This window comes from Buttiauxella massiliensis (assembly GCF_902500225.1).
Classification (GTDB): Bacteria; Pseudomonadota; Gammaproteobacteria; order Enterobacterales; family Enterobacteriaceae; genus Buttiauxella; species Buttiauxella massiliensis.
The window spans coordinates 1-113,957 of the sequence record NZ_LR722661.1; the positions used below are offsets into that span (position 1 = coordinate 1).

The following is a 113,957-nucleotide window of genomic DNA, read 5'->3' on the forward strand; positions in this document are numbered from 1 at the left end:
CGAACATAATATTATGTTATGTAAAAAATTTTAAAACGTAGCCCTACCAAAAAAAATAATAATAAAAAGCCACCAGTCACCTGGTGGCTTTTTATTATAAAATTAAGATGTTATTTTTTTTCTTTGAAATAGTAACCAATAATAAAACCGAGCGATGTGCCCAGAGCACTTATCATAATGGATAACACTTTGTCCACTTCAAGTAATGCAATGGATTTTGATTCTTCCAATAAACCTGCAGCTTTCAAAGAGATACTCCACTGGACCGCACAGTAATTGTAAATGAGAACAAAGAAAAAAGAAAAGATCAGAAGCCCAAAAAAACCCCTCATAAATGTGAGCGTTAGAGTACTTCGTGTTTTTCCATCACGATGTATCTGGGCTTGAACAACGGCTTCTATTTCATCCGCAGCTTTGTCAACTTTTTGGCTCTCATTTTTTACACCGCTAACCCTTGAAAGCAAGGCGCTAATATTATCAGTATCCATTATTATTTCCATCCTTGATACTAGATAACAACTTCATCGCTTCAATATAGTCCTCGATGGATTTGTTATATTCCTGTAATGCATCAATAGACTTCGATAAGTCACTGCTAAATGACATATAATAATCATTTATATTACCACTGCCTTTACTAACTTCAGTAAATCCATTCAACAACTTTTCAATTAGTGTTAAATTTACATCTGCCATTTCACTGGCAGTGTTTCGAAATGATGTTAATTTTTCAATTGCACTATTAATTTCTTTTGAAGCAGCCATGACATAATACTCTTGTAGGTTCTTCGTGTATCGTCTCATGATACAGCAATTCTGACAATAAAGTTGAAGTCAGTTGTCCCTTTGAAATCCTATGAGTTATGACCTAATTATACACCTTTAGCCTACCTATTTAAGGGAAACAGGTTAATCTTAAAGTAGTCTGCCATGGAGTGCGAAGAACTCATGCAATACTTGCTAGTTCTAGGCCAGTGGTTTGATTCATTTCAGTCTGATGTAGATCTGCAAGCCTGAAATCATTTTGCTGCTGGTTTCGATTCGCTCTCTGAGGGTGAAATAATCCCGTTGAGCGGCGTCAGTAAGTCGGGGGCTGATAGCATCATCCACGCTGGTGGGGCTGGTGGTTGAGGACACACCAGGGCACTAAGCGGCGAGGCGCAACCGCTTAGTGCCAGCAGCAACATCACGCTGCAACTGTTCAATAGTCGCTTTGGCATTCGCCAGTTCTCCGGTGTATTTTGCATCGAGCGCAGCAACATCACGCTGACGTGTCTGCATATCGCTAATCACCTGATTCCCCAAGGTGATATCATGCTCTGCTTTATCAGCACGCTGTATCTCATCCTGATATTTGGTGTGGTAGTAGTTAGCACTCCAGATCAGGCCACCAGCAAGGCTACACACGAACAATGAGATCAGGAGCTGGTAAGGGATTTTCATTATTGTTCCCAGGTACATACTGCGTACTCAATATCTCTGCGGGAGATAAGCCCTTTCCACTGCACACCATCAGCAAATGTCCACCGCTTCAGCTCATCACAAGCGCCATTGATATCACCTGTATTCAGCTTCTTCAGTAGAGTCGATTTGGCAAAAGCTCCGGCACCGACGTTATAGGTGAAAGAATAGAGAGCGGCGCGTGTTGGCTCAGGTATAGGAATACGAATTAACAGATCAATAGCCTTAGCAACCTTGCTCAGGTCTGACTTAAGCAACGCATCACATTCCCGGTTTGAATAGCGATACCCACGACGGATGTCACTGCCCGTATGACCATCGCAAATAGTCCAGACGTCTACTACATCCTGGTATGCATAATATCGACGACCTTCTACACCATCAGCATTACCCAGCATCACACCAGCAATTGTAATTGCACCGGCTCCACTGGCTATCGTGGCCACCAGCTTATTTCTAAGTGTCGGGTTCATGTTGGCTCCCATCCTTGCGCCGATCTTCTTTGATCTTGAAATAAAGGTTGGTCAGATAAGTCAGGATGGCTATCAGTATCCCGGCCAGTACACCAATGGCATTCCACTGTTCTGGGCTGTAGGCGTTAAGGATGCCATTGGCTATGCTGCCAATTGAGGCGCCGTAGGCTGCGCCAGTGGTTAATTTTTCCATTCGGTACATGCTCTCACCTCGCTTGGTGCGGGTGCTGTGTGAAGGGAATAAAAAAGCCCCGGCAAATGCCGAGGCCATATATTAATTCGCAATGATGAAGTTGCTATTTAGGTGGGAGCAACTGCCCACTCAGCACCTCTACACCACCCAAAACTCACGCGGGGAACAGAACTGTTCAATTGCTTAAACCTGCGCTGGAGGCTCTCAAGCGACAGTTCATACTCACTGGCCACATGGAGGCGACTGAAATAACATTTCACCACCGCGAGCGAGGGAAGCATGAAAAACAGACGCTGAGTTTTTGCTTTGTTCCTCGCCATGAGTGTACCAGTAAGAGCAGCCATTATTCTTCGAATACAATAAAAGGATCATGGGAGCGAGCAATGGAGAGAGCTGGCATCAGGCACCGCTCTCCTTACCACTCCAGGCATACGTATGCATGCTGGCTGTTATCCGCTGGTGCAAACCCATCGTTTATAGCCAGTCAGATGGGGCATGAAAATGCACAGATGGTCTACATGATTTATTCAAAATGGATTGCCACTATGAATAATGATCAGATAGGCATGCTGAATGAGAAGCTGGGTTAAGCAAGCCCCCAAAGTGTCCCAATATAAGCTGGGTAAAAAAATAAGCCTTTTATTACAGACACTTTACTTACCAGCCTTTAATAGTAGCCATATAAATAGCGGAGCGCCCAGCGTTGCTGTCACAACACCTATCGGCAATTCGGCTGAAACCAGCGCCAGACGTGCAATGACATCAGCGCCAAGCAACACTGTTGCTCCAGCCAGCGCACTGGCGGGCAATAAAATACGATGATCCGTTAGCCCCTTCAGACGCAGCATATGCGGGATGACCAGGCCGATAAAACCAATAGCGCCGGCAAGTGCCACACTCACACCGACCAGCCATCCTGTTGCAATAACCATAATATTACGCCACAACCAAACTGGTAGACCTAGCTGACGAGCAGACATTTCACCCAATGCCATTAAGTTTAATGGCGCATAGTTCCGACATAACCACAGCATGACAGGAAGCAGAGTTATCATCAGCCACCATTGCCGCCAGTCTACACCGCCAAAACCACCCATCATCCAATACATTAACTGGCGTAAGTCGAGGCTTGAACTGAAATAGATAGCCCAGGTCATCAGTGCACTACAGATAATCCCCAGGGCCACACCTGCAAGCAGCAATCGACTATTAGAAAGATGGCGCCGCGAAAAACGCAGCAGGATAAAAGTGATAATCAGCGCACCGGCGATCGCGCAAATACCCAGAATCCAGTCTGGCAGCATCCCTTGTCCAAGTAATACTGCCGCTACCAGCGCAACCCCTGCTCCATTGGAGACACCAAGCAGACCAGGCTCGGCCAGTGGGTTTTCGAATAGGGCCTGCATAATGGTACCAGAAATCGCCAATGCCGCGCCAACCAAGAGCACTGCTAAGGTACGGGGCATACGGATCTGCCAGATGAACAACTGTGCATCCTCACGCATCCAGTGTTGAGGAGAAAACCACTGGTCCCCGGCGCTTAAACTCAGCACCACCATCCCCAACATTGTGGCAAACAATGCAAGTAGCCAGCGGCGTTCGTGGCGGCGTTGTTGAGCGACAAAAGTGAGCATCTGCTTGGAAAGATCCGATGAGAGTGAATTCATGCAACTGATTTTACGGGGAGTTTCCTACATCCGACAAGCGCTAAAGGAAGCGCGCGGGTCTGCGTGTGAGATTTCTTCTATTCTACGCGCCCAATAATATATAGAAGGTAAATAGATAATAATTTACGGAGGAATTAGCACTGATACTTTCACTTCCATATATAACCAACCACAGAGACTATAAAACTCCATCACGTCATAATTAGCTTTGTAATTATTTAATAAATAACCATTATTTATCAACGGCATTACGAATATTAAATCGAGAATAAACGAAGTGTGATTATAAGAAGGCAAGGCGTGATCATTGCAGACTGCAGGGATTAAAATAAATAAAAATTCAAGGAAAGGTAATTACCGTGTCTGACAACACTCTGCAAAATACATATCTGCAAACTCCCGACAGAAACCTTATTTCTGATCTCATTACAGGAAAACTGCTCCCGGGTGCAATATGGCACAAGCGTAATTATCGGTTTAAATTTATGATGCGCGCAGCCCTCTTCTACTCCCCCACTCGCCGGATGCTCGAGAGCCTTGCATTGCGACCTGATTTTGAGCAGATGTTAAAGGCGCAAATAACATTACCAAGTAAGCCACATCGCCAATATTTAGTTCGGGGATTAAATGCCAGCCAACGTGCTGACGCGGTGATCGGGCATTATCAGTTCGTGGACTCATTATCATCAAAGCAGTTGGCTAGCGCATTAATTGCGGTACAAGAAAAAACACTGGTGACCCTTACAGGAAAAGATGACAGTCAGTTTTCGCTCTCGTCTTCTTGTGCAGGAAGTGCCGAACGTGAAGGTGAAAGTACACTGTGGCTTAAGGACAGCAACCAACACGTGCTCGCCAGTCTCACTTTTAGCGTTTTACGCTCCAAAGACCAATGGCAGCTTATGATTGGTGGCCTACAGGGTCCAAGACGGGAAGTAGCTCATGAGGTAATAAAGCAGGCAACACGAGCCTGCTACGGTCTGTTCCCTAAACGTCTTCTGATGGAGTTTATCTGGCAATTAGCAGCCCGGAGCGGAATTTCCAGCGTATATGGGGTCAGCGATAATGGTCATGTCTTCAGAGCGCTGCGATACCGGTTAAGTAAAGGCCGCCATTTCCACGCAAGTTATGATGATTTCTGGCAATCCATTGAAGGTATAAAAGACAACGCATGCCGTTGGCAGCTCCCTTTGCAGTTGGAACGAAAAACTCTTGAGAGCATCGCCAGTAAGAAACGTGCGGAATATCGTCGCCGCTTCCAGCTACTGGATGATATGGCGGCGCAAATTGCTAATCTGTCGTAGAGACGTTTCTTGCTGCGGCATTTAACTGAGATAAATTGCTGGATTTTAAGCAAAGAAAAAGGCCGCTAAAGCGGCCTTTTTGGTTAATTCAGGTTACTCGTCTTTCGGCGACGCGTTTTCAACCCTACTCTTCAACTTCTGACCAGGTCGGAAGGTCACTACACGGCGTGCCGTGATAGGAATATCTTCACCAGTCTTCGGGTTACGCCCGGGACGTTGGTTTTTATCGCGTAAGTCAAAATTACCAAAGCCTGATAGTTTAACCTGCTCGCCGTTTTCCAAAGCACGACGGATCTCTTCGAAAAACAGTTCTACCAACTCTTTAGCATCACGTTTGCTAAGCCCTAGCTTATCAAACAGATATTCTGACATTTCAGCTTTTGTAAGCGCCATACGTTCAATCCCTCAATGATGCCTGGAATCGCTCTTTTAATGCCTCTACACATTTTGCAACGGTAGCGGCCATCTCCTCTTCTTCGAGTGTACGGCCCGTATCCTGCAGGATAAGGCTTATGGCAAGGCTCTTATAACCTTCGGCTACGCCTTTACCACGGTACACATCAAACAAGTTTACGCCAACTACCTGATTTGCGCCAACTTTCTTACACTCTGCCAAAATATCTGCTGCGGGAACGTTTTCTGCAACCACAACTGCAATGTCACGGCGGTTCGCAGGGAAACGAGAAATCTCTTTAGACTCAGGCACAGCGCGGTCTGCAAGCTTGTTCCACAGCACTTCGAACACCAGTGTACGACCGTTGAGTGAAAGCTTACGTTCAAGTTCCGGGTGCACAACACCAATGAAACCAACGTATTCCCCGCATAAATAAATGGCAGCACTTTGGCCTGGATGCAAGGCTGGGTTGCTTGCTGCTTTAAATTCGATGTCTGAAAGTTTACCGGTCAGATCCAGAACAGCTTCCAGATCGCCCTTCAAATCATAGAAGTCGACGGTGTTACGCGCCAGATCCCAATGCTCTTCGTAGCGGTTGCCACAGATCGCACCAGCCAGCATAAGATCCTGACGAATACCCAGGTCTGCCTGCGTATCAGGAACAAAGCGTAAACCGGACTCAAAGATGCGCACACGCGCCTGCTGGCGGTTTTGGTTATAAACCACGGTATTGAGCAGGCCGGTCAGCAGGGACAAACGCATTGCTGACATTTCGCTGGAAATTGGACTTTGCAGAATCAGATTTTCTTCACCCGGGTGCAGCAGTTGTTGAACTTTAGGATCAACAAAGCTGTAGGTGATCACTTCCTGGTAGCCTTTATCGACCAGCATGGTTTTCACACGCTTGAGCGAAAGGTCAGCTTCACGGTGAGTACCCATGATCAGACCCGCTTGTACAGGCTCATTAGGAATGCTGTTGTAGCCATAAACACGCGCTACTTCTTCAACCAGATCTTCTTCAATCTGCATATCAAAGCGCCAGCTTGGAGCCACTGCCGTCCACTGGTTATCGCCTTCAGTCACTTCGCAGCCAAGACGACGCAGAATATCGCCAACCTGCGCATCTGAAATATGATGGCCAATCAGACGGTCCAGCTTGCTGCGACGCAGAGTAATTGTGGCAGCTTTTGGCAGATGTGCTTCATTAGTCACATCAATTACCGGGCCTGCTTCACCGCCACAGATATCAGTCAACAGACGAGTAGCACGTTCCATTGCTTTGTACTGCAACGCTGAATCCACACCACGCTCATAACGATGAGAAGCATCGGTATGCAAACCATGGCGGCGCGCGCGGCCGGTAATTGACAGCGGGCTGAAGAATGCACACTCAAGCAGTATGTTCTGGGTTTCATCATTCACACCAGAATGTTCACCACCAAAGATGCCGCCCATTGCCAGCGCTTTGTTGTGATCAGCAATGACCAGAGTATCGGCATTCAACTTCGCTTCGTTACCATCAAGCAGCGTCAGGGTTTCGCCCTCTTCTGCCATACGCACAACGATGCCACCTTCAATACGGTCTTTATCAAACGCATGCATTGGCTGGCCAAGTTCCAACAGCACGTAGTTAGTCACGTCAACTACCGCATCGATAGAACGAATACCGCAACGACGCAGTTTTTCTTTCATCCACAGCGGCGTAGGAGCTTTGACGTTGATGCCGTTAACCACACGGCCCAGGTAACGTGGACATGCTTCAGGCGCATCGACACGAATTGGCAGCGTGTCGGTAATAGTCGCCGCTACAGTAACTATTTCTGGCACGTTTAATGGCAGTTGGTTCACAACCGCAACATCACGGGCAACACCGATGATACCGAGGCAATCGGCGCGGTTTGGCGTGACGCTGATTTCGATAGTGTTGTCGTCAAGCTTCAGGTATTCGCGGATGTCGGTGCCAATCGGCGCATCCAGCGGCAGCTCAATAATACCGTTATGGTCATCGGAAATACCCAGCTCGGAGAATGAGCAGAGCATGCCTTCTGATGGCTCGCCGCGCAGTTTTGCAGCTTTAATTTTGAAATCGCCTGGCAGAACAGCACCAACGGTTGCCACAGCAACTTTCAGGCCCTGACGGCAATTTGGTGCACCACAAACGATGTCTAACAGACGGTCGCCACCGACATTAACTTTTGTTACACGCAGCTTGTCAGCATTCGGATGTTGGCCGCACTCAACCACCTCACCCACGACCACGCCGTTGAATTCGCCAGCAACGGCATCAACACCATCAACTTCAAGACCAGCCATAGTAATTTGACCGGAAAGCTCTTCACTACTGTTGGCTGGGTTTACCCATTCGCGTAACCAGAGTTCACTGAATTTCATTGGATATCCCGCCCTTATTTAAACTGTTTGAGGAAACGTAAATCATTTTCGAAGAATGCGCGCAAATCGGTTACGCCGTAGCGCAGCATGGTTAAACGTTCCATGCCCATACCGAAAGCAAAGCCTGAATAAACCTCTGGGTCGATACCAACGTTACGCAGAACGTTCGGATGCACCATGCCACAGCCTAATACTTCCAACCATTTGCCATTTTTACCCATCACATCAACTTCTGCGGATGGTTCGGTGAACGGGAAGTAGGACGGGCGGAAACGAATCTGCAAATCAGCTTCGAAGAAGTTGTTCAGGAAATCGTGAATCGTGCCTTTCAAGTTGGCGAAGTTGATATTGGTATCAACAATCAAACCTTCCATCTGGTGGAACATTGGCGTGTGAGTTTGATCGTAGTCGTTACGATACACGCGGCCCGGCGCGATAATACGAATCGGCGGCTGCTTGTCTTTCATGGTGCGAATCTGAACGCCAGAAGTCTGGGTGCGCAGTAAACGAGTTGCATCGAACCAGAATGTATCGTGGTCAGCACGAGCCGGGTGATGGCCTGGAATATTCAGCGCATCGAAGTTGTGATAGTCATCTTCGATTTCCGGGCCAGTCGCCACGGTGAAGCCTAACTCACCGAAGAAGCTTTCAATACGGTCGATGGTGCGTGTTACTGGATGCAAACCACCATTTTCAACACGGCGGCCAGGCAGTGAGATATCGATAGTTTCTTCTGCCAGGCGAGCATTCAGTGCAGCACTTTCAAGTGCATTTTTGCGAGCATTCAATGCTTCCTGCACTTTCTCTTTGGCTTCATTAATTACTGCACCCGCTGCTGGGCGCTCTTCTGCTGGCAATTCACGTAGGGTGGTCATCTGGAGGGTCAGATGACCTTTTTTCCCTAAATACTCGACGCGTACGTTGTCTAACGCGGCAACATCCTGGGCCTCGTTTATGGCGGCCGTTGCGTTGGCAACCAGCTCTGCGAGATGTGGCATGGTATTCCTCTTATGCCGGCATAATTACCGGGGTAGTTGATTCGTATACAAAGATAAAAAGGATGCAAAAAAAAAGCCTCCATTATGGAGGCTTTCGGCGCTATTTTTCGTTTCTTTTCTTACGCGCAAAGCCCCCGAGTTCAGGTGCTAAAGTAAAAAAAGAAACGGAAAATAGCAGCATTCATGCTTGCAGTTACCTTATTGAACAGTGTTAAACATTACCGTTAGAAATTAAAAGAGGGAGCAAGCTCCCCCTAATAACTGGCTTACGCCAGAGCTGCTTTCGCTTTTTCAACTAGTGCAGTAAATGCCACTTTGTCGAATACCGCGATGTCAGCCAGGATCTTACGGTCGATTTCAACAGAAGCTTTTTTCAAGCCGTTGATGAATTTGCTGTAAGAGATCCCGTTCTGACGAGCTGCAGCGTTGATACGTGCAATCCACAGCTGACGAAATTGACGTTTACGTTGACGACGGTCACGGTAAGCGTATTGGCCAGCTTTGATAACAGCCTGGAAAGCAACGCGGTATACGCGTGAACGCGCACCGTAGTAGCCTTTGGCTTGTTTAAGGATTTTTTTGTGACGAGCACGTGCGATAACACCACGTTTTACGCGAGCCATATTAGCTCTCCTGTTCTATATTCTGAATTAATTAAAAAGTGCTACTTATGCGTACGGCAGGCAAGCGATGACCAGGCCCAGATCCCCTTTGGAGACCATACCTTTCGGACGCAGGTGACGTTTACGCTTAGTAGACTTTTTAGTCAGAATATGACGCAGGTTAGCGTGCTTACGCTTAAAACCACCACCGGCGGTCTTTTTGAAGCGCTTAGCAGCGCCGCGTACAGTTTTAATCTTTGGCATTTAATAACTTTCCACTTCGCATTGTTAATAAAACGAACCAGAAGGCGAACAAAACTCACGAGGCCGAAACCTCGCGAGAACTGTTACTTGATGGCCTTACTGTTTCTTCTTCGGAGCGAGCACCATGATCATCTGACGGCCTTCGATCTTCGATGGGAAGGATTCGACGACTGCCAGTTCACTCAGATCGTCACGGACGCGGTTAAGCACTTCCATACCAATCTGTTGGTGAGCCATTTCACGACCGCGGAAACGCAGTGTGATTTTAGCTTTATCACCCTCTTCCAGAAAGCGAACCAGGCTGCGGAGTTTTACCTGATAGTCGCCATCATCGGTACCAGGTCGGAATTTGATTTCCTTGACCTGAATAACTTTTTGCTTCTTCTTCTGTTCCTTAGAAGATTTGCTTTTTTCGTAGAGGAATTTGCCGTAATCCATAATTCGACAAACAGGCGGTTCAGCATTAGGACTGATTTCAACTAAATCAACCCCAGCCTCCTCGGCTTTTTCTAAAGCTTCATTCAGACTCACAATACCTAGTTGCTCGCCGTCTATACCTGTCAGACGAACCTCAGTGGCACGAATTTCTCTGTTTATGCGATTAGGACGCGCCGGTTGAACTCTTTTTCCGCCTTTAATAACTCTATTCCTCTAGTTGATTAAGATTGCGACTGCGAATTTCATTCTGCAGCTTTTCAATCAATTCGTTGACGTCCATGCTCCCCAAATCTTTGCCACGACGGGTACGAACGGCAACTTTGCCTGCTTCGACCTCTTTATCGCCACAAACTAACATGTAAGGGACACGACGCAACGTGTGTTCACGGATTTTAAAGCCAATCTTCTCATTTCTCAAGTCTGCTTTTACGCGAATGCCTGCATTTTGCAGTTTACGGGTCAATTCTTCGACATAATCAGACTGTCCATCAGTGATATTCATAACCACTGCTTGTACCGGCGCCAGCCAAGTTGGGAAGAAGCCCGCAAATTCTTCGGTCAGGATACCAATGAAACGTTCCATTGACCCGAGAATTGCACGGTGAATCATTACCGGAACTAGGCGTTCGTTACTTTCGCCGATATAAGACGCGTTCAGGCGTGATGGTAAAGAGAAGTCCAGCTGTACAGTGCCGCACTGCCATGCACGATCCAGGCAGTCATACAGGGTAAATTCAATTTTAGGGCCATAGAATGCACCCTCACCCGGTTGATAATCAAACGGTATATTATTTTCTTGCAGCGCTACGGCCAAATCCGCCTCTGCACGATCCCACATTTCGTCGGTACCGATGCGTTTTTCCGGGCGGGTAGACAGCTTCACAACGATTTTTTCAAAACCGAAGGTGCTGTACATGTCATAGACCATGCGGATACAGCTGTTCACTTCATCGCGAACCTGCTCTTCGGTACAGAATACGTGAGCATCGTCCTGAGTAAAGCCACGAACACGCATCAGGCCATGCAACGCGCCTGACGGCTCGTTACGGTGACAGCTACCAAACTCAGCCATACGTAATGGCAGGTCGCGGTAAGACTTCAGACCCTGGTTAAAGATCTGCACATGACCCGGGCAGTTCATTGGCTTGATGCAGTATTCACGGTTCTCGGAAGAAGTAGTAAACATCGCATCTTTATAGTTGTCCCAGTGGCCGGTTTTTTCCCACAGCACACGGTCCATCATGAACGGGCCTTTCACTTCCTGATATTGGTACTCTTTGAGTTTGGAGCGTACAAACACTTCCAACTCACGGAAGATAGTCCAGCCGTCATTATGCCAGAACACCATACCTGGCGCCTCTTCCTGCATATGATACAGGTCGAGTTGCTTACCAATTTTACGGTGGTCACGTTTAGAGGCTTCTTCCAAGCGTTGCAGATATGCATTCAGTTGCTTTTTATCTGCCCACGCGGTGCCATAAATACGTTGCAGCATTTTGTTGCTGCTGTCGCCACGCCAGTATGCACCGGATGTTTTCTGCAGTTTGAAATGATGGCAGAAACGCATATTCGGTACGTGCGGACCACGGCACATATCAACGTATTCTTCATGATGATACAGACCTGGCTTATCATCATGGCTGATGTTTTCATCAAGAATCGCAACCTTGTAGCTTTCGCCACGGTTAACGAAAGTTTCGCGGGCTTCGTGCCAGCTCACTTTCTTCTTGATGACATCGTAATCTTTCTCAGCCAGCTCGTGCATACGCTTCTCGAGCAGCTCAAGATCTTCCTGCGTCAGCGTGTGGTCAATGTCAACGTCGTAGTAAAAACCGTTATCAATAACCGGGCCAATCGCCATTTTAGTGTGCGGCCACAGTTGTTTGATGGCATGACCCAATAAGTGGGCGCATGAGTGGCGGAGAATCTCCAGGCCAGCTTCATCTTTAACGGTGATAATCGCGAGTTTAGCATCGTGCTCAATAACATCAGATGCATCAACCAGTTCGCCATCAACACGGCCAGCGATACACGCTTTGGCAAGGCCAGGACCGATGTCCAGGGCTACATCCAGCGGGCTAACAGCATGGTCGTAATGGCGTTGGCTGCCATCAGGAAGAGTAATAACAGGCATTAATAAGTCCTTATCTGCAGTGGTGACCCACACGTAAGATCACATGCAACATGTATTTTACTTTAGTTTCAATAGGTTGCGTCACCTTCTCGCCTACAATTGCAAGGCCGGGTCCACAATTCCTGCGTGAATGTGCGGTTCACAACTTCACGACGGTTGAGAATACTATCACTTTAAGGAGGGTATGTCGCGTTTCTCAGTCCAGAATCATCTTGATACCGGTAATAATAACTGACTGTTTTATCCCTATTTTTTTACGCAACTATCAGTGAAAATACGTTTTTATTCTCGAAAAAGATGCAAATGAAACTAATAAGATTTTCTAAACATTGCGCTGACCAATAATTACATTATCGGTTTATAAGACTAGGAAAATAAAAAACCGGGCATCTTGCTCCGGTTTTTTATTTCATACGAATTTGAAAAATGAGCGATCAATTAGCAAGTTCGTATAAATGAAAACTAAACAGCACTGGTTAATTATTAATACCACTCGCCAGCAACCAGGGTGTGGACATCAAAAGCATCATCCATTGAACGGCCAGTTGACTGAGCGCCCGGCTGGATATTTGAACCAGCTTCAATATCAGTGGCATGCCATGTGCTGGATGGTGCTGTCTGCGTGGTGGCTGTATTGCTTGTCAAAGTGGTGGTAGTTGCAGGTTGAGCTGCAAATGCACCGAATGAAATCACCGAGAGTACGGCTGCTGCAGCGGTATATTTAATTGTTTTCATATTCATTATTCTCTTATTTAGTGGACCAGCAGGCATATTGCCTTACACAAAATAAGAGTAGATCCAGATCACACTTTTTCCCAGTCAATTTATTTGTCAAATAGTTTCAAAGATACTGAATATATGTCGAAGTGATAGATTGTGGAGAGATTATGAAGGGAAAGCAGGCATATTGGATTTTATTTAAAACAAAACCATGGACCAAAATAATATTAGCACATAGTGATAAAATAAAACATTAAAGCCGGGAATTACCCGGCTTTGCCAATTACATCTTATAACCAAGAGTAACTGCGGTGCGTCTATCTGTATGCTCTGGAGCTGAATCAGGTGGATTTGAGTTCCAGGTGACGTTGTAGCCAACCCGCAAACCAAAGTGCTCATTGATTGCAACTTCAAGCGCAGTTTCAGAGTTTACCGTCGTATCCTGACTACCCAGCACAGAAACACCCTGGATAAATTTGGCGTTATCGGTCAGCTGCCAGTTATAGATACCTGACGCGTAACCCAACGGCTGAGTCTTATGCCCGCCATCTGTGTACTCGTCATAACGCACGCCAGGACCAAATTCCACACGCAGACTGTGTACCGGGCCACTGAGGAACTGACGACCATAACCTGCGGTCAACACATCACGCGACTGATATCCGTTGTAGCGGTCTGTTAACCAGCTGGCCTGACCAAATAGATAATCGCTATCAGTCATGTTGTAACGGCTACGACCACCAGCAGCATAAGTCTCAGAAGAGCGCTCATCGTTAGAGGACGTGTTGTTTGCATTACCCCAAAGTGACCACGCGGTAGATGTGTCGTACCAGGTCATGTTGGTGTTCGCAGTCAACGAAGAACTTGTGGTGTTACCTGATTGCGCAAGGTAACCCGCATTCAGGTTACCTTCGAACGGTTTCTTAGCGGTAGATGGGTCATCCATGACAGTGAAAACCGAATTATCTGCAATTGCAAAGTGACTCAATAGCGCACTTCCGGTCAGCAAAATTGCAGCCGGTACTGTCTTAACTAAATTCATTTAATCGTCCGTACAACATAAAAAGAAACCATCAAGGTTCCGGAATCTCTTCTGTGGATCAAATAATTATGAGCCAAGAAAGGTTACAAATTATAAAAAAGCCCGAATAACATAGCAATGAATTCTTCTTTCATTTTTTGAATAAGAGAGCTCTTAAAACATCTTTATTTTCATAAACATAGTGTTCTATTGCTTTTTACAAATCATTTGATAAATCATTGTGTTAATTGACATTCTTTGGGCTAAAACAGTGCTACGCTTTATCCCAACGCTAAATTAAGGAGGATATATGGCTCGGATTTATACATTGACACTTGCTCCCTCGCTCGATAGCGCAACATTAACCGCACAAATTTACCCGGAGGGGAAACTCCGCTGTACCGCTCCAGTGTTTGAACCTGGTGGTGGCGGCATTAACGTTGCACGAGCGATTGTGCACTTAGGAGGCCAGGCAACAGCCATATTTCCTTCCGGTGGCGCGACCGGGGAACACCTTTGTGCCCTTCTACTAGATGAACATGTCGCTATTGATACTGTTAATGCATGCGATTGGACTCGACAAAACTTACATGTTCATGCGGAATCAACTGGCGAACAGTATCGTTTTGTGATGCCAGGAGCCGCACTCACCGATGATGAATTCCGTTTACTCGAAGAAAAAATATTGTCCATTGAACCCGAAGCCATTCTGGTTATTAGTGGCAGTCTCCCACCAGGTATTAACGTTTCTAAACTTTGCGCATTAGTAAAAGCAGCTCAAAAAGCAGGTATCCGCTGCATCGTGGATAGCTCTGGCGAAGCCTTAAAAGCCACCCTTGAAATCGGCAATATTGAGTTGGTTAAACCAAACCAAAAAGAACTCAGTGCATTAGTAAACCGTGATCTCACTCAGCCTGACGATGTGCGCCAAGCTGCACAAGAGATTGTCGACAGTGGAAAAGCGAAACGCGTGGTGGTTTCTCTTGGTCCACAAGGTGCTCTTGGTGTTGATGCCAGCGGTTGTGTGCAAGTTGTTCCACCGCCAGTCAAAAGCCAAAGTACGGTTGGCGCAGGCGATAGCATGGTCGGAGCAATGACATTGAAACTGGCGGAAGGCGCACCTTTATTAGATATGGTTCGTTTCGGTGTCGCCGCAGGTAGTGCTGCCACCCTAAATCATGGCACTCGTTTGTGCTCACTGGAAAATACGCAAAAAATCTACAATTACTTGCGTAGTTAGCGACTAACTCCTGAATGGTGGCTTGTCGTCTCGCCAAAAGTCGCCATTTCATATAGATCAACTATGCTAAAACCTTCGGGATAACAATGAGGTGAATAATGAGTAGCGGAGACATCGTGCGCTATGTTGTCACATTTAAGTTCCAGGAAAATAATCTCACGGATCTTAACGAACTCAATAACCAACTGACACGCGGCGGTTTTTTGCTCACTATGTCAGATGACGAAGGGAAAATTCACGAGTTAGGTATCAATACTTTTGGGTTAATAAGCACATCAAGCCAGACAGAAGTTGAAGAGTTATCCCGTGGCCTTGGTCAGTTAGCGCTGGGTATCGAACCCGAAGTGTCAGTAACAACATGGGAAAACTGGCTACAAGAGAGTAAATAACCTTGTTTTAAATATCATGACCGGGGATGTGCGTCAGTTCGAAGTTTGACCTGGTTAACAGCGGTAAGCTAATGATCTACCAGAAAACCTGGGGAGAAGCATCATGTGGCAAGCTATTAGTCGTCTGTTAAGTGAACAACTCGGCACTGCTGAAATTGAACAACGCACGGAATTACCCGGCGGAGAAATTCATGCCGCCTGGCGAATTCACTATGCCGGTCATGAGATCTTTGTCAAAAGCGATGCGCGTGAAATGTTGCCCATCTTCACTGCTGAAGCCGACCAGCTTGAGTTACTTTCGCGCAGCAATACGGTACGCGTACCTAAAGTCTGGGCGGTTGGCAGCGATCGCGATTACAGCTTCCTGCTGCTCGAATACATGCCATCAAAACCGCTGGATGCACATAACGCCTTTTTGCTGGGGCAACAGCTAGCACGGTTGCATCTATGGAGCGAGCAACCGCAATTTGGCCTCGATTTTGATAATGATCTTTCCACTACCCCTCAACCCAATGCCTGGCAACGACGCTGGTCAACATTTTTTGCGGAGCAACGCATTGGCTGGCAGTTAGAACTCGCCGCTGAAAAAGGGATCCAATTTGGTGATATCGATCTTATCGTCGATTTTGTACACCAAACACTTGCCTCCCACCAGCCGCAGCCATCATTGCTACATGGTGATTTGTGGTCAGGAAATTGCGCAATGGGGCCTGATGGTCCATTTATTTACGATCCGGCGTGTTACTGGGGAGATCGTGAATGCGACCTGGCAATGTTGCCATTGCATCCTGATCAACCACCGCAAATCTATGACGGTTACCAGTCGATATCCCCTCTTCCCACCGATTTCCTCCTGCGCCAACCGGTCTATCAACTCTATACCCTACTTAACCGGGCGATTCTTTTTGGCGGTCAGCATTTAGTGGTCGCAGAAAAAGCATTAGATAGAGTTCTGGCGGCGTAATGGCTTCGCCACTCCTCAAACAGGAGTGGCGTTTTCTAGATAAAACCCAGTAATGAAAAGAAGAAGTAGCCGATGACGATAATGATGATGGGTAAAACATAGAGCGGGAAAATCTGCAGGAAAATCGTGTGTCGCGGCACGACAATTTTTGCATCGATCTGCGCTTTCGTTAACCCTTCCGGGCCTTTTGCTTGTTCCAGAATCAATTGATCTTGCACACCTTCACGCAAAAACTTCGCCTGGCGGCTCATACGTGCACCAGATGCCTGTAATGCGAGGCCAACAAATATCAGTGCGTAGATGACCCAGAACAGAATGTTTGCCTGCTGATGGAACTCCGGTTGTGGCGAGTTGTACCAGAAGAAATTTAAAAATGGCGTATTGAAACGCATCATCTCAATCATGACATGAGCAAAATCCAGCATCACGGCATTAATGCCCGCCTGTTTTTCGCTATGCGCATCCATAAACTTCAAAATCGAAATCAGTGTAGAAATTACCGCCGGGATAAAAATTACCCAGCCAGCCACACGTTTGAGTACGGCAATGCGTCCAGCTTGTTGATACGTCATTCGTTCCCCTTGGTTAAGACGTAACTTGTACGCACAAAGTCTACCTTGTCCGGTGTGATTTCGCCTGAGGTTTACGGGCGAATTTCACAAAGCAGTGGCATCCTCGGGTAATTCCAGCTATTGATTAGAGATCTTATCTTTAATACATAAATGACAGGAGTCGATAAATGGCTGTTACTCGCCAAATTGTAGCTGCAATTTTTGATATGGACGGTTTGTTGATTGATTCAGAACCGTTATGGGATGAAGCAGAGCTAGAGGTTATGGCAAGCATTGGCGTGGATATCTCCCGCCGTTGCGAACTACCCGATACGCTCGGCTTGCGTATCGATCTGGTCGTCGACCTGTGGTTCTCCCAGCAACCGTGGAATGGTCCAACGCGTGAAGAAGTGACCAGCCGCGTCATTACCCGGGCCATCTCCTTGGTTGAAGAAAAACGCCCTCTCTTGCCTGGTGTGCGTGAAGCCGTTGCATTGTGCAAAGCACAGGGGCTGAAAGTAGGTTTAGCTTCTGCATCACCTCTGCATATGCTTGAACGCGTTCTGGAAATGTTTGATCTGCGTGACCAGTTTGATGCCATCGCCTCAGCTGAACACCTGTCTTACAGCAAACCGCACCCTCAGGTTTATCTGGATGCCGCAGCAAAATTAGGTGTCGATCCCCTTACCTGTGTGACACTTGAAGATTCCGTAAATGGGATGATTGCCACCAAAGCTGCACGGATGCGTTCAATCGTGGTTCCCGCCGAAGAAAACCATGATGATGTGCGCTGGTGCCTTGCCGACGTAAAACTGCCGTCACTGGTTGAATTACGCGCCGAACACCTGCTTGGCTAATCTTTTATAAGGTGCGGGGCTCCCCGCATCTTTCTCAAAATCATACCTCCGTCAAAATTATTGAAACGCTATTTCATATTAATTTGAATTTCCCCCATCCCGTATCTATTCTTTATTTACACGCGCATATGCGCTTTTCCGGATACCGGGGTAACTATGATTCTCGATGCTTTTAATCTGCAGGGTAAAGTCGCTATCGTCACAGGTTGTGACACTGGATTGGGTCAGGGAATGGCGATCGGCCTTGCTGAGGCTGGTTGTAACATCGTTAGTGTGAACCGCAAAATTCCACACGAAACCGCGCAAAAAGTGGAAGCGCTGGGTCGACGTTTTCTCGCCATCCAGGCAGATTTAAGTCAGCACGAGGTCATTCCGGGCATCATCGAACAAGCTGTGGCGGGAATGGGAAAAATAGACATTCTGGTCAATAACGCGGGCACCATTCGCCGCGAAGACGCCCTTGAGTTTAGCGAGAAAAACTGGGACGACGTGATGAACCTGAACATTAAATCCGTGTTCTTTCTCTCTCAGGCGGTAGCAAAACAATTCATCATGCAAGGTGGTGGCGGGAAAATCATTAATATCGCCTCAATGTTGTCTTTCCAGGGCGGTATACGGGTTCCCTCTTATACGGCATCAAAAAGCGCGGTGCTCGGTGTCACGCGACTGCTGGCAAACGAATGGGCACAACACAATATTAATGTGAATGCCATTGCCCCCGGATATATGGCTACTAACAATACTCAACAACTGCGTGATGACGAAGTGCGCAGCCAGGAAATACTCGACCGTATTCCGGCAGGTCGCTGGGGCGTTCCCGCAGATCTACAAGGCCCTATAGTTTTTCTCGCTTCAAGCGCGTCCGATTACGTCAACGGATATACCATTGCAGTCGACGGTGGCTGGCTAGCCCGGTAAATCCGCCATCGCCGGGTAACCGGCGGTAGCAAAATGTTACGCCGTCACCTCTTCCGTCTACTGTATAAAATCCCTATACTGTATGAATCGACAGTTTTCATCCAGGTAGTATCATGACGGCGGAAGGCCATCTTCTTTTTTCCATTGCCTGCGCAGTTTTCGCAAAAAACGCCGAACTCACGCCCGTGCTTGCTCAAGGAGACTGGTGGCATATTGTGCCGTCAGCCATTTTGACCTGCTTATTACCAGATATCGACCATCCAAAGTCGTTTCTGGGCCAGCGTCTGCCGTGGATTTCTAAACCTATCGCCCGTGCCTGCGGTCATAGGGGCTTTACTCACAGTTTATTTGCGGTGTTTGCAAGCCTTGCACTGTTCTATCTTAAAGTCCCTGAAACTTGGGTTATTCCCGCCGATGCGCTACAAGGCATGGTGTTGGGTTATTTGAGCCATATTCTGGCAGATATGCTTACGCCTGCTGGAGTTCCGCTGCTGTGGCCATGCCGTTTGCGCTTTCGCTTTCCGATTGTCAGACCGCAAAAAGGCAACCAACTTGAACGCGTTTTGTGTATGGCGCTGTTTGGTCTGGCTGTGTGGATGCCGCAAAGCTTGCCCGATAACAGTGCGGTACGTTGGTCATCACAGGTGATAATTTCAATGCAAATGACCTTCAACAGCATTTTAAATCACCATTCAGCACAATAATTAGACGAAACCATTCAAAATGTAATAATCAATTCCTTTTGAATATAAGTGTCGTTCTAAGCTTCTGGTACGATTTACAGAATAAAGATGGCAATCAGTCCATCTATTTAAAAAACACTCAGGAGATACGGGGATGAATTTTCCACTTATAGCGAACGTTATCGTGTTCGTTATTCTGCTGCTGTTGCTGGCGCAAACTCGCCACAAACAGTGGAGTCTGGCAAAGAAAGTACTGCTTGGTTTAGCAATGGGCGTAGTATTTGGCCTTGCGCTGCACACCATTTATGGCGAAGACAGCCCGGTACTTAAACAATCTATCCAGTGGTTTAACATCGTTGGTAACGGTTATGTACAACTATTGCAAATGATCGTCATGCCATTAGTGTTCGCCTCAATTCTGAGCGCAGTAGCTCGTTTGCATAATGCCTCTTCATTGGGGAAAATCAGCTTCCTGACTATCGGGACCTTGCTGTTTACCACTTTGATCTCGGCACTTGTCGGCGTGTTGGTGACCAACCTGTTCGGCCTGACCGCTGAAGGTTTGGTACAAGGTACAGCTGAAACCGCCCGTCTGAGCACCATTGAAACCACGTACGTGGGCAAAGTGGCTGACCTGAACGTGCCGCAACTGATTCTGTCATTCGTGCCGAAAAACCCGTTTGCTGACCTGACTGGGGCGAATCCAACCTCCATCATCAGCGTGGTGATTTTCGCCGCATTCCTGGGTGTCGCAGCTCTGAAATTGCTGAAAGACGATGCACCGAAAGGTGAGCGTGTTCTGGTTGCGATTGATACACTGCAAAGCTGGGTAATGAAGCTGGTGCGCCTGGTCATGCAATTGACGCCATACGGCGTACTTGCACTGATGACTAAAGTTGTTGCCGGTTCAAACCTGCAAGACATCATCAAGCTCGGTAGTTTCGTGGTTGCATCTTATCTCGGTCTGGCAATTATGTTCGGCGTGCACGCAGTATTGCTGGCCGTAAACGGCGTAAGCCCGCTCAAATACTTCCGCAAGGTTTGGCCGGTACTAACATTTGCCTTCACCAGTCGTTCTAGCGCCGCCAGCATTCCATTGAACGTTGAAGCGCAAACTCGCCGTCTGGGTGTTCCTGAGTCCATCGCAAGCTTTGCGGCGTCCTTTGGTGCCACTATCGGCCAGAACGGTTGTGCTGGTCTCTATCCTGCCATGCTGGCGGTGATGGTCGCTCCAACAGTCGGTATTAACCCGCTGGACCCGGTCTGGATTGCAACTCTGGTTGGTATCGTCACCGTAAGCTCCGCAGGTGTTGCGGGCGTTGGTGGCGGTGCAACCTTCGCAGCCCTGATAGTTCTGCCAGCCATGGGCTTGCCGGTCACACTGGTAGCATTGTTGATTTCTGTTGAACCACTTATTGATATGGGTCGTACTGCTCTGAACGTTAGCGGTTCAATGACTGCCGGTACTATCACCAGCCAGTTGATGAAGCAGACGGATAAAGAATTACTCAATAGTGATGAAGAAGCGGAATTGGCGCATCGCTAATCAGTAGCAAAACCACCTTATAATCTGCGACAATAAACGGTTCCTGTAACAGGGAACCGTTTTTTTATTTATAACTTAGAGCCCCTCTCAGGGTGCCAAAACACTTTCGCCTTCTACGGACCTCTTCCCTCAATGAAACGACTCTGCATTCTACTTTTCTTCTTTGTCTCTGGCGCCTGGGCAGAAAATGTCGATAGCCCTTACCTGAAACATGCGCAGGAAGGTGACAGCCGTGCGCAATTCTATCTTGCCGATACCCTGGTTAGCGCAGGCGAATATCAGCAGGCAGAAAGCTGGGCTGCCAAATCAGCCGCTCAGGGTGATGCCGATGCCATGGCGTTATTGGCTCAACTCAAAATTCATGACCCTGCCACCGCTGATTACCAACAGGCTAAATCGTTAGCACAACAGGCCGTACAACGAGGCAGCCAGTCTGGAAAAGTGACTCTGGCACGCATTTTCGTTAATACCCAAGCGGGTAAACCCGATTACACCAGGGCCATTGAACTGCTGGAAAGCGCCTCGCAGGATATAGAAAGTGACTCCGCAGTCGATGCGCAAATGTTTCTGGGGTTACTCTACGCCAATGGTGTAGGGACAGCGCAAGATGATGAAAAAGCCACTTTCTGGTTTAAACGCAGCTCCACGCTCTCCCGCACCGGGTATGCCGAGTACTGGGCTGGAATGTTATTTTTAAACGGCGAAAAGGGTTTTATCGCTGTCAATAAACAGCGTGCATTGCAGTGGTTAAATCTGAGCTGTATGGAAGGCTTTGATACCGGTTGCGAAGAGTTTGAGCGGCTCAGTAACGGCGGGTAAGTCAATCTGCGTTGCAGGGCCTGCACTCGGCAGGCCTTTAAATTCAAGTCTCTTAAAACAGCTCTGAGCTCGTTCTTCTCTCAGTAAATCTCATTTTCATGTCTGACCTGTATTGCCCAGCGTTGTGCCGATTCCGGTAAGGTAAAGGGCGGTGACTGGCGGAACGCATTTCCTACCAGCACAAAAGCCACGTAGCGGTTGCGTAGCAGCCACACATCCTTAAACCCATCCACTCGAAAAGCATGAGACGGTGGTGAGGGTTCAACACGCGCTTGGTACGTAAGAACGGGACGAGTATTCGGTTGGCGTAAAGGTTTCATAGGCAATGGAATCAAAACTAAATTGATGAACAACTTCGCTATGATAGCGGAGAACTGTCCCATAAGTCTCGCGTCGAGATGACCTTGTCCTATAGTTAAAGCTGTTTTGGGCCATACGAAGCCCAATGAGAGCAGAACTAAAACAGGAGATGAGTTCAATGTCGACGAACGATAAGCACCCTCTGAATCACAGTGCACCTATACATGACGCCAATGAATCGAAGCCAGGTATGGATTCGCTGGCACCCGATGATGGCTCTCATCGCCCTTCAACTGAACCGAGCCCTCCGGGAGCGCAACCCACTGCGGCAGGGAGTTATAAAAGCCCGGACACCTCCAACGAAAAATTAAAATTGCTCGATAATCATCGCAAGAACGGTGAAAACTTCCCTCTGACCACCAATCAGGGCGTGCGCATTGCCGATGACCAGAACTCGCTGCGTGCTGGTACGCGTGGGCCTACGCTTCTGGAAGATTTTATCCTGCGGGAAAAAATCACCCATTTTGACCATGAACGTATTGCTGAGCGCATCGTTCACGCGCGCGGCTCAGCGGCACACGGTTATTTCCAGCCATACAAAAATATGGCGGAAGTGACCAAAGCAGATTTTCTTTCCGACCCCGACAAAATCACTCCGGTATTTGTGCGTTTTTCAACGGTACAAGGTGGCGCAGGTTCCGCCGATACAGTGCGCGATATCCGCGGCTTTGCCACTAAGTTCTACACCGAAGAAGGTATTTTCGATTTAGTTGGCAACAACACCCCAGTATTTTTCATTCAGGATGCGCATAAATTTCCTGATTTCGTCCATGCAGTGAAACCTGAGCCACACTGGGCTATCCCGCAAGGTGGCAGCGCGCACGACACCTTCTGGGACTATGTCTCGCTGCAACCTGAAACGCTACACAACGTTATTTGGGCGATGTCTGACCGCGGTCTGCCGCGCAGCTACCGCACCATGGAAGGTTTCGGGATTCATACTTTCCGCATGATTAACGCAGAAGGGAAAGCCACTTTCGTACGCTTCCACTGGAAACCGACCGCGGGCAAAGCTTCTCTGCTTTGGGATGAGTCGCAAAAACTGACCGGACGTGATCCTGATTTCCACCGCCGCGACCTTTGGGAATCGATTGAAGCGGGTGACTTCCCGGAATATGAACTGGGCCTACAATTAATTCCGGAAGAAGATGAATTTAAATATGACTTTGACCTGCTCGACCCAACCAAACTGATCCCCGAAGAGCTGGTGCCGGTTCATCTGGTGGGCAAAATGACGCTCAACCGCAACCCGGATAACTTCTTTGCCGAAAATGAACAAGTGGCATTCCATCCGGGCCATATCGTTCCAGGCTTAGATTTTAGTAACGACCCGCTGCTACAAGGCCGCTTGTTCTCTTACACCGATACACAAATCAGTCGTCTCGGTGGGCCAAACTTCCATGAAATTCCGATAAACCGTCCGACCTGCCCATATCACAACTTCCAGCGCGACGGCATGCATCGCATGGATATCGACAGCAATCCTGCCAACTACGAACCCAATTCCATCAACGACAACTGGCCGCGTGAAACACCTCCGGGGCCAAAACGCGGCGGTTTTGAAAGCTATCAGGAGCGTATTGAGGGCCATAAAGTCCGCGAGCGCAGCCCGTCGTTTGGTGAATATTATTCGCAACCGCGGTTGTTCTGGCAAAGCCAGACTCCTGTGGAACAGCAACACATCATCAGTGCCTTTAGTTTCGAATTATCTAAAGTCGCGAGGCCGTATATCCGCGAACGTGTACTGGATCATTTGACACATATTGATATTTCCCTTGCTCATCCGGTCGCAGAAAATCTCGGAATTGAACTGTCTGATGAGCAGATGCATGTTGCGCCGCCAAAAGATGTGAACGGCCTGAAGAAAGATCCAAGCCTGAGTTTGTATGCCGTGCCAAGTGGTTCAGTGAAAGGTCGCGTGGTGGCTATTTTGCTGAGTGAAAAAGCCAATGCTGCGGATGTCCTGGTTACGATGAAGGCGCTGAAAGCACAGGGCGTGCATACCAAATTACTGTTTTCCCGCATGGGTGAAACAAGCGCTGATGACGGATCCCTGCTCCCGATTGCCGCCACGTTTACCGGTTCGCCATCGGTCACGGTAGATGCGGTGATTGTTCCCGGGGGCGATCTCACTTCAATTCTCAACAACGGTGACGCAGCTTATTATTTACTGGAAGCTTATAAACACTTAAAGGTCATTGGTCTTGCAGGGGATGCCCGCCAGTTTAAAACTCAGCTAGGAATCGATAATAACCAGGGCGAGGAAGGCGTGGTAGAAGGTGACACTGTCACGACTGCATTTACCGATGATTTCCTTAAACTGTTAGCCGCGCATCGTATTTGGTCGCGCAGCAATAAAATCAGCCATATCCCGGCTTAACCCACAAAAAAGCCGTCACATCAGTGACGGCTTTTCCATTTCTAACGTGTAATTATTTTTTGACCTGCGGGTCAGTATCGTACTCAGCACAAGTCTGATAACCCGAGTTCATCACATGCCCGGTTTCATCAAGCGCTACGAAATAAGTTTCTGTTTTGCCATCACGCTGACCAAGAATGTAAGTCTGGCAAGTACCACGTGCGTGAATCATGGTCACTTCTGAAGAAGGTTTGCCTGCAACCTGTTGAACTTGCTCACGGCTCATGCCTTTTTTCACATCTTTTACAACCGGTGTTGCTACCTGATCTTTAGTACGATCGTAGGCTGTACAACCGGCAAGCATTGTCATAACCGCTGCTGCACTTAAAATTCCTGCAAAAGTCTTGTTCATATTTTATCCTCGTTTTTCAGGGTATTGCTCATGCGTGTTAGATAAGCCTGGAATATAAAAGCGCATTTTTCAACTAAGCAGACCAAATGAGCAAATTTTAGGATTATTAAACAAAACACCAGGTTAGCTCCAAAACGTACCAGATAGCTCTAAATCACACCAAACGGCACAACCACTCTCCCATGAGTCTTGTCGTTTTAACCACAAACGGGTAGTTTTAACAAATCTGACTTTTGCTACCTGCATACGCAGGTAAATTGCACCGGAGGGTTAAATGGCTCTGCAACAAGAGATTATTCAGGCACTAGGGGTGAAACCACAGATCGACCCAGAACACGAAATTCGTGTCAGCGTTGATTTCCTGAAGTCGTACCTGAAAAGATATTCATTTATTAAGTCGCTGGTGCTGGGTATTAGCGGCGGCCAGGATTCAACCCTTACCGGTAAACTCTGTCAGCTCGCCATTAATGAACTGCGTGATGAAACCGGTGACGAAACTTACCAGTTTATCGCCGTACGCTTGCCGTTTGGCGTGCAGGCCGATGAACAAGACTGTCAGGATGCCATTACCTTTATTGAGCCAGACCGCGTGCTAACCGTGAATATCAAAGGTGCTGTACTGGCGAGCGAACAAGCACTGCGTGAAGCAGGTATTGAGTTGAGCGATTTTATTCGTGGCAATGAAAAAGCCCGTGAGCGCATGAAAGCACAATACAGTATCGCTGGCATGACCAAAGGCGTTGTTGTGGGTACTGACCATGGTGCTGAAGCGGTGACTGGATTCTTCACCAAATACGGCGATGGCGGCACCGATATCAACCCAATCTTCCGCCTTAACAAGCGCCAGGGAAAAGCACTACTTAAAACACTGGGCTGCCCGGAACATTTATACCAGAAAGCGCCAACCGCTGATCTTGAAGATGACCGCCCTTCTCTGCCTGATGAAGCTGCTCTGGGCGTAACCTACGAGCAAATTGATGACTACCTGGAAGGCAAAACTCTGGACGATGCCACCAGCAAAATCATCGAAGGCTGGTATCTGAAAACCGAACACAAACGCCGCACGCCAATTACCGTGTTTGATGATTTCTGGAAATAAATAGCATCACGCCATCCGACCTGCTGCGGGTTTTCCAGGTCGGATAAGCGCAGCGTCATCCGACAATCCCTTTCTGGAAACACATGGACACCTCTGCAAAACGCGCCACGGCTTTTGGCCTGCTGGCGATCCTCCTCTGGAGCACCTCGGTCGGTTTACTACGCAGTATCAGCGAGCATTTTGGCCCGGTGGGTGGCGCTGCGCTGATTTACACCGTCAGCGCATTTTGCCTGTGCATTGCGCGGGGATTACCGAAAATCCGTGAAATCCCTCCGCGCTATCTGTGGATTGGCGGTGCGCTATTCGTCACTTACGAAATTTTCCTCGCCTTAGCGATTGGGCTGGCGCACAGCCGCAGCCAGTCGCTTGAGCTGGGGATGATCAACTATTTATGGCCGAGCCTGACCATCTTGCTTGCCCTGTTTATCAACCAGCAGCGTAGTAGTCTATGGCTCTGGCCGGGGCTTGCGCTGTCACTGGCGGGCATCATTCAGGTGATGAAAGGCGATGGTGACTGGTCACCGATTCAGATGTGGCACAACATTCTGGATAACCCGCTGGCATACGGCCTGGCTTTTGCCGCTGCGTTAATCTGGGCGCTGTATTGCAACATTACGCGCCGCTGGAGTGATGGGAAAAACGGCGTATCCCTGTTCTTCTGCGCCACTGCGGTAGTGTTGTGGGTTAAATTTGCTTTCGTTAGCGAAGCACCGATTCACTTTACGCTGCCTTCGACACTGCAACTCCTGTTTATGGGAGTTTCGACCGCTGTCGCTTACACGGCCTGGAATCACGGCATTCAGCGCGGGAACATGACGCTATTGGCAACCGCATCGTACTTTACGCCGGTGCTTTCGGCGTTAATCGCAAGCCTGTGGTTGGGTTTACATCCGGGTTGGGCGTTCTGGCAGGGTGTGATGATGGTAGTCGGCGGATCGCTTTTATGTTGGCTCGCAACTCGCCGCTATAGCTAACGCTTCATACTTCGAGCCGCAGCGGTGTTGGCTGCACTCACAAACCCCAGTCACTTACTTATGTAAGCTCCTGGGGATTTGCTCCCTTGCCGCCTACCTGCAACTCGAATTATTTTGCGTTATGAGTTTTAGTCATCGGAAGTTTTAAATCATGGCGATGCGCGCATTCAATCGCACTCTCATAACCGGCATCGGCGTGGCGCATCACGCCCGTTGCCGGGTCATTCCACAATACGCGACCCAAGCGCACCGCCGCTTCTGGCGTACCGTCGGCAACAATCACCACGCCTGCGTGTTGCGAGAAGCCCATTCCTACTCCACCGCCATGATGCAAACTTACCCAGGTCGCGCCACCTGCAGTATTTAGCAGTGCATTCAGCAATGGCCAGTCGGATACCGCATCAGAGCCATCCTTCATGGATTCTGTTTCACGATTTGGCGATGCTACCGAACCGCAGTCCAGATGGTCACGACCAATTACGATTGGTGCTTTCAGCTCGCCGTTGCGCACCATTTCGTTAAATGCCAGCCCGGCAAGATGACGCTCGCCGAGTCCCAGCCAGCAAATACGCGCCGGTAATCCCTGGAATGCAATTCGTTCTTGCGCCATATCCAACCAGCGATGCAGGTTGTGGTTATCCGGGAAGAGTTCTTTGAGTTTGGCGTCGGTTTTGGCGATATCTTCCGGGTCGCCAGACAGCGCCACCCAGCGGAATGGCCCTTTGCCTTCGCAGAACAACGGGCGAATATAGGCCGGAACAAAGCCTGGGAAATCAAAGGCATTTTCCACGCCTTCATCGAACGCCACCTGGCGAATATTGTTGCCGTAATCTACCGTCGGCACGCCCATTTCCCAGAAATCGAGCATCGCCTGAACGTGCACCGCCATTGACTCACGCGCTGCTTTTTCTACCGCTTTCGGCTGTGAGGTGCGTTCGTTCTGCCAGCGATCCACGCTCCAGCCCAACGGCAAGTAACCGTTCACCGGATCGTGCGCGGAGGTTTGGTCGGTGACAATATCAGGCTTGATTCCACCCGCTTTGGCGCGTTTCACCAGCTCCGGCAGCAACTCGGCGGCGTTCCCCAACAGGCCCACAGAGATGGCTTTTTTCTCTGCATTCGCCTGCTCGATCATCGCCAGTGCTTCATCAAGATTTGTCGCTTTATAATCGAGATAACGAGTACGCAGACGGAAATCTATGCGCGACTCCTGGCACTCGATGGCTAACACCGAAGCGCCTGCCAGAACGCCAGCCAGCGGCTGTGCGCCACCCATACCGCCCAAACCTGCAGTCAGGATCCATTTGCCGCGCAAATCCCCACCGTAATGCTGACGACCAGCTTCGGCAAAGGTTTCAAAAGTGCCCTGCACGATGCCTTGAGCGCCGATGTAAATCCACGAACCTGCGGTCATTTGCCCATACATCATCAACCCGGCTTTATCGAGCTCATGGAAATGATCCCAATTTGCCCAATGCGGTACGAGGTTGGAATTGGCAATTAGCACGCGCGGAGCATCTGCGTGAGTGCGGAAAATACCGACTGGTTTGCCCGATTGCACCAGTAATGTTTCATCGGCCTTGAGCGTACGCAGCGAGGCAAGGATCTGTTCAAAGCAATCCCAGTTACGAGCGGCTTTACCGATCCCGCCGTACACTACGAGATCTTCCGGGCGTTCAGCGACATCGGGATCGAGGTTGTTTTGGATCATGCGGTAAGCCGCTTCAATCAGCCAGTTTTCGCAGTGCAATGTCGTACCATGCGGTGCGCGTACCGTGCGGGCTACCGCCTGTTTTACAGATTCAGTCATTGTAGTGGCTCCCGGCATCAGGCCGACGTAGAAGGGAAAAGTTGTGTAATAACAGTAGGTAATTCACCACTACAGCCCCACTGGCGCATGCTTTCGATATCCGGTGCCAGTAAGCGGTCTTTATCAAGGAAAGCAACGCGTTCACGCACACCACTGAAGACCTGCTCCATGATTGGCGAACTGCGTAATGGGCGGGAAAACTCGATCCCCTGGGCTGCAGCCATCGCTTCAATCCCCACTACGGCGGCGGTGTTGAAACACATTTCGCCAAGGCGGCGCGCGGCATAAGTCGCCATTGAAACGTGGTCTTCCTGGTTTGCTGAAGTTGGCAGGCTGTCCACACTTCCCGGATGAGCCAATGACTTGTTTTCAGATGCCAGCGCTGCGGCTGTCACCTGCGCAATCATAAAGCCTGAGTTAATTCCGCCCTCTTTCACCAGGAATGGCGGTAAGCCAGAAAGACCGGTATCCAGCAGTAATGCCAGGCGACGTTCAGAAATCGCGCCAATTTCAGCAACTGCCAAAGCAATAATATCGGCGGCGAATGCCACAGGTTCAGCATGGAAATTTCCGCCGGAAATCACCTCTCCGGTTTCGCTGAATACCAGTGGGTTGTCCGATGCGGCGTTAGCTTCAATTTGCAGTACGCGTGCTGCATGGCGCAGGTTATCGAGGCATGCTCCCATTACTTGCGGTACACAACGGATTGAATACGGATCTTGCACTCGCCCGCAATGCTGATGAGAGTCAACAATTTCACTATCGGCAAGCAAAGCTCTGACAGCCGCTGCAACGTCGATTTGCCCGGTCTGCCCACGCGCTTCATGAATTCTTGCATCGAAAGGTTTCACTGAACCTTTAATTGCCTCCAGTGATAACGCCCCGGCGACAAGGCCAGCACCAAACACTTTTTCGCCTTCAAACAGGCCGCGCAGCGCCAGTGCAGTAGAAACTTGCGTACCGTTAAGTAACGCCAGCCCCTCTTTTGGCCCAAGCACCAGCGGCTCGACCCCGGCAATTTTCAACCCGGCGATAGCTGGAAGCTCCTCGCCATTGATACGCACATTACCTTCACCTAACAACATCAGCGAAAGATGCGCCAGCGGGGCTAAATCTCCCGACGCGCCAACCGAACCTTTTTCCGGTATAACCGGCATCACACCTGCGTTAAACAGGCGCAATAAACTGTCGATAACATCCATACGCACGCCAGAGTGGCCACGCGCGAGGCTAATAATTTTGCTCGCCATCACCAGACGTACCACATCATCTGGCAATGGTTGCCCAAGACCCACGCTATGCGAAAGCACCAGGTTGCGTTGCAATTCAGCCAGATGTTCTTTGGCAATGGTGGTTTGCGCCAGCTTGCCAAATCCCGTATTAATGCCGTAAACCACATCGCCATGATTGACGATAGCCTCAACGGTTTGTTGGGACTTAACGACCGCATCAATGGCCCTGGAATCAAGGCTCAAAGTCACGACTCCATGGTAGATTTCACGCAGTGTGGCGAGCGTTACGTGCCCCGGTGTAAGACAGCAAATCTTTTTTTGCAGCGACATAGCGACATCCTGATGGCATCAATTCATGTGAACGTATAGAGTTGTATAGACAACCTAACTAATAAACCCAAATGACCGCCAGCGGGTCATAGGAAATTTTTATTGAACAGTGAGCGAGATCGCGCTTTCGCCGCAAAATGCAATTTTTAAGGAACCGTTGATGTCTGAAATCCAACCTCTGGATCAATTGCGTGCCGCCATCAGTGATTTACCTGCGCCCATTTACCTGCGGGTAAAACAAGGAATCATCAGCCAGATCCGCAGTGGGAACTGGCTTACTCATCAGCGAGTGCCTTCGGAAACCGAACTGGTGAATGCGCTGAATGTCAGCCGAATGACTATCAACCGGGCGTTGCGAGAACTCACTGGCGAAGGCTGGCTGGTACGAATGCAAGGTGTGGGAACCTTTGTGGCAGAGCAAAAAGGCCATACTGCAATGCTTGAAGTTGGCAGCATTGCCGAAGAGATTACCGCGCGAGGTCATCACTACCGCAATCAGGTGGTAGCGCTTGAACAAGTTAAGGCAGATGGAAAGCTGGCACATGCCTTTTCAGTCAACGTTGGCGAGCCGCTGTTCTATTCGCAACTGGTTCACTACGACAACGATATGGCAGTACAGCTGGAAACGCGCTATGTGAACCCGGCGCTTGCCCCAGACTATCTACAACAAGATTTCCGCCTGGTAACGCCACACCATTATCTGAGCAAAGTCGCACCGCTAACTTCGGGTGAACATATTGTGGAAGCGGTGCTGGCAGATGAAACGCAGCAAGGATTGCTTGAAGTGACGGCCAACCAGCCTTGTTTATTGATTCAACGCCGCACCTGGCACCATTCGCAGGTGGTGACGGTAGCCCGACTACTGTATCCGGGCTCGCGTTATCAATTGGTCGGCAGTTTTACCGGGCAATGATCAGAGATAGGTAATTTCGCTAAACAGTAGCTTTCCTTCCGTCTTCAGTAAGCGCAAGGTGTGGCGGCCCTCTTGCCACCACGCACCTTGATCTGGCGTCAGTAGTTTGTCACCCAGTTGCCACTCACCGCTGAGCACATAAACAATGCCGCCACGCGGAGCGAAGGTCGTAAACGTGCGGTCAGCAACACGCACTTTGGCCCGGCAACGGTCACGATGCGTCATGATGTTGAAATCCATCGACATACCCTGCTTTAGCTCGGCTTTAACCGTGTAATCACCGGCAAAAGCAAAAGGCTGAAAGTGCTTTAGGGTATGACGAAACGCCTTTCCGGCATCCAGAACCACTTCCCCCCCTTCAAGCAAGGTGATGACACGGTCTACCTGAGGGAAAGCTGAAAACTCGCCGCTACTGGCGATTGACGCGATACTGGCGCGCCAGTTGAAATCGCGCGTAGCGGGCGGAAAACAGCAAATTTCGCGGGTTTCTCCGGCCCCGTTACGCCACAAGCTGACGGGCACTTTCCGTATATCAAAGAATTCCATCACCACTCCTGAAGAGTGCGCATCACCAGCGCAAACTGTGCATTACTTTGTTCATCGAGTGGGTGCTGCCTGTCGGTTATCACCTGTTTTCCAGCAACCCACACGTCTCGTATTTGTTCGCTGCGTCCACCAAACAACCAGCGGTTAAGAATCGCGTAATCTTCAACATGCACAAGCCATGAGTCACGCTCGAGTACCAGCCAGTCCGCACGCTGCCCAGGAGCAATCATCCCCATCGTCACACCGCAGGCTTGTGCCCCGCCAACCGCAGCCTGCCGCCACAAAACCTCGCCGACCTGAGGCAATTCTGGCAACACAATGCGGTTGCGCCTTTTATCACGTAGGCGCTGCGCGTACTCAAGCCAGCGTAATTCTTCAAGCGCACTAACCGATACATGACTGTCAGAACCCACTCCCCAATGGCCGCCCTGGGCGATGAAATTGGTTGCTGGGAAAATGCCATCGCCGAGATTTGCTTCAGTTGTTGGGCATAAACCTGCCACTGTGCGGCTTTCAACAATTTGGGTTAACTCTTCAGGCGACAGGTGCGTGGCATGAACCAGGCACCAGCGGTCGTCCACCGCAAAGCGGTTATATAGCCATTCCACCGGGCGCTCATTGCTCCAGGCAAGACAGTCGTCGACTTCTTTTTCCTGCTCAGCAATATGGATATGAACCGGCAAGCGGTAATCACTCGCTTCCAGAACATCTTCCATCTGCTCCTGTGTCACCGCTCGTAATGAGTGAAAACACAAACCTTGATTAATCAATGGATAACGACGTAATGCATTGCCCAACGCTTGTTGTTGGCGCAGATAACGATCGACATCCTGGATAAATCTTTTTTGCCCCGCGGCAGGTGGTTGTGCGCCAAAACCCGCGTGGCTGTACAACACTGGCAACAGCGTTTGCCCTATCCCACTGTTATCGGCAGCAAGCAGCAGTTGCTGTAGCATCAAATCACCTGACACATACGGTTTTCCGTTAACGTCATGATGTAAATAGTGAAATTCAGCGACCTGAGTGTAACCACCCTTGAGCATATCAATGTACAAATGAGTGGCAATGGCACCGACTTGTTCGGGAGATAGTTTCTGTACCATGCGATACATCATGTCGCGCCACGTCCAGAAACTGTCTTGCGGATTGCCAGCTACTTCTGTCAACCCCGCCATCACCCGCTGAAACGCATGAGAGTGCAAGTTTGAGATAGAAGGAATCACTGTGCCCGGTAGCAGTGTGGCATTTTCCCCTGAAGCACCAACTTCGACGTGAGTAATCGTTCCTTGTTCGTTGACGCTAATACGCACATTGTGCCCCCAACCTTGTGGGAGCATCACAACTGGAGCAAAAAATGCAGGCATGGATTTGATTCCTTCTTTTGCGATGCCAATGATTTAGCGATTAAATCAGACTAACGCAAACCAAATTTTAAACTTGTTTAACCCCGTCATAATTCGCATGACTGAAGTTGCCGAAAAGTACATGCTGCGCTAGCTTGTAGTCAATTGTCTATACAACCTGATGTGGAGAATGTCATGACTTACCCTCGCAGCATCGACAGCCTGTGGAGCGGCGCAACGCTTGTCACCATGGTGGATGGGCAATACCAGTTGATTGAAGATGGCGTTATCGCAGTGCATCAGGGGAAAATCGTTTGGCTGGGCGCTCGTGCTGATCTGCCCGACATTACAGCGCAAGCACATCACCACTTTGATGGCGGGATAATTACTCCGGGCTTTATTGATTGCCACACTCATTTGGTGTTTGGTGGCGATCGCAGTGCGGAATTTGAAATGCGGTTAACTGGCATGAGTTACGCAGAAATTGCCGCACGTGGTGGCGGCATTATTTCCACCGTTCGCAGTACGCGCGAAGCCGATGAAGATGAGTTGCTGCATTCTGCCCGCAAGCGTCTGCAACATCTTCTGCAAGAAGGTGTGACGACTGTCGAAATTAAGTCGGGATACGGGCTGGATATCGACAATGAAATCAAAATGCTGCGCGTTATCCGCCGACTGGGCGAAACCCTACCGGTTGAAGTTTACGCCACCTGCCTTGCGGCTCACGCCGTTCCTCCTGAATTTAGCGGTGATAGCGACAGATGGGTCGAAGTGGTTTGCAAACAATTACTCCCGCGTGTAGCACAAGAAAAACTGGCTGATGCCGTAGACGCATTCTGTGAGCATCTGGCTTTTAGCCCGGCACAAACCGAGAAGGTTTTTAGCTCCGCCCGCACTCTGGGAATGCCTGTAAAACTCCACGCCGAACAACTTTCAGCAATGGCCGGCAGCACTCTTGCCGCTCGTTTTCAGGCGTTATCTGCCGACCATCTTGAATACGCAACCGAGGCTGACGCGCAAGCAATGGCTGAAGCTAATACCGTTGCCGTATTGCTGCCTGGCGCGTTTTATCTGTTACGTGAAAAGCAACAACCGCCGGTTGCCGCGTTCCGCAAACATGGTGTGCCGATGGCGGTCGCAAGTGATGCCAACCCAGGCACCTCGCCTGCATTATCATTGCGTTTAATGCTCAATATGGCCTGTACTCTGTTTGGTTTAACGCCTGAAGAAGCGCTGGCAGGTGTCACGCTGCATGCCGCACAGGCATTAGGTATCCGTGAAAGCCACGGCAGCCTTGAGTGCGGAAAAGTTGCTAACTTTGTGCACTGGCCCGTGGCACGTCCCGCAGAACTGGTCTATTGGTTAGGGGGGCAATTGCCCTGCACCGTTATTTATCAGGGAGAGAAACGTGACAGCACCTTTTAATTTCAGTCGTGGGAAACTGCCCATCCTTATCAGCATTCCACACGCAGGCACCGCACTCACACCAGAAGTTGAGTCGGCCCTAAGCGATGCAGCAAAACCATTGCCTGATACCGACTGGCATATCCCGAAGCTTTATGATTTTGTTGCCGCATTGGGTGCAAGCGTGATTACCGGTAATTATTCGCGCATGGTTATCGACCTCAACCGCCCGGCGGACGATAAACCGCTCTACACCACCGCCACAACCGGTCTGTATCCTGAAACGCTATTTGATGGCACTCCGGTGTTTATTCCGGGCAAAGAACCGACCCCAGATCAGCGCAAAGCCGCACTTGAGACAATTTGGCAGCCTTACCACCAGCAGTTACAAAGTGAGCTGGAGAGAATGAAAGCGGAGCATGGATACGCGCTGTTGTTCGACGCGCATTCCATCGCCAGCCATATTCCGCGTTTGTTTGAAGGTAAGCTTCCGGATCTTAATTTCGGTACTAACGGCGGTAAAAGCTGTGATGAGTTGATAGAAGAGCATCTGGTGGCTTGTGCGGCATCGCAAAAGCAATTTAGCTGGGTGGCAAACGGGCGCTTTAAAGGCGGTTATATCACCCGCGCCTATGGTCAACCAGCGCAAGGCGTTCATGCGGTGCAGTTGGAACTGGCACAATGTAATTATATGGATGAGCAGGCGCCGTTTGCCTGGCGATCCAATCGTGCTGGGCAGTTGCAACCGTTGCTTGAGCAGCTTATTCGCTCGATGCTGAGTAGTGCAAAGCAGATTGCATAGACAACCACATTTTACCCTAAATAATTCGAGTCACATCGCGGCGGCAAGGGAGCAACAAATTTGTCTGGAACAAATTTGAACGCTGCTTGCAGCGTCCCCAAAGGGGTAAGGCCCATGGATGGGCCGCATAATCCCCTGGAGCTTACAAAAGTAAGTGACTGGAGTTTGCGAATGCAGCCAACACACCTGCAGCTTGAAGTATGACGGGTAAAAAGAAAACCGCCGGTCCTGTCCACAGCAATAACGCTTTGTGGACAAAACCGGCGGTCTTAAGTCAGTCGATCAGTTATTCCTGATCAGCAGGCATTTTACCTTCATGTTGCGGACGTTCTGTCAGACGCTTCTCAAAATTGGCATTAAATTGTTTTTTCTGTTCCGGCGTCAGAATGTTGTAGATCTTATTCTGTGTTTCCATATGAGCCATCATGCGAGCTTTATTCTGCTCAGCCATTTTATCTACTTGAGCCTGCGCTTTAGCCTTATCGAAGCTGTCGCTGGCAATAATGCTGTGTGCCGCACGGCGCTCTTCTAATGAAGGACGCTCCATTTTACCGCGCTGCTCTTTCATGATGTCGCGCACTTGTTGTTTCTGCGCGTCGGTCAGGTTTAAATCCTTAAACATCATATCGTGGTGGCCGCCGCGCATACCTTTATGGTGCATCATCGGCGCGTCGGTTTTTGCCGCCGGGGTCGCGGTGGTGTCAGCTGCATGAGCCAGGTTCGCCGCGCCGAGAGCCAGAGTTGAAGCAACAAAGAGAGCTGTTAATTTACGCATATTGTTTATTCCTATTCTGATTTCTATTACGACAAGGTTTGCCGCGTTGACGAAATTAAGTTTACGGGGTTGTGCGTCAAGTAATAGTCCCCGTCGGTAAAGCATTGAAAGGGTAAAAAACAAAATTTCAGCAATTATGAAGAGAATAAGGATAAACAAAGGGGAATTGAAACAGGATATAACAAAGCAATGATTTTAAAGGAATTATGAAGAGAGTGTATAGCAATACGCAGAATGGATAAAGCCGCCAACTAAGATTTATCTGTATATTGTTGTTTGCCCGTTGATTATTTATTGGCCCCACTACTGAGGCCAATACATATTAAATTTCGCGCAGCATTAATCCTGCACGTAATCCCAGCGCAACATTAGGATTAGGGAATAAAACAAACTCGACATCTTCTTTCACCACATATTGCGTGTCGCCATCTTCGGCCAGCAATGTGCCTTTCGGGAATGCGGTGAAGTTCTGTGTTTGCGCTGACATATGCAACACAAAGGCATCACTGTGTCGCGTAATTTGCTGAGCCACTTTATAGCGTAACGGTTTACCTTCAATGGGCTCTGGCGCCTCGCCGCTTAGCAGTGCCTGCAATGCCTGTTTTGTCACCTCAAACTGGCTGAGATCGTTTTCGCCAAAAGGCTGTGCTTTGCCCAACTCGAGCGTGCAACTGAGCGCATTGAAATGTTCGCTGCTGAAATGGGTAAAAGTGCCACCAGGTTCCTGATGAAACACCAGCGCCTGTAATCCCGCACAGCCCAGCCAGGAGAGAAATTCCTCATCATATGGCAATGGACGCGAAGGCAAGACGCCGAAACGCGGGTGATAAGAGCTGCGAATGGCAGTATGCATATCCAGATGCCAGCAGATAGTCTCTTCACATTCGGCCAAAAACAGATCCAACGCATGCTCCAGTCGGCAGGCACGTTGTGTTTCAATGCTTTCAGGGAATTGCTGCCAACCACCGCTAAACATACGATTCATATCGCTGTGCTGATAGCGCTGATTGCTGCGCAGTGCCGCAGGATTGCCCAGAATAACCAGCAACCGCCATTGCAACGCAATTTCACCGGACACCAGGCTGTCCACCAACTGCGCAAGTATTTCTACCGGCGCAGTCTCGTTTCCGTGGACTCCTGCCGACAACACCAGTGTCTTTTGCGTCGCCTGATGTGGGGCCAGTGTCAAAATACCTTCATCCCACCACTGCCAATGCAAATGGGCATTTTCTCCGGCGCTCGGAGTTGGCACTTTACCCGCCAGGGTTTGCGCCAAAAAATCCAACATTGTGCCTCCTGTTAGAGCCTGCCAGGCAGGCTCTTAATGTTGAAATGGATAAACAGAACCTAAGTCTAGTATACGGGTTAGTTCATCGAGTGCTTCGCGCCCTTCTCGCAACAACTGTGGGTCAGCTAAATCAGCCTGAGTCAGTTGGTCACGATACCAACGGTCCACCCAGTTATTGAGCGTGACAAACAACGTTTCGTTCATCATCACCGCTGGGTTTAACGCTTTTTGTTCCGCTTCGTTCAGTACAACTCGCAGGCGTAAACATGCCGGGCCGCCGCCATTTGCCATGCTTTCGCGCAGGTCAAACACTTTGAGTTCGCTGATTGGGTTATCGGCTGCCAGCACTTCGTTGAGATAATGCCAGACCCCTGCATGCTGCCGGGACTCTTCTGGCAAAATCAGCATCATGCTGCCATCGTCACGGCTTAATAACTGGCTGTTAAACAGATAAGTTGCGACCGCATCGGCCACTGAAACTTTATTTGCGGGAACTTCAATAGGCGTGAATCCGGGCACTTTAACACGCAACTGCTCGTATAACGCATGTTGATGAAGAAATGCCTGCTCATGGCAGAACAATACCTGGCGGTTGGATACCGCGATTACGTCGTTATGGAACACACCCTGATCGATAACCGTCGGGTTTTGTTGCGCGTAAACCACTAAGTCCGGGTTAATCTGGTTGAGCCGGACAACAGCCTGGCTTGCTTCGAGCGTCTGGCGAGCCGGGTAGCGTGCAGGAACCAGCCCTGCTTTTGCCTCTTCGCGGCCATAGACAAAAAGCTGTGTCGATGGCTCGCCATACGCACCACCGAGGCGGTTATGGTTTGCCGCCCCTTCGTCACCAAACATCGCCACCTGTGGAAGTGCACCGTGAACAGAAAAATACTGTTCATTTCCAAAGATAGCCCGTAACACGTTTTCTGTAGTCGGCGCTTCACTTGCACGGTGGAACTTGTTGTTCAGGTTCGCCACGGTGAAGTGGACTTTGCCATCGAGGCTATCTGCTGATGGGCTGACTGTCGCGGCATTTGCTACCCACATTGAGGAAGCCGAACTCACCGCCGACAGCAATTGTGGCGCTTGTTTTGCTACGCGTTCAACAATCTGTTCATCGCTGCCGCTAAAGCCCAACTGGCGCAACAGCGGAATATTAGGTCGCTCTTGCGGGGGGATAATTCCTTGTGCAAACCCGGCATCCGCCAGCGCTTTCATTTTCTGCAAGCCCTGTTTCGCGGCAAGTTTAGGATTGGAAACTCTGAACTGGTGTTTGGTTGATGCTTCATTCCCGAAAGAAAGCCCAGCGTAGTGGTGGGTCAGGCCCACCAGTCCATCAAAATTAACTTCACGCGCTTTCATGATTATTCCTTACGGCTGAAATCAAGCCCAGGGCTGAGGGTGGCGGGCAGCGGGAATGACGGACTTTCCAGCGTTGCCATCGGCCACGCGCAGTAATCGGCCGCATACCACGCACTGGCGCGGTGGTTGCCAGATGCGCCCACGCCGCCGAACGGTGCAGCACTCGACGCACCTGTTAACGGTTTATTCCAGTTAACAATCCCGGCGCGAGCTTCGAGTAATAACTGGTCAAACTGCTCGCGATGCGGAGAAATCAGGCCGCTTGCCAGCCCATAACGTGTGTCATTCGCCATCGCGATAGCATCATCGAAATCGGCATAACGGTATACGGTAAGCAGCGGCCCAAACACTTCTTCATCGGGCACATTTGCTACACCGGTTAACTCAACAATTCCAGGCGTTAGTAATGATGTGCCTGCTTTTACCAGTTTCGGCTCGAGCAGCGGTTTGCCGCCACGCGCGATATGTTCCTGCCAGCCAGTTAGCACACGCTCTGCCGCCTGAACGGAAATAAGCCCGCCGATAAACGGCTGCGGTGTGGCATCCCACGCGTCCGGGCGAATACGCCCCGCTACTTCTACCAGGCGGTTTAAGAATGCATCACCTTGCGCACCCTGTTTTACCAGCAAACGACGCGCACAAGTGCAGCGTTGCCCGGCGGTAACAAACGCCGACTGAATGACCAGGTGAACTGCACCGTCGATATCTTGTGGATCTTCAACGATCAGCGGGTTGTTGCCACCCATTTCGAGGGCGAGAATTTTTTCTGGCTGCCCGGCAAACTGGCGATGAAGTTGGTAGCCGGTATTGGCGCTGCCGGTAAATAACAGGCCATCCAGCGTCGATTGCTGCGCCAGTGCCTGTCCGGTTTCGCGCCCGCCCTGCACCAGGTTCAGCACACCATCCGGCACACCCGCCTGCTGCCACAGCTTCATCACTTGCTCACCAATCAGCGGCGTCAGTTCGCTAGGTTTGAATACAATGGTATTGCCTGCCAGCAGGCCCGGCACGATATGGCCGTTCGGCAAATGGCCGGGGAAGTTGTACGGGCCAAAGACCGCCAGAACACCGTGTGGACGGTGGCGCAATGTCGCTGCACCATCTGGCATCGGAGTGTACGTTTCGCCGGTGCGCGTGTGGTAAGCCTTAATCGAGATGGATATTTTATTCACCATCGCGGTAATTTCAGTCGCCGCTTCCCAGCGCGGCTTGCCAGTTTCCTGGGAAATAGTCACGGTCAGGGCTTCTTTGTTGGCTTCAAGCAGGCTTGCAAACTTTTCGACGATAGCCTGGCGCTCGGCAAACGGGCGTTTTGCCCATGCCGGGAATGCGCTACGCGCAGCAATACACGCCTGTTCTACCTGCGATGCGTTAGCCGCAACCCCTTCCCACAGCAAATCACCGTTTACTGGGTTATGTTTTTGTAATGATTCGCCTTGCCCGGAAAGCCATTGTCCATTAATCCACTGAGTCATACTTTTTTCTCCTCGGGGCACAAACGCACCAGACGTACTTTATCGCCAGCACTACATTTCAGGGCATCTGCGGTAACGGCATCAATCACAAGCCGGTCACCTTTTGGATTTGCCTTAATCAGCATGGCGCGGAAATCGTTATATTTTTCATTGGCTACCAGACACATCGGCAGCTCTTCGGTTGCAGGTTGGCCAATAGCAATTTCAACCAGACGGCTTTTGCGAATCGCTCTTACGCGGTCGATATCGCACTCAAGTGTGGGGCCACCGTCAAAAATATCCACGTAATTGCGATAACGGAAACCTTCGGCTTCCAGCACTGCCCGTGCAGGCGCAGTTTGCGGGTGGACTTTGCCTATCACCGCCTGCGCTTCAGGCGAGAGGAAATCGGTGTAAATCGGGTGTTTAGGCATTAATTCGGCGATAAACGCTTTTTGCCCGGTGCCACACAAGTAATCGGCACGGCTAAATTCCATAGAGAAGAAACGGTTGCCTAAGCTTTCCCAAAACGGTGAATGACCATGCTCGTCAATCACGCCACGCATCTCGGCCACCACTTTTTCGTTAAAGCGATCGCGAAACGCTGCCATAAACAGAAAGCGTGATTTGGATAGCAGGTAGCCATTGCCCTCTTTACGCCAGTCAGCGTCGAGGAACAGCGTGCAAAGCTCGCTGCTGCCGGTGTGATCGTGGCTGAGAAACAGTGTTGGTAATGCGTTGTAAATATTCAGCTCTTTGGAAGCATGAACATGGGTACCCACGTGGTAGTTGTACCAGGGGTCGTTTAAACCAACCGCCACTTCGATGGCGCAAATCCCCACCACGCGTTCGATGGCGGTATCTTCCAGCACGAAAACATAGCCCTGGTCGCCTTCTGGCAGGCCACCCTGCCAGGTATTCATTGAGCGTTCGATACGTTCAGACAGCGTTTTTTCATCCGCAGGCAGTGAAGTCAAGCCGCCGCCTGTTTTACCCGCCATCTCCAGCAGCCCGGATAAATCACCGCGCTCAACCGGACGGATAATCATCATGATTGCTCTCCCGCAATAAAGCGTTCACAGGCGCGCTCAAAACGATCCAGCCCTTTTTGCACTTCAGCTTCGCTGACTATCAACGCTGGTGCAAAACGTATGACGTTCGCCCCGGCGATAAGCATCATCAAGCCTTCGGCGGCGGCGGCCTGTAAGATAAGTTTAGCCTTTCCGCTGTATTCCGGTTGCAGCACGCAGCCAATTAACAGCCCCAGACCGCGCACTTCACTAAATAGCTGATGTTTCTGGTTTATCTTGTTTAAACGCTCAACAAACCAGGCGTGACGCTGTTTAACACCGTTGAGTACTTCAGGTGTATTAATGATTTCCATCACCCGGCCTGCCACAGCACCTGCCAGCGGGTTGCCGCCATAAGTTGTGCCGTGAGTGCCTACTACCATCACTTTGGAGAATTTATCGGTGGTCAGCATCGCGCCAATCGGGAAGCCACCGCCCAATGCTTTAGCCGTAGAAAGCACATCTGGCGTGATGCCATAGTGCATGTAGGCATACAGCTCACCCGTACGGCCAACGCCGGTTTGCACTTCATCAAAAATCAGCACCGCGTTGTGGCGGTCACACAGTTCGCGCAAACCTTGCAGGAACGTTGGATCCGCAGGCACAACACCGCCTTCACCCTGAATTGGCTCCACAATCACTGCGCAGGTATTTTCGTTAATCAGTTCACTGGCAGATTGCAGGTCGTTATAAATGGCGTGGCTGATTTGCGGCGGTAATGGCGCAAAATCTTGTGAGTAAGCAGGCTGTCCACCCGCCGAAACGGTAAACAGCGTGCGGCCATGGAAAGCATTTTTGAAAGCAACGATGCCGCTTTTCTGTGGGCCAAAATTATCGTGCGCAAATTTACGCGCCAGTTTTAATGCCGCTTCGTTAGCTTCCGCACCTGAGTTGCAGAAGAACACTTTGTCGGCAAAAGTGGCATCAATCAGCTGTTTTGCCAGGCGCAGAATCGGCTCGTTGGTGTAGCCATTGCCGGTATGCCAGAATTTTGCAGCTTGTTCTTCCAGCGCTTTGCGCAGTTCCGGGTTGGCGTGACCCAGAGCGTTCACCGCAATCCCACCCGCAAAGTCGATATAATCTTTGCCTTGCTGATCCCACAACGTCGACCCTTCACCACGTACCGGAATAAAAGAAGCTGGGGCATAAACGGGCATCATCCATTCGTCGAAATTCTGGCGGGTAATTGACTGCGACATAGCGACCTCTTCCGGTAAATAAAAAGTTATTTAGATGTTAATTAATTGAGTGTTTGCGCTGTAAATGTAGATTGCACGCTTCGTGCCAGCCAGCGATATAAATGAATAGCAGAGAGGTTGGATTGTTAAATCAATAGCTTACGCACCATGGCTATTCACATAAAGTGAATATATAGTGCATAGTTTTACGGTGCCGCTTGGATCGCCAGATAAAAACAAGAAAGATTATGCAGTGGGAAAATATAATACTGGATTTGTGATCGATGATGGGGTTTGCACGTTGTTTACGCCCCAAAACGGGGCGGCGTGGCGTATTTTGGTGCAGATTTTGCTCAGTTCAAATTCGCTCAGGGAAAAAATTGGCCATCAGTCTCACTTCCCCGCTTTTTCTGCTACCATCCTGCAACATTGTTAAGCAACCACGGCAGCGACTTATGAAATTCGTCTCTTTTAATATCAACGGCCTGCGCGCCCGCCCACATCAACTTCAAGCCATTGTGGAACAACATCAGCCTGATGTTATCGGTTTGCAGGAAACGAAAGTCCACGACGATATGTTCCCGCTCGAAGATGTCGCAAAACTGGGCTACAACGTCTTTTATCATGGTCAGAAAGGCCATTACGGTGTGGCGTTATTAACTAAAGAGACGCCGATTTCAGTACGCCGTGGCTTCCCGGGTGACGATGAAGAAGCACAGCGCCGCATCATTATGGCGGAGATTCCCTCGCCGTTAGGCAACCTGACGGTGATTAACGGTTACTTCCCACAGGGCGAAAGCCGCGACCACCCGACCAAATTCCCGGCCAAAGCGAAGTTCTACCAGGACCTGCAAAACTTCCTCGATAGCGAACTGAATAAAGACAACCCGGTGCTGATTATGGGTGATGTCAATATCAGCCCAACCGATCTGGATATCGGTATTGGCGAAGAAAACCGCAAGCGTTGGTTACGTACAGGTAAATGCTCCTTCCTGCCAGAAGAACGTGAATGGATGGATCGCCTGAAAAGCTGGGGCCTGGTTGATACTTTCCGCCACGCTAACCCGGAAACTAACGACAAGTTTTCATGGTTTGATTACCGCTCAAAAGGCTTTGATGACAACCGCGGTCTGCGTATCGATCTGCTTCTGGCAAGCCAACCGCTTGCCGAACGTTGTATCGCGACCGGCATTGATTACGATATTCGTAGTATGGAAAAACCTTCTGACCATGCACCAGTGTGGGCTGAATTTAAACTGTAAGGACGTTGTATGAACATCACCTGGCGCTACGATTTCTTGCCCGATGCGTAAGTTACTTTTTGCCGCTCTGGTGGTTGTTTTTATCCTGCTAATTATCTTCCTGCCGCCGGGTAGTCTGGCGGCACTGCAACATTATCAGTCACAATTCTCTACATGGCATCAGTTGCATCCGCTGCAAACGGCACTGGCATTTTTTGTAATTTATGTTGTGGTCACCACCCTTTCGATTCCCGGTGCCACACTATTAACGCTGCTGGCAGGTTCGCAATTTGGTTTGATTCAGGGAACCATGCTGGTGGCGCTGGCTGCAACCTGTGGTGCCACGCTCGCGATGCTCATCAGCCGCTATTTGTTACGTGACTGGGTACTGTTTCGTTTTGCCGCGCCGATGTCGGCGATTAACCGCGGCATGGAGCGCGAAGGGTTGTACTATCTTTTTGCGCTACGACTAACGCCTGTTTTCCCGTTCTTTCTGATAAATTTGTTGATGGGCCTGACGCCAATCAAAACGCTGCGCTATTTTGCCGTTAGCCTTGTCGGGATGCTGCCGGCGATCGTGGTTTATCTCAACGCTGGGCGCCAACTGAGCCAGTTGCGTACCCTTAGCGATATTCTTTCACCCGGCATGATCGTGATGTTTATTTTGTTGGGTTTGCTGCCGCTGGCGTCACGCCGGTTAGTCCGCATGCTCCGAAAATCATAAGGACTCCACTTTGCGCCCTTTAACGCTTTTGCTGTCACTTGTTGCGTTCAGCTTCACAACCTTTGCACAACCCACCAACTGGAACACACTGCGCGAGCAGGCGAACGGTCAGACCGTTTACTTCAACGCCTGGGGTGGCGACCCGGCGGTAAACAGTTATCTCGACTGGGTAGCAAGTGAAATGAAGCAGCAGTACGGCGTGACGGTAAAAGTGGTGCGCCTGGCTGATGCCGCTGATGCGGTAAAACGCATTCAGAGTGAAGCCGCCGCCGGACGCAAAGAAAATGGTTCGGTTGATTTACTGTGGGTCAACGGTGAAAACTTCCGCACATTGAAACAAGCTGGATTGTTGAAAGAAGGCTGGGCATGGGAATTACCCAACTGGCGTTATGTAGACCAGAAGAAACCCGTGCGCGAAGATTTCTCCCAGCCGACGGACGGTGCTGAAGCCCCCTGGGGCAGCGCACAGTTGATGTTGATTGGCAACAAACAACCTGATGTTAAATTCCCGCGTAGCGCAGCCGAACTACTGGTATTCGCCGAAAAAAAACCAGGTAAACTGAGCTATCCTCGCCCACCCGATTTTACCGGTACCGCATTTATCGAGCAGTTACTGATTGTGCTGACCCACGACACACAGGCGCTACGCCTGCCGCCGGATCCCGCGACCTTTAAACAAGTCACTGCTCCACTGTGGGAGTACCTGGATAAACTGCATCCTCTATTGTGGCGCGAAGGTAAAGCTTTCCCACCAACACCCGCACGCATGGACCGTATGCTGGCAGATGGCGAGTTGCTGTTTTCTGTGACATTCAATCCCGCACACGTCGATAACCTTATCGACCGCAAACAACTGCCGAAAACAGCACAAGCCTTTGGCTTTGAAAAAGGCATGTTGGGCAACGTCCATTTTGTGACTATTCCAGCCAATGCCCGCGCCCAGGCAGGAGCTCAGGTGCTGGCAAATTTCCTGATGTCGCCACAAGCGCAAATTCGCAAAGCCACCCCGGCAATCTGGGGTGATGCCACCATTCTGGATAGCGCAACGCTACCTGCGCCATTAAATGAACAGCTTGATGCGCAAAAACCAGTCCATCAGCAAGCGGTGCCATATCTGGCTGAACCTCATTCTGCCTGGGTTGATGCGCTAGAAAAAGAGTGGTTACAGCGCTACGGAGCGAAGTGAGTAACCGCGGGCTGCAACGCACATTAGCCTTGCTCGCAGTGGGGTGCGTTTTTGCTCCGCTGCTACCAGGCTTAGTGATGATGGCAAAACCAATGTTGATGCCCGATATCTGGCGTCAGCTTTGGGCCGACAACCAGTGGCCAGATGCGCTGCAGGCGACACTATATTCGACCATGATTAGTGTTATCGGCTCGTTGACTCTTTGCCTTGTACTGCTTTGCGGCTTATGGCCTGGCGCGCACTGGCAACGCTTGACCTCGCGACTGCCGCTACTTTTAGCGCTACCACACGTCGCTTTTGCCAGCGGTTTTTTATTCCTGCTTTCCGATAATGGCTGGCTGGCGCGTCTATGCGGCGTGTCGTTTCATCTTGATGAAAATGGTGTTGGGCTGGGTATCTTACTGGCGCTGAAAGAGTGTTGGTTCCTGCTATGGATTACCAGCACACAGCTCAACCAGCAGTCCCTTTCCCAACAGCTTACCGTGGCACAAAGCCTGGGCTATGGCCCATTGCAAAGCCGCATTCGGGTGCTGGTCGCACAGTTATTGCCGCGCCTGAAATGGGCGTTGTTAGCGGTGGTGGCCTACAGCCTGTCTGTCGTGGATGTGGCAATCATTCTGGGTCCATCCAATCCACCAACACTCGCCGTTCTGGCCTGGCAGTGGCTTAACGATGCCGATCCACAACGTGTGGCAATGGGCATGTTGACGTCAATGCTGCTGGTGGTGATGCTGGTAATTTTTACTACCGTTGGCTACGCCATATGGCGGTTGAGCCGCCGCTGCCTGGGACAATTTTCCGGGAAGCGCCATCAACTCAGCATTCAGCCTCTGGCAATAGGATCAGGTTTTATCATGACCCTCACAGGCGTTGCAGCGATAGCAATGCTGGTGATGTGGTCATTTGCAGATGGCTGGTTTTACCCGGCACTCTTGCCCGATGCATTCGCCCTTTCCGGCTGGCAAGCGGCTGAACTATCACCTTTACTCACCACATTAGTGCTGGCGCTGGCAAGCAGCCTGATAGGTTTACTGGTGGTTGTTCTGTGGCTGGAAGGGGGAAGTTCACGTTTTGATCTCTGGCTTGCGCTACCGCTTTTCTTACCCGCTCTACCGTTGGTTGCTGGGCAATATCAGATATTGCTGGTTATGGAGCAGGACGGGAGTTGGCTGGGCGTTATCTGGAGCCATTTGCTGTGGGTTGTCCCCTACATGCTTCTGGTCGCACGCCCCGCATGGCAACAGTTTGATTCGCGCCTGGCGATTACTGCGCAAACATTTGGCTGGTCACCGTGGAAGATTTTATGCTGGGTTAAGCTGCCATTGCTTATCCGCCCCCTACTGGCAGCACTGGCTGTCGGGTTTTCGGTGAGCGTCGCGCAATATTTACCGACGCTGTACGCAGGTGCCGGGCGCTTTACCTCCGTCACAACAGAAACTGTGGCGCTCAGTAGCGGCGGCGACCCGCAGCAACAGGCCATTCAGGCGTTGCTACAAATGCTACTTCCGGCAATCATGTTTATTGTCATGCGACAGCTCAGCAGTCTGTTTACCCATTATCGACAAGGATTACGCTGATGCTGCGTGTTCAGGATTGTTCCATTTCTAATGCCACCCGCTCGTTGATTCAGAATATAAGCTTCACGGTCTCTCCCGGTGAAGTATTGACGCTGATGGGCCCCTCCGGGGCAGGAAAATCGACATTTCTGAGTTGGATGATTGGCGCGCTGCCAGCGGAATTTAGCGTTACAGGAGAGCTGTGGCTGAATCAGCAACGCCGCGATACGCTCCCAACCGCGCGGCGAAATATTGGCATTCTTTTTCAGGATGCTCTGCTGTTTGCGCATTTGAATGTTGGACAAAACCTGGCGATGGCCCTTCCCGCAACAATTAAAGGGCGCGAACAACGGCAGTATTATGTCGAACAAGCGCTGGCAAATGCGCAGCTAACCCATTTCTCTCGACGCGACCCTGCAACACTTTCCGGCGGTGAGCGCGCGCGTGTTAGCGTGTTGCGGGCATTGCTGGCGAAACCCGAAGCGTTATTGCTCGATGAGCCGTTTTCACGATTGGATCAAACCTTACGCGAGCAGTTCCGTCAGTTCGTCTGGCAGCAGGTTGAGCAACAAGCCATTCCGGTAGTACTGGTAACACACGATCCGCAAGACATTCCCACAGGTGGACATATTATTACGGTCAATGATTCCGGCTATTAATTTGTCATACATAATTATGCGTTATCGCAAGGAATAGCCGCCGTTATTCGGCAAGAATAGCGGCTCTTTTTTCTCTTCTTTTCAGGTTATAAGATGAAACGTGTTTCTCAACTAACCGCCGCCTTGATGTTATCCGGGTTGGCGCATATGGCTTTCGCCTCAGGTCAGCCTTCTCAGATGACTTTCTCCAATCTTCAGGCGCAAAAAGGCGTGGTAATTGATACACGTCCAAGTGCCTTTTATAACGGCTGGCCACAAACCGTTCATGGTGTGGGTGGGCATGAACCTGCTGCACTAAATTTGTCTGCCAGTTGGTTAGGTATGATGAACGATGAGCAGCTGCAACTGTGGGCAAAGCAACACAGCATCGCACCAGACAGCCTGATTGCGTTGTATGGTCAAGGCCCTGAAACCAAAGCAGTTAAAGAGCGACTGACTAACCTGGGCTACACACATATCGCCCTGCTCTCCGACGCTTTGCAGCAGCCTGCGCGCTTGCAGAAAATGTCGCACTTCGAGCAGCTCGTTTACCCGCAGTGGCTGCATAACCTGATGCAGAACAAACCTGTTGCAGCGAAACCTGCCGGTGAAGTGAAAATCATCGAAGCCGCCTGGGGCGCACCTAAGCAGTATTTGCTGAGCCATATTCCGGGCGCGGATTACATCGACACCAACGATATCGAAAGCGAGCCGTTGTGGAATAAAGTGTCTGACGACAAGCTCAGGGCGTTGTTAGCCAAACATGGCATTCGCCATGACACCACCGTGGTGATGTACGGGCGTGATGTCTACGCTGCGGCACGCGTTGCGCAAATTCTGCTGTATGCAGGTGTGAAAGATGTGCGTTTGCTTGATGGCGGTTGGCAGAGCTGGTCTGACGCCAAACTGCCTGTCGAGCGCGGCCTGCCGAACGATGTAAAACCTGCGGCAGACTTTGGTGCGCCAATCCCGGGCCAGCCACAGCTGATGCTTGATACAGAACAGGCTCGCGGGCTACTTGGCCGTAAAGATGCGTCACTGGTCAGTATTCGTTCATGGCCAGAATTTATCGGCACTACCAGCGGCTATAGCTATATCAAGCCAAAAGGTGAAATTGCCGGGGCTCGTTGGGGTCATGCAGGTTCAGACTCCACCCATATGGAAGATTTCCATAATCCAGACGGCACTATGCGTTCTGCTGACGACATCGCAGCAATGTGGAAAAGCTGGAACATTACGCCGGATCAGCACGTGGCGTTCTATTGCGGCACCGGCTGGCGCGCATCAGAAACCTTCATGTATGCCCGTGCGATGGGGTGGCAGAATGTGGGCGTGTACGACGGTGGCTGGTATGAGTGGAGCAGTAATCCGAAGAACCCGGTTGTGAGTGGGGAGCGGAGGCCGGAATAGGCTCCGTTTTTGCCCATATAGTAGGACGGTGATTTTCCGTTCACCTGTAAGTTATTCGCTCCCATAAATTCCAGTGCACGGTGAACGTGCCAAGGAGAGAACGCCCTCTCCTTGGCACGTTCACCGTTAACGACAGTTGCAGAAGTCGCCAAACGTTCGGGTGAACGGAAAAACCTCTCATCTTACAGATCCCTCTCAAGGGATAAGGGACCAGGTTAAATCACCCGCCTCAGTGTCTCATACCCACTCCACACCCGCGTAAACGTCGTCATCCAACACAACGCTCCAAACACCCACGCGAACCAGGCAAACCACTGTGGAAACAGGCAACTCAACACAAATAATGCAATTGTCTCTGTGCCCTCGGTCAACCCGCCCAGATAGTAAAACGATTTATGCGCATAGCCTGGGTTATCAAGCTGGTGTTTTTGCGCCACCGCTGCAAAAGCCAGAAAACTACTGCCGGTGCCAATAAACGCGAACAGCAACCAGCCGCCCGCCAGCGCATTTTGCGCGGGGTCAGCGAGAATAAAACCAAACGGCACCAGCGCGTAAAACAGAAAATCTAACGAGATATCAAGGAAACCACCGGCATCGGTTAGCCCGCGTCGCCGCGCAAGTGCGCCATCTAAACCATCAAACAGGCGATTCAGCATAATGGCTACCAGCGCTGCGCCATACCATTGCAATGCAAGGAAAGGCAGAGCCAGTACTCCGATGGCAAAACCAAACATCGTCAGCCCATCCGGGGTGATGACACTTTTGTCCAGTTTGGCTGCCAGGCGTTCTAGTGAAGGTTTTATGCGCGGATGAAGGTAGCTATCAAACATGGAGCTTTTTCCCTGGTTCGCTCACACATAACCCTTGCGCCGGAATATCCAGCGCGGCATTAAAGCGTGCAGATAGGTTTTGAAAAGCAATTAGCGCGGTTAATTCGGTGATAGTTTTCTCATCGTAATGCGTTTTCAGTTCGGCTTTTAGCGCATCACTGATTTGCGGAGGTGTTGCGGTCATGGCGTCAGCATAGGCCAACGCAGCCTGCTCCTTGGCTGAAAACAATGTTTCTTCACGCCAGTTAGCCACCGCCAGCACTTTGTCCATCGAACCACTGCGTTCAGCCAGCCGTAAGCTATTGGCATCAATACAGAATTCACAACAGCACTGCTGGGAAACACGGGTCATCACCAGCGAGCGCACCACCGGGTCGATACCAGAGCGGCGTCTTTCAAGAAACCCAACAAACAAAGCCACCAGCCAGAATAGATAAGGAAAACGCCCCCACCAACGTGTAGGGTTCAGCACCGCACCGAAGTGCTTTTCCTGCATTGAAATAATAGGCCGCAAACTGGCAGGCAATTTTTTAAGCGGCGTCACCCATGGAGAGCTGTTTTTAATCATAATTCGGGAAGATCTTCAGATAATCTTTGGTGGCGCGTATTATGCCACGCCCATAGACAAAGAACGGATTGGTATCATGAAAACCATTGATGTTGTTGCTGGGATAATCCAGCAGCACGGTAAAATTTTGCTTGCTCGTCGCCCGGAAAGTGGCGATCAAGCAGGTTTATGGGAATTTCCTGGTGGAAAGGTAGATAACGGTGAATCACAGCCGCAAGCCCTGGCTCGGGAACTGAAAGAAGAGTTAATGATTGAAGCGTTAGTGGGCGATTATATTGCCAGCCATAAGCGTGAAGTATCAGGAAGGATCGTTCATTTACATGCGTGGCATGTGGGCGAATTTAGTGGGGAGCTAACAGCACTTTGCCATAGCGAACTGGCCTGGTGTTTACCTGCCGAGGCATTTGGTTATGATCTCGCCCCGGCAGATATTCCGTTACTTGAAGCGTTTATGTCTTTACGCGACGCCAAACTAAAGGGTTAGTGCTAAGCGTTTTTTCATCACGCTGGCATTGCAGCAATACGCCTCCATCAGCTTTCACCACAGCCCCTTCAGAATAGTTTTGATCCTGATAAATGCAGCATTGGTTACAGGGCGCAGCACGCTGCCCCTGAGTGCTGAACACTTCCGGCGGCACCGATATATCTACCTGCGGATCAAGACGCTGCGCCATCACAGGCAGAGTCACCATCAGCGCTACGGCGCCGGCGAGCAGGCTTCTTAGTTGCATTATCACTTCCCTCTTTTTTCGCCCATTGCTTACGCGATTTTTTCTGCTCGTCAGGCGCTTTAACACCTATGAAAGCATGATGAACCGGCTTGGTTCGAGCCTGGTGAATCAGGTCATACAGCGTTTGTACCAATGGTTGCATGAAGTCCTGATAACGGCACTGCTTTTCGCTGATTTGCGTCAGCGTCGATTCCCATTGCGCCGTCATATCCGGCCTTGCGGCCAGTTCCGGGAGCGAGTGAATTAACGCTCGTCCGGCATCCGATGAATGAATATAGCGGCCTTTTTTGACCAGAAACGTTCGCTTAAACAAAAGCTCAATGATCCCGGCGCGGGTCGCTTCAGTGCCCAGTCCATCTGTGGCGCGCAGGATCTTTTTAAGATCTTTATCCTGCACAAAACGTGCAATCCCGGTCATCGCGGACAGCAGTGTCGCATCAGTGAAGTGGCGCGGTGGCTGGGTCTGGCGTTCAATCACCTCGCCTTTTTCACACAGCAGTTCATCACCTTTGGCCACCACCGGAAGCGGTGTACCATCGTTCTCTTCATCGCGTTCTTTGCCGCCAAGCAGCGTGCGCCAACCGGCTTCGGCGAGGAAACGCGCTTTGGCGTTGAACTTGCCGCCTGCGATATCGAGATCAATGGTGCATTTGCGGAACACTGCATCGGCACAGAACTGCATTAAGTATTGTCGGGCAATCAGGTTGTAAACTTTAGCTTCATTTTCAGAGAGCGAAATTTTGGAGCTACGTGCAGTAGGAATGATTGCATGGTGAGCATCGACTTTTTTGTCATCCCAGCAGCGGTTACGCAGGTCGGTATTCAGCACAGGCTGCGGGAATAAATCAGGCTGGTGAATGCTAATCGCATTGAGTACCGCATGACGCCCGGCGAAATGCTCATCCGGCAGATAACGGCTATCCGAACGCGGGTAAGTAATTAGTTTGTGGGTTTCGTACAACTTCTGGCAGATATCCAACACGTTCTGTGCACTTAGCCCAAAACGCTTTGCCGCCTCGATTTGCAGGCTAGAGAGCGAGAACGGTAGCGGAGCGACTTCTGATTCCCGTTTATCATTATAGGCGGTGACGATGGCTGGTTGCCCGCCAATACGGTTGACCACATGTTCAGCCAGCGGACGATGCAGCAAACGCCCTTCTTCATCTTGATACGGTTCGCAAGACTCGCTGGGTATCCAGGTGGCGACAAAACGCTCATCCGCAGGCGTGACGATATGTGCTTTCACTTCAAAGAAATCTTTAGCGATGAAATTCTCGATTTCTTCATCGCGACGCACCACCAGTCCAAGCACTGGCGTTTGCACACGGCCGACCGAAAGTACGCCCTGATAACCTGCGTTACGCCCAAGAATGGTGTAGGCACGAGTCATGTTGATGCCATAAAGCCAGTCGGCACGCGCACGTGCGAGTGCCGAAACACACAAGGGTATAAATTCGCTGTTCGCACGCAGACGGCTGATAGCGCGTTCAACGGCTTGCGGGTTGAGATCGTTTATCAGGCAGCGTTGAACCTGCTGGCGCTTTGCCGGAGCCAGGTCGAGATAGTCGAGTACTTCATCCACCAGCAACTGCCCTTCACGATCCGGGTCACCCGCATGAACCACTTCGTCAGCCTGGACGAGCAATTTTTTGATGGCGTTGAGCTGTTTGGTGACTGATGGACGCGGCTGCAACTGCCATTTTTCCGGCACGATTGGCAGGTCGGCGAGGTTCCAGCGCGCGTATTTTGCGTCGTAAGCATCCGGCTGAGCCTGTTCCAGCAGGTGACCGATACACCAGGTCACCACTTGCCCATTCCCACATTCAATGAACCCATCGCCACGACGATGGGGTTTTGGGAGCACATCAGCAATAGCGCGAGCGAGGCTGGGTTTTTCGGCAATAAACAGACGCATCAGACTAACGAATCTCAATCATCGGGCGGCCTGCACGGGCGGTTTTCAACTCGCCAATCGCGGTCAGTTTGATGCCATTTTTTTCAGCAACGGCGGCAACCGCGTCTTCTGCGCCCGCTTCAACGGCTAACAGTAAACCGCCGGAAGTTTGTGGGTCGCACAGTAAATCGCGTTGCGCCTGGGTCATTTCACCCATCAGATAACCGTAGCTTACGAAGTTGCGCGATGTACCACCAGGAACACAGCCCTGCGCGATGTAATCTTCAACATCAGGTAATTTCGGTACTTTATCAAACCACACTTCAGCCTGAATGCCCGCGCCCTGGCACATTTCGCTGAGGTGACCCAGCAGGCCAAAGCCGGTGACATCGGTCATGGCGGTAACGCCTTCGATGTCGGCAAATTCGGCACCCGGCTTATTCAGCTGGCACATCACTTCTGCCGCAAGGCCATAATGTTCAGGTTTTAGCAGGGATTTTTTCTCAGCAGTGGTCAACACGCCAATACCGAGCGGCTTGGTGAGGAACAGTTTGCAGCCTGCTGTGGCTGAGCTGTTTTTCTTAACACGGTCGGTTGGTACGATGCCGGTAACGGCAAGGCCAAAGATAGGCTCTGGTGCATCGATGGAGTGGCCGCCTGCCAGGGAAATGCCCGCCTGTTGGCAAACAAAACGTCCGCCTTCAATCACTTTGCGGGCAATTTCTGGCGCGAGGGTGTTAATCGGCCAGCCAAGAATCGCGATAGCCATAATCGGTTTGCCGCCCATCGCGTAAATGTCGCTAATCGCGTTGGTGGCAGCAATGCGCCCAAAGTCGAACGGATCGTCGACGATCGGCATAAAGAAGTCGGTGGTGCTGATGACACAAGTGCCGTTGCCCAGATCGTAAACCGCCGCGTCATCGCTGGTTTCGTTTCCGACCAGCAAGTTAGGGTCGACAAATTTAGCCTGCTCGGAATGCAGAATAGTTTGCAGGACTTTCGGGGAAATTTTACAACCGCAACCAGCGCCGTGGCTGTACTGGGTTAGACGAACGGTTTGCTCACTCATGGACTACTCCTGTCATTGGCAATGCCGCTATGGTAACTCTTACGCCTGGGAGTAGTAAGTATCAGTGTCTGAATTGCGCCATTGCTGGTCACAATCCAGACAGCTTTTGCGTGATTGCTTAGAATCTGCGCACAAACGGGGTGATGTCTGGCACGCTAACGGTAGTAGAGGCTTTGAGTTGTGGCGTTCCCAGATACAGGAAACCGACCACTTCATCTTGCTCACGGCAGTTTAGTGCGTCGCGCACAGCTTCGCTTTCAGTCCAGATGCCAGTACGCCAGATGCCGTTGTAGCCCTGAGCGACCGCTGCCATTTGCATTGCCATTACCGCACAACCCGCAGAAACAACCTGTTCCCAGACAGGAACTTTGTGATTGTCATCGCAATGCGCCACGACCGCGATAATCATTGGCGCGCGGAAAGGAGCGGTACGCGCCTTTTCAATGCCCTTTTCGTCTTGTTCCTCAGCGATGGCGGCTTGTTCCATCACTTTGCTGAAACGCTCGCGGCCTTCGCCTTCAATCACGATGAAACGCCACGGCTGCAAGGTGCCGTGATCCGGTGCGCGCATACCGGCACGAATGATGTTTTCCAGCACGTCGCCTGCCGGAGCGGGTTCTGCCAGGCGGGAAGCGCTACGACGGTTAAGTAGTAGTTCGAGTGCATCCATTTGATAACTCCTGCAATGAATTTTAGCGCCGAAATTAACACAGCCGTAGATTTTGTTACAGCACGGGGCAGATTTCCTACTGACTTTTGCCCTGGGGGTATTTAGGATAGCGGTCACTTAAGCTGTTATATGCAGCTTGCCAGATATTACGGAGAATGCATGCGCACCATTGGGCGATTTGTTGCCGGTTTTTTTAAGTGGACCTGGCGTCTGCTTAACTTTATTCGAGAATTTATTCTCAACCTATTTTTAGTGTTACTGGTGCTGGTTGGCGTAGGGATCTGGATGCAGATTAACAGCGCGCCAGCAGAACCTGCACGCGGTGCGTTGTTGCTGGATATCACCGGCGTGGTGGTCGATAAACCTTCGGTAAGCAATAAACTGGGCGTGATTGGCCGCCAGTTGCTGGGTGCCAGTTCAGACCGCCTGCAGGAAAACTCGCTGTTTGATGTGGTCGATACCATTCGCCAGGCGAAAGATGACCGCAACATCACCGGGATTGTGCTGGACCTGAAAGAGTTTGCCGGTGGCGATCAGCCTTCTATGCAATATATCGGCAAAGCACTGCGTGAATTCCGTGACAGTGGTAAACCGGTTTATGCCGCGGGCGATAGCTACAACCAGGGGCAATATTACCTGGCAAGTTTTGCCAATAAAATTTGGCTCTCACCACAAGGCGTGGTGGATCTTCACGGCTTTGCCACCAACTCGCTCTATTACAAAACGCTGCTCGATAAGCTGAAAGTCTCCACGCATATTTTCCGCGTCGGCACTTACAAATCTGCCGTTGAGCCGTTTATTCGTGATGATATGTCCCCTGCCGCGCGTGAAGCCGATAGCCGCTGGATTGGCGAGCTGTGGCAAAACTACCTGGGCACTATCGCGGCTAACCGTCAGATAACTGCGCAGCAAGTGTTCCCAGGCGCGCAAGGTTTGCTGGATAGCCTGCAAAAACTCGGTGGCGACACAGCGAAATACGCGCTGGACAATAAACTGGTGGATGAACTCGCCAGCAGCGCGACCGTTGATAAAGCGATGATTAAGCAATTTGGCTGGAATAAAGAGAGCAAAGATTTCAGCTACACCAGCATGTACGACTATGTAGTGAAAAAACCGGCTGATACCGGTGATGCGATTGCCGTTATTATCGCCAATGGCGCGATTATGGATGGCGAAGAAACCCCAGGACAAGTCGGCGGCGATACCACCGCGATGCAAATTCGCGAAGCGCGTCTTGATCCGAAAGTAAAAGCGCTTGTGCTGCGCGTCAACAGCCCTGGCGGCAGCGTCTCCGCATCAGAAGTGATTCGTGATGAACTGGAAGCGGCGCGTACAGCGGGCAAACCGATTGTCGTTTCGATGGGTGGAATGGCGGCCTCTGGCGGTTACTGGATTTCGACTCCGGCGGATTACATCGTCGCCAGCCCGAATACTTTGACCGGCTCGATTGGTATTTTTGGTGTGATTAACACGGTTGAAAATAGCCTTGATTCCATTGGCGTTCACACCGATGGTGTGGCGACTTCGCCATTAGCGGATGTCGCGGTGACGAAATCATTGCCCCCAGAAGTGCAGCAAATGATGCAGTTGACCATCGAAAATGGCTATAAGCGCTTTGTGAACCTGGTTGCAGATTCCCGCAAGAAAACGCCGGAGCAAATTGATGCAATCGCTCAGGGTCATGTCTGGACAGGTCAGGATGCAAAAGCAAACGGCCTGGTAGACAGCCTGGGTGATTTCGATGATGCCGTAGCGAAAGCCGCTGAGCTTGCAAAACTTAAAAGTTGGCACCTGGTTTTCTGGCAGGATGAGCCAAGCGTGCTTGATATGGTATTCAACAGCGTGAGCGGCTCGGTACGTGCCATGCTGCCACAAGCATTACAGGCATATTTGCCAGCACCGTTAGCGGATGCGGCTTTGGCGGTAAAAGCGCAAAACGATAAGTTTGGCACGATGAATGACCCGCAAAACCGATACGCCTTCTGCCTCACCTGTGGTGACGTACGATAATCTAAATCCAGCCCGGTATTTACCGGGCTGATTTTTTTGCCCCATCCCACTATACTGCGGCTAATTACGCCAACTCTCTGAGTTTATTCATGCAAAAAAAATCCATTTACGTTGCCTATACCGGCGGTACTATCGGTATGCAGCGTTCAGAGCACGGTTACATTCCTGTTTCCGGCCATTTACAACGCCAGTTGGCTTTGATGCCAGAATTCCATCGCCAGGAAATGCCTGATTTCACGATTCACGAATATCAGCCATTGATGGACTCCTCCGACATGACACCAGAAGACTGGCAGCACATTGCTGATGACATTAAAGCCAATTACGACAAGTACGACGGTTTTGTGATTCTGCATGGCACCGACACCATGGCGTTTACCGCCTCGGCGCTCTCCTTCATGCTGGAAAACCTCAGCAAGCCGGTGATTGTGACTGGTTCGCAAATTCCCCTGGCTGAGCTTCGTTCTGATGGGCAGATTAACCTGCTTAACTCTTTGTACATCGCTGCCAATTTCCCAATTAACGAAGTCACTCTATTCTTCAATAACCGTTTGTATCGCGGTAACCGCACCACCAAGGCGCATGCCGACGGTTTTGATGCCTTTGCCTCACCCAATCTGGCACCGTTGCTTGAAGCGGGTATCCACATTCGCCGCCTGAATACGCCAGCCGCACCACACAGCGAAGGCGAGTTAATTGTTCACCCGATTACCCCACAGCCGATTGGTGTGGTGACGATTTACCCAGGGATTTCAGCAGACGTTGTCGGCAATTTTTTACGCCAGCCGGTAAAAGCGCTGATCCTGCGTTCTTATGGTGTGGGTAATGCTCCGCAGCACGGCGCATTCCTCAGAGAGTTACAAGAAGCCTGTTCACGCGGCATTATCGTTGTAAACCTGACGCAATGTATGTCCGGTAAAGTCAATATGGGTGGCTACGCAACGGGTAACGCACTGGCTCAGGCAGGTGTGGTTAGCGGCTTTGATATGACTGTAGAAGCTACGTTGACTAAGCTTCACTATTTGCTCAGCCAGAATCTGGGTGTGCAGGCCATTCGCGAGGCCATGACTCGCAACTTGCGTGGTGAACTCACCCCAGACGAGTAAGGAGACGCCATGAAACGTGCTTTGTTGATGGTTGATATACAGAATGATTTTTGTGCCGGTGGTGCCCTTGCTGTCCCTGACGGGGATAGCACTGTCGAAGTCGCGAATATGCTGATTAGCTTTTGCAAAGCGAAGGGGGATGTCGTAGTTGCATCACAGGACTGGCATCCGTCCAATCACGGGAGTTTTGCCAGTATTCAGCGAACCGAGCCTTATTCACAAGGGAAGCTTGAGGGACTCAGGCAAACCTGGTGGCCGGATCACTGTGTGCAAAATAGCGAAGGTGCACAGCTCCATCCGTTGCTAAATACGCATGAGATAGACGCTGTTTTTCAGAAAGGTGAAAACCCACTGATTGATAGTTACAGCGCATTTTTCGATAATGGGCATCGTCAGAAAACGGAGCTTGACAGCTGGCTATTTCGCAATGAGATCAAACAGCTAGTGGTGATGGGTTTGGCAACCGATTATTGCGTGAAGTTCACAGTACTCGACGCCCTGACATTGGGCTATGACGTGATAGTGATTACAGATGGTTGCCGGGGTGTGAATCTTCATCCTCAGGACAGCCTGAAGGCATTCCAGACTATGTCTGCGGCAGGTGCCACTTTAATGACGTTTGCTGATTTTACTTACTAATTTCCTCCAGGGCGCTATCGCGCCCTTCCCCCTTTCTCGATTCCGCTCTCATTCTGAACTTTTATTATTCGCTCATTTTTGAGAGCGCTCTCATAATGAATTTGTTTATTAATGCAGCATGTTAGCTGTGTTTTTTACCTGACGCCCCGCTGGGTTACGTCAGGCTTTTAATCGATATTGCTCGTCAAAGAGGAACTACCCTATGGTCTTCACGCGTAAACTGCTGCCCTTGCTGGCAGTAATACAAATCGCTTGTGCCGGTGTGGCTCAAGCAAGCTCTTACCTCTCCGTCGGTTATTTCAATGGTGGCGGTGATGTTACTGCCGGGCCTGGTGGCGATATCAATAAACTCGATGTGCGCCAGATAACCCACCTCAACTACTCATTTGGCCTGATTTACAACGATGAGAAAGACGAAACCAACGCGGCACTGAAAGACGCATCAAAACTGCATCAAATTTGGCTCTCGCCAAAAGTCATCTCAGACCTTGAAAAGATCCCTGCGCTGCGGAAACAAAATCCGCAGTTGAAGGTTTTACTGTCGGTTGGTGGCTGGGGAGCACGTGGCTTCTCAGGCGCCGCGGCAACACCTGAAAATCGTGCAGTGTTTATCCGGTCGGCACAAGACGTTATTGCCAAATACGGACTGGATGGTATCGATCTGGATTGGGAATATCCGGTGAATGGTGCGTGGGGTCTGGTAGCCAGCATGCCGGAAGATCGCGCTAACTTCACTTCGTTGCTCAATGAGTTACGTACTGCGCTGGGCAAACAAAAATTACTGACCATTGCAGTGGCTGCAAACGTGAAAGGCCCGACCGAATGGGTCGATATGAAAGCCATTGCGCCAGCGCTTGATTACATCAACCTGATGGCCTACGACATGGCGTATGGCACTCAGTATTTCAACTCGAATCTTTATGACTCAAAAGCCTGGCCAACAGTTGCGAAAGCGGATAAGTACAGCGCTGATTATGTGGTGAGTAACTACATTGCTGCGGGCATGAAACCGGCGCAGCTAAATCTGGGTATTGGTTTCTATGGCCGCGTACCTAAGCGCGCAGTGGAGCCAGGCATTGACTGGGATAAACCAGACGCAGCTAAAAACCCGGTCACCCAACCCTACTTTGGTGCACCGGAAAAAACCGTGTTTACATCGTTTGGGCTGGATCTGTCGAAAGACACTTATCTGAAATACAACGATATTGTGAGCAAAATGCTCAACGATCCGCAAAAACGTTTTACTGAGCACTGGGATAACGACGCGCAAGTGCCTTATCTGACAATGAAATCTGCCGAGGGCAAAGATCTGTTTGCTATCTCGTATGAGAACCCACGTTCAGTGGCGGCCAAAGCGGAGTACATCAAAGCTAAAGGATTGGGTGGCGCGATGTTCTGGGAGTATGGCGCAGATGACAATAATCAGTTGGCAAAAGAGTTAGCCAAAGATTTGGGCATTAAAACGGAGCATTAATTTTCAAAATCAAACTGGGCGGCAACTGTGCCACCCAGTTTTTTGAGTTTACAGCTTCACCGTCATAATCGGCGCAGGCTCAATGCCGAACTCTGCTTTAAGCTGCTGCTTACTCTTCATCACGATGTTGCCATCAGTCCCGATGGTCATATGCTGCGGGTCAGTGTTATGACGCGTCTGCCACATCATCACTAATTGCAAACTGTTCTCTTTTTGATCGGGCGTCAGTGCCACACCGTCTGGCCATTTTCCCAGCTCAACGGCGGTCACCAGACGTTGATAAACTTCCGGTGTCATTGCTTCTAACATCTCGTCCAGGTTCATCATGTGGCAAGTTCCTGTGGAATAATTTGCTGAATCGATTTTTCAACCTTCGATTTGCTCACCGTTTTGGTCGTCGGTGAAGTTTAATGAGGCTGAATTCACGCAGTAACGTTCACCTGTTGGCTGCGGGCCATCCGGGAAAACATGGCCTAAGTGGGCTTCACAATTGCCGCAGCGGATTTCAATCCGCTCCATACCATGTGAGAAGTCCTTGATGTAGTTAATAGCGCTGTCGCTTACTGGTTCATAGAAGCTAGGCCAGCCGCAGCCTGAGTCATACTTAGACTCTGACATAAACAATGGTGCGTCGCAGACCAGGCAGTGATACACCCCTTCCCGTTTGTTATGCAGCAGACGCCCGGAAAACGGTGGCTCAGTGCCATGCTTCTGGGTGACATAAAACTGCATCTCAGAAAGGTTTTTTTTCGATAAATCAGGAGGTAATTGGTTAGCCATATGCGTACATCTCGGGCAGTGGGAACTGTAACTGATAACAGCATGATTCTAACAAAAAATTAACAACGCCGTGCTGTTTTTTGTTCTAAACTTAGCCCTGAATTTCTGGCGCAGCGTCAATTGTGATCGCCGTCACATTCTTGTTGGAATGGTCCTTTAAAATTCCTCGCATCGTCCCCATTTGGATAAAGAGCCAAAAGGGAAGCGCGAGGCGGTTCAGTCGTTCAAATGATGTCCATAGGATTGATTTGTCGCAATGATTGACACGATTCCGCTTGACGCTGAGTAAGGTTTTTGTAATTTTACAGGCAACCTTTTATTCACTAACAAATAGCTGGTGGAATATATGACTATCAAAGTAGGTATCAACGGTTTTGGCCGTATCGGCCGTATTGTTTTCCGTGCTGCTCAGGAACGTTCTGACATCGAGATCGTTGCAATCAACGACCTGTTAGACGCTGAATACATGGCTTACATGCTGAAGTACGACTCAACTCACGGTCGTTTCAACGGCACTGTAGAAGTCAAAGACGGCCACCTGGTTGTTAACGGCAAAACTATCCGTGTTACCGCAGAACGTGACCCGGCTAACCTGAAGTGGAACGAAGTCAACGTAGACGTTGTTGCTGAAGCAACTGGTCTGTTCCTGACTGACGAAACTGCTCGTAAGCACATCACTGCTGGCGCTAAAAAGGTTGTTCTGACTGGTCCTTCTAAAGACAGCACTCCTATGTTCGTTAAAGGTGCTAACTTCGAGAAATATGCTGGCCAGGATATCGTTTCTAACGCATCTTGCACCACTAACTGCCTGGCTCCACTGGCTAAAGTTATCAACGACAACTTCGGTATCGTTGAAGGCCTGATGACCACTGTTCACGCAACTACCGCTACTCAGAAAACTGTTGATGGCCCGTCTCACAAAGACTGGCGCGGCGGCCGCGGCGCAGCTCAGAACATCATCCCTTCTTCTACCGGTGCTGCTAAAGCTGTAGGCGTTGTACTGCCAGAGCTGAACGGTAAAATCACTGGTATGGCGTTCCGCGTTCCAACTCCAAACGTGTCTGTAGTTGACCTGACCGTTCGTCTGGAAAAAGCTGCGTCTTACGAAGAAATCAAGAAAGCAATCAAAGCGGCTTCTGAAGGCCCAATGAAAGGCGTTCTGGGTTACACCGAAGACGACGTTGTATCTACTGATTTCAACGGCGAAATCTGTACTTCTGTGTTCGATGCTAAAGCTGGTATCGCACTGAACGACCACTTTGTGAAACTGGTTTCCTGGTACGACAACGAAACTGGCTACTCAAACAAAGTACTGGACCTGATCGCTCACATCTCCAAATAAGTTGAGATGAGCTATTAGTCCTGAAGGCGACCCATGCGGTCGCCTTTTTTTTGCCTTCGATTGATAGGTGAGTCAATGATTAACAAAATTTTTGCCCTTCCAGTAATTGAACAAATCACTCCTTCTATTTCCCGCCGTCAGATTGATGAGCTGGAAGTTATCGTGGTTGAACATCCACAAGCTCGTGGTGCTGTGACTTTGCAAGGCGCACACCTGTTGTCATGGAAACCAGCAGGTGAAGAAGAAGTGCTTTGGCTTAGCGGCAACACACCGTTCAAACACGGCACCGCTATTCGTGGCGGCGTGCCCATCTGCTGGCCATGGTTTGGCCCAGGTGCACAAGCAGACCTGCCAGCGCACGGTTTTGCCCGCAACCTGCCATGGACTCTGACTGCGCATAACGAAGATGAAAGCGGCGTTGCACTGACCTTCGAATTGCAAAGCAGCGATGCGACTCGCAAGTACTGGCCACATGACTTTACCCTGTATGCTCGTTACAAACTGGGTAAAACCTGTGAGATGGAACTGGAAGCGCACGGCGAGTTCGAAGTTAACTCCGCTCTGCATACTTATTTCAACGTTGGCGATATTGCTGATGTGAAAGTGAGTGGTCTGGGTATCAAGTATATTGATAAAGTGCTTAACGCTTCTGAAGGTCAGTTAACCGACGGCGTGCAGACCTTCCCGGATCGCACAGACCGTGTTTATCTGGACCCAGAAGAATGCAGCGTCATTCATGATGCGAGCATGAACCGCACCATTGACGTTGTTCACCACCACCACGTCAATGTGGTTGGCTGGAACCCAGGCCCGGCACTGTCTACTTCTATGGCAGATATGCCAGATGATGGTTACAAGACTTTTGTGTGTGTGGAAACCGCATGTGCAAGCGCAACACAGAAAGCGGCCGCTGATAAACCAGCTCGTTTAGCGACAACTATTCGTGTAGCGAAAAAAGCTTAAACCATATCTAAAGGCGTTTTGCGGCCCGGTGCCGGGAACGCCTTTTCCATCAGTGCTATTTCTTCCTGACTCAAGGCAATTTCGAGTGCCGCCGCATTTTCTTTCACATGCGCCACACTCCCCGCTTTCGGAATGGCCATCACACCATCATGGTGAATGACCCACGCCAGTAATAGCTGCGCGACGCTCACACCCTTACGGTTTGCCAACTCATTGAGCGCCGGATGGTTCATCAACCCACTACGCAAACGTCCAGCTTGAGCTAACGGGCAATAAGCCATAACAGGCATATGTTGTTGCTGGCACCATGGCAGTAAATCATGTTCAATCCCGCGAGATGCAAGGTGGTAAAGCACCTGGTTGGTAGCACATCCGCGCCCACCAGCCGTATTCCATAACTCCTGCATATCTGCATAGTCGAGATTCGAAACACCCCAGCAGCGAATTTTGCCATGCTCAATCAGTTGCTGCATAACACTGACCGTATCTTGCGGGGGGATATCACCTCGCCAGTGCAGTAAATAGAGGTCGAGATAATCTGTTTTTAGCCTTTTCAGGCTCGCCTCACAGGCGGCAATTGCCTGCTGCCCCGACGCATTCCATGGGTACACTTTTGAAACGAGGAAAACCTCATCTCGTCTGCCGCTAATAGCTTCACCCACCACTTTTTCCGCTTCGCCATCCGCGTACATTTCGGCGGTGTCGATAAGTCTCAGGCCAAGGTCAATGCCCGCTCGTAGGGCATTAACTTCATCCATTCGCTGAGCCGCGTTTTCACCCATATACCAGGTCCCTTGCCCAATGGCCGGCAACAATTTTGATTCAGAAAAGGAAATTTGTTTTGTCATGACACCGCTCCTTAAATGATTGCACCAACATAATGCAAACGGGGCGCAAGCGCCCCGTATTAATGCACAAATTGCACTATCAGAAACTGTACGTTACGCCAGTCATCAATACACCCGTCCACTCTTTATCAATCATCGGGCTGTTGGTGACTTCATCGGTCAGGCGTATATAACGGCCCATACCAAACACATTCCAGCTATCAGTCAGTTTGTAGTTAACAGACAACTCAACATATGGTGACCAGCTATCGTCAGGATCATAAGAATCTAAGCCACTACGCAGGGACTCTTTCTTACTCACGCCATAATAGTATTCGTTCTGGTTTTCGCTGCTCCATGTAATCCCGATACCCGGTGTCAACGTCAATCTGTCGCTGTTATAGCGATATAACCATGCGGTATCCCACGTGACCCCATTGCTATTATCCAACGTATCGCCTGCCAGCACAGTGCGTAAGAAACCGTAATCGGTGTAATGCACATATGACAGACCCGCCATCAGCGTAGCTTTGCGGTTGTCTAACTGACGCATACTTTTGGAATCACTGTCTTTCGCACGGAAAAAGAGCGGAGAGTAATAAGCAGTGATAGAAAGTTTGTCGGTCTTATCGTTCCACAGATAGTAACCCGCATTTAAACCACGCAAATAAAAACTATCGCCTTCGTAACCCACCATCGGAACTGGATACACACGATCCTGATCGCCTTTATATGGGTTTGGGGTAACAAGGGCTGCAGCGCCTAAAGACCATGGGCCGTCAGCGGCATGCACAACAGAAAAAGATGAGGCAAGCAACGCCCCTAATGTCAGAATTTTGAATTTGCTCACAATCCATTAAGTCCTTTAATCAAATAATCAGCGGTAAGAGTGTAACCTCCCAAGCTCTTCACCCCAAATTTTTTACTCAAATTAAACCTAAAAGCAACTTATCAACATCTCGCATACAGGTTTCACCTTCTTTTCATTTTTATGAACGACATATGAACGCCGTAGCTTCCTTTAACAACAAAAGGAGAAATAAATGGATGAGTTATTGATATGTCATTGAAATTGGCTTGTGGCCGTATGCAAGTTTTGCAAATGCCATCTACGCTTTATTTTAGGAAGATGAAATACGCTGAACGCAGCAATAAAACTGCCACTAACGAAGTTGGCATAAGGGTTGCTCAAGATTCAGGAGACGTCTTCCGGGAGCCCCCATTACTATTACCTTCGGCTCTCTAACCTGTGCTAAAAACGAAAGGACGGCATGCCATGAATATATTCGATCACTATCGCCAGCGTTATGAAGCTGCCAAGGACGAAGAGTTCACACTGCAGGAGTTTCTTGCTGTATGTAAGCAAGATCGCAGTGCCTATGCTAACGCGGCAGAAAGGCTATTGATGGCCATTGGTGAGCCAGTGATGGTGGATACTGCCACTGAGCCACGGCTATCCCGTCTCTTTTCGAACCGTGTGATTTCCCGTTACCCGGCGTTTGAAGAGTTCTATGGCATGGAAGAAGCCATCGAGCAGATTGTTGCCTATCTCAAACACGCAGCCCAGGGGCTGGAAGAGAAGAAACAGATACTCTATTTACTCGGGCCGGTCGGTGGTGGTAAGTCCTCACTCGCTGAACGTCTGAAAGCATTGATGCAGCGTGTGCCGATTTACACATTGAGTGCCAACGGTGAACGCAGTCCGGTGAATGACCACCCGCTGTGCCTGTTCAACCCACAGGAAGATGCCTCTATTCTGGAAAAAGAGTACGGCGTCCCAACGCGATACCTCGGCACGATTATGTCACCGTGGGCGGCAAAACGGCTGCATGAGTTTGGTGGCGATATCACCAAATTCCGCGTGGTGAAAGTCTGGCCATCGATTCTGGCGCAAATCGCGATTGCCAAAACTGAACCCGGTGACGAGAACAACCAGGATATTTCGGCGCTTGTCGGTAAAGTTGATATTCGTAAACTGGAAAACCACGCGCAGAACGATCCTGATGCTTATGGCTATTCCGGTGCTCTGTGCCGTGCAAACCAGGGCATCATGGAATTCGTTGAGATGTTCAAAGCCCCAATCAAGGTGCTTCACCCGTTGCTGACCGCAACTCAGGAGGGGAACTATAACGGGACCGAAGGCATTTCCGCCCTGCCGTTTAACGGCATTATTCTGGCTCACTCCAACGAATCTGAGTGGGTGACGTTCCGTAACAACAAAAACAATGAGGCGTTCCTTGACCGTGTTTACATTGTCAAAGTGCCTTATTGCCTGCGTATTTCCGAAGAGATTAAGATCTACGAAAAACTGTTGACCCACAGTGAGTTGCTGCACGCGCCATGCGCCCCTGGCACACTGGAAACGCTGTCACGCTTCTCGATTCTGTCGCGTTTGAAAGAGCCGGAAAACTCCAGCATTTACTCCAAAATGCGGGTATATGACGGTGAAAGTCTGAAAGATACCGACCCGAAAGCGAAATCCTACCAGGAGTATCGTGATTACGCCGGTGTAGACGAAGGCATGAACGGGCTGTCAACACGTTTTGCGTTCAAAATCCTCTCCCGTGTGTTCAACTTTGACCACGTGGAAGTAGCTGCCAACCCTGTACACCTGTTCTACGTCCTGGAGCAGCAGATAGAGCGCGAGCAGTTCCCGCAGGATATTGCAGAGAAATATCTTGAGCACTTGAAAGGCTATCTGATCCCTAAATACGCTGAATTTATCGGTAAAGAGATTCAGACGGCGTACCTCGAATCTTACTCAGAGTACGGGCAAAACATTTTCGACCGTTATGTAACCTACGCTGACTTCTGGATTCAGGATCAGGAGTACCGCGACCCGGATACCGGCCAGTTGTTTGACCGTGAATCCCTGAACGCGGAACTGGAAAAAATTGAAAAACCGGCTGGAATCAGCAACCCGAAAGATTTCCGTAATGAGATCGTTAACTTCGTGCTGCGTGCTCGCGCCAACAATAATGGTCGTAACCCTAACTGGACCAGCTACGAGAAGCTGCGCACGGTTATCGAGAAGAAAATGTTCTCGAATACCGAAGAGCTGCTGCCCGTTATCTCGTTCAATGCCAAAACCTCGACCGACGAGCAGAAGAAACACGATGACTTTGTCGATCGTATGATGGAGAAAGGCTATACCCGCAAACAAGTCCGTCTGCTGTGCGAATGGTATCTGCGGGTGCGCAAATCTTCATAACGTCTAAGTCAAAATGGGTGCCACAACCGTGGCACCCCTGCGCAGTTGGCAAAGAAGTTTGGGGGAAATATGGCCTATTTTATTGACAGGCGACTGAACGGAAAAAATAAAAGCGCGGTAAATCGCCAGCGTTTTTTACGCCGTTATAAAGCTCAGATTAAACAGTCGATTTCCGAGGCCATCAACAAGCGTTCGGTAACCGACGTGGACAGCGGCGAATCCGTCTCTATCCCAAGTGAAGATATTAGCGAACCGATGTTTCATCAGGGGCGTGGTGGACTGCGCCATCGTGTTCACCCGGGTAACGATCACTTTGTACAGAACGACCGTATCGAGCGCCCGCAAGGTGGTGGTGGCGGTTCAGGTGGTGGCCAGGGCCAGGCAAGTCAGGATGGTGAAGGCCAGGATGAGTTCGTCTTTCAAATCTCTAAAGATGAATATCTCGACTTATTGTTTGAAGACCTGGCCTTGCCGAATCTGAAAAAGAATCAGCATCGCCAGATAACCGAGTTTAAATCACACCGTGCGGGTTACACCTCCAATGGTGTACCGGCGAATATCAGTGTTGTTCGTTCATTGCAAAACTCACTGGCACGCCGCACTGCAATGACTGCCGGTAAACGGCGTCAGTTACACGAACTTGAAGACAATCTTGAAACGGTGAGCAACAGCGAACCCGCGCAGTTGCTTGAAGAAGAACGCTTGCGCAAAGAGATTGCCGAACTGCGCGAGAAAATAGCCCGTGTGCCGTTTATCGATACCTTCGATTTACGCTACAAAAACTACGAAAAACGCCCTGAGCCTTCAAGCCAGGCGGTAATGTTCTGTTTGATGGATGTTTCAGGTTCGATGGACCAGGCCACCAAGGATATGGCAAAACGCTTTTATATTTTGCTCTATCTGTTCCTGAGTCGAACCTATAAAAACGTGGAAGTAGTTTATATTCGCCACCACACCCAGGCCAAAGAGGTCGATGAGCACGAGTTCTTTTACTCGCAGGAAACGGGGGGTACGATTGTCTCAAGCGCACTGAAACTGATGGATGAAGTCATGAAGGAGCGCTACGACCCGGCACTGTGGAATATTTACGCCGCACAAGCTTCTGATGGTGATAACTGGGCAGATGATTCGCCGTTGTGTCATGAATTACTGGCGAAGAAATTACTGCCAATGGTGCGTTATTATAGTTACATCGAAATTACGCGCCGCGCCCACCAAACCTTGTGGCGCGAATATGAGGATTTACAATCTACGTTTGATAACTTCGCGATGCAGCATATTCGCGACCAGGATGATATCTACCCTGTATTCCGTGAGCTTTTCCAAAAGCAGGCGAGTAAAAGTTACAACTAACCCCAAAATCAGCCAGCCTTATACTGGCTGATTTTCTTTATATCCCTCAAATAAAGTCATTTTATTTTTTATATTCCTCAGCAAAGACATAACCTGCGAAAAACCTGCAATATCAATAAACATCATGCATTTGCACAAAAGCACAGGGAATAACTTAAAAAGGCTGACGCCATAACCCTCCTGCGCGTAAAGTGGTTAATAACAATAAAAATAGTTTTCTCTTATTATATTTCGCAAGGAACAAAAATGATTTTCGACTCCACGTTATTAATCCTGCTGGCTCTCGCCGGGCTTGGGTTTGTCAGCCATAACACCACCGTTGCTGTATCAATTCTGGTACTGATTATTGTCCGCGTAACGCCTTTAAGTCATTTTTTCCCGTGGATTGAAAAGCAGGGTCTGACTGTGGGGATAATTATTCTGACTATCGGTGTGATGGCCCCGATTGCCAGTGGCACTCTGCCCGCCAGTACCCTTTTGCACTCTTTCACCAACTGGAAATCTCTGGTTGCTATCGCTGTGGGTGTGTTTGTTTCATGGCTTGGCGGGCGTGGCGTTACACTCATGAGTAGCCAGCCGAGTTTAGTGGCGGGCCTTTTAGTAGGCACTGTTCTTGGCGTAGCTCTATTCCGCGGTGTACCTGTAGGGCCGCTTATCGCAGCCGGACTGGTTTCACTAATCATCGGGAAACAGTAACAGCGCTACTGTGGTTCCAGTGATGCAAGGTAACGCCCTGGCGTGTTGCCAAGCGCTTTCTTAAACATGGTGATAAAGGCGTTGGTCGAGTCATACCCGAGTTCGCTCGCCACCTGTTGCACAGACGAACCACTAATTAATAACCTCAGCGCGATGATTAATTGCAACTGTTGCCGCCAGCGCCGAAAACTAAGCCCTGTCTCTTTCACCACCAGACGGGCCAGATTGCGCTCACTCATCGCCAGTTGTGAAGCCCATTGTTGCAGAGTCTGACGCTGCTGCGGATGCTGCGCCAGTTGGTCAGCGATAAAGCGAATCTTCGGATGCCCTGACATCGGTAAATGCAGTGGCTCTACCGCCTGGCGCGGCAGCTCATCAAACAAAACCTGCACCAGTCTTTGAGTTGTGGGCTGCGATAAATCACCTTCATGTTGTTCAGTCAGATGCAGGATAAGCTCGCGAACCAACGGTGAAATTCTCAGGGTGCAGCATTGAGCGGGCATCTCTACCGCCCCCGGTTCAATAAACAGAAAACACAGGCGTGCATTAGCCGTGGCCCGGTTACTGTGAGGCATTTCTCCGGGGATCCAGACCGCATGCTGAGTTGGCACCATCCACAGCGCCTGCTCAACTTCACAGGTAATCCCACCGTGCAAAGCCAGAATTAGCTGCCCTTTTCTATGCTGATGGAAGGCAATTTCGTTCTCACTTTCTGATACCAGGATGCGAAATGCCTGCGCAGGCTGGCAATTGCTATCAGGGTCGAAACCTTCGAGGGCTAAACCGCGCTCCATAACCTTGTCCGAATTTAGGGATAAACTGGCATTTTACGTTGATTTCATCCATTCCTAAAGCGTGTATCTTGAGCGCTTCGTATTAAGGGATATTTCTATGACGTCAATTTCTTCCACAAGCGTGAAAAAACACGGCTTGTTGCTGCTCGGCATTTTAATGATTGCCACAACCCTTCGCGTTACGTTTACCGGCGCGGCACCATTGCTGGATATGATTCGCGATACTTTTGGGCTGACTACGGCACAAACGGGCATTCTTACCACTCTCCCGCTATTAGCGTTTGCGATAGTTTCTCCACTAGCTGCAGGTATTGCCCGCCGCTTCGGTATTGAACGCAGCCTGTTTGCTGCCATGGTGATTATCTGCGGGGGGATAGCACTTCGCTCTGCAGGAAATACTGCACTGTTATTTATCGGCACCGCCGTTATTGGCTGCGGGATTGCGATGGGTAATGTGCTATTACCCGGCCTGATTAAGCGTGATTTTCCAGGCCAGGTCGCACGCCTGACTGGCGCGTATTCTCTGACCATGGGCGTTGCGGCGGCGATTGGCTCAATGATGGTGGTCCCGATCGCACAGCATGGTTACGGCTGGCCCGGTGCACTAATGGCGTTAATGATTTTCCCAATCGTCGCTTTGCTTATCTGGCTGCCACAGCTATCGAACCACACCAAAGCTGCGTTGAGTTCAAGTAACGTTCTCCATAGTCGTGGGATCTGGACATCCGCGCTGGCGTGGCAGGTCACGCTTTTCCTGGGTATTAACTCGCTAATTTATTATGTCGTGATTGGCTGGTTGCCTTCGATACTTATCAGCCACGGTTATAGCGAAGCGCAAGCCGGTTCACTCCACGGGCTGATGCAACTGGCGACCGCCGCACCGGGTCTGCTGATTGGTTTGATGCTAAGCCGCCTGAAAGATCAACGAGGGATCGCGATCCTGATGGCTTTGCTGTGCGCGGCCAGCGCCATCGGCTTACTGTTGATGCCAGCTCTTGCCAGCCTCTGGGTGGTGTTATTTGGTTTTGGCACCGGTGCGACGATGATCCTCGGCCTGACGTTTATCGGTTTGCGTGCTAACAGTGTGCACCAGGCGGCGGCGCTGTCTGGCATGGCACAATGCGTCGGTTATTTACTGGCGGCGTTCGGCCCGCCAGTCATGGGGAAAGTTCACGATATTACTGGCCAGTGGAGCCTGCCGTTACTTGGCTGCGCGGTGCTGGCATGCGTGATGGCGGTATTCGGTAGCCTCGCCGGGCGTGATGCGGAGATCAGCCCAGCTCGTTCTCATCACTCTTCCTGACTAACGCTGCGCCGCTATGAGCAACGCCTCAACCAGCGGCGCAGGTTTGTCCTTCAGGGCGTTACGCTCATGCTGGAAAAGCGTTGCAACGAAAAAGGGATGCGCCCTTAACTCAACGACACGAATATCACCTTCTCCATCCCACCCAGTAGCATGTAGTTGAGACTGACTCAGCTGTTCGGCAAAATTTTCGGCTATCCCGTAATTACAATGGTAGCCTTCCTCAATTCTCCCCCTGCCATACGCTTTAGCACTTATTGAGTTGGCTTCGAGTTCTATAACGTCGGATTTCTCCACCAGCGAGCAGATGAGTGGCGCAATAATCAGTCGGCCCTGGGTTTCAGTTTCCGCATGACCAGCATCTTCCCAGCCCATTACGTTTCGCGCGTACTCGATAATTGCGTGCTGGAACCCACCGCAGGTTCCCAGGAATGGAATCTGGTTCTCTCGGGCAAAACGAATTGCCAAAAAAGCACCCCCCTCATTCTGATAAGGACTGGCTGGAACACACCAGATAGCGTCATACCCCACCAGGTCTTCCGGACTTTTGACTTCTGGTGTTGGCAACCAATCGTAGTCAACAGTGACGCCAACATATTCAGCAGCATTATCTAAAGCAAGAGGAATAGCCTGATGTGCAATGACCGACGGGTTATAGTCACCAACCAGCGCAACGCGAAGGGTTTGTTTCAAAGGTAATGGAGGCATTTAATTGATTATCCTTATGTTTAACAGCATCTACTACATAAGGAATGATAGAGTATGCCATTACCTTTTGCCCTGCAACGCCCAAAATTAGCAGGGTGGCGTAAGCACAACATACTGTAGTAACGTGCTCTGTCTCTCACTTCTGCGTGATGTAATGAAAACAAAAATACTGGTCAGTGCCTGCCTGATGGGCTTTAAAATTCGCTATAACGGTCAAGATAAACCGCTGATTGCAGAGGTGTTAGCACGCTGGCAGCAAGAGCAACGTCTGGTCGTTCATTGTCCGGAATTAGCCGCGGGGCTTGCAACGCCGCGACTCCCGGCAGAGTTGGTTGGCGGCGGCGGGCAGCAAGCACTAAAAGGCATGGCAACCATTCTGGAAAGTGATGGGACGGACGTCAGCCAGCACTATTTATTAGCCGCATGGCTTGCGTTAAAAACCGCACAAGATTCCGGGTGCCAGCTGGCTTTAATGACGGATGGCAGCCCTACCTGTGGCAGTCAGAAAATTTATGATGGTTCTTTTCAGGGGGTAACGCAGCCTGGAATGGGCGTTGCAGCCGCATTGTTGCGACAGCACGGTATCGAAGTTTATGCGGAAACTGAACTCGTCGAACTGATTGCCAGAGTCGACGAGCTAGATAAGGCTAACGGCTGATAGTCGTGAATGAAGGCAATAGTTGCGAGTAGCTCACCTCCTCTGCCATCATACTCTTTAATAAACCACCTGCGCTTCATCAACCTCAGGCAATAATGTCTTATCCAGTGGCATCAAATATTCGCCGCGAACAAAGGTATAACCTTCGCGACCATCAAATGCCACGACATTGCCCGTGACCAGCCACAGCGGATAATTCGCATCATGTGGGAGTTGTGTCACCACACCGGTTACTGGGTTCAAAAAGCTTTCACCCGGCCCACACAGCCCAAAAAGCTCGACTGATTTGCCCACATTCACACGCCCGGCGGCAGTACGGGAACCGATGATTATTGCCAGCATTCCCGGTTTTAACTGAAACATAAAGTGACTCTGAAGCTCATTAAATAATTGGCTATATCAGAACATTCTTAGGCGAAAATGTAAACAGGGTGGTGATGAGTGGTAATGCGAGGAACGCGGCAAGTAGGGTTGCCGCTCGTACATTACGCCACTTTATATAGTTTGCGTAACGTACGTAAAAAACTAGCCTGCATGTTTTATTTTATTTATCGCGGCTTTGCACCCAGAACGCATGAATCAGGCCAGGGATGTAACCCAGTAGCGTTAGTACAATATTCAAAAGAAATGCCCAACCGAACCCTTTACCCAGTAAGACACCAAGCGGTGGTAAAATAATCGTAAAAACAATACGCCAAAAGCCCATAAAAAACTCCAGTTATTAATGCATGCGAAGCTGAAATAAGTATATTTCACTGGAAGCATAGTCTACCTGGTGTAAACCAACTGAGGGTGCAGCGTTATTTAATGTAAATAATTGAGTAACCACAGAAGATATATGGCATTGATAATAAGGAAAAAAGGTGGGATTCAGGAAATTCAGACAACAAAAAACCCGCACCAGGCGGGTTTATTCACTTCGACTTAACGGCTCGGGTTATTCACCGTCTTCGCATGCGTCAGTCTTAGTATGCGTTAGCAGTCTTACAGAGCAACAACGTTAGTTGCTGATGGACCTTTAGCGCCGTTCTCAACAGAGAACTCAACTTTCTGGCCTTCGTCCAGAGTTTTGAAATCATTGCTCTGAATGGCAGAGAAGTGAACGAACACATCTTTGCTACCATTGTCAGGAGTGATGAAGCCGAAACCTTTTTCTGGGTTAAACCATTTTACTAAACCAGTCATTTTAGACATAGATACTTCCTCGATATTTTATAGCCATTTAATATGGCGAACGTGGTCTGTATTGCAGAACGTTTCTTATTTAGGCACTTAGGAGGAGACTCACGAAGAAGGGTATCTGATGACTTGATAGCGCTTGAACTGAGGACTGCTTTACTAAAACTGCTTTCATAAGGTCTGTCTTCCAAACCGATGACGCATTTACTCATAGACGCTCATTGGAAGCAAGAATTATTTTCAAATAATAATTTTCTCATCCAGACGGCAGACCGTTCTCTGTGACTCTCATTCCAATCATAAATCGTGCATTTATTAATCAAACCATCAGTGTGCAAGCTATAGTTAAACAGTACCCGGCTGGAAGGCTTAGATGGTGTAGCCATGATCCGCTTGCTGTTGGTAGTACTATTGATCACCACGTTTTTGCCGATGACGCACGCAGCCACCGAAGACCCCCCTTTGAAATTCGAAACCAAAGTTAATACCGTTCTGGGCGACTTTGATGTGATGCAAAAAAGGCGCGTCGTGCGCGTTTTGATTCCATACAGTAAAACTTTCTACTTTATTGATAACGGCGGCACACAACGCGGCATCATGGTCGAACTGATGCAAGAGTTTGATAAACAAATTAATAAGGGCTTAAAACCCTCTCAGAAAACACATCTTCTATTTATTCCGACCGCACGCGATCAACTTATCCCTCAACTTGTCGCCGGGCGTGGCGATATAATTGCGGCTAATATGACGATTACAGAGGAGCGCGAAAAACTCGTCGACTTCAGTGCGCCATTGGCGAAAAACGTCCGCGAGGTCGTTATTGCCAGTAGCAAAGCGCCTGAATTAAAGAGTGTTGAATCCCTGTCGGGTAAGTCTCTGTTTGTGAATCCTTCGACCAGCTACATTTCCAGTATTGATGCACTGAATAAAAGCTTAGTAGAGAAGAAACTCCCTCCAGCGGTCATCACTAAAGCCCCTGGTAATTTTGAACCAGAAGATATTCTTGAGATGGTGAATGCGAACCTTGCGGATTACACCGTTGTCGACAGGTACCTGGCATTGCTTTGGAAACAGATTTACCCCAATTTGGTGGTCTACGAAAACATTATCCTGCGTGATGATGGATCTATTGCACTGGCAATGCGCAAGGATTCCCCGCTCCTGCGCGCGCAACTCGATAAATTCACCACCGCACATAAAATTGGTACTTCATTCGGAAATCAACAAGTTTATAAATATTTGCGTAATACAAAATGGGTGAAAGACTCCCGCTCACAAGAGGAGCTAGATAAGTTTTACCTGGTAACCGAAATTTTCCGCAAATATGGCGAACAATATAATATCGACTGGCTATTGATGGCAGCGCAAGGCTATCAGGAGTCTCGCCTTGACCAGAAGGTGCGCAGTAAAAGCGGTGCGATTGGCGTAATGCAAGTACTCCCCACGACCGGGAAAGAGTTAAAAGTCGGTGATATACGGTTAATCGACCCAAACATTAACGCGGGTGTGAAATATATCCGCTTTATGTGCGACCGCTATTTTGCAGACCAGCCCATGACCGAAATGAACAAACTGCTGTTCACCTTTGCTTCCTATAATGCAGGGCCAGCTAAAATTGCCCGGTTACGTAAAGAAGCCGAGGCCAAAGGTCTTGATCCCAACGTCTGGTTTGATAATGTCGAACGCATCGCACAACTGCGCATTGGCAATGAAACAGTGCAATACGTGAGCAATATCTTCAAGTATTACATTGCTTATCAATTAATCATGGAACAGATGAAAGCACGTGAACATGAGACTCCGCTTACAGGAGTTAAAGCAGAATAACCCTCACCTCACCTCTGCACACACTGTGTTTTTTGGGAACAGGCTTGCCTTGAATACCGATATTTATTACTGTATATAAATACAGCTTTAGAAGGAGCATTTTAATGTTCGTTGAATTGGTTTACGACAAACGAAATGTAGCGGGCCTTCCCGGTGCAAATGAAAAAATTCTTAATGAACTGACTCGAAGGGTTCAGGCTATTTTCCCCGATGCCGACGTCAGGGTAAAACCGATGCAGACCAATGCAGTTCACAGCGACTGCACCAAGAATGAAAAAGAAAAGATTAACCGTCTGGTTGAAGAGATGTTCGACGAAGCCGATTTTTGGTTGGTTTGCGAAGAGTAAAACCAAACCTATTCAGTAAACAACGTTAGGTTTTCCGTCTTCAACTCCTGATATCATCCTCGCCACTCATCGTCAGATGTTTTAAAAGGGTTTCGCAGTTATGAGAAAAACGACCATCGTATTAATAGTGGTAGCAATTCTTGTATGGCTAGCAAGCCAGCAGGGTTGGATCTAGGAAATAAGAAGGAAGTGCTATCAACAGCTAGCCTTCCTTTTTCACTAAAATACAGACGAAAAAAAACCACCTAAAAGGTGGTTTTTTTAATGTATGGTGCCGACTACCGGAATCGAACTGGTGACCTACTGATTACAAGTCAGTTGCTCTACCTACTGAGCTAAGTCGGCGTGGAAAACATATTATACAAAGCCGAGCCGCTATGCAAACCCCTGCGAATCGTTCGCTCAAAAATTCAACTTATTGATTTTAAATAAACCATTTCAGGCATAAAAAAGCAGCAAAGCATTTAAAAAGGGCTAAATTATTTAAAACCAAATCACCATTTGCAGATTAATATCTCATGATGCGAGTAACCCGTGAAGTTAAACTCCATAGCGAAACGTGTTACCTTATTATTACAATGCATTACAAATAAGATATTTTATGAAACTCATTCTCTTAATTACCCTTCTGGGTTTTGCTCAATCTTCCGCTTTTGCTGCTACAGCGACCCAGCTTTCATGCCCCCAACGCGAAAATGTAGTGATATCACGGTTTAGCCACAATCTTTCGACAATGAAATGGGACGATCATTTTATGGTTGCGTCTGGCATCAGGGTAACCAAAACAAAAAATGACATTCCCTTTCGCGTAACTAGTTTCCAGAATGGAGATGATCTGGTTTTCTTCCCTGAGAAACAGCAGTATTTTTTGTTTTATTCAGGAATACCGACGCCGGACAGATGCACCATCGAAAGCACGAAAGTTTATCAAGTCACCCAATTGCCACGTTACGAAAAACCTGAAGTATAAATTTGCCCATAAAAAACGGGAGCACCAGGCTCCCGTTTTAGCATTAGCAAACTTTGCTAATTACATATGTTCAATCATTGCGTCGCCAAACTCTGAACATTTCAGCAGCTTAGCGCCTTCCATTAGGCGTTCGAAATCGTAAGTTACGGTTTTGGCGTTAATCGCGCCTTCCATACCTTTAACAATTAAGTCAGCCGCTTCGAACCATTCCATATGACGCAACATCATCTCAGCGGACAGAATAATAGAACCTGGGTTCACTTTATCCTGGCCAGCATATTTTGGTGCGGTGCCGTGGGTGGCTTCGAACAGGGCACATTCATCACCGATGTTCGCGCCTGGTGCGATACCGATACCGCCAACCTGAGCGGCCAGGGCGTCGGAGATGTAGTCACCGTTCAGGTTCATACATGCGATTACGTCATATTCAGCAGGACGCAGCAGGATCTGTTGCAGGAACGCATCAGCAATCACGTCTTTTACAACAATCTCTTTGCCAGTATTTGGGTTCTTCAGTTTCACCCATGGGCCGCCGTCGATCAGCTCGCCGCCGAACTCTTCACGCGCCAGCTGGTAGCCCCAGTCTTTGAAAGCACCTTCGGTGAATTTCATGATGTTGCCTTTGTGAACCAGGGTCACGGAATCACGGTCGTTGGTGATTGCGTATTCGATGGCTGCACGAACCAGGCGTTTGGTGCCTTCTTCTGAGCAAGGCTTGATGCCGATACCGCAATGTTCTGGGAAACGAATTTTCGTCACACCCATTTCATCACGCAGGAATTTGATGACTTTTTCAGCTTCAGCGCTGTCAGCCTTCCACTCGATGCCCGCATAAATATCTTCTGAGTTTTCACGGAAGATAACCATGTTGGTCAGCTCTGGGTGTTTAACCGGGCTTGGTGTGCCCTGGTAGTAACGCACCGGACGCAGGCACACGTACAGGTCAAGTTGCTGGCGCAGAGCAACGTTCAGAGAACGAATGCCGCCGCCAACTGGCGTGGTCAGTGGCCCTTTAATCGCCACACGGTAATCACGAATCAGGTCCAGAGTTTCTTCTGGCAGCCAGACGTCCTGGCCATAAAGTTGGGTAGATTTTTCGCCGGTATAGATTTCCATCCAGGAAATTTTCCGCTCGCCTTTGTAGGCCTTCTGCACGGCGGCATCAACCACTTTAATCATAGCTGGCGTCACGTCCACACCGATACCATCACCTTCAATGAAAGGAATGATTGGGTTGTGAGGAACATTCAGTTTGCCATCTTGCAGGGTGATCTTTTTACCTTCCGCCGGAACAACTACTTTGCTTTCCATTAACCTTCTCCTTCGAGCGCTTCTTTTTGTTAATGATTTGTAATGTGCGTGTCAATACTACTTGAATATCAGGCCCGCGCCAATCACTGGTGATTTCCGTTATAATGCGTTAATACCTAACGTCTGAAAACACTATGAATAAAACTTCTTTTAGAAACCAGCAAGTTAAACGATTCAGCACACAACGACCTGCCAAAAAACCACAGCATAGCGGACCGAAGCGGCTGGTTATCTTCAATAAACCCTATGATGTGCTACCGCAATTCACCGACGAATCCGGGCGCAGCACGCTGAAAGATTACATACCGTTACAAGGAATTTACGCGGCGGGCCGTCTGGACAGAGATAGCGAAGGTTTGCTGGTGTTAACCAATGACGGCGCATTGCAGGCAAAACTGACTGAGCCAGGTAAACGCACCGGTAAAATTTATTTCGTGCAGGTTGAAGGCGTGCCGACGGAAGAGGCGCTGGAATCTTTGCGAAATGGTGTGACGCTCAACGATGGCTCTACTCTGCCTGCGGGAGCTGAATTAGTTGCAGAGCCTGAGTGGATTTGGGCGCGTAACCCGCCGATTCGCGAGCGCAAAGCGATTCCCACCAGCTGGCTAAAAATCACTTTATATGAAGGGCGCAATCGCCAGGTGAGACGAATGACGGCGCATGTGGGCTTCCCAACGCTACGCCTGATTCGTTATGCCATGGGAACACTGGAACTGGCAGATTTAGCGCCGGGCGAATGGTGCGAAATCCCCATTGACTCGCTATAAAAGGTGCTGAGTATTCACGCCGTGTTGAGTGACATGCGAAACGCGGCTACTGAGGAAAGCATCGCCATCAGGCACGGTGATTTCTAACGCCTGCTCAAAGAGCGACGAGTGAATAAGGAAATTGGCGCTACACGCGTTGCTGGCAATCGGGATATTCCAGGCCGTTGCCAGCCGCATCAAAGCTTTGACATCAGAATGATGTGGCACCGCGCTGAGCGGGTCCCAGAAGAAAATCAGCACATCTATCTGGCCTGATGCAATCAAATATCCAAGCTGTTGATCGCCCCCTATCGAACCACTCATCAGCGCCAGAACGGATAACCGAGTGTGTGCCTGCAATAAGTTTCCGGTGGTGCCAGTTGCGTAAATGATATGTTGGCTAAGAGCCGTCTGGTTATCAACCGCCCAGTTCAACAAGTCGGGTTTACAAGGATCGTGAGCTACTAAAGCGATACGTTTCTGTTGCGGCATAATACGCGTGGTAAGCTGCATGATGGTGCCCTCGTGGGATTTTTGAAATCCAACAGAGTATAGGTCACAGAAAAAATATGTGATCCAGATCACTTTCTAATGATCGGACTAACGAATTTGAGACAGGAAGAATAACGATGTTTAAACCGCACGTTACCGTCGCCTGCGTGGTTCAGGCACAAGGGAAATTTTTGGTTGTTGAAGAAACAATCAATGGCAAAGCCACGTGGAATCAGCCTGCCGGGCACCTGGAAGCTGACGAAACGTTAATAGAAGCGGCTAAGCGCGAATTATATGAAGAAACCGGTATTTGTGCGCAACCGCAGACGTTTATCCGCATGCACCAGTGGGTAGCCCCGGATAAAACCCCTTTCCTGCGATTTCTGTTTTCCATCGATCTCGACGAACAACTCCCGACAACGCCACACGATAGCGACATCGATCGTTGTTTATGGCTCGATCCGCAACAAATTGTTAACGCTGATAATTTGCGCTCACCGCTGGTTGCCGAAAGTATTCGTTGCTACCAACGAGCTGAACGTTATCCGCTCAGCATTCTGGGTGCATTTAACTGGCCGTTTAGTTAGGGGTGATAGCTTTGGGGATGCGTGATAGAATATGCCGCCTTATAAGTTCAATGTCGTGAGTTATTCCAATGTCTGAAAGCCCAAAAAAAGTGATCGTCGGGATGTCCGGCGGTGTCGATTCTTCCGTTTCCGCGTACCTGTTGCAACAACAAGGTTACAAGGTGGAAGGCCTGTTCATGAAGAACTGGGAAGAGGATGATGGCGAGGAGTACTGCACTGCAGCAGCTGATTTAGCTGATGCGCAAGCCGTTTGCGACAAGCTCGGCATTGAACTGCACACCGTAAACTTTGCCGCAGAATACTGGGATAACGTGTTTGAACACTTCCTGGAAGAGTACAAAGCCGGGCGCACACCAAACCCGGATATTCTGTGCAACAAAGAGATCAAATTTAAAGCCTTCCTCGAATTCGCCGCCGAAGATTTAGGTGCCGATTACATCGCCACCGGTCACTACGTGCGTCGCGAAGATGTGGACGGTAAAAGTCGCCTGTTGCGCGGCTTAGACAGCAACAAAGATCAGAGCTACTTCCTTTATACGCTAGGGCACGAGCAAATCGCACAAAGCCTGTTCCCGGTCGGTGAGCTGGAAAAACCAGAAGTTCGCCGCATTGCTGAAGAGTTAGATTTGATCACCGCGAAGAAAAAAGACTCCACCGGTATCTGCTTTATCGGCGAGCGCAAATTCCGTGAATTCCTCGGCCGCTACCTGCCTGCACAACCCGGTAAAATTGTCACCGTTGATGGCGAAACCATTGGTGAGCACCAGGGTTTGATGTACCACACGCTGGGCCAGCGTAAAGGGCTGGGTATCGGTGGCACTAAAGACGGTAGCGAAGAACCTTGGTACACCGTCGATAAAGACGTTGAGAACAATATCTTGGTTGTGGCTCAGGGTAGTGAGCATCCGCGCCTGATGTCCGTTGGCTTAATTGCACAGCAACTGCATTGGGTTGACCGTGAAACATTGACCGAACCACTGAAGTGTACGGTCAAAACCCGCTATCGTCAGACTGACCTTCCATGCGTGATTACACCGCTGGATGCAGACCGTATTGAAGTGCGTTTTGATGTACCTGTTGCTGCCGTCACACCAGGCCAGTCTGCCGTGTTCTATCTCGGTGAAGTATGCCTCGGTGGTGGTGTTATTGAGCAGCGTCTGCCGCTCACTGTTTAAAAATTGTCAGCAAGGAAGAAGCTCCGTGGCCAAGAATTACTATGACATCACCATCGCACTGGCAGGGATCTGCCAATCTGCCCGTCTGGTTCAGCAATTGGCTCACCAGGGGCATTGCGATAACGATGCGCTGCATGTTTCGCTAAATAGCGTTATCGATCAAAACCCAGGTTCCACGCTGGACGTTTTTGGTGGCAATGAAGCCAATCTGAAACTGGGTCTTGAAACACTGCTGGGCGTGCTTAACGCCAGTAATCGCCAGGGTTTAAATGCTGAACTGACGCGCTACACATTAAGCCTGATGGTGCTGGAACGTAAGCTTCACGGCAGCAAAGGCGCGATGGACAAACTCGGCTCAAGCATTGCCGGGTTGCAGCGTCAGCTTGATCATTTTGATCTCGAGTCCGACACGCTTCTTAGCGCCATGGCAGGGATTTATGTCGATGTGATTAGCCCACTTGGCCCACGTATTCAGGTCACCGGTTCCCCTGCTGTGCTGCAAAGCCCGCAGGTGCAGAGCAAAGTTCGCGCCTCATTATTGGCCGGTATTCGTGCCGCCGTGTTGTGGCATCAAGTTGGCGGTGGCCGCTTGCAGTTAATGTTTTCTCGTAGTCGCCTGTGTGCTCAGGCCAAACAAATTCTTGCTCAATGTTAACCTCTCTGGAGTTGTAACTTATGGAATTATCCTCACTGACCGCCGTTTCCCCCGTTGATGGACGTTACGGCGACAAAGTCAGCGCTCTGCGCGCTATTTTCAGCGAATTTGGTTTGCTGAAATTCCGCGTACAAGTCGAAGTACGTTGGCTGCAAAAACTGGCCACGCACGCAGCGATCAAGGAAGTTCCTGCTTTTGACGCAGACGCAATCGGTTACCTTGATAAAATTGTTGCTGAGTTTAGTGAAGAAGATGCAGCACGCATCAAAACTATTGAACGCACCACCAATCACGACGTAAAAGCGGTTGAGTATTTCCTGAAAGAAAAAGTAGAGGCCGTCCCTGCCCTGCATGCGGTATCTGAATTTATTCACTTCGCCTGTACTTCTGAAGATATCAACAACCTGTCCCACGCGTTGATGCTGCAAACTGCACGCCAGGACGTGGTACTGCCGTACTGGCGCAAAGTGATCGACGCGGTGAAAGACCTATCGGTTCAGTATCGCGATATTCCTCTGCTTTCCCGTACCCACGGCCAGCCTGCCACCCCATCAACAATGGGTAAAGAAATGGCAAACGTGGCGTACCGCATGGAGCGCCAGTTCCGTCAGTTAGAGAACGTGGACATTCTGGGCAAAATCAACGGTGCAGTGGGTAACTATAACGCGCACATGGTTGCCTACCCGGAAGTTGACTGGCACCAGTTCAGCGAAGAGTTCGTGACTTCACTGGGCATTCAGTGGAACCCGTACACCACACAAATCGAGCCGCACGATTACATCGCTGAGCTGTTTGACTGCATCGCACGCTTTAACACCATTCTGATCGACTTCGATCGTGACGTCTGGGGTTACATCGCGCTGAACCACTTCAAACAGAAAACGATTGCTGGCGAAATCGGCTCCTCTACTATGCCGCACAAAGTTAACCCAATTGACTTCGAAAACTCCGAAGGCAACCTGGGCCTGTCTAACGCGATGCTGCAACACCTGGCGAGCAAACTGCCTGTTTCACGCTGGCAGCGCGACCTGACTGACTCCACCGTGCTGCGTAACCTGGGAGTTGGTATTGGCTATGCGCTGATTGCATACCAGTCAACCCTGAAAGGTGTGAGCAAGCTGGAAGTGAACCGTGACCGTCTGCTGGCGGAACTGGATCTCAACTGGGAAGTGTTGGCTGAGCCAATTCAGACCGTGATGCGCCGTTACGGCATTGAAAAGCCTTACGAGAAGCTCAAAGAACTGACTCGCGGCAAACGCGTTGATGCGGAAGGCATGAAGCAGTTTATCGACAGCCTTGAGCTGCCAGAAGAAGAGAAAACTCGCCTGAAAGCGATGACCCCGGCGAACTATATTGGCCGCGCCATCACCATGGTTGACGAACTGAAATAACCTTCCAACGCCACCCTCCGCGGTGGCGTTTTTTCCTCCCCGCCTGTTTAAGCATGGTTTATGCCCCCTCGTTGATAATTAGCGTTAAACTATCAATGCCGTTTATATTCTGGGGGATAAAGAATGCGAGTTCTGGTTGTAGAAGATAATGCTCTGTTACGTCACCATCTCAAGGTTCAGCTTCGTGAGTCCGGGCATCAAGTCGATGCTGCTGAAGATGCCAAAGAAGCTGACTATTTCCTGAATGAACATACCCCCGATATTGCCATTGTCGATTTAGGCCTGCCCGATGAAGATGGCCTGAGCCTGATTCGCCGCTGGCGCAGCCACGACGTGACAATTCCTATTCTGGTGCTTACCGCGCGTGAGGGCTGGCAGGACAAGGTCGAAGTGCTGGGAGCAGGTGCTGATGATTACGTGACTAAGCCGTTTCATCTCGAGGAAGTTGTCGCCCGCATGCAGGTGTTAATGCGCCGCAACAGCGGCCTGGCATCGCAGGTTATTTCCCTGCCCCCTTTCCAGGTCGATTTGTCACGCCGCGAGCTGCTTATCAACGACAACCTTATCAAGCTCACTGCCTTTGAATACACCATTATGGAAACGCTGATCCGCAATAATGGCAAAGTGGTCAGTAAAGATTCACTCATGCTCCAGCTTTACCCCGATGCCGAACTGCGCGAAAGCCACACCATTGATGTATTGATGGGACGTCTGCGCAAGAAGATCCTGGCTGAATACCCGCACGAAGCCATCACCACGGTGCGTGGTCAAGGCTATCGCTTCGATCTGCGTTAACCATGAAATTCATCCGACATTTTTTACCGTTATCGTTACGAGTTCGCTTTTTACTCGCAACCGCCGCCGTCGTTTTGGTGCTGTCACTGGCCTACGGCGTTGTGGCACTAGTGGGTTATAACATCAGTTTTGATAAAACAACTTTTCGTTTGCTGCGCGGCGAGAGCAACCTGTTTTATACCCTCGCGACCTACGAGAACGGCAAGATAAATGTCGTGATTCCTGAAAACCTGAATCTGAAAACTCCGACTATGGCCCTTATCTACGATGATAAAGGCAAGCTGATGTGGGCTCAGCGTGATTTGCCGCATGTGGTGCAGCAAATTAAAAAAGAGTGGCTCGTCACCGACGGTTTTCACGACCTGGATGCCAATTTTGATACCAGCCATGACTTGTTAGGCAACGACCAAAATCTCCAGAACCAGCTGAAAGATTTTTATGATGGCGACTATAGCGATGAAGTCAGCCACTCCGTTGCAGTCAATAAATACCCGGCAATGGGTAAAATGCCCGCTTTAACCATTGTGGTGGTCGACACCATTCCAATCGAGTTAAAACGCTCGTATACGGTCTGGAGTTTGTTTACCTGTGTTTTCCTCGCCAACCTATTATTGGTTATCCCGTTGCTTTGGTTAGCCGCGCGCTGGAGCTTGCGCCCTATCGAAGAGTTGGCAAAAGAAGTGCGTGAACTGGAAAAACACGACCGTGACAGCCTAAACCCAGAAACCACACGCGAGCTAACCAGCCTGGTGCGCAACCTCAATCGCCTGCTGCGCACTGAACGTGACCGTTACGATAAATACCGCACCACACTTACCGACTTAACGCACAGTCTGAAAACACCGCTGGCGGTTTTACAGAGCACCTTGCGATCGATGCGCACGAAGACGCTGAATATTGAAGAAGCAGAACCGTTGATGCTGGAACAAATCAGCCGTATCTCGCAGCAAATTGGCTATTACCTGCATCGCGCCAGCATGCGCGGTGACAGCGCGCTTATCAGCCGTGAACTTCATCCGGTCGCCCCGCTACTCGACAGCCTGTGTTCAGCGCTCAACAAGGTTTACCAACGCAAAGGGGTGAATATCACGCTCGATATTTCACCGGAAATCACCTTTGTGGGCGAGAAAAATGACTTTATGGAAGTAATGGGTAATGTGCTCGATAACGCCTGCAAATACTGCCTTGAATTTGTTGAAATTTCTGGCCGTCAGCTCGATGACACGCTGCATTTAATCGTTGATGACGACGGACCGGGCATTCCTGAAAGCAAACGCAGCATGGTGTTTGACCGTGGGCAACGTGCAGACACCTTACGACCGGGCCAGGGCGTGGGTTTATCCGTCGCACGTGAAATCGTCGAACAATACGACGGTGAGATTCTGGCCTCGAGCTGTGAACTCGGTGGCGCACGCATGGAAGTGATTTTTGCGCGCCAGCGTCCAGACCGAGAAGAAGATTGAAAATACTCCCGTAACGGCGGGCACCATCCGTTATAATCCTCGGCAGGCTCCTTCACCTGCCGGATAATAATATGGACTATCAACTCGACCTAAATTGGCCCGATTTCATCGCGAACTACTGGCAAAAACGCCCGGTGGTTCTAAAACGTGGCTTCAAAAATTTCATCGACCCTATCTCCCCTGATGAACTGGCAGGCCTTGCCATGGAAAACGAGGTGGACAGCCGCCTGGTCAGCCATAGCGACGGCAGATGGCAAGTCAGCCACGGTCCGTTCCAGAGCTACGATCACTTGGGCGAAAACAACTGGTCTTTACTGGTTCAGGCGGTTAACCACTGGCATGAACAAAGTGCCCGCCTGATGCGCCCATTCCGTGCCCTGCCAGACTGGCGAATTGACGATCTGATGATCTCTTTCTCGGTTCCAGGCGGCGGCGTTGGCCCGCATTATGACCAGTACGACGTATTTATCATTCAGGGCGTTGGCCGCCGCCGCTGGCGTGTCGGGGAGAAAGTCGCCCTGAAACAACACTGCCCGCACCCTGATTTGCTGCAAGTTGAGCCGTTCGACGCCATCATCGACGAAGAGCTGGAGCCGGGCGATATTATCTATATTCCGCCTGGTTTCCCGCACGAAGGTTACTCGCTGGAAAACTCGATGAACTACTCGGTCGGTTTCCGTGCGCCAAGTGGCCGCGAGCTGATTAGTGGTTTTGCCGATTATGTGCTGCAACGCGAACTGGGCAGCCAGCGTTATACCGACCCTGACGTGCCTGCACGCCAGCATCCGGCTGATGTTCTGCCACAGGAAATGGACAAATTACGCGAAATGATGCTGGAACTGATTAACCAGCCAGAGCATTTTAAAACCTGGTTTGGCGAGTTTATTTCCCAGTCACGCCACGAACTTGACGTTGCGCCACCAGAGCCACCATATCAGCCTGACGAGATTTATGACGCACTGAAACAAGGTGATGCCATTACTCGCCTCGGTGGATTACGCGTGCTGCGTATCGCCGATGAGATTTACGTCAACGGCGAGAAAATTGACAGCCCGCATCGCCCGGCGCTTGAAGCACTGGCGAGCCATATCACACTGAAAGCAGAAATGTTTGGTGATGCGCTCGAAGACCCGTCGTTCCTTGCCATGCTGGCCGCACTGGTTAACAGCGGGTACTGGTATTTCGAGGATTAAACAGAAACGTATGGGTGGATGTCGCTTGCGTTAATCCACCCTACATCAATCTTCCGTAGGTCGGATTAGCGCAAGCGACATCCGACTTATGTTTACCCCTGCTTCGCCACCAGCTCCGCAATCCTCACAATCACAGCCACCGCTTTTTCCATCCCTTCCAGCGTCACAAACTCATGTTTGCCGTGATAGTTATAGCCGCCGGTGAACAGGTTAGGACAAGGCAAACCTTTAAACGACAGTTGTGCGCCATCGGTGCCACCGCGAATCGGTTTCATGATCGGTTCGATGTCGCAGTCACGCATTGCCTGCTGCGCCACTTCAATAATATAAGGGTGCTCGGCCACTTTCTCGCGCATGTTGTAATAGCTGTCGTCGATCACCAGCTCGATATAGCAATCCGGGTGCAGGCCTTTGCCCACCTTCTTTGCGATATCCATCATCTTGCGCTTACGCGCTTCAAATTGTTCACGGTCAAAATCACGGATGATGTAGTGCATTTCAGCTTTATCAACCGAGCCTTTAATGCCGTGCAGATGGTAGAAACCTTCATAGCCATCGGTGCATTCAGGGCTTTCATCGGCCGGGACTTCTGCGTGAATGCGCGCGGCAATCGAAAGTGCGTTAACCATCACCCCTTTCGCAGAGCCAGGATGAACATTGTTGCCGACAATTTTAATGGTTACAGACGCCGCATTGAAGTTCTCGCACTCCAGTTCACCGACACCACCGCCATCAACGGTATAGGCCCAGCGTGCATCAAATGCGTCAACATCAAAGTGCTTAGCACCTTTGCCCACTTCTTCATCCGGAGTGAACGCCACACGAATATCACCGTGCGGGATTTTTTTCTCCTGGAGTACCGCCAGCGCCGTCATGATCTCAGCAATACCGGCTTTGTCATCGGCACCAAGCAGCGTCTTGCCATCGGTGGTAATCAGCGTTTGCCCAAGTAACTGATGCAAAACCGGGAACATCACCGGTGATAGCACTTCATCGCCAATGCCTAGCGCGATATCACCACCACGATAGTTTTCGACAATCTGCGGATTAACGTTCTTGCCCGAAAAGTCAGGCGCGGTATCTACATGAGAGATAAAACCAATAGCCGGGACTTTTTTATCGACGGTAGACGGAAGTGTTCCCATGACTGTGCCATGCTCAGCAATAGTCACATTCACTAAACCCATATCTTCCATTTGTTCTTTTAGCAACCGCAACAACTTCCACTGACCTTCAGTGCTGGGAACTTGTTTTACGCCGGATTTGGACTGCGTATCCAAAGAGACATAATGTAAGAAACGTTCAAGTAATTTATCCATGTCGCGCTACCCTCAATTTTTGTGACTTCATTATCAGTAAGCCACAGATGCAAATATTGCGTTAGGTCACTTTTAGCCTGGTAGTGTTGAAAATAGTCACGAATGTAATGCAATGCGAGAGGATTTGGTGTTTGCTGCTTTAAACATCTTCATAATCAATCCCCAGGAAAGCATCAAGGATTGGCGATTTCAATGCTTTGCCGTAGAATGCCTGCCCTTACTTAAACGTGCAGAAACCGCAAGGTGGTTAATCACAAACCCCGCATCAGCCCGCAATTTGATGCGTCTTATATGGGACAGCGTAAAAAATTGAATAAACAGCAATGTTCGCTCTCTCCGCTGGTAGAACTGGTGGGAGTAAGAAAGAGCTTTGATGGTAAAACCGTTATTTCTGATTTATCTCTCACCATTAATGATGGTGAATTCCTGACACTCCTTGGCCCTTCCGGCTGTGGCAAAACTACTGTGCTGCGCTTAATTGCCGGGCTGGAAAGCGTTGATTCCGGGACTATCTCTCTTGAGGACCTGGACATTACGCGGGTTCCCGCTGAGCATCGCCACGTCAACACCGTCTTCCAGAGCTACGCTCTTTTCCCTCACATGACCGTTTTCGAAAACGTGGCATTCGGTTTAAGAATGCAAAAAACACCCGCTGCAGAGATACCTGCGCGCGTGAATGACGCGTTGAAAATGGTGCAGCTTGAGGAATTTGCGCAGCGTTTACCGCATCAGCTTTCTGGCGGCCAGCAACAGCGCGTGGCGATTGCGCGCGCGGTAGTCAACAAACCCCGTCTGTTACTGCTTGATGAGTCGCTTTCCGCGCTCGATTACAAATTGCGCAAGCAGATGCAGAACGAATTAAAAGCGCTGCAACGTAAACTCGGTATCACCTTTGTCTTCGTCACGCATGACCAGGAAGAAGCATTAACCATGTCCGACAGGATTGTGGTGATGCGTGATGGTCACATTGAGCAAGACGGCACGCCGCGTGAAATCTACGAAGAGCCGAAAAACCTGTTTGTGGCGAGTTTCATTGGTGAAATCAATATCTTCGATGCAATCGTCGTTGAGCGCGTGGATGAACAGCGCGTGCTGGCGAACGTTGAAGGCCGCGAATGCCATATTTATGTGACCATTCCCGTCACCGCAGGCCAGCGACTAAAAGTGCTGCTGCGCCCGGAAGATCTGCGTGTTGAAGAGATCAACGATACCCACGTTGCCGATGGTTTGATTGGCTATGTGCGTGAACGAAACTATAAAGGCATGACGCTGGAATCTAACGTTGAGTTGGAAAACGGCAAAATGGTGATGGTCAGCGAATTCTTCAATGAAGACGATCCTGATTTTGACCATACACTTGATCAAAAAATGGCTGTGAATTGGGTTGAAAGCTGGGAGGTAGTGCTGGCAGATGAAGAGCTCACGTAAGTTCCAGAATCTGGTGATCGCCACCATCGTCGGTTGGCTGCTGCTGTTTGTGTTCTTGCCCAATCTGATGATCATCGGGACAAGTTTCCTGACGCGTGATGATGCTAATTTCGTCAGCATGGTTTTCACGCTGGATAACTACACCCGCCTTGCCGACCCGCTGTATGCGCAAGTGCTGCTGCACTCGCTAAATATGGCGGTGATAGCCACCCTCGCCTGCCTGGTGCTGGGCTATCCGTTTGCCTGGTTCCTTGCTCGCCTGCCAGAACGCGTGCGCCCGCTGCTGCTGTTTTTGCTGATTGTTCCCTTCTGGACTAACTCACTGATTCGTATTTATGGCCTGAAGATTTTCCTCAGCACCAAAGGCTATATGAATGCGTTCCTGCTGTGGCTCGGCGTGATTGATACCCCGATTCGAATCATGTACACCGAAAGCTCGGTCATCCTTGGTCTGGTTTATATCCTGCTGCCGTTTATGGTGATGCCGCTCTACTCCAGCATCGAAAAGCTCGATAAACCGCTGCTGGAAGCGGCGCGTGATTTGGGTGCCAGCAAACTACAGACCTTTATCCGGATTATTATCCCGCTCACGATGCCGGGAATTATTGCCGGTTGCCTGCTGGTCATGCTGCCTGCAATGGGGCTGTTTTACGTTTCAGACCTGATGGGTGGCGCGAAAAACCTGCTGATTGGCAACGTCATTAAGAGCCAGTTCCTGAATATTCGTGACTGGCCGTTTGGGGCGGCCACCAGCATTACATTGACACTGGTGATGGGTCTGATGCTGCTGATTTACTGGCGCGCTGCCAGGTTGCTCAATAAAAAGGTGGAATTAGAATGATGGGTCGCCTGCTCCGTGGCGGCTTTATGACCGCCATCTACGCGTATCTGTACATCCCGATTATCATTTTGATCGTAAACTCATTTAACAGTTCGCGTTTCGGTATCAACTGGCAAGGCTTTACCGGCAATTGGTATAGCCTGCTGATGAACAACGATAGTCTGCTGCAAGCTGCTCAACACTCGCTGACTATGGCGGTGTTTTCTGCCACTGCGGCGACGTTAATTGGCTCGTTAACGGCTGTGGCGTTATACCGCTACCGTTTTCGCGGCAAGCCTTTCGTCAGCGGTATGTTGTTTGTGGTGATGATGTCACCCGATATTGTGATGGCGATTTCACTGTTGGTGCTGTTTATGCTGCTGGGCGTTTCGCTCGGTTTCTGGTCGCTGCTGTTCTCACACATCACCTTCTGCCTGCCGTTTGTGGTGGTAACCGTCTATTCCCGCCTCAAAGGGTTTGATGTACGGATGTTAGAAGCGGCGAAAGATCTGGGGGCCAGCGAATTAATTATTCTGCGCAAGATCCTTTTGCCTCTGGCAATGCCTGCCGTTGCCGCAGGCTGGTTGCTCAGTTTTACGCTCTCGATGGATGATGTTGTGGTTTCGTCATTCGTCACCGGGCCGAGTTATGAAATTTTGCCGTTGAAGATTTATTCAATGGTGAAGGTCGGTGTTTCACCCGAGGTGAATGCACTTGCTACCATTCTGCTAGTACTCTCGCTGGTCCTGGTCATTGCCAGTCAGCTTATTCTTCGTGATAAAACTCAGGGGACGTTAAAATGACTAAATGGCCACGCCACCTGCTCGCTGCGGGCGCTCTGGTACTGGGTATGGGCGCTGCACATGCCGACGATAGCAAGACGCTCTACTTCTATAACTGGACCGAGTACGTGCCGCCAGGCCTGCTTGAGCAGTTCACTAAAGAAACCGGTATTAAGGTGATTTACTCGACCTACGAGTCGAATGAAACCATGTACGCCAAGTTGAAAACCTATAAAGAAGGTGCCTACGATTTAGTGGTGCCATCGACCTACTTTGTCGCGAAAATGCGCAATGAAGGCATGATCCAGAAGATCGATAAAAGCAAACTGAGCAACTTCAAGAATCTCGATCCGGAAATGCTCAACAAGCCCTTCGACCCGAATAATGACTATTCCATTCCTTATATCTGGGGTGCTACGGCGATTGGCGTTAATAGCGACGCCATAGACCCGAAAACCATCACCAGTTGGGCCGATTTATGGAAACCAGAATATAAGCAAAGCCTGTTGCTGACTGATGATGCGCGTGAAGTGTTCCAGGTCGCTCTGCGCAAGCTCGGCTACTCAGGCAACACCACCAATCCAAAAGAGATTGAGGCGGCTTACCACGAGCTGCAAAAACTGATACCAAACGTCGCGGCATTTAACTCGGATAACCCAGCCAACCCGTTTATGGAAGGCGAAGTGAATCTTGGGATGGTGTGGAATGGCTCCGCTTACGTTGCCCGTCAGGCAGGGACTCCGCTGGAAATTGTCTGGCCAAAAGAAGGCGGGATTTTCTGGATGGATAACCTTTCTATCCCGGCAAATGCTAAAAACGTCGATGGTGCGCTGAAACTGATTAACTTCCTGCTGCGCCCGGACGTGGCAAAACAGGTGGCTGAAACCATAGGCTACCCAACGCCAAATCTTGAAGCACGCAAACTGCTGCCGAAAGAAGTGTCTGGTGATAAAACGCTCTACCCGGATGAAGCGGTGCTGAAAAATGGTGAGTGGCAGAACGATGTCGGCGATGCCAGCACGATTTATGAGAATTACTATCAGAAGCTGAAGGCGGGACGTTAATTTTTATACCAGGCGGGGCAATCGTCCCGCCTTTTTAATTCATCCTTTCGCCTTATGGCATCACTTCCCTCTCTTTCTACGCTTGAATGAGCGCCTGACTGTTGCCGTTATCTCACTACACCCGCTCGTTGCAGACTGAGTGAAAATCGTGATGAATACATTCTTTATACTCGCCCAACTGCTCAACCTTGGTATTTTCACCGCGTTTATTCTCGCGAGGAAAGAGAAGCCCGAGGCTAAACCACTGATTGATGTCAGAGCGATACAACTCTTACGGCTGACTTATTTACTGCCAATAATCGCCTTCGCCTGGAGCCTTTTCCTTGTGGAATACGTTACGCCGCTGGATTGGGTTTGTTTGCTGATAGCAATTGCAGGAACCGTTCTGGTGGTGAAAGGGAAAATCGATTTAGGGACACATCATACCTGGGCGGGGTATTACCTTCCTCATGCGCAGCGAATACACAGCGGGATCTTTTCGTGGATAGCTCACCCCATGTACGCGGGAATCATTATGGTGATCCTCTCTTGCAGCGCAGTGTATGTGACCCGATTGCCGTGGTATATCAGTGCATTGGCATTACTTTGTTGCGCGTATATTTCGCTATTTTTGATTGTCGTGGCTTTGCGGGAAGAGAAGTTATTTGTCACGGCGAAAGCGTAATTTGTTGATATTAATAGGCGGGCAGCATCGGCTACCCGCTATTTGTTATAGACCTTTCAACAAGCGGTCGAAATACTCCGGCACCACTTCACTGGCTAAGCCGTAGAATTTTTCCTCGAACTCACTGCCAACCTGGCTCGGTTCAAGGTTCAGCTCAACCGTATGCGCGCCTTGTAAACGGGCTTCGTGTACGAACCCGGCAGCTGGGTACACATGGCCCGACGTACCGATAGCAATAAAGTAATCAGCCGTAGCAATAGCCTGATAAATCTCATCCATACCCAGTGGCATTTCGCCAAACCACACCACATGTGGGCGCAGCGGTGCAGAAAGTTGGCAGCAATGGCAGCGGTCTTCGCGGGTAATATCCCCTTTCCACTCCAGCACTTGCCCACTGCGCGCACAGCGAACTTTCAGCAGTTCACCATGCATATGGATGATGTTTTTATTGCCGGCTCGTTCATGGAGGTTATCAATATTCTGCGTCACCAACAGGAAGTGATCACCCAGTTCTTCTTCCAGACGAGCCAGTGCCAGATGGGCAGCATTCGGTTTAATTTCCGACTGCTGAAGTTGCTGGCGGCGAGCGTTATAAAACGCCTGTACCAATTCAGGATCGCGTGCGAAGCCTTCAGGCGTCGCAACATCTTCAACCCTATGCTCTTCCCACAAACCATCAGTGGCACGGAAGGTACGAATCCCTGACTCAGCGGAAATACCCGCTCCGGTCAGAACCACAACTCTGGGTTTTTCCATCGCTTCGGGTCCAGGTATATCTCTGAAAAAAGCACGCTGACGTAAACGCTGACGGAGCAGACGCTTAGTTTTGCGAAACCGGCTTAGCCGATGTTGACGACGCGATAGCATAATTTACTCCGTGAGATGGAGGAATGCCGCACCACGCATGCCACCGGCATCACCATGTCGCGCAGGTTCAATACGCGGTACTTTTGCCACAGGCAGAAGATACTTAGGCAGACGCTCAGGCAGTTGCTGGTACATCTCAGTAAAGTTAGACAACCCACCGCCGATCACGACCAGATGCGCATCAATTGCCGTTAACAGGCTGCCAAGACAGCAGGCCAGCAGCTCAACGAAGCGATCGACATGGGCTACAGCCTTTTCATCACCTGCGCGGTAGCGGGTAACAATTTCTTTAGAGTCCAGTGGTTCAGAGTAGAAGTGCTGATAAACCCACGCAAATCCACGACCAGAAAGATAGTTTTCAATACAGCCATGTTGCCCGCAACCGCAGCGCGTGAGGGGAATATCACGGCCCAGCACGTTAAGTGCATCAACTGGCAGGCGGGTATGACCAAACTCGCCGGTAATATAGTTGCGCCCGGTAATGGATTTACCGTTGACGATGATGCCACCGCCAACACCCGTGCCGAGAATCAGGCCCATAACCACCGGGTAATCACGAAACTCATCGTCCCAGGCCTCAGAGAGCGCAAAACAGTTCGCATCGTTGTCCATGCGTACTTCACGCCCGAGCATCGCGCTCAGATCGGCCTGTACCGGTTTCCCGCTGGCTGCTGGAACATTCGCCGCGTATAACGTGCCATCATCTGTGACGGGCATTCCGGGGATACCAATACCCACCGAGCCTTTAATACCAAAACGGCTATCGGCTTCCTGTACCATGGAAGCGATAGCCGCTAAAAAGTTCTCATAACTGTCATGCGGGGTGGGAACACGTTTTTCCCATTGCAGACGACGCTCACTGTCGTAGACCCCAAGAGCCATCTTGCTGCCACCAATATCAAATCCGTAATACATCGTTTCTCCCTATACCCGTCAAACTTCAAGCTGCAGGGGTGCCGCCTACCTGCAACTTGAATTATTTAGGGTATATATTTTTGGTGAAGAATTTATTGTCCGCTTAATACTCGCGCCGGATCGATATTACTGGCTCGGCGTGCCGGATACCAACTGGCAAGTAAACTCAGTAGCAATGCTGTGATCAGGACATAAAATACATCCAGCCAATGCAGTTCAGATGGCAAGAAATCAATGAAGTAGATATCGCCGGACAAGAACTGATGACCGATTAATTTTTCAATCACGTGGATAATATTGGTCAATTGCCAGGAGGCCAGCACCCCAACAATCACACCACTTACACTACCCAGCAACCCCGCCAGCAGACCATACCAGACGAAAATGGCGCGAATCAGACCATCTTTTGCCCCAAGGGTACGCAATACAGCAATGTCGCTGCTCTTGTCTTTAACCGCCATGACAAGCGTGGAAACGATGTTAAAACAGGCAACTCCGATAACCAGCACCATCGCCAGATACATGATGGCGCGAATCATTTGAATATCGCGATACATATAGCCGTAAGTGCCAATCCAGCTTTTGATATAAACGTAAGCATTAGTCACTTCGCCCGCATCACGCACCAGCTTATTGGCATTGAAGACGTCATTGACCTTGATAGCGATACCGGTGACGCTGTCGCCCATATCCAGATAGCTCTGCGCATCAGCCATTGGCACCATTGCCAGGCTGTGGTCAAGCTGACCACTTAGAGCCAGGATTCCAGTGACATGCAGGCGAACACGTTTCGGTTGCAGAAGTTTGGTACCACCATCACTGTTCGGAATCATTATGGAGACCCAGTCGCCCTGCTTCACCTTCAGCGCATCGGCAACACCTTTACCAATAATGATTTGCTGCTGACCCGCTTTAAAATCCTTCCAGCCATTGTTCTGCACATATTCTGGCAGTGCGCTCAGGTGCGTTTCCTGTTGCGGATCGACGCCTTTTACCACGATGGCACGCAGGTTAGCACCGCTTTCCACCAGGCCAGTGAAGTTGATGTATGGCGCGGCTGCAACGATGCCTTTAACCTTCTCGACACGTTGCAACACACCTTTCCAGTCGTGGAATGGCTGATTAACCGGCTCGATTTCACCATGTGGCACAACGGCAAGCACGCGATTATTCAGTTCACGCTCAAAACCGTTCATCGCACTCAGGCCCACAATCAGTACCGCTACACCTAATGCGATACCTAACGTGGAGATAATTGAGATGAGAGACACCATGCCGCTGCGACGACGCCCGCGGCTAAAACGTAAACCAATCAGCAGTGACAGTGGCGAAGCCATTAATCGGCTCCCATCAAAGTCAGCTCATGAGTCAGCCGGCCATCTTGCATTTCTAACTGACGAGACATGCGCTTCGCCAGTTTGAGGTCGTGAGTCACCACTAAAAAAGCGGTTCCCTGACGCACATTCAGCTCGCCCAGCAGTTCGAAAATGCTATCTGCGTTACGTGCATCGAGGTTACCAGTCGGTTCATCGGCCAGCACAAGGCGCGGGTTATTTACCAGCGCACGAGCAATCGCCACACGCTGGCGCTCGCCACCTGACAACTCTGACGGACGGTGATTGCTGCGGTGATCAAGCCCTACCGCTTTTAGCATATCCAGCGCACGTTGCTTTGTTTCATCGGTATTCTTTTTGCCGATGAGCAGTGGCATGGCGACGTTTTCCATCGCGGTAAAATCAGGCAGCAAATGGTGGAACTGATAAATAAACCCCAGCTCCCGGTTGCGCAGTTCCGCTTTCGCAGAAGAGGACATTGAACTCATTGCTTTGCCATTAAAAATGACATCGCCTGACGTTGGTGTATCCAGGCCGCCCAACAGGTGAAGCAAAGTACTTTTACCAGAACCAGAGCTGCCGACAATCGCCATCAACTCACCGGTATTGATGCTGAAGCTGACATCATGCAACACGTCCGTTTGCACTTTGCCTTCCTGATAGCGTTTGCACAGCTTGTCACACTGCAACAGGACAGAATTACTCATAACGTAAAGCCTCAGCGGGAAGTGTCGCGGCGGCACGCCACGATGGATAAAGCGTGGATAATAAAGCGACAGCCATAGCAATAATCGCAATCACAATAACTTGTACAGGGTCGATAGCGACCGGCAGCGCAGCACCATCGAGCAACGCGCCAATAATCGGCATCAAGTTGTTCAACTGGCTGGCAAGTAGCGCGCCAAGTAACGCACCCAGCAAAGCACCGATAACACCCGCACTCGCCCCCTGCACCATAAACACTGCCATGATTTGGCGACGCGTAAGCCCCTGAGTCTGGAGAATGGCAACTTCGCCTTGTTTCTCCATCACCAGCAAACCGAGCGACGTGATGATGTTAAATGCGGCAACGGCCACAATCAGACTCAACAGCAGCCCCATCATATTTTTTTCCATGCGCACAGCCTGGAACAGCTCACCTTTACGCTCGCGCCAGTCTTTCCACTCGGTCCCTTGAGGCAAGGTTTGCTGGCTCAGGACATCCACCTTAAGTGGCTCAGCCAGCCACAAACGCCAGCCGGTAATATTGCCTAACGGGTAACGCATCAGGCGTGATGCATCTTGCTGGTTCACCAACATTTGATAACCATCGACTTCACTATTAGCCGCGAAGGTACCAATCACATTAAACAAACGCTGACTTGGTAAACGTCCCATAGGCGTAAACTGACTGGCGGAAGGCACCATCACGCGGATGCTATCTCCACGCTTAATACCCAATTGCCCGGCAAGCTGTTCGCCGAGAATAATGTTGTACTGCCCAGCGACCAGGTCTGTTTGTTTCACGTTGACCAGGAACGGCGAAAGCGGATCTTTTTCTTCCGGGTTAACCCCTAACATGACACCCACAGCAACGCTGCGCGCACTCTGCAGTACTACATCACCCGTAGTAATCGGTGCAATTCGCGTAACACCTTCGAGTTTTAGGTCTTTCGCAGGAAGTGTTTCAGGGTTAATAGAGCCACTGGTTGAGGTGATAACAGCTTGTGGCATCAAGCCAAGAATGTTGTTTTGCAGCTCACGCTCAAAGCCGTTCATCACGGAAAGCACCGTGACCAGCGCCATTACGCCAAGCGTAATGCCAATAGTCGACAGCCAGGAGACGAAGCGACCGAAGCGGTCAGCTGCTCGCCCACGCATGTAGCGCAGGCCTATAAATAACGCGACAGGTTGATACATGTATTCCGTCTTGTGGCAGTTGCGGATGCAAAGTTGGCAAGAAGTATATAAGCGATACCGTATCAAGTAAATGAAACGTAACGTTTTTTTGATATTTCAGAACATGTGAAATACCAATTAAATCAAACTCATAACATCTTGTTTTCGCTGTAAAGCCGCATCGATTCGATTATTAATTAATCATGCGGAATTTCTGAATTGCGCCTGATTCTTACAAAAACAGACAAATCAGGTAAAAAAATGCCCGACGATCTTCCACCCTGAAAGCAAATACAGGCCAACAGAAGATTAAGCCCGCGCATGAAAAATAAACAACTGTGGATCAACCATATCAAAGGGCTATGTATCTGCCTTGTCGTTATCTATCACTCGGTGATCACCTTTTACCCGCATTTGACGTCGTTACAAAGCGGCCTCCCCGAATACATCGCCAAGAGTTGGATCTACCTGAATCTCTATCTGGCACCATTTCGTATGCCAGTGTTCTTCTTTATTTCAGGCTTTTTGATCACTCGCTATATCGAGTCGGTGAAATGGCGTGACTGCGTTGATAAACGCATCTGGAATATTTTCTATGTCCTGGTGCTGTGGGGTGTTTTGCAATGGCTGGGGATTTCGCTTATCAACCAGTGGCTGGCACCGGAACTGGTGCGTAACCCCACGTCTAACGCAGCGTATTCGGAAACTCTGCTGCAATTTGCCACCAGCATGGCAAAAGCCAGCACCAGTCTTTGGTATCTCTATGCGCTGATAATCTATTTCGCGATATTCAAAAGTCTCCGTCGCTATAAAGTTCCGGTAATCATCATGCTGCTTGGAGTAAACGTGGCAATCAGCTTTATGCCGTTGCCGTGGTGGGGCATGAACAGCGTAGTGCGCAATATGTGTTATTACGGTTTGGGTGCATGGTTCGGCCCACAATTGATGACGTGGATGAAAACGACCCATTTCCGCCAACATCCGCTGCTTTGTACAGCAGCCGCTCTGCTCTCCGTAGCGCTGTATCTGGTGAATGTCCCAGTAGTGATTTCCGTGGTGTCGATTTTTGTCATCATGAAGCTGTTTTATATTCTGGATAGTTGGCGCGAGAGCCGTTCCGATGCATTTCTGAATATTGTTGGTTCAAACACCATCGCTATTTACACCACCCACCGCATCATCATCGAAGCATTGAGTTTGTTTATGATCGGGCAAATTAACGCAGACAGAATCTCCGATAACCTGCTGATCGCCGTTTTACTGGTTTATCCATTTGTCAGCCTGGCAACGTGCACTCTAATAGGTTTGGGATTCAGGAAATTATCACGTGCGCTATGGGGCGATATGCTTTTTACCCCTCCCACCAAAATGGTGTTCGCGACTGACATACGCTAAACGTTCTTTCTCAGGCGGCGTTGCGATTGGGTTGCTAATACAAAACGATCGCGGATAATAAACAACATTGTTTTCGAGTGCTTATCAATACCCTGCAGCTTGATAGATGAAGGGTAAACACGGCGCAACCTGAGAGATGCTGACGTCCACCATGTCTGAAAATTATCGCTATTCCTTACCTGTTAAAGCTGGCGATCAGCGCCAGCTTGGAGAACTCACCGGTTCAGCTTGTGCGACCGAAGTTGCCGAGATCGTCGAGCGCCATAGTGGGCCGGTGGTGCTGATTGCCCCTGATATGCAGAATGCTCTACGCCTGCATGACGAAATTAGCCAGTTTACGGAAAGCCTGGTGGTGAATCTTGCTGACTGGGAAACGCTGCCGTACGACAGCTTTTCACCGCATCAGGAAATCATCTCTTCGCGTTTATCCACGCTGTATCAATTGCCAACCATGCAGCGCGGCGTACTGATATTGCCAGTCAACACTTTGATGCAACGCGTCTGCCCGCATAGTTATTTGCATGGCCACGCGCTGGTAATGAAAAAAGGTCAACGTTTATCGCGCGATAACCTGCGTAGCCAATTAGAACAGGCAGGTTATCGCAGCGTTGATCAAGTTATGGAACACGGTGAATTTGCTACCCGTGGTGCATTGCTAGATTTGTACCCGATGGGCAGTGAGCAGCCTTATCGCATCGACTTTTTCGATGATGAAATCGACAGCCTGCGTGTGTTTGATGTCGATACACAGCGCACACTCCAGGAAGTTGATGCCATCAACTTACTCCCTGCTCACGAATTCCCGACCGACAAAACGGCTATTGAGCTGTTCCGTAGCCAGTGGCGCGACAAGTTTGACGTGAAGCGCGAACCTGAACATATCTATCAGCAAGTCAGTAAAGGCATGCTCCCGGCAGGGATTGAATACTGGCAGCCGCTGTTCTTTAGCGAGCCATTACCGCCGCTGTTCAGCTATTTCCCGAAAAATACCTTGCTGATAAACACCGGCGATATTGAAACCAGCGCCGAGCGCTTCTGGCAGGATACGTTCGCCCGTTTCGAAAACCGTGGTGTTGACCCAATGCGCCCACTGCTGCCACCGGAAAGTCTGTGGCTGCGCGTTGATGAACTCTTCAGCGAGCTAAAAGCCTGGCCGCGAATCCAGCTAAAAACCGAATCTCTGGCCGATAAAGCCGCGTTTACTAATCTGGGTTATCGCGCCCTACCGGATCTTTCTGTTCAGGCGCAGCAAAAAGCGCCGCTCGATAACCTGCGTAAATTCCTTGAGTCTTTCGCCGGGCCGGTAGTGTTTTCCGTAGAAAGCGAAGGTCGCCGCGAAGCATTGGGCGAGCTGTTAGCTCGCATTAAAGTGGCACCAAAACGTATTTACCGTCTCGATGAAGTGACGGATAAAGGCCGCTACTTAATGCTTGGCTCCAGCGAGCATGGTTTTATCGACACGCTGCGCAACCGTGCGTTGATTTGTGAAAGCGATCTGCTGGGCGAGCGCGTTAGTCGTCGACGTCAGGACAGCCGTCGCACCATTAACCCAGATACCCTGATTCGTAACCTCGCAGAGCTGCGTACCGGGCAACCGGTCGTGCATCTTGAACATGGCGTTGGGCGTTATGCCGGTTTAACCACCCTGGAAGCGGGCGGCATCACCGCTGAATATTTGATGCTGACCTATCATGGCGATGCAAAACTGTATGTGCCGGTTTCGTCTCTCCATTTGATTAGCCGCTATGCAGGCGGTGCCGAAGAAAACGCGCCACTGCACAAACTCGGCAGCGATGCCTGGTCCCGTGCTCGCCAGAAAGCGGCAGAAAAAGTGCGCGATGTTGCTGCTGAACTGCTGGATATTTACGCGCAACGCGCTGCCAAAGAGGGCTTTGCCTTTAAGCATGACCGCGAGCAGTATCAGCTGTTCTGCGATGCCTTCCCGTTTGAAACCACACCCGATCAGGCACAAGCCATTAACGCGGTATTAAGCGATATGTGCCGGCCGCTGGCGATGGACCGGCTGGTATGTGGTGACGTGGGCTTCGGTAAAACCGAAGTCGCCATGCGCGCCGCATTCCTTGCGGTTGAAAACCATAAGCAAGTTGCGGTGCTGGTGCCAACCACCCTGCTTGCGCAGCAGCACCTGGACAACTTCCGCGACCGTTTCGCCAACTGGCCAGTGCGCATTGAAATGCTGTCACGTTTCCGTACGGCTAAAGAGCAGGCGCAAATCCTCGAAGAAGCACGAGAAGGGAAAGTCGATATTCTGATCGGTACGCATAAGCTATTGCAGAATGACGTGAAGATGAAAGATCTCGGCCTGCTGATTGTCGACGAAGAACACCGCTTCGGCGTGCGTCATAAAGAACGCATCAAAGCCATGCGTGCCGATGTCGATATCCTGACGCTAACTGCCACACCAATTCCACGTACGCTGAATATGGCAATGAGCGGAATGCGCGATTTGTCCATTATCGCAACGCCTCCGGCACGCCGACTGGCAGTTAAAACCTTCGTTCGCGAGTACGACAGTCTGGTGGTTCGCGAAGCAATCTTGCGTGAAGTGTTGCGTGGTGGCCAGGTCTACTATCTCTATAACGATGTAGAAAACATCCAGAAAGCAGCAGATCGCCTCGCCGAGCTTGTACCGGAAGCACGTATTACTATCGGCCACGGCCAAATGCGTGAACGCGAGCTGGAACGAGTGATGAACGACTTCCACCACCAGCGTTTTAACGTGCTGGTGTGTACCACGATCATCGAAACGGGTATCGATATTCCGACTGCCAATACCATCATTATTGAACGCGCAGACCATTTCGGCCTTGCACAGTTACACCAGTTGCGTGGCCGCGTCGGGCGTTCGCATCACCAGGCTTATGCATGGCTTCTGACGCCACATCCGAAAGCAATGACCACCGATGCGCAGAAACGCCTGGAAGCTATCGCATCGTTAGAAGACCTGGGTGCGGGCTTTGCGCTGGCGACTCACGATCTTGAAATTCGCGGTGCGGGTGAATTACTTGGCGAAGGCCAGAGTGGTTCGATGGAAACTATCGGATTCTCGCTGTACATGGAGATGCTGGAAAACGCCGTCGATGCGCTTAAAGAGGGTCGCGAGCCGTCACTTGAGGATTTGACCAGTAGCCAAACCGAAGTTGAACTGCGTATGCCCGCGTTGTTGCCGGATGATTTCATCCCGGACGTCAACACCCGTCTGTCGTTCTATAAACGCATTGCCAGTGCCAAAACGGCGCATGAGCTTGATGAATTAAAAGTGGAATTGATTGACCGTTTTGGCCTGTTGCCGGATGCCGCTCGTAATCTGCTGGATATTGCGGCATTGCGCCAGCAGGCACAAAAACTCGGCGTACGTAAGATTGAAGGCCATGATAAAGGTGGTGTGATTGAGTTTGCTGAGAAAAACCACGTTGACCCGGTTTGGTTGATTGGTTTGCTGCAAAAACAGCCGCAACATTACCGTCTGGATGGGCCAACCCGACTCAAATTTATTGAAGACCTCGCAGATCGTAAAGCGCGTATGGACTGGGTGCGTAACTTTATGCATCAGTTGGCGCAGAACGCTGTAGCGTAGTTCTCATGATGGCGGGTAGCGGTTGCGCTTACCCGCCATCCCCCATTTAATCGTAACATTTACACATCCTTTCAATCCGCCAGGATTTCCCGACATCCCCCCCTGCCATAATCATCGATTAACTTTTTTATAACATTAACCATAATATTTATAGGGTTTATCGTGATTACCTCTTTGAGCGTTTTATCATCTCGCAAAGCACGCGCTATGCGTTGGCTGGCGTCGATTATGCTGGTTAGCGCAGCACTCACCGCTTTTAACGCGAATGCCAACTCTTATCCTCTGCCAGCAGAAGGCAGCCGTCTTATCGGTCAGAACTTTTTCCATGAGGTAAAAGATGACGGTGGTTCACTTGAGGCTATCGCCAAAAAATACAATGTTGGCTTCCTTGCTTTATTACAGGCCAACCCTGGTGTCGATCCCTATGTTCCCCGTGCGGGCAGTGTTTTGACGATTCCACGCCAGATGATACTGCCGGATGCGCCACGTGAAGGGCTGGTTCTCAATCTTGCCGAGCTACGCGTTTACTATTATCCCAAAGGAAAGAACAGCGTGACGGTTTATCCGATTGGTATCGGCCAGCTTGGCGGTGATACGGTAACGCCAACTATGGTGACCAGTGTTTCAGATAAACGGGCCAATCCAACCTGGACTCCAACTGCAAATATTCGCGCTCGTTACCTGGCAAATGGCATCAAGCTTCCAGCTGTTGTTCCTGCCGGGCCGGAGAACCCAATGGGTCACCATGCGATTCGTCTCGCAGCCTTTGGCGGTGTTTATCTGCTGCACGGAACTAACGCAGATTTCGGCATTGGTATGCGTGTCAGCTCGGGCTGTATTCGTCTGCGTGATGACGATATTAAAGCGCTGTATAAAGATATGCCTGTCGGAACGCCCGTTCGCATTATTAATACCGCGATTAAAACGTCCATCGAGCCAGATGGCAGACGTTTAGTTGAGGTACATCAGCCACTGTCGAAAAATATTAATGATGATCCTCAAGTGCTGCCGATTACGCTGACTGAACAAATGAAACAGTTCCAGGCCGCACCTGAAACTGATGCGACAGTTATGGAACAGGCGATACAACACCGCTCGGGCATGCCAATTGAAGTAAATGCTCATACCGTTGCAACCAACGAAATATAATTTCTTCGAATAGAAAAAGGCCCTGCTTTTGTTAGCAGGGCCTTTTTTATTGAACTGGGTTTATAAAGCGACGCTCACACGACCCAATACCCAAAATAATTCGAGGCGCAGCAAGGTGGCAAAGGAGCAAATCCCGAATCACTTACTCTTGTAAGTGATTCGGGTTAGTCAGTGCTGCCAACACCGCTGCAACTTGAAGTATGAAGGGAATGCTTATTTATAAATTACCGCAGTACCGTGCAAAGTGTTCGGGCCGGTAACTGAAGTAATACGGAATGAGCTTGCACCCATTTTATCCGCTTTCGCAGCCAATTCTGCTTCGAGTGAGTCAAGATTAGTCCCGGCAGTTGCGGTCACAGTACCCACTTTTTGTTGGCCTGCGGGAGTCGCCTGAACTTCAACAGCCGCGAAACTTGCAAAAGACAGGGAGCTAAGAACAGCAGCAACGATCAGAGTTTTTACGTTTTTCATGTTATTTACCTTGAGCAGATTATTTGGAAGACCGTTAAATCTATTTACTTAACGTTCGATAAGTAAATATTAAACGTGATCTGAATCACGGTCAAATAATTTTTGTAATGATCGTTAATTATTTTATAAAAACACTATTTTTCATAAAGATAGAATTAATTTATTTTTAAACCTAAAGCCTCTGGCTCCTACATGGTATTATTTTTATAATGATCGTTCACTAAACAGACAAAGGTTAAACGGTTCCCATGTCCACTGACACTAGTTGCATTAAAAAAAGCCGTGGCCGACCGAAGGTGTTTGATAGGGAAGCTGCACTTGACAAGGCCATGGCTTTGTTCTGGAAACACGGCTACGAAGCCACCTCTATGGCACATTTAGTTGAAGCAACAGGTGCAAAAGCGCCAACGCTTTATGCAGAGTTCACCAACAAAGAAGGTATGTTCAAGGCAGTATTAGATCGCTATATCGCACGAGTAACGCAGCAGCGTGAGGCTTGCCTTTATTGCGAAGATCGTACTCTGGAACAGACCCTGGAAGATTATCTCTCTTTGCTGGCAGAGATGTTTACTGACAAAGAGACACCATCAGGCTGCTTTATGATATGTACCTCTGCGGTGCTGGCCGTCTCTTCGGAAGATATCTCCGCGATGATAAAAATGCGTCAGTCGATGCAGGAAGCAACTCTGGTTCACTTCCTTGAGCAGCGACAGCAAAAAGGTGAAATTCCGGCAACCACAAGCGTACGCAATCTGGCGAAATATCTCTGTTGTATCATTCAGGGGATGTCGATCAGCGCAATCGAAAATGCCAGCTATGAAGAGCTGATGCAGATCGTGAAAACCACACTACGATTGTTGCCGGAACTAAAGAAAATCTAACCATGGGCGGCTTTGCCGCCCTTTTTGTATTAACGCTCTCGCCCTTTGCTCCAGTAGGCCATAAAGTTGATGGCGTCATGGCTCACACCGCATTCTCCAATTAAGTAACGGCGCAGCATTTTCACAACCGATGATTCCGCCGCAACCCAGCCGTAAAAAGCGTTACTGGCCGTTGTGGCTTTATCCCACAACAGTTCACCTTCAGCTTCTTCATTAACTGTTTCTGTAATCCCCGCAGCTGTAGGGAGTTTGGCACATTCACTTACCGCCTTGAGTAAGCACTCCCCATGCCTTGCGTTAACAGCCTTTCGCGGCAACCAATGAATTTTCGCAAAACAAAATTCACTTAAATCCACGCAATCCCCCTGCTCCGGGACCTCAAAAAACGCCTGAATTTCTGGCGGATTTTGCTGTTTCGACAGCAGTTCAAGTATGCCTCGCGCCGCAGGTATTGCAGTTTCATCCGCAATAATTAACCCCTGGCGCAAGCCCGCAGGTGGCGTCCATTCATAACCGCCGCTGTCTGCCGGGTAATCGGCATTCGGTGCGACAATTTGTATTTTGTCACCGGATTGCGAGCTAATCGCCCATGCGGAGGCAGGCCCTTCCGTGCCGTGACTGACGAATTCAACCGTCACTTGCTGACGCTCGCGGTCAACGTGGCGCAAGGTATAAGTACGCACAATCGGTCGCTTTTCTTTGGGTAATTCTTGCAGCAACGAATACCACTGCCCATGTTCTGGCAAGCTCGGAATTGAGCCATCTTCAGACGGGAACAACATTTTGATTCGCTGGTCGGGTGAATCACATTTCATGTTTGCCACATCAGGACCACCGAATACCAGACTCAACAGCGAAGGTGAAACGTGTGATTTATGCAATAGCTGCACATTAAACAATCTGTAGCTTTGTACCTCTGCCATTTCAACTCCTTTGCCTGGGCTTGCCATCGATAAATAAATAATCCACAGAAATCATATGATTATTCATAAGATTAATTTGAGAAATACTATCAATTGAGATTGATAATGAGAACTGTTATCGGCAGAATTCAGCTCGTTCTTATTTCAAAACATTTTCAAATGTTAATATTTCCCCATCCAAGGAATGATGATGATGCATAACAACGCACGCTGGGTGCTTAACCCGTTGCTTCTGGCGATGATGGCCCCGGCTTTCGCGCAGCAAACTTCCGAAGAAAATATTCTGGTTTCTGCGAACCGTATGCACCGTACGGTAGCTGAAATGGCGCAGACCACCTGGGTTATTGAAGGTACCGAGCTTGAGCAACAGATTCAGGGAGGCAAGGAGCTGAAAGACGCACTTGCACAGTTAATTCCCGGTCTGGATGTCAGCAGCCAAAGCCGTACCAATTACGGCATGAACATGCGTGGCCGTTCTATCGTGGTTTTAGTGGATGGCGTTCGTCTGAACTCTTCCCGTACCGATAGCCGCCAGCTCGACTCTATCGACCCTTTTAACATCGAACACATCGAAGTTATCTCTGGTGCAACTTCGCTGTATGGCGGTGGTAGTACTGGCGGTCTGATTAATATCGTGACGAAAAAGGGCCAGCCTGATACTCAGGTCGAATTTGAAACTGGGATTAAGTCTGGTTTTAACAGCAGTAAAGATCATGATGAACGTGTCGCCAGCGCCATTTCTGGCGGTAACGATAATGCCTCCGGCCGTTTATCTGTGGCTTATCAGAAATTTGGTGGCTGGTTTGATGGTAACGGCGACCAGACTTTGCTTGATAACACGCAAACCGGTTTACAGTATTCCGACCGCCTGGATGTGATGGGTACCGGCACGATAAACATTGATGAAACCCAGCAACTGCAGGTGGTGACACAATATTATAAGAGCCAGGGAGACGATGATTACGGTCTAAATCTGGGTGAAAATTTCTCCGCAGTGACCGGTAATGGCAAAGCGTTTGTCAGTGACAATCTTAATTCTGACCGCATTCCTGGTACCGAACGCAATCTGATTAGCCTGCAATACTCCAACAGCGACTTCCTCGGCCAGGAAGTGGTTGGGCAGATTTACTATCGTGATGAGTCTCTGACCTTCTATCCTTTCCCGACGCTCACGCGTGGAGCCGTAACCAGTTTCTCTGCCTCCCAGCAGGATACCGATCAGTACGGGGCGAAATTGGCTCTTACCAGCCAACCGCTGGATGGCTGGCAGATTACCTATGGCGTCGATGCCGATCACGAGAGCTTTACCTCGAACCAAATGTTCTTTGATCTGGCAAAAGCCAATGCTTCCGGTGGTCTGAATAACCAAAGCATTTACACCACTGGCCGCTATCCGGGCTACACCATCACTAACCTCGCTCCGTTCCTGCAAAGTAGTTATGACATCAACGAACTGTTTACCGTAAGCGGCGGCGTGCGCTATCAGTGGACCGAGAACAAAGTCGATGACTTTGTTGGCTTTACTCAGCAACAAGGTATTGCAAACGGCATCGCTCAGTCTGCGGACGCAATCCCTGGCGGCAGCACGGATTACGACAACGCGTTATTCAATGCCGGTCTGTTAATGCATATTACTGACCGCCAGCAAGCGTGGTTTAACTTCTCACAAGGTGTAGAGCTTCCTGATCCAGGCAAATACTACGGTAATGGCACTTACCGACTGGTGAATGGCCATTACCAACTGGTAAATAGCGTGAACGTCGGGCAGTCAAAACTTCAGGGGATCAAAGTCGATTCTTATGAGTTGGGTTGGCGTTATACCGGTGATAGCCTGCGCAGCCAAATTGCGGCGTACTACTCGTTGTCTGACAAGTCCATCTCCATCAACCGTGCAGATATGACCATCAATGTGGAAGATGACAAGCGTCGTATTTATGGTGTTGAAGGTGCTGTGGATTACTTTATTCCAGACTCGAACTGGAGCACTGGCGTTAACTTTAACGTGCTGAAGTCCGAAACTAAAGTGGATGGCAAATGGCAGAAATGGGACGTGATTTACGCAAGCCCTTCAAAAGCCACCGCGTATGTTGGCTGGGCGCCAGACCCGTGGAGCCTGCGCGTTCAAAGCCAGCAGACCTTTGATTTAACCGATGCCAGCGACAATAAGATCAATGGTTATAACACCGTCGACTTTATTGGAAGCTACGCTCTACCACTAGGCAAGCTGAGCTTCAGCATCGAAAACCTGCTTGATAAAGACTACACCACCGTGTGGGGCCAGCGCGCACCATTGCTTTACAGCCCAACTTACGGCAGCCCTTCGCTGTACGAATATAAAGGGCGTGGGCGCACTTACGGTGTGAATTACTCCCTGCAATTCTAAATTGACCGCAGCAGGCTGGCTAAAAACCAGCCTGTTTTTTACTCTCCTACACAAAATCCTTCTCGACCAAAAACCAGTAGTCATTTAAAACATAGGGACTCTAATGATAGGTACGGCTTATATTTGGTAGGATTAGCTTATGTTGGCAGGTTTAATCGGTTTAGGTTCAGTCATCGAAACAGCATATCTCCCGGCGCTACGCCGCATCTCTCCTCCCTTGCTCGAATGTTACGGTTATGACGCTGACCCGGCGCGTGAGATTGACGGCATTACCCGTTGTGATTCCCTGGATGCACTTTTAGCAATGCCGCTCGACGTGGTGCTTATCACGACATCATCTCTGCATCACCTTCCCGTTCTTGAACGAGTCTTGCAAAGTGATGTGCCTGCGATTGTGGTAGAAAAACCGGTTGCTGCCACACTTGCACAACTTGAGACACTTAAAACGCTGCTCGCGAAACCAAAAAATGCCGCGCGTGTTTTGGCTTTGGATCACTGGATGGTTCGTACTCAAGCCTGCAATCACATTCACAAAATCAATGAAATAAAGTGCATCGAAGGTTTTTTACTGGAACCAAGTGGCTTTAATGCCGCTGGTGAGCCTATTGCCCTGAACTTTGCAACGGGTGAAGCGGACACCCGCCAGTTGCATCATCCTGACGGTGTAATTGTCGATATAGGTACTCATACTCTCGCTATGATGCGTGAAACTGTTCATCAGTTAGGTGGCAATGACCAGCTCACAGTGGAACTCAATTACGCACGTGACCGCCTGGGGAATGCAATTGCGGCGGGTGACTTCACTACCGCGGAAGGTGAAGCACTGTTAACCGGAACGATGAGCGGTATTCCTTTTACGCTCCATCTCAATAAATATGCCGGGCCTGCTGGCGGCCAAAAAGGGATGCGAATTCATCTTCATAACGGGCAAATTATCAATATCGATCGTCAAGGTTTGAATGAGGTGGTTGAACGGATTTCTGAACAGGGAACCGAGTGCAGCACCCTGGCGGGGCCGCTTTACGACCATTGTTTACATGATGTCGTCTTTGGCGAGCAAAGGTTGTTCTTGCGCACGCCTGAAGAAATACCAGCCTACACTCAGCGCCGGATAGCAGAAGTTACTGCGTTGCTGGAGTTGCAACAGCAGTTACGCGGCACACATTGATGGGATTTTCACGGCACAAAAGAACAACTTTATGGATTGCCAGAGAACAGCCATTTGTTTGTGGAAAATATTTGACTGATCGTTCCATAATCAATACTATGCCGCTTCAACTCATTTCGAGTCACCCTTCCCTATGAGTGTCGAAAAACCAACTTATCCTGGTCGTCCAAGAACGTTCGAAGACAAGGATGTCATTGATGCCGCTGTAGCTGTTTTTAGTACTCATGGTTACGCGGGCACCTCTGCGCAAGATTTATGCAATGGCACCGGATTAGGGCGGGGAAGCTTATATAATGCCTTTGGTAGCAAGCAGGCTCTGTATGAGCAAGCTTTGTTGCGTAGCCATGAGCAAACAATGTCGGCACAGCTAGCAATTCTTACACAATCTGGTCCGGTGAAAGAACGATTACATACCCTTCTGCTCTGGGGTATTACCGAAGATCTCTCTCAGCCAGAACAACATGATGCAATGGTCCTTTTTTCTGCTCTGGAGCAAGGCAGTAAAGATGGAACAGTTGCCAACCTGAACAGGGAATATCGCCAGCGTTTAGAACAAACTTTGGTATTGGTATTTTCCGAGGGTCAACAGAATGGTGAACTAAGCAATAAAGCTTCAGCTATAGAAATGGCAAGAGGTTTTATGGCGGGTTACTATGGTTTACGTGTTCTAAGCAAAAATATTTCAGATAGAAAAACCCTCGAAGATGTCGTCGTTGGCCTGTTAATCAACTTGTAATTTCCATCTAAAAAATTTATCTATTTTTGCCTTTCATTTTGTAACGATCATTCCAATACATGGAGAAAATTAAAAATTATGCCGTTAGTTGTTTATGTTTTAGGGTTGGCTATTTTTTCACTTGGCACTGCTGAATTAATGGTAGCGGGTATGATGTCTACCCTATCAGAAGCATTCGATATTACGGTGGGTGAAGTTGGGCATCTCATCTCTTATTATGCTTTTGGCGTGATGTTGGGTGGCCCAGTATTAACCTATGTTTTTCTAAAATTTAAAGCCCCCTATAGAACAACTTTATTATGGCTATTAGGGCTGTATGTTATTGTTCAAGGATTTAGTGCGTTTGTCTCGGATTACAATGTTTTGGTCGCAATCCGAATTGTGACGGGTATTTTGTGCGCGGGTTGTTTGAGTCTGTCTTTGGCAACAAGCATGGCACTCGTGCCTGTGGAGAGCCGTCCACGCGCGGCTTCAATCGTTATCGCTGGCTTTATGGTATCTAACGTTTTTGGCGTCCCGCTTGCGACTATCATTGATCAGCAATGGGGCTGGAGAATGAGCTTTGGATTAGTCGCCATTCTTGTCTTCATATGCCTGTGCGCATTAGTGCGTTTACTACCGCCTATGGCTGGCGGTAGTACCATCAAAATGACAGAAGAAATCAAAGCCTTTAAAAATAAAGCTTACTGGAAAGCCTGTACCACAAGCTGCTTAATTTTAGGTGCCAGTTTCGCAGCCTTTAGTTATTTCGTACCCGTATTGGTTGATGTTTCTGATTTTAATATGCAGACAGTTCCCTTTATTCTGATGCTCTTTGGGCTGGCGAATATCGTGGGTAATATGATAACCGGAAGGCTGGCATATCGTCATAGCTTAGCCATTATGGTTGTCGGGTTAATTGTTTTAAGCATTTCATTATTAGGCATGGCCTTATTTGCACAATATCAATCAATTGCAATTCTGGCAGTCATATTTATCGGTTTATCTGGCGTTCCTATGAATCCGGCTATGATGGCGCGTATTGTTAGTGTGGCTCATCCAGGTCCGATGGTAAATGCGGTTCATACTTCGGTAATTAATATTGGTTTGGGTGGCGGTTCTTATTTAGGTGGAATGGCTATTTCATCTGGGTATGGATTACGTTCAGCTTTATGGATTGGTCTGATATTAGCTCTTCTGGCTTTATTGTCTGTTTTACCTTATGCACGCCGTGGAAAACAGGGATGGAATTAATCTACTGAATCGTAACTAAAACGCCCGGATCATTAATGAACCGGGCGTTTAGCGATCAATTTAAAACCGTTAGATTTTGTTTAAAACTAACTGGCCATTGTCATTGAGCGGAATCTGCGTACCAGGGTCTTTATCCATACGGATTTTGCCCTGCTGATCGCCAATGCGATAAGTTACGTCATAACCGATCATTTTCTCTGATTTGTCATAGACGGTTTTGCATTTCTGCTGGCTAGTTGTGTAGGTGTCGCGGTCTTGCATTGCGCCCTGAACCTGGTTACCTGCATAACCACCACCTAATGCACCGGCCACCGTTGCAACATCTTTACCACGCCCGCCACCAAACTGATGGCCAATCACTCCACCTGCAACCGCACCCAACGCGGAACCGAGCAGACGGTTTTCATCCTGAACCGGACGCCGATGGGTGGTAGTAACGTTACGGCACTCCTGGCGTGGTGTTTTTACTGTTTCCTTAATTGGTGTCGCTGACACCACCTGTGCGTACTGAGGGCCACGGTCAAAAACATTCATGCTGGCAACCGCTGCCACACCCAGTGCTGCGGCCACACCGATACCTATACCCGCTAACATTGATTTATTCACAGGACATCCTCCTGATTGTGCAATTGCTTACAATTTTGCAGCCAAAGGAGGCTTTCCACAAATCAGACAACGGATGAAAAATGCGGATTCATAGGCTGAAACTATGTGTTTGAGAGAAATCCTAAGCATGAAATGTTCATTTATGGATTTTTATGCTGCCATGTATAAAAAAACCCGGCTCAAGGCCGGGTTTGAATATCAATCTTAATCGCGATTAGTGCAGTTTCAGGCGCGGACGAATCACGCGGTTAATACTACCTACCAGCATCATCAAGCCAGTTTTGAAGTAGCCATGCAGTGCGACCTGGTGCATGCGATAAAGCGAGATATAGACGAAACGTGCCATACGCCCTTCTACCATCATCGAGCCTCGCATCAGGTTACCCATCAGGCTGCCAACAGTTGAGAACTTAGACAGCGATACCAGTGAACCGTGATCCTTATAAACATAGGACTTCAGCGGTTTATCTTTCATCTGCGCCAGAATATTGGTCAGAACCAATGAGGCCATCTGGTGTGCCGCTTGTGCACGTGGAGGCACAAAGCCGCCTTCAGGACGTGCGCAGGATGCACAGTCACCAATCGCGAAAATATCAGGGTCGCGGGTGGTTTGCAGCGTAGGCTCAGTCACCAGTTGATTGATACGGTTAGTCTCAAGACCACCGATATCTTTCATAAAGTCTGGTGCTTTGATACCTGCAGCCCAAACCATCAGATCTGCTGCGATATATTCGCCATCTTTGGTATTGAGTCCACCAGCATCCGCAGAAGTCACCATGGTTTGCGTCAGAACACGCACGCCCAGTTTAGTCAGCTCGCTGTGAGCCGCTGCTGAAATACGTGGTGGCAGCGCAGGCAGAATACGTTCACCAGCTTCCACCAGCGTTACATTTAGCGCTTCGTTCGTCAAACCCTTGTAGCCATAGCTGTGCAGTTGCTTCACTGCGTTGTGCAGTTCCGCAGACAGCTCAACACCGGTCGCCCCGCCACCCACGATAGCAATATTCACTTTGCCGCTGGCACCCAGATTTGCAGAATACTTGAGGAACAAATTCAGCATTTCAGAGTGGAAACGACGCGCCTGATGCGGGTTATC

The 113,957-nt window shown here is 49.7% G+C and carries 115 protein-coding genes, 1 tRNA gene, 1 pseudogene and 1 other annotated feature (1 of these 118 running past the window's edge); of the genes and pseudogenes, 59 read left to right on the forward strand and 58 right to left on the reverse strand.

Going from position 1 to position 113,957, the window contains the following annotated elements; translation table 11 throughout:
* Positions 1-110: 110 nt before the first annotated feature.
* The 6 genes from GC128_RS17895 to GC128_RS17915 all read right to left on the reverse strand — a co-directional run bounded on the left by GC128_RS17895 (position 111) and on the right by GC128_RS17915 (position 2,136).
* A complete protein-coding gene (locus GC128_RS17895; protein WP_151995428.1) occupies positions 111-488 on the reverse strand; it encodes a hypothetical protein in 378 nt (125 codons plus the stop codon).
* On the reverse strand, positions 478-765 hold the full coding sequence (locus GC128_RS17900; protein ID WP_151995429.1) for a hypothetical protein: 288 nt from the start codon (positions 763-765) through the stop codon (positions 478-480). The genes GC128_RS17895 and GC128_RS17900 overlap by 11 nt, the downstream gene beginning before the upstream one ends.
* Before the next feature lie 254 nt (positions 766-1,019).
* Complete coding sequence (locus GC128_RS23310; protein ID WP_407643527.1) at positions 1,020-1,262, reverse strand: Rz1 family lipoprotein; 243 nt, start codon at positions 1,260-1,262, stop codon at positions 1,020-1,022.
* Positions 1,147-1,443, reverse strand: a complete 297-nt coding sequence (locus GC128_RS23315; protein WP_226812170.1) for a lysis system i-spanin subunit Rz — start codon at positions 1,441-1,443, stop codon at positions 1,147-1,149. Before GC128_RS23315 ends, GC128_RS23310 begins: the two co-directional genes overlap by 116 nt.
* Complete coding sequence (locus GC128_RS17910; protein ID WP_151995430.1) at positions 1,443-1,934, reverse strand: lysozyme; 492 nt, start codon at positions 1,932-1,934, stop codon at positions 1,443-1,445. The genes GC128_RS23315 and GC128_RS17910 overlap by 1 nt, the downstream gene beginning before the upstream one ends.
* The gene (locus tag GC128_RS17915; protein ID WP_151995431.1) at positions 1,918-2,136 is read right to left on the reverse strand and encodes a class II holin family protein; all 219 of its coding nucleotides are present in this window, start codon (positions 2,134-2,136) and stop codon (positions 1,918-1,920) included. Before GC128_RS17915 ends, GC128_RS17910 begins: the two co-directional genes overlap by 17 nt.
* A 134-nt stretch (positions 2,137-2,270) precedes the next feature.
* On the opposite strand from GC128_RS17915, the pseudogene GC128_RS17920 reads away from it, so the two are divergent.
* Positions 2,271-2,717: pseudogene (locus tag GC128_RS17920) on the forward strand (tyrosine-type recombinase/integrase); the annotation flags it as partial.
* A gap of 63 nt (positions 2,718-2,780) precedes the next feature.
* Here the strand turns inward: GC128_RS17920 and btuC are convergent.
* Complete coding sequence (gene btuC, locus GC128_RS17925; protein WP_151995518.1) at positions 2,781-3,761, reverse strand: vitamin B12 ABC transporter permease BtuC; 981 nt, start codon at positions 3,759-3,761, stop codon at positions 2,781-2,783.
* A gap of 392 nt (positions 3,762-4,153) precedes the next feature.
* On the opposite strand from btuC, the gene GC128_RS17930 reads away from it, so the two are divergent.
* Positions 4,154-5,095, forward strand: a complete 942-nt coding sequence (locus tag GC128_RS17930; protein ID WP_151995433.1) for a VirK/YbjX family protein — start codon at positions 4,154-4,156, stop codon at positions 5,093-5,095.
* 93 nt (positions 5,096-5,188) lie between these two features.
* Here GC128_RS17930 and ihfA read toward each other — a convergent pair whose 3' ends face one another.
* From ihfA to GC128_RS17980, 10 genes are all read right to left on the reverse strand, one after another.
* Positions 5,189-5,488: an integration host factor subunit alpha gene (gene ihfA / locus GC128_RS17935; protein ID WP_001229265.1), complete on the reverse strand. Its 300-nt coding sequence runs from the start codon at positions 5,486-5,488 to the stop codon at positions 5,189-5,191.
* Between the two features lie 4 nt (positions 5,489-5,492).
* Positions 5,493-7,880, reverse strand: coding sequence for a phenylalanine--tRNA ligase subunit beta (gene pheT, locus GC128_RS17940; protein WP_151995434.1), 2,388 nt, complete (start codon positions 7,878-7,880; stop codon positions 5,493-5,495).
* Positions 7,881-7,894: 14 nt separating this feature from the next.
* Positions 7,895-8,878 carry a phenylalanine--tRNA ligase subunit alpha gene (gene pheS, locus GC128_RS17945; protein ID WP_034455974.1) on the reverse strand — a complete coding sequence of 328 codons (984 nt, stop codon included), beginning with the start codon at positions 8,876-8,878 and terminating at the stop codon, positions 7,895-7,897.
* A gap of 66 nt (positions 8,879-8,944) precedes the next feature.
* Positions 8,945-9,068, reverse strand: a sequence feature (Phe leader region).
* Complete coding sequence (pheM, locus tag GC128_RS17950) at positions 9,019-9,063, reverse strand: pheST operon leader peptide PheM (protein ID WP_001386830.1); 45 nt, start codon at positions 9,061-9,063, stop codon at positions 9,019-9,021. It overlaps the preceding feature by 45 nt.
* Before the next feature lie 76 nt (positions 9,069-9,144).
* Positions 9,145-9,501, reverse strand: a complete 357-nt coding sequence (gene rplT, locus GC128_RS17955; protein WP_000124850.1) for a 50S ribosomal protein L20 — start codon at positions 9,499-9,501, stop codon at positions 9,145-9,147.
* 45 nt (positions 9,502-9,546) lie between these two features.
* Positions 9,547-9,744, reverse strand: a complete 198-nt coding sequence (gene rpmI, locus GC128_RS17960) for a 50S ribosomal protein L35 (protein ID WP_005968897.1) — start codon at positions 9,742-9,744, stop codon at positions 9,547-9,549.
* 96 nt (positions 9,745-9,840) lie between these two features.
* Positions 9,841-10,383 (reverse strand): translation initiation factor IF-3, encoded by a 543-nt coding sequence (gene infC / locus GC128_RS17965; RefSeq protein ID WP_072009408.1) that lies wholly within the window; start codon positions 10,381-10,383, stop codon positions 9,841-9,843.
* Between the two features lie 4 nt (positions 10,384-10,387).
* Positions 10,388-12,316, reverse strand: coding sequence for a threonine--tRNA ligase (gene thrS / locus GC128_RS17970; protein WP_064518256.1), 1,929 nt, complete (start codon positions 12,314-12,316; stop codon positions 10,388-10,390).
* Positions 12,317-12,799: 483 nt separating this feature from the next.
* The gene (locus tag GC128_RS17975) at positions 12,800-13,051 is read right to left on the reverse strand and encodes a YdgH/BhsA/McbA family protein (protein ID WP_151995435.1); all 252 of its coding nucleotides are present in this window, start codon (positions 13,049-13,051) and stop codon (positions 12,800-12,802) included.
* A 268-nt stretch (positions 13,052-13,319) separates the two neighbouring features.
* The gene (locus GC128_RS17980) at positions 13,320-14,078 is read right to left on the reverse strand and encodes a DUF481 domain-containing protein (RefSeq protein WP_151995436.1); all 759 of its coding nucleotides are present in this window, start codon (positions 14,076-14,078) and stop codon (positions 13,320-13,322) included.
* A 289-nt stretch (positions 14,079-14,367) separates the two neighbouring features.
* Between GC128_RS17980 and pfkB the strand changes: the two genes are divergently transcribed.
* The 3 genes from pfkB to GC128_RS17995 all read left to right on the forward strand — a co-directional run bounded on the left by pfkB (position 14,368) and on the right by GC128_RS17995 (position 16,650).
* Positions 14,368-15,297: a 6-phosphofructokinase II gene (gene pfkB, locus GC128_RS17985; RefSeq protein WP_064518250.1), complete on the forward strand. Its 930-nt coding sequence runs from the start codon at positions 14,368-14,370 to the stop codon at positions 15,295-15,297.
* Between the two features lie 98 nt (positions 15,298-15,395).
* A complete protein-coding gene (gene ghoS, locus GC128_RS17990; RefSeq protein WP_134183131.1) occupies positions 15,396-15,686 on the forward strand; it encodes a type V toxin-antitoxin system endoribonuclease antitoxin GhoS in 291 nt (96 codons plus the stop codon).
* A 103-nt stretch (positions 15,687-15,789) separates the two neighbouring features.
* Positions 15,790-16,650, forward strand: a complete 861-nt coding sequence (locus GC128_RS17995; RefSeq protein WP_151995437.1) for a fructosamine kinase family protein — start codon at positions 15,790-15,792, stop codon at positions 16,648-16,650.
* A 35-nt stretch (positions 16,651-16,685) separates the two neighbouring features.
* On the opposite strand, the gene GC128_RS18000 is transcribed toward GC128_RS17995, so the two are convergent.
* Positions 16,686-17,222 (reverse strand): YniB family protein, encoded by a 537-nt coding sequence (locus GC128_RS18000; RefSeq protein WP_064518235.1) that lies wholly within the window; start codon positions 17,220-17,222, stop codon positions 16,686-16,688.
* Positions 17,223-17,389: 167 nt separating this feature from the next.
* Between GC128_RS18000 and hxpB the strand changes: the two genes are divergently transcribed.
* The 5 genes from hxpB to GC128_RS18025 all read left to right on the forward strand — a co-directional run bounded on the left by hxpB (position 17,390) and on the right by GC128_RS18025 (position 22,024).
* A complete protein-coding gene (gene hxpB, locus GC128_RS18005; RefSeq protein WP_151995438.1) occupies positions 17,390-18,058 on the forward strand; it encodes a hexitol phosphatase HxpB in 669 nt (222 codons plus the stop codon).
* 156 nt (positions 18,059-18,214) lie between these two features.
* The gene (gene kduD, locus GC128_RS18010) at positions 18,215-18,976 is read left to right on the forward strand and encodes a 2-dehydro-3-deoxy-D-gluconate 5-dehydrogenase KduD (RefSeq protein WP_151995439.1); all 762 of its coding nucleotides are present in this window, start codon (positions 18,215-18,217) and stop codon (positions 18,974-18,976) included.
* Positions 18,977-19,089: 113 nt separating this feature from the next.
* A complete protein-coding gene (locus GC128_RS18015) occupies positions 19,090-19,680 on the forward strand; it encodes a metal-dependent hydrolase (RefSeq protein WP_151995440.1) in 591 nt (196 codons plus the stop codon).
* Positions 19,681-19,813: 133 nt separating this feature from the next.
* Positions 19,814-21,205 carry an L-cystine transporter gene (locus tag GC128_RS18020; RefSeq protein ID WP_151995441.1) on the forward strand — a complete coding sequence of 464 codons (1,392 nt, stop codon included), beginning with the start codon at positions 19,814-19,816 and terminating at the stop codon, positions 21,203-21,205.
* Positions 21,206-21,337: 132 nt separating this feature from the next.
* Entirely contained in the window at positions 21,338-22,024 is a 687-nt protein-coding gene (locus tag GC128_RS18025) for a tetratricopeptide repeat protein (protein WP_151995442.1), read from the forward strand.
* A gap of 80 nt (positions 22,025-22,104) precedes the next feature.
* On the opposite strand, the gene cedA is transcribed toward GC128_RS18025, so the two are convergent.
* Entirely contained in the window at positions 22,105-22,407 is a 303-nt protein-coding gene (gene cedA, locus GC128_RS18030) for a cell division activator CedA (RefSeq protein WP_370644956.1), read from the reverse strand.
* Between the two features lie 95 nt (positions 22,408-22,502).
* Between cedA and katE the strand changes: the two genes are divergently transcribed.
* Entirely contained in the window at positions 22,503-24,764 is a 2,262-nt protein-coding gene (gene katE, locus GC128_RS18035) for a catalase HPII (RefSeq protein ID WP_151995444.1), read from the forward strand.
* A gap of 52 nt (positions 24,765-24,816) precedes the next feature.
* Here the strand turns inward: katE and osmE are convergent, their stop codons facing one another.
* Complete coding sequence (gene osmE, locus GC128_RS18040; protein ID WP_064518222.1) at positions 24,817-25,155, reverse strand: osmotically-inducible lipoprotein OsmE; 339 nt, start codon at positions 25,153-25,155, stop codon at positions 24,817-24,819.
* A 274-nt stretch (positions 25,156-25,429) separates the two neighbouring features.
* On the opposite strand from osmE, the gene nadE reads away from it, so the two are divergent.
* Positions 25,430-26,254: an ammonia-dependent NAD(+) synthetase gene (nadE, locus tag GC128_RS18045; RefSeq protein ID WP_151995445.1), complete on the forward strand. Its 825-nt coding sequence runs from the start codon at positions 25,430-25,432 to the stop codon at positions 26,252-26,254.
* An 83-nt stretch (positions 26,255-26,337) separates the two neighbouring features.
* Entirely contained in the window at positions 26,338-27,228 is an 891-nt protein-coding gene (yddG, locus tag GC128_RS18050; protein ID WP_151995446.1) for an aromatic amino acid DMT transporter YddG, read from the forward strand.
* 109 nt (positions 27,229-27,337) lie between these two features.
* Here yddG and hutU read toward each other — a convergent pair whose 3' ends face one another.
* Both hutU and hutH read right to left on the reverse strand, forming a co-directional pair.
* Positions 27,338-29,038: a urocanate hydratase gene (hutU, locus tag GC128_RS18055; protein WP_151995447.1), complete on the reverse strand. Its 1,701-nt coding sequence runs from the start codon at positions 29,036-29,038 to the stop codon at positions 27,338-27,340.
* A 17-nt stretch (positions 29,039-29,055) separates the two neighbouring features.
* Positions 29,056-30,600, reverse strand: coding sequence for a histidine ammonia-lyase (gene hutH / locus GC128_RS18060; protein WP_151995448.1), 1,545 nt, complete (start codon positions 30,598-30,600; stop codon positions 29,056-29,058).
* 160 nt (positions 30,601-30,760) lie between these two features.
* Between hutH and hutC the strand changes: the two genes are divergently transcribed.
* Positions 30,761-31,513 (forward strand): histidine utilization repressor, encoded by a 753-nt coding sequence (gene hutC / locus GC128_RS18065; protein ID WP_151995449.1) that lies wholly within the window; start codon positions 30,761-30,763, stop codon positions 31,511-31,513.
* Here hutC and ves read toward each other — a convergent pair whose 3' ends face one another.
* Both ves and GC128_RS18075 read right to left on the reverse strand, forming a co-directional pair.
* The gene (gene ves / locus GC128_RS18070) at positions 31,514-32,059 is read right to left on the reverse strand and encodes an environmental stress-induced protein Ves (RefSeq protein WP_151995450.1); all 546 of its coding nucleotides are present in this window, start codon (positions 32,057-32,059) and stop codon (positions 31,514-31,516) included.
* Positions 32,059-33,423 (reverse strand): formimidoylglutamate deiminase, encoded by a 1,365-nt coding sequence (locus GC128_RS18075; protein ID WP_151995451.1) that lies wholly within the window; start codon positions 33,421-33,423, stop codon positions 32,059-32,061. The genes ves and GC128_RS18075 overlap by 1 nt, the downstream gene beginning before the upstream one ends.
* A gap of 174 nt (positions 33,424-33,597) precedes the next feature.
* Here GC128_RS18075 and hutI point away from each other — a divergent pair, with 174 nt between their 5' ends.
* Positions 33,598-34,827: an imidazolonepropionase gene (gene hutI, locus GC128_RS18080; protein ID WP_151995452.1), complete on the forward strand. Its 1,230-nt coding sequence runs from the start codon at positions 33,598-33,600 to the stop codon at positions 34,825-34,827.
* Entirely contained in the window at positions 34,811-35,608 is a 798-nt protein-coding gene (gene hutG / locus GC128_RS18085) for an N-formylglutamate deformylase (RefSeq protein ID WP_151995453.1), read from the forward strand. The genes hutI and hutG overlap by 17 nt, the downstream gene beginning before the upstream one ends.
* 286 nt (positions 35,609-35,894) lie before the next feature.
* On the opposite strand, the gene spy is transcribed toward hutG, so the two are convergent.
* From spy to astC, 6 genes are all read right to left on the reverse strand, one after another.
* Complete coding sequence (gene spy, locus GC128_RS18090) at positions 35,895-36,383, reverse strand: ATP-independent periplasmic protein-refolding chaperone Spy (RefSeq protein ID WP_151995454.1); 489 nt, start codon at positions 36,381-36,383, stop codon at positions 35,895-35,897.
* A 322-nt stretch (positions 36,384-36,705) separates the two neighbouring features.
* Positions 36,706-37,671, reverse strand: a complete 966-nt coding sequence (gene astE / locus GC128_RS18095; protein ID WP_151995455.1) for a succinylglutamate desuccinylase — start codon at positions 37,669-37,671, stop codon at positions 36,706-36,708.
* Between the two features lie 33 nt (positions 37,672-37,704).
* Complete coding sequence (gene astB, locus GC128_RS18100) at positions 37,705-39,033, reverse strand: N-succinylarginine dihydrolase (protein WP_151995456.1); 1,329 nt, start codon at positions 39,031-39,033, stop codon at positions 37,705-37,707.
* A gap of 2 nt (positions 39,034-39,035) precedes the next feature.
* The gene (gene astD, locus GC128_RS18105; protein WP_151995457.1) at positions 39,036-40,508 is read right to left on the reverse strand and encodes a succinylglutamate-semialdehyde dehydrogenase; all 1,473 of its coding nucleotides are present in this window, start codon (positions 40,506-40,508) and stop codon (positions 39,036-39,038) included.
* Positions 40,505-41,539, reverse strand: coding sequence for an arginine N-succinyltransferase (gene astA, locus GC128_RS18110; RefSeq protein ID WP_151995458.1), 1,035 nt, complete (start codon positions 41,537-41,539; stop codon positions 40,505-40,507). Before astA ends, astD begins: the two co-directional genes overlap by 4 nt.
* Positions 41,536-42,756 (reverse strand): succinylornithine/acetylornithine transaminase, encoded by a 1,221-nt coding sequence (gene astC / locus GC128_RS18115; RefSeq protein WP_151995459.1) that lies wholly within the window; start codon positions 42,754-42,756, stop codon positions 41,536-41,538. Before astC ends, astA begins: the two co-directional genes overlap by 4 nt.
* Positions 42,757-42,931: 175 nt before the next feature.
* Here astC and GC128_RS18120 point away from each other — a divergent pair, with 175 nt between their 5' ends.
* The 7 genes from GC128_RS18120 to GC128_RS18150 all read left to right on the forward strand — a co-directional run bounded on the left by GC128_RS18120 (position 42,932) and on the right by GC128_RS18150 (position 49,490).
* Positions 42,932-43,171, forward strand: a complete 240-nt coding sequence (locus tag GC128_RS18120; protein ID WP_151995460.1) for a hypothetical protein — start codon at positions 42,932-42,934, stop codon at positions 43,169-43,171.
* A gap of 19 nt (positions 43,172-43,190) precedes the next feature.
* Entirely contained in the window at positions 43,191-43,997 is an 807-nt protein-coding gene (gene xthA / locus GC128_RS18125) for an exodeoxyribonuclease III (protein ID WP_151995461.1), read from the forward strand.
* Between the two features lie 43 nt (positions 43,998-44,040).
* Positions 44,041-44,700 carry a TVP38/TMEM64 family protein gene (locus GC128_RS18130; protein WP_151995462.1) on the forward strand — a complete coding sequence of 220 codons (660 nt, stop codon included), beginning with the start codon at positions 44,041-44,043 and terminating at the stop codon, positions 44,698-44,700.
* A gap of 10 nt (positions 44,701-44,710) precedes the next feature.
* Positions 44,711-45,886 carry an ABC transporter substrate-binding protein gene (locus GC128_RS18135; RefSeq protein WP_193216280.1) on the forward strand — a complete coding sequence of 392 codons (1,176 nt, stop codon included), beginning with the start codon at positions 44,711-44,713 and terminating at the stop codon, positions 45,884-45,886.
* On the forward strand, positions 45,883-47,463 hold the full coding sequence (locus GC128_RS18140; RefSeq protein WP_226812173.1) for an ABC transporter permease subunit: 1,581 nt from the start codon (positions 45,883-45,885) through the stop codon (positions 47,461-47,463). Before GC128_RS18135 ends, GC128_RS18140 begins: the two co-directional genes overlap by 4 nt.
* Positions 47,463-48,101, forward strand: a complete 639-nt coding sequence (locus GC128_RS18145; protein WP_151995463.1) for an ATP-binding cassette domain-containing protein — start codon at positions 47,463-47,465, stop codon at positions 48,099-48,101. Before GC128_RS18140 ends, GC128_RS18145 begins: the two co-directional genes overlap by 1 nt.
* A gap of 93 nt (positions 48,102-48,194) precedes the next feature.
* Positions 48,195-49,490, forward strand: coding sequence for a rhodanese-like domain-containing protein (locus GC128_RS18150; protein ID WP_151995464.1), 1,296 nt, complete (start codon positions 48,195-48,197; stop codon positions 49,488-49,490).
* Between the two features lie 215 nt (positions 49,491-49,705).
* Here the strand turns inward: GC128_RS18150 and GC128_RS18155 are convergent, their stop codons facing one another.
* Positions 49,706-50,320 (reverse strand): CDP-alcohol phosphatidyltransferase family protein, encoded by a 615-nt coding sequence (locus GC128_RS18155; protein ID WP_151995465.1) that lies wholly within the window; start codon positions 50,318-50,320, stop codon positions 49,706-49,708.
* Positions 50,313-50,885, reverse strand: coding sequence for a carboxymuconolactone decarboxylase family protein (locus GC128_RS18160; RefSeq protein WP_151995521.1), 573 nt, complete (start codon positions 50,883-50,885; stop codon positions 50,313-50,315). Before GC128_RS18160 ends, GC128_RS18155 begins: the two co-directional genes overlap by 8 nt.
* Before the next feature lie 79 nt (positions 50,886-50,964).
* Between GC128_RS18160 and GC128_RS18165 the strand changes: the two genes are divergently transcribed.
* On the forward strand, positions 50,965-51,372 hold the full coding sequence (locus GC128_RS18165) for a pyrimidine (deoxy)nucleoside triphosphate diphosphatase (RefSeq protein WP_151995466.1): 408 nt from the start codon (positions 50,965-50,967) through the stop codon (positions 51,370-51,372).
* On the opposite strand, the gene GC128_RS18170 is transcribed toward GC128_RS18165, so the two are convergent.
* From GC128_RS18170 to GC128_RS18185, 4 genes are all read right to left on the reverse strand, one after another.
* Positions 51,338-51,619 (reverse strand): YnjH family protein, encoded by a 282-nt coding sequence (locus tag GC128_RS18170; RefSeq protein ID WP_151995467.1) that lies wholly within the window; start codon positions 51,617-51,619, stop codon positions 51,338-51,340. The genes GC128_RS18165 and GC128_RS18170 overlap by 35 nt on opposite strands.
* Positions 51,546-53,534, reverse strand: coding sequence for a DNA topoisomerase III (locus GC128_RS18175; protein WP_151995522.1), 1,989 nt, complete (start codon positions 53,532-53,534; stop codon positions 51,546-51,548). The genes GC128_RS18170 and GC128_RS18175 overlap by 74 nt, the downstream gene beginning before the upstream one ends.
* A 4-nt stretch (positions 53,535-53,538) precedes the next feature.
* Positions 53,539-54,582 (reverse strand): selenide, water dikinase SelD, encoded by a 1,044-nt coding sequence (selD, locus tag GC128_RS18180; RefSeq protein WP_151995468.1) that lies wholly within the window; start codon positions 54,580-54,582, stop codon positions 53,539-53,541.
* 118 nt (positions 54,583-54,700) lie between these two features.
* Positions 54,701-55,252 (reverse strand): NAD(P)H nitroreductase, encoded by a 552-nt coding sequence (locus GC128_RS18185; protein WP_151995469.1) that lies wholly within the window; start codon positions 55,250-55,252, stop codon positions 54,701-54,703.
* Positions 55,253-55,411: 159 nt separating this feature from the next.
* Between GC128_RS18185 and sppA the strand changes: the two genes are divergently transcribed.
* From sppA to GC128_RS18205, 4 genes are all read left to right on the forward strand, one after another.
* The gene (sppA, locus tag GC128_RS18190; protein WP_151995470.1) at positions 55,412-57,262 is read left to right on the forward strand and encodes a signal peptide peptidase SppA; all 1,851 of its coding nucleotides are present in this window, start codon (positions 55,412-55,414) and stop codon (positions 57,260-57,262) included.
* Positions 57,263-57,351: 89 nt separating this feature from the next.
* The gene (gene ansA / locus GC128_RS18195) at positions 57,352-58,368 is read left to right on the forward strand and encodes an asparaginase (RefSeq protein WP_151995471.1); all 1,017 of its coding nucleotides are present in this window, start codon (positions 57,352-57,354) and stop codon (positions 58,366-58,368) included.
* Between the two features lie 9 nt (positions 58,369-58,377).
* Positions 58,378-59,007 (forward strand): bifunctional nicotinamidase/pyrazinamidase, encoded by a 630-nt coding sequence (gene pncA / locus GC128_RS18200; protein ID WP_151995472.1) that lies wholly within the window; start codon positions 58,378-58,380, stop codon positions 59,005-59,007.
* 202 nt (positions 59,008-59,209) lie between these two features.
* Positions 59,210-60,481: a glycoside hydrolase family 18 protein gene (locus GC128_RS18205; RefSeq protein WP_151995473.1), complete on the forward strand. Its 1,272-nt coding sequence runs from the start codon at positions 59,210-59,212 to the stop codon at positions 60,479-60,481.
* 48 nt (positions 60,482-60,529) lie between these two features.
* Here GC128_RS18205 and GC128_RS18210 read toward each other — a convergent pair whose 3' ends face one another.
* Both GC128_RS18210 and msrB read right to left on the reverse strand, forming a co-directional pair.
* Entirely contained in the window at positions 60,530-60,805 is a 276-nt protein-coding gene (locus tag GC128_RS18210; protein ID WP_122974001.1) for a YeaC family protein, read from the reverse strand.
* A 42-nt stretch (positions 60,806-60,847) separates the two neighbouring features.
* Positions 60,848-61,261 (reverse strand): peptide-methionine (R)-S-oxide reductase MsrB, encoded by a 414-nt coding sequence (gene msrB / locus GC128_RS18215; protein WP_151995474.1) that lies wholly within the window; start codon positions 61,259-61,261, stop codon positions 60,848-60,850.
* Between the two features lie 346 nt (positions 61,262-61,607).
* Between msrB and gapA the strand changes: the two genes are divergently transcribed.
* Positions 61,608-62,603, forward strand: coding sequence for a glyceraldehyde-3-phosphate dehydrogenase (gapA, locus tag GC128_RS18220; RefSeq protein ID WP_064518118.1), 996 nt, complete (start codon positions 61,608-61,610; stop codon positions 62,601-62,603).
* A 75-nt stretch (positions 62,604-62,678) separates the two neighbouring features.
* Entirely contained in the window at positions 62,679-63,566 is an 888-nt protein-coding gene (locus GC128_RS18225) for a D-hexose-6-phosphate mutarotase (protein WP_151995475.1), read from the forward strand.
* Here GC128_RS18225 and GC128_RS18230 read toward each other — a convergent pair.
* Positions 63,563-64,414 (reverse strand): aldo/keto reductase, encoded by an 852-nt coding sequence (locus GC128_RS18230; RefSeq protein WP_151995476.1) that lies wholly within the window; start codon positions 64,412-64,414, stop codon positions 63,563-63,565. The two genes, GC128_RS18225 and GC128_RS18230, sit on opposite strands and share 4 nt — an antisense overlap.
* 79 nt (positions 64,415-64,493) lie before the next feature.
* Positions 64,494-65,243, reverse strand: a complete 750-nt coding sequence (locus GC128_RS18235) for a MipA/OmpV family protein (protein ID WP_151995477.1) — start codon at positions 65,241-65,243, stop codon at positions 64,494-64,496.
* Positions 65,244-65,669: 426 nt separating this feature from the next.
* Here GC128_RS18235 and yeaG point away from each other — a divergent pair, with 426 nt between their 5' ends.
* From yeaG to GC128_RS18250, 3 genes are all read left to right on the forward strand, one after another.
* Positions 65,670-67,604 carry a protein kinase YeaG gene (gene yeaG / locus GC128_RS18240; protein ID WP_151995478.1) on the forward strand — a complete coding sequence of 645 codons (1,935 nt, stop codon included), beginning with the start codon at positions 65,670-65,672 and terminating at the stop codon, positions 67,602-67,604.
* 69 nt (positions 67,605-67,673) lie between these two features.
* Positions 67,674-68,957: a YeaH/YhbH family protein gene (locus tag GC128_RS18245; protein WP_151995479.1), complete on the forward strand. Its 1,284-nt coding sequence runs from the start codon at positions 67,674-67,676 to the stop codon at positions 68,955-68,957.
* 249 nt (positions 68,958-69,206) lie between these two features.
* The gene (locus tag GC128_RS18250; protein ID WP_151995523.1) at positions 69,207-69,653 is read left to right on the forward strand and encodes a DUF441 domain-containing protein; all 447 of its coding nucleotides are present in this window, start codon (positions 69,207-69,209) and stop codon (positions 69,651-69,653) included.
* Positions 69,654-69,658: 5 nt separating this feature from the next.
* Here GC128_RS18250 and GC128_RS18255 read toward each other — a convergent pair whose 3' ends face one another.
* Positions 69,659-70,447 (reverse strand): AraC family transcriptional regulator, encoded by a 789-nt coding sequence (locus GC128_RS18255; RefSeq protein ID WP_151995480.1) that lies wholly within the window; start codon positions 70,445-70,447, stop codon positions 69,659-69,661.
* Positions 70,448-70,544: 97 nt separating this feature from the next.
* Between GC128_RS18255 and GC128_RS18260 the strand changes: the two genes are divergently transcribed.
* The gene (locus GC128_RS18260) at positions 70,545-71,750 is read left to right on the forward strand and encodes a CynX/NimT family MFS transporter (protein WP_151995481.1); all 1,206 of its coding nucleotides are present in this window, start codon (positions 70,545-70,547) and stop codon (positions 71,748-71,750) included.
* Here the strand turns inward: GC128_RS18260 and GC128_RS18265 are convergent, their stop codons facing one another.
* Entirely contained in the window at positions 71,751-72,458 is a 708-nt protein-coding gene (locus GC128_RS18265) for a CTP synthase C-terminal region-related (seleno)protein (RefSeq protein ID WP_151995482.1), read from the reverse strand.
* A gap of 154 nt (positions 72,459-72,612) precedes the next feature.
* On the opposite strand from GC128_RS18265, the gene GC128_RS18270 reads away from it, so the two are divergent.
* Positions 72,613-73,116: a DUF523 domain-containing protein gene (locus GC128_RS18270; protein ID WP_151995483.1), complete on the forward strand. Its 504-nt coding sequence runs from the start codon at positions 72,613-72,615 to the stop codon at positions 73,114-73,116.
* A 57-nt stretch (positions 73,117-73,173) separates the two neighbouring features.
* Here the strand turns inward: GC128_RS18270 and GC128_RS18275 are convergent, their stop codons facing one another.
* From GC128_RS18275 to cspE, 3 genes are all read right to left on the reverse strand, one after another.
* A complete protein-coding gene (locus GC128_RS18275) occupies positions 73,174-73,479 on the reverse strand; it encodes a hypothetical protein (RefSeq protein ID WP_151995484.1) in 306 nt (101 codons plus the stop codon).
* A 181-nt stretch (positions 73,480-73,660) separates the two neighbouring features.
* Complete coding sequence (locus GC128_RS18280; protein ID WP_064518094.1) at positions 73,661-73,822, reverse strand: YqaE/Pmp3 family membrane protein; 162 nt, start codon at positions 73,820-73,822, stop codon at positions 73,661-73,663.
* A gap of 278 nt (positions 73,823-74,100) precedes the next feature.
* A complete protein-coding gene (gene cspE, locus GC128_RS18285) occupies positions 74,101-74,310 on the reverse strand; it encodes a transcription antiterminator/RNA stability regulator CspE (RefSeq protein WP_034456078.1) in 210 nt (69 codons plus the stop codon).
* A gap of 369 nt (positions 74,311-74,679) precedes the next feature.
* Between cspE and GC128_RS18295 the strand changes: the two genes are divergently transcribed.
* Positions 74,680-76,122, forward strand: coding sequence for an MltF family protein (locus GC128_RS18295; protein ID WP_151995485.1), 1,443 nt, complete (start codon positions 74,680-74,682; stop codon positions 76,120-76,122).
* Between the two features lie 104 nt (positions 76,123-76,226).
* Positions 76,227-76,469, forward strand: a complete 243-nt coding sequence (locus GC128_RS18300) for a DinI-like family protein (RefSeq protein WP_151995486.1) — start codon at positions 76,227-76,229, stop codon at positions 76,467-76,469.
* 269 nt (positions 76,470-76,738) lie between these two features.
* Here the strand turns inward: GC128_RS18300 and GC128_RS18305 are convergent.
* Positions 76,739-76,814: transfer RNA gene (locus GC128_RS18305), tRNA-Thr, on the reverse strand.
* Positions 76,815-77,070: 256 nt separating this feature from the next.
* On the opposite strand from GC128_RS18305, the gene GC128_RS23165 reads away from it, so the two are divergent.
* Positions 77,071-77,439 carry a hypothetical protein gene (locus tag GC128_RS23165; RefSeq protein WP_226812175.1) on the forward strand — a complete coding sequence of 123 codons (369 nt, stop codon included), beginning with the start codon at positions 77,071-77,073 and terminating at the stop codon, positions 77,437-77,439.
* Positions 77,440-77,499: 60 nt separating this feature from the next.
* Here GC128_RS23165 and icd read toward each other — a convergent pair whose 3' ends face one another.
* Positions 77,500-78,750 carry an NADP-dependent isocitrate dehydrogenase gene (icd, locus tag GC128_RS18315; RefSeq protein WP_034456083.1) on the reverse strand — a complete coding sequence of 417 codons (1,251 nt, stop codon included), beginning with the start codon at positions 78,748-78,750 and terminating at the stop codon, positions 77,500-77,502.
* Between the two features lie 134 nt (positions 78,751-78,884).
* On the opposite strand from icd, the gene rluE reads away from it, so the two are divergent.
* Positions 78,885-79,517, forward strand: a complete 633-nt coding sequence (rluE, locus tag GC128_RS18320) for a 23S rRNA pseudouridine(2457) synthase RluE (RefSeq protein WP_151995487.1) — start codon at positions 78,885-78,887, stop codon at positions 79,515-79,517.
* Here the strand turns inward: rluE and GC128_RS18325 are convergent.
* The gene (locus GC128_RS18325; protein ID WP_151995488.1) at positions 79,512-80,009 is read right to left on the reverse strand and encodes a methylglyoxal synthase; all 498 of its coding nucleotides are present in this window, start codon (positions 80,007-80,009) and stop codon (positions 79,512-79,514) included. The genes rluE and GC128_RS18325 overlap by 6 nt on opposite strands.
* A gap of 116 nt (positions 80,010-80,125) precedes the next feature.
* Here GC128_RS18325 and GC128_RS18330 point away from each other — a divergent pair, with 116 nt between their 5' ends.
* From GC128_RS18330 to GC128_RS18360, 7 genes are all read left to right on the forward strand, one after another.
* Positions 80,126-80,575, forward strand: coding sequence for an NUDIX hydrolase (locus tag GC128_RS18330; RefSeq protein ID WP_151995489.1), 450 nt, complete (start codon positions 80,126-80,128; stop codon positions 80,573-80,575).
* Positions 80,576-80,643: 68 nt separating this feature from the next.
* Positions 80,644-81,750, forward strand: coding sequence for a tRNA 2-thiouridine(34) synthase MnmA (gene mnmA, locus GC128_RS18335; RefSeq protein WP_151995490.1), 1,107 nt, complete (start codon positions 80,644-80,646; stop codon positions 81,748-81,750).
* A gap of 25 nt (positions 81,751-81,775) precedes the next feature.
* The gene (gene hflD, locus GC128_RS18340; RefSeq protein ID WP_134183377.1) at positions 81,776-82,405 is read left to right on the forward strand and encodes a high frequency lysogenization protein HflD; all 630 of its coding nucleotides are present in this window, start codon (positions 81,776-81,778) and stop codon (positions 82,403-82,405) included.
* A 20-nt stretch (positions 82,406-82,425) separates the two neighbouring features.
* Positions 82,426-83,796, forward strand: coding sequence for an adenylosuccinate lyase (gene purB / locus GC128_RS18345; protein WP_151995491.1), 1,371 nt, complete (start codon positions 82,426-82,428; stop codon positions 83,794-83,796).
* A gap of 123 nt (positions 83,797-83,919) precedes the next feature.
* Positions 83,920-84,591, forward strand: coding sequence for a two-component system response regulator PhoP (gene phoP / locus GC128_RS18350; protein ID WP_151995492.1), 672 nt, complete (start codon positions 83,920-83,922; stop codon positions 84,589-84,591).
* Positions 84,592-84,593: 2 nt separating this feature from the next.
* Positions 84,594-86,054, forward strand: a complete 1,461-nt coding sequence (phoQ, locus tag GC128_RS18355; RefSeq protein WP_151995493.1) for a two-component system sensor histidine kinase PhoQ — start codon at positions 84,594-84,596, stop codon at positions 86,052-86,054.
* A 71-nt stretch (positions 86,055-86,125) separates the two neighbouring features.
* Positions 86,126-87,247 (forward strand): ribosomal protein uL16 3-hydroxylase, encoded by a 1,122-nt coding sequence (locus GC128_RS18360; protein WP_151995494.1) that lies wholly within the window; start codon positions 86,126-86,128, stop codon positions 87,245-87,247.
* Positions 87,248-87,339: 92 nt separating this feature from the next.
* Here GC128_RS18360 and pepT read toward each other — a convergent pair whose 3' ends face one another.
* On the reverse strand, positions 87,340-88,566 hold the full coding sequence (gene pepT, locus GC128_RS18365) for a peptidase T (RefSeq protein ID WP_151995495.1): 1,227 nt from the start codon (positions 88,564-88,566) through the stop codon (positions 87,340-87,342).
* A gap of 291 nt (positions 88,567-88,857) precedes the next feature.
* Here pepT and potA point away from each other — a divergent pair, with 291 nt between their 5' ends.
* The 5 genes from potA (at position 88,858) to GC128_RS18390 (ending at position 93,324) form a co-directional block, all read left to right on the forward strand.
* Positions 88,858-89,994 (forward strand): spermidine/putrescine ABC transporter ATP-binding protein PotA, encoded by a 1,137-nt coding sequence (potA, locus tag GC128_RS18370; RefSeq protein WP_151995496.1) that lies wholly within the window; start codon positions 88,858-88,860, stop codon positions 89,992-89,994.
* Entirely contained in the window at positions 89,978-90,835 is an 858-nt protein-coding gene (potB, locus tag GC128_RS18375) for a spermidine/putrescine ABC transporter permease PotB (RefSeq protein ID WP_151995497.1), read from the forward strand. Before potA ends, potB begins: the two co-directional genes overlap by 17 nt.
* Positions 90,832-91,617: a spermidine/putrescine ABC transporter permease PotC gene (potC, locus tag GC128_RS18380; protein WP_151995498.1), complete on the forward strand. Its 786-nt coding sequence runs from the start codon at positions 90,832-90,834 to the stop codon at positions 91,615-91,617. The genes potB and potC overlap by 4 nt, the downstream gene beginning before the upstream one ends.
* Positions 91,614-92,660, forward strand: a complete 1,047-nt coding sequence (gene potD / locus GC128_RS18385; protein WP_151995499.1) for a spermidine/putrescine ABC transporter substrate-binding protein PotD — start codon at positions 91,614-91,616, stop codon at positions 92,658-92,660. The genes potC and potD overlap by 4 nt, the downstream gene beginning before the upstream one ends.
* A 151-nt stretch (positions 92,661-92,811) precedes the next feature.
* On the forward strand, positions 92,812-93,324 hold the full coding sequence (locus GC128_RS18390) for a methyltransferase (protein ID WP_151995500.1): 513 nt from the start codon (positions 92,812-92,814) through the stop codon (positions 93,322-93,324).
* Positions 93,325-93,369: 45 nt separating this feature from the next.
* On the opposite strand, the gene cobB is transcribed toward GC128_RS18390, so the two are convergent.
* From cobB to lolC, 5 genes are all read right to left on the reverse strand, one after another.
* Positions 93,370-94,191, reverse strand: a complete 822-nt coding sequence (gene cobB / locus GC128_RS18395) for a Sir2 family NAD+-dependent deacetylase (protein WP_151995501.1) — start codon at positions 94,189-94,191, stop codon at positions 93,370-93,372.
* Positions 94,192-94,194: 3 nt separating this feature from the next.
* Complete coding sequence (gene nagK / locus GC128_RS18400) at positions 94,195-95,106, reverse strand: N-acetylglucosamine kinase (protein ID WP_151995502.1); 912 nt, start codon at positions 95,104-95,106, stop codon at positions 94,195-94,197.
* A 92-nt stretch (positions 95,107-95,198) separates the two neighbouring features.
* The gene (gene lolE, locus GC128_RS18405; RefSeq protein WP_151995503.1) at positions 95,199-96,443 is read right to left on the reverse strand and encodes a lipoprotein-releasing ABC transporter permease subunit LolE; all 1,245 of its coding nucleotides are present in this window, start codon (positions 96,441-96,443) and stop codon (positions 95,199-95,201) included.
* Positions 96,443-97,147, reverse strand: coding sequence for a lipoprotein-releasing ABC transporter ATP-binding protein LolD (lolD, locus tag GC128_RS18410; protein ID WP_064517961.1), 705 nt, complete (start codon positions 97,145-97,147; stop codon positions 96,443-96,445). Before lolD ends, lolE begins: the two co-directional genes overlap by 1 nt.
* Entirely contained in the window at positions 97,140-98,339 is a 1,200-nt protein-coding gene (gene lolC, locus GC128_RS18415) for a lipoprotein-releasing ABC transporter permease subunit LolC (RefSeq protein ID WP_151995504.1), read from the reverse strand. Before lolC ends, lolD begins: the two co-directional genes overlap by 8 nt.
* Before the next feature lie 300 nt (positions 98,340-98,639).
* Here lolC and GC128_RS18420 point away from each other — a divergent pair, with 300 nt between their 5' ends.
* The 3 genes from GC128_RS18420 to ldtC all read left to right on the forward strand — a co-directional run bounded on the left by GC128_RS18420 (position 98,640) and on the right by ldtC (position 104,460).
* The gene (locus tag GC128_RS18420; RefSeq protein ID WP_151995505.1) at positions 98,640-99,713 is read left to right on the forward strand and encodes an acyltransferase family protein; all 1,074 of its coding nucleotides are present in this window, start codon (positions 98,640-98,642) and stop codon (positions 99,711-99,713) included.
* A 151-nt stretch (positions 99,714-99,864) separates the two neighbouring features.
* On the forward strand, positions 99,865-103,311 hold the full coding sequence (gene mfd, locus GC128_RS18425; protein WP_151995525.1) for a transcription-repair coupling factor: 3,447 nt from the start codon (positions 99,865-99,867) through the stop codon (positions 103,309-103,311).
* Positions 103,312-103,518: 207 nt separating this feature from the next.
* Positions 103,519-104,460 carry a L,D-transpeptidase LdtC gene (ldtC, locus tag GC128_RS18430; protein ID WP_151995526.1) on the forward strand — a complete coding sequence of 314 codons (942 nt, stop codon included), beginning with the start codon at positions 103,519-103,521 and terminating at the stop codon, positions 104,458-104,460.
* A 213-nt stretch (positions 104,461-104,673) separates the two neighbouring features.
* On the opposite strand, the gene bhsA is transcribed toward ldtC, so the two are convergent.
* Complete coding sequence (gene bhsA, locus GC128_RS18435) at positions 104,674-104,931, reverse strand: multiple stress resistance protein BhsA (protein ID WP_151995506.1); 258 nt, start codon at positions 104,929-104,931, stop codon at positions 104,674-104,676.
* A 248-nt stretch (positions 104,932-105,179) separates the two neighbouring features.
* On the opposite strand from bhsA, the gene GC128_RS18440 reads away from it, so the two are divergent.
* The gene (locus tag GC128_RS18440) at positions 105,180-105,812 is read left to right on the forward strand and encodes a TetR/AcrR family transcriptional regulator (protein ID WP_151995507.1); all 633 of its coding nucleotides are present in this window, start codon (positions 105,180-105,182) and stop codon (positions 105,810-105,812) included.
* A 29-nt stretch (positions 105,813-105,841) separates the two neighbouring features.
* Here GC128_RS18440 and GC128_RS18445 read toward each other — a convergent pair whose 3' ends face one another.
* Positions 105,842-106,735, reverse strand: coding sequence for a siderophore-interacting protein (locus GC128_RS18445; protein WP_151995508.1), 894 nt, complete (start codon positions 106,733-106,735; stop codon positions 105,842-105,844).
* Between the two features lie 193 nt (positions 106,736-106,928).
* Between GC128_RS18445 and GC128_RS18450 the strand changes: the two genes are divergently transcribed.
* The 4 genes from GC128_RS18450 to GC128_RS18465 all read left to right on the forward strand — a co-directional run bounded on the left by GC128_RS18450 (position 106,929) and on the right by GC128_RS18465 (position 112,255).
* The gene (locus GC128_RS18450) at positions 106,929-109,118 is read left to right on the forward strand and encodes a TonB-dependent siderophore receptor (RefSeq protein ID WP_193216282.1); all 2,190 of its coding nucleotides are present in this window, start codon (positions 106,929-106,931) and stop codon (positions 109,116-109,118) included.
* A 139-nt stretch (positions 109,119-109,257) separates the two neighbouring features.
* Positions 109,258-110,286 carry a Gfo/Idh/MocA family oxidoreductase gene (locus tag GC128_RS18455; RefSeq protein WP_151995510.1) on the forward strand — a complete coding sequence of 343 codons (1,029 nt, stop codon included), beginning with the start codon at positions 109,258-109,260 and terminating at the stop codon, positions 110,284-110,286.
* 133 nt (positions 110,287-110,419) lie between these two features.
* On the forward strand, positions 110,420-111,022 hold the full coding sequence (locus GC128_RS18460; RefSeq protein WP_064517944.1) for a TetR/AcrR family transcriptional regulator: 603 nt from the start codon (positions 110,420-110,422) through the stop codon (positions 111,020-111,022).
* Between the two features lie 78 nt (positions 111,023-111,100).
* Positions 111,101-112,255 (forward strand): MFS transporter, encoded by a 1,155-nt coding sequence (locus GC128_RS18465; protein ID WP_151995511.1) that lies wholly within the window; start codon positions 111,101-111,103, stop codon positions 112,253-112,255.
* Positions 112,256-112,324: 69 nt separating this feature from the next.
* Here GC128_RS18465 and GC128_RS18470 read toward each other — a convergent pair whose 3' ends face one another.
* The gene (locus tag GC128_RS18470; RefSeq protein WP_151995512.1) at positions 112,325-112,861 is read right to left on the reverse strand and encodes a glycine zipper 2TM domain-containing protein; all 537 of its coding nucleotides are present in this window, start codon (positions 112,859-112,861) and stop codon (positions 112,325-112,327) included.
* A gap of 214 nt (positions 112,862-113,075) precedes the next feature.
* Positions 113,076-113,957, reverse strand: partial view of an NAD(P)/FAD-dependent oxidoreductase gene (locus tag GC128_RS18475; RefSeq protein WP_151995513.1) — the 3' portion only. It continues 423 nt past the right edge of the window; only the last 882 of its 1,305 coding nucleotides appear in the window; the start codon falls outside the window, past its right edge; it ends in the stop codon at positions 113,076-113,078.

Bases quoted from the DNA above. Each gene is read 5' to 3' on its own strand.
- GC128_RS18130 (WP_151995462.1), top strand. From the start codon at position 44,041: ATGCGTAAGTTACTTTTTGCCGCTCTGGTGGTTGTTTTTATCCTGCTA.
- rluE (WP_151995487.1), top strand. From the start codon at position 78,885: ATGAATAAAACTTCTTTTAGAAACCAGCAAGTTAAACGATTCAGCACA.
- GC128_RS18265 (WP_151995482.1), bottom strand. From the start codon at position 72,458: ATGCCTCCATTACCTTTGAAACAAACCCTTCGCGTTGCGCTGGTTGGT.
- kduD (WP_151995439.1), top strand. From the start codon at position 18,215: ATGATTCTCGATGCTTTTAATCTGCAGGGTAAAGTCGCTATCGTCACA.
- selD (WP_151995468.1), bottom strand. From the start codon at position 54,582: ATGAGTGAGCAAACCGTTCGTCTAACCCAGTACAGCCACGGCGCTGGT.
- GC128_RS18465 (WP_151995511.1), top strand. From the start codon at position 111,101: ATGCCGTTAGTTGTTTATGTTTTAGGGTTGGCTATTTTTTCACTTGGC.
- GC128_RS18225 (WP_151995475.1), top strand. From the start codon at position 62,679: ATGATTAACAAAATTTTTGCCCTTCCAGTAATTGAACAAATCACTCCT.
- pncA (WP_151995472.1), top strand. From the start codon at position 58,378: ATGAAACGTGCTTTGTTGATGGTTGATATACAGAATGATTTTTGTGCC.
- GC128_RS18025 (WP_151995442.1), top strand. From the start codon at position 21,338: ATGAAACGACTCTGCATTCTACTTTTCTTCTTTGTCTCTGGCGCCTGG.
- yddG (WP_151995446.1), top strand. From the start codon at position 26,338: ATGGACACCTCTGCAAAACGCGCCACGGCTTTTGGCCTGCTGGCGATC.
- GC128_RS18325 (WP_151995488.1), bottom strand. From the start codon at position 80,009: ATGCAGCTTACCACGCGTATTATGCCGCAACAGAAACGTATCGCTTTA.
- yeaG (WP_151995478.1), top strand. From the start codon at position 65,670: ATGAATATATTCGATCACTATCGCCAGCGTTATGAAGCTGCCAAGGAC.
- hutU (WP_151995447.1), bottom strand. From the start codon at position 29,038: ATGACTGAATCTGTAAAACAGGCGGTAGCCCGCACGGTACGCGCACCG.
- sppA (WP_151995470.1), top strand. From the start codon at position 55,412: ATGCGCACCATTGGGCGATTTGTTGCCGGTTTTTTTAAGTGGACCTGG.
- astC (WP_151995459.1), bottom strand. From the start codon at position 42,756: ATGTCGCAGTCAATTACCCGCCAGAATTTCGACGAATGGATGATGCCC.
- lolC (WP_151995504.1), bottom strand. From the start codon at position 98,339: ATGTATCAACCTGTCGCGTTATTTATAGGCCTGCGCTACATGCGTGGG.
- nagK (WP_151995502.1), bottom strand. From the start codon at position 95,106: ATGTATTACGGATTTGATATTGGTGGCAGCAAGATGGCTCTTGGGGTC.
- GC128_RS18440 (WP_151995507.1), top strand. From the start codon at position 105,180: ATGTCCACTGACACTAGTTGCATTAAAAAAAGCCGTGGCCGACCGAAG.
- ghoS (WP_134183131.1), top strand. From the start codon at position 15,396: ATGAGTAGCGGAGACATCGTGCGCTATGTTGTCACATTTAAGTTCCAG.
- GC128_RS18170 (WP_151995467.1), bottom strand. From the start codon at position 51,619: ATGCAACTAAGAAGCCTGCTCGCCGGCGCCGTAGCGCTGATGGTGACT.
- gapA (WP_064518118.1), top strand. From the start codon at position 61,608: ATGACTATCAAAGTAGGTATCAACGGTTTTGGCCGTATCGGCCGTATT.
- GC128_RS18460 (WP_064517944.1), top strand. From the start codon at position 110,420: ATGAGTGTCGAAAAACCAACTTATCCTGGTCGTCCAAGAACGTTCGAA.
- astA (WP_151995458.1), bottom strand. From the start codon at position 41,539: ATGATGATTATCCGTCCGGTTGAGCGCGGTGATTTATCCGGGCTGCTG.
- GC128_RS18000 (WP_064518235.1), bottom strand. From the start codon at position 17,222: ATGACGTATCAACAAGCTGGACGCATTGCCGTACTCAAACGTGTGGCT.
- potA (WP_151995496.1), top strand. From the start codon at position 88,858: ATGGGACAGCGTAAAAAATTGAATAAACAGCAATGTTCGCTCTCTCCG.
- hutH (WP_151995448.1), bottom strand. From the start codon at position 30,600: ATGTCGCTGCAAAAAAAGATTTGCTGTCTTACACCGGGGCACGTAACG.
- rpmI (WP_005968897.1), bottom strand. From the start codon at position 9,744: ATGCCAAAGATTAAAACTGTACGCGGCGCTGCTAAGCGCTTCAAAAAG.
- purB (WP_151995491.1), top strand. From the start codon at position 82,426: ATGGAATTATCCTCACTGACCGCCGTTTCCCCCGTTGATGGACGTTAC.
- msrB (WP_151995474.1), bottom strand. From the start codon at position 61,261: ATGGCTAACCAATTACCTCCTGATTTATCGAAAAAAAACCTTTCTGAG.
- phoP (WP_151995492.1), top strand. From the start codon at position 83,920: ATGCGAGTTCTGGTTGTAGAAGATAATGCTCTGTTACGTCACCATCTC.
- potB (WP_151995497.1), top strand. From the start codon at position 89,978: ATGAAGAGCTCACGTAAGTTCCAGAATCTGGTGATCGCCACCATCGTC.
- thrS (WP_064518256.1), bottom strand. From the start codon at position 12,316: ATGCCTGTTATTACTCTTCCTGATGGCAGCCAACGCCATTACGACCAT.
- osmE (WP_064518222.1), bottom strand. From the start codon at position 25,155: ATGAACAAGACTTTTGCAGGAATTTTAAGTGCAGCAGCGGTTATGACA.
- astB (WP_151995456.1), bottom strand. From the start codon at position 39,033: ATGAAAGCGCGTGAAGTTAATTTTGATGGACTGGTGGGCCTGACCCAC.
- GC128_RS18445 (WP_151995508.1), bottom strand. From the start codon at position 106,735: ATGGCAGAGGTACAAAGCTACAGATTGTTTAATGTGCAGCTATTGCAT.
- GC128_RS17975 (WP_151995435.1), bottom strand. From the start codon at position 13,051: ATGAAAACAATTAAATATACCGCTGCAGCAGCCGTACTCTCGGTGATT.
- GC128_RS18280 (WP_064518094.1), bottom strand. From the start codon at position 73,822: ATGGGCTTTTGGCGTATTGTTTTTACGATTATTTTACCACCGCTTGGT.
- astD (WP_151995457.1), bottom strand. From the start codon at position 40,508: ATGACTCAGTGGATTAATGGACAATGGCTTTCCGGGCAAGGCGAATCA.
- GC128_RS23310 (WP_407643527.1), bottom strand. From the start codon at position 1,262: ATGTTGCTGCGCTCGATGCAAAATACACCGGAGAACTGGCGAATGCCA.
- GC128_RS17980 (WP_151995436.1), bottom strand. From the start codon at position 14,078: ATGAATTTAGTTAAGACAGTACCGGCTGCAATTTTGCTGACCGGAAGT.
- GC128_RS18155 (WP_151995465.1), bottom strand. From the start codon at position 50,320: ATGTTTGATAGCTACCTTCATCCGCGCATAAAACCTTCACTAGAACGC.
- rplT (WP_000124850.1), bottom strand. From the start codon at position 9,501: ATGGCTCGCGTAAAACGTGGTGTTATCGCACGTGCTCGTCACAAAAAA.
- GC128_RS18300 (WP_151995486.1), top strand. From the start codon at position 76,227: ATGTTCGTTGAATTGGTTTACGACAAACGAAATGTAGCGGGCCTTCCC.
- GC128_RS18205 (WP_151995473.1), top strand. From the start codon at position 59,210: ATGGTCTTCACGCGTAAACTGCTGCCCTTGCTGGCAGTAATACAAATC.
- lolE (WP_151995503.1), bottom strand. From the start codon at position 96,443: ATGGCTTCGCCACTGTCACTGCTGATTGGTTTACGTTTTAGCCGCGGG.
- btuC (WP_151995518.1), bottom strand. From the start codon at position 3,761: ATGCTCACTTTTGTCGCTCAACAACGCCGCCACGAACGCCGCTGGCTA.
- GC128_RS18260 (WP_151995481.1), top strand. From the start codon at position 70,545: ATGACGTCAATTTCTTCCACAAGCGTGAAAAAACACGGCTTGTTGCTG.
- GC128_RS23315 (WP_226812170.1), bottom strand. From the start codon at position 1,443: ATGAAAATCCCTTACCAGCTCCTGATCTCATTGTTCGTGTGTAGCCTT.
- icd (WP_034456083.1), bottom strand. From the start codon at position 78,750: ATGGAAAGCAAAGTAGTTGTTCCGGCGGAAGGTAAAAAGATCACCCTG.
- GC128_RS18450 (WP_193216282.1), top strand. From the start codon at position 106,929: ATGCATAACAACGCACGCTGGGTGCTTAACCCGTTGCTTCTGGCGATG.
- astE (WP_151995455.1), bottom strand. From the start codon at position 37,671: ATGTTGGATTTTTTGGCGCAAACCCTGGCGGGTAAAGTGCCAACTCCG.
- GC128_RS18230 (WP_151995476.1), bottom strand. From the start codon at position 64,414: ATGACAAAACAAATTTCCTTTTCTGAATCAAAATTGTTGCCGGCCATT.
- hutI (WP_151995452.1), top strand. From the start codon at position 33,598: ATGACTTACCCTCGCAGCATCGACAGCCTGTGGAGCGGCGCAACGCTT.
- GC128_RS18145 (WP_151995463.1), top strand. From the start codon at position 47,463: ATGCTGCGTGTTCAGGATTGTTCCATTTCTAATGCCACCCGCTCGTTG.
- GC128_RS18390 (WP_151995500.1), top strand. From the start codon at position 92,812: ATGAATACATTCTTTATACTCGCCCAACTGCTCAACCTTGGTATTTTC.
- GC128_RS18150 (WP_151995464.1), top strand. From the start codon at position 48,195: ATGAAACGTGTTTCTCAACTAACCGCCGCCTTGATGTTATCCGGGTTG.
- GC128_RS18020 (WP_151995441.1), top strand. From the start codon at position 19,814: ATGAATTTTCCACTTATAGCGAACGTTATCGTGTTCGTTATTCTGCTG.
- GC128_RS17910 (WP_151995430.1), bottom strand. From the start codon at position 1,934: ATGAACCCGACACTTAGAAATAAGCTGGTGGCCACGATAGCCAGTGGA.
- hxpB (WP_151995438.1), top strand. From the start codon at position 17,390: ATGGCTGTTACTCGCCAAATTGTAGCTGCAATTTTTGATATGGACGGT.
- GC128_RS18015 (WP_151995440.1), top strand. From the start codon at position 19,090: ATGACGGCGGAAGGCCATCTTCTTTTTTCCATTGCCTGCGCAGTTTTC.
- nadE (WP_151995445.1), top strand. From the start codon at position 25,430: ATGGCTCTGCAACAAGAGATTATTCAGGCACTAGGGGTGAAACCACAG.
- bhsA (WP_151995506.1), bottom strand. From the start codon at position 104,931: ATGAAAAACGTAAAAACTCTGATCGTTGCTGCTGTTCTTAGCTCCCTG.
- GC128_RS18275 (WP_151995484.1), bottom strand. From the start codon at position 73,479: ATGTTTCAGTTAAAACCGGGAATGCTGGCAATAATCATCGGTTCCCGT.
- GC128_RS18255 (WP_151995480.1), bottom strand. From the start codon at position 70,447: ATGGAGCGCGGTTTAGCCCTCGAAGGTTTCGACCCTGATAGCAATTGC.
- GC128_RS18330 (WP_151995489.1), top strand. From the start codon at position 80,126: ATGTTTAAACCGCACGTTACCGTCGCCTGCGTGGTTCAGGCACAAGGG.
- xthA (WP_151995461.1), top strand. From the start codon at position 43,191: ATGAAATTCGTCTCTTTTAATATCAACGGCCTGCGCGCCCGCCCACAT.
- cspE (WP_034456078.1), bottom strand. From the start codon at position 74,310: ATGTCTAAAATGACTGGTTTAGTAAAATGGTTTAACCCAGAAAAAGGT.
- mnmA (WP_151995490.1), top strand. From the start codon at position 80,644: ATGTCTGAAAGCCCAAAAAAAGTGATCGTCGGGATGTCCGGCGGTGTC.
- GC128_RS18075 (WP_151995451.1), bottom strand. From the start codon at position 33,423: ATGCCTGCATTTTTTGCTCCAGTTGTGATGCTCCCACAAGGTTGGGGG.
- GC128_RS17900 (WP_151995429.1), bottom strand. From the start codon at position 765: ATGGCTGCTTCAAAAGAAATTAATAGTGCAATTGAAAAATTAACATCA.
- ldtC (WP_151995526.1), top strand. From the start codon at position 103,519: ATGCGTTGGCTGGCGTCGATTATGCTGGTTAGCGCAGCACTCACCGCT.
- GC128_RS18270 (WP_151995483.1), top strand. From the start codon at position 72,613: ATGAAAACAAAAATACTGGTCAGTGCCTGCCTGATGGGCTTTAAAATT.
- GC128_RS23165 (WP_226812175.1), top strand. From the start codon at position 77,071: ATGAAACTCATTCTCTTAATTACCCTTCTGGGTTTTGCTCAATCTTCC.
- GC128_RS18185 (WP_151995469.1), bottom strand. From the start codon at position 55,252: ATGGATGCACTCGAACTACTACTTAACCGTCGTAGCGCTTCCCGCCTG.
- GC128_RS18295 (WP_151995485.1), top strand. From the start codon at position 74,680: ATGATCCGCTTGCTGTTGGTAGTACTATTGATCACCACGTTTTTGCCG.
- GC128_RS18165 (WP_151995466.1), top strand. From the start codon at position 50,965: ATGAAAACCATTGATGTTGTTGCTGGGATAATCCAGCAGCACGGTAAA.
- GC128_RS17995 (WP_151995437.1), top strand. From the start codon at position 15,790: ATGTGGCAAGCTATTAGTCGTCTGTTAAGTGAACAACTCGGCACTGCT.
- pheS (WP_034455974.1), bottom strand. From the start codon at position 8,878: ATGCCACATCTCGCAGAGCTGGTTGCCAACGCAACGGCCGCCATAAAC.
- GC128_RS18210 (WP_122974001.1), bottom strand. From the start codon at position 60,805: ATGAACCTGGACGAGATGTTAGAAGCAATGACACCGGAAGTTTATCAA.
- katE (WP_151995444.1), top strand. From the start codon at position 22,503: ATGTCGACGAACGATAAGCACCCTCTGAATCACAGTGCACCTATACAT.
- phoQ (WP_151995493.1), top strand. From the start codon at position 84,594: ATGAAATTCATCCGACATTTTTTACCGTTATCGTTACGAGTTCGCTTT.
- mfd (WP_151995525.1), top strand. From the start codon at position 99,865: ATGTCTGAAAATTATCGCTATTCCTTACCTGTTAAAGCTGGCGATCAG.
- GC128_RS18245 (WP_151995479.1), top strand. From the start codon at position 67,674: ATGGCCTATTTTATTGACAGGCGACTGAACGGAAAAAATAAAAGCGCG.
- lolD (WP_064517961.1), bottom strand. From the start codon at position 97,147: ATGAGTAATTCTGTCCTGTTGCAGTGTGACAAGCTGTGCAAACGCTAT.
- cedA (WP_370644956.1), bottom strand. From the start codon at position 22,407: ATGGGACAGTTCTCCGCTATCATAGCGAAGTTGTTCATCAATTTAGTT.
- GC128_RS18175 (WP_151995522.1), bottom strand. From the start codon at position 53,534: ATGCGTCTGTTTATTGCCGAAAAACCCAGCCTCGCTCGCGCTATTGCT.
- GC128_RS17915 (WP_151995431.1), bottom strand. From the start codon at position 2,136: ATGTACCGAATGGAAAAATTAACCACTGGCGCAGCCTACGGCGCCTCA.
- potC (WP_151995498.1), top strand. From the start codon at position 90,832: ATGATGGGTCGCCTGCTCCGTGGCGGCTTTATGACCGCCATCTACGCG.
- GC128_RS18420 (WP_151995505.1), top strand. From the start codon at position 98,640: ATGAAAAATAAACAACTGTGGATCAACCATATCAAAGGGCTATGTATC.
- potD (WP_151995499.1), top strand. From the start codon at position 91,614: ATGACTAAATGGCCACGCCACCTGCTCGCTGCGGGCGCTCTGGTACTG.
- GC128_RS18455 (WP_151995510.1), top strand. From the start codon at position 109,258: ATGTTGGCAGGTTTAATCGGTTTAGGTTCAGTCATCGAAACAGCATAT.
- ansA (WP_151995471.1), top strand. From the start codon at position 57,352: ATGCAAAAAAAATCCATTTACGTTGCCTATACCGGCGGTACTATCGGT.
- ihfA (WP_001229265.1), bottom strand. From the start codon at position 5,488: ATGGCGCTTACAAAAGCTGAAATGTCAGAATATCTGTTTGATAAGCTA.
- pheT (WP_151995434.1), bottom strand. From the start codon at position 7,880: ATGAAATTCAGTGAACTCTGGTTACGCGAATGGGTAAACCCAGCCAAC.
- spy (WP_151995454.1), bottom strand. From the start codon at position 36,383: ATGCGTAAATTAACAGCTCTCTTTGTTGCTTCAACTCTGGCTCTCGGC.
- cobB (WP_151995501.1), bottom strand. From the start codon at position 94,191: ATGCTATCGCGTCGTCAACATCGGCTAAGCCGGTTTCGCAAAACTAAG.
- pepT (WP_151995495.1), bottom strand. From the start codon at position 88,566: ATGGATAAATTACTTGAACGTTTCTTACATTATGTCTCTTTGGATACG.
- ves (WP_151995450.1), bottom strand. From the start codon at position 32,059: ATGGAATTCTTTGATATACGGAAAGTGCCCGTCAGCTTGTGGCGTAAC.
- hutC (WP_151995449.1), top strand. From the start codon at position 30,761: ATGTCTGAAATCCAACCTCTGGATCAATTGCGTGCCGCCATCAGTGAT.
- GC128_RS17895 (WP_151995428.1), bottom strand. From the start codon at position 488: ATGGATACTGATAATATTAGCGCCTTGCTTTCAAGGGTTAGCGGTGTA.
- pfkB (WP_064518250.1), top strand. From the start codon at position 14,368: ATGGCTCGGATTTATACATTGACACTTGCTCCCTCGCTCGATAGCGCA.
- GC128_RS18360 (WP_151995494.1), top strand. From the start codon at position 86,126: ATGGACTATCAACTCGACCTAAATTGGCCCGATTTCATCGCGAACTAC.